Annotated in this window: 90 protein-coding genes and 1 tRNA gene; 57 read left to right on the forward strand and 34 right to left on the reverse strand. The window is 71.1% G+C overall.

The annotated features are described in order from the left end of the window. Positions 1-138 precede the first annotated feature (138 nt). The 5 genes from disA to ABD437_RS40050 all read right to left on the reverse strand — a co-directional run bounded on the left by disA (position 139) and on the right by ABD437_RS40050 (position 5338). Positions 139-1236 carry a DNA integrity scanning diadenylate cyclase DisA gene (gene disA / locus ABD437_RS40030; protein WP_344654214.1) on the reverse strand — a complete coding sequence of 366 codons (1098 nt, stop codon included), beginning with the start codon at positions 1234-1236 and terminating at the stop codon, positions 139-141. Positions 1237-1346: 110 nt separating this feature from the next. After that, a complete protein-coding gene (gene radA / locus ABD437_RS40035; RefSeq protein WP_344654215.1) occupies positions 1347-2759 on the reverse strand; it encodes a DNA repair protein RadA in 1413 nt (470 codons plus the stop codon). Between the two features lie 75 nt (positions 2760-2834). Next, positions 2835-3641: a copper chaperone PCu(A)C domain-containing protein gene (locus tag ABD437_RS40040; RefSeq protein WP_344654216.1), complete on the reverse strand. Its 807-nt coding sequence runs from the start codon at positions 3639-3641 to the stop codon at positions 2835-2837. A gap of 126 nt (positions 3642-3767) precedes the next feature. After that, the gene (locus ABD437_RS40045; protein WP_344654217.1) at positions 3768-4535 is read right to left on the reverse strand and encodes a UbiA family prenyltransferase; all 768 of its coding nucleotides are present in this window, start codon (positions 4533-4535) and stop codon (positions 3768-3770) included. A 65-nt stretch (positions 4536-4600) separates the two neighbouring features. Further along, the gene (locus ABD437_RS40050; protein WP_344654218.1) at positions 4601-5338 is read right to left on the reverse strand and encodes a hypothetical protein; all 738 of its coding nucleotides are present in this window, start codon (positions 5336-5338) and stop codon (positions 4601-4603) included. Between the two features lie 441 nt (positions 5339-5779). Here ABD437_RS40050 and ABD437_RS40055 point away from each other — a divergent pair, with 441 nt between their 5' ends. From ABD437_RS40055 to ABD437_RS40070, 4 genes are all read left to right on the forward strand, one after another. Further along, positions 5780-6262, forward strand: coding sequence for a CarD family transcriptional regulator (locus ABD437_RS40055; protein ID WP_073254331.1), 483 nt, complete (start codon positions 5780-5782; stop codon positions 6260-6262). Continuing rightward, a complete protein-coding gene (gene ispD, locus ABD437_RS40060) occupies positions 6252-6971 on the forward strand; it encodes a 2-C-methyl-D-erythritol 4-phosphate cytidylyltransferase (RefSeq protein WP_344654219.1) in 720 nt (239 codons plus the stop codon). The genes ABD437_RS40055 and ispD overlap by 11 nt, the downstream gene beginning before the upstream one ends. A gap of 95 nt (positions 6972-7066) precedes the next feature. Then, on the forward strand, positions 7067-7558 hold the full coding sequence (ispF, locus tag ABD437_RS40065) for a 2-C-methyl-D-erythritol 2,4-cyclodiphosphate synthase (protein WP_344654299.1): 492 nt from the start codon (positions 7067-7069) through the stop codon (positions 7556-7558). Positions 7559-7639: 81 nt separating this feature from the next. Then, on the forward strand, positions 7640-8920 hold the full coding sequence (locus ABD437_RS40070; protein WP_344654220.1) for an ATP-binding protein: 1281 nt from the start codon (positions 7640-7642) through the stop codon (positions 8918-8920). 148 nt (positions 8921-9068) lie between these two features. Here ABD437_RS40070 and ABD437_RS40075 read toward each other — a convergent pair whose 3' ends face one another. Beyond that, complete coding sequence (locus ABD437_RS40075) at positions 9069-10427, reverse strand: GH1 family beta-glucosidase (protein ID WP_344654221.1); 1359 nt, start codon at positions 10425-10427, stop codon at positions 9069-9071. Positions 10428-10544: 117 nt separating this feature from the next. Here ABD437_RS40075 and ABD437_RS40080 point away from each other — a divergent pair, with 117 nt between their 5' ends. Beyond that, on the forward strand, positions 10545-10760 hold the full coding sequence (locus tag ABD437_RS40080; protein ID WP_035860144.1) for a hypothetical protein: 216 nt from the start codon (positions 10545-10547) through the stop codon (positions 10758-10760). 61 nt (positions 10761-10821) lie between these two features. On the opposite strand, the gene ABD437_RS40085 is transcribed toward ABD437_RS40080, so the two are convergent. From ABD437_RS40085 to ABD437_RS40100, 4 genes are read right to left on the reverse strand one after another with little or no spacing between them, the layout of a single operon-like run. Next, positions 10822-12099 carry an ABC transporter substrate-binding protein gene (locus ABD437_RS40085; protein WP_344654222.1) on the reverse strand — a complete coding sequence of 426 codons (1278 nt, stop codon included), beginning with the start codon at positions 12097-12099 and terminating at the stop codon, positions 10822-10824. A 29-nt stretch (positions 12100-12128) separates the two neighbouring features. Then, complete coding sequence (locus ABD437_RS40090) at positions 12129-14753, reverse strand: alpha-L-rhamnosidase (protein ID WP_344654223.1); 2625 nt, start codon at positions 14751-14753, stop codon at positions 12129-12131. Between the two features lie 2 nt (positions 14754-14755). Next, the gene (locus ABD437_RS40095) at positions 14756-15577 is read right to left on the reverse strand and encodes a carbohydrate ABC transporter permease (protein WP_344654224.1); all 822 of its coding nucleotides are present in this window, start codon (positions 15575-15577) and stop codon (positions 14756-14758) included. Continuing rightward, positions 15574-16518, reverse strand: a complete 945-nt coding sequence (locus ABD437_RS40100; RefSeq protein WP_344654225.1) for a carbohydrate ABC transporter permease — start codon at positions 16516-16518, stop codon at positions 15574-15576. Before ABD437_RS40100 ends, ABD437_RS40095 begins: the two co-directional genes overlap by 4 nt. Positions 16519-16682: 164 nt before the next feature. Here ABD437_RS40100 and ABD437_RS40105 point away from each other — a divergent pair, with 164 nt between their 5' ends. Genes ABD437_RS40105 through ABD437_RS40115 form a run of 3 tightly spaced genes read left to right on the forward strand, consistent with a single transcriptional unit; the run spans position 16683 to position 22553 of the window. Next, positions 16683-17615, forward strand: a complete 933-nt coding sequence (locus ABD437_RS40105; RefSeq protein WP_344654226.1) for a helix-turn-helix domain-containing protein — start codon at positions 16683-16685, stop codon at positions 17613-17615. A gap of 51 nt (positions 17616-17666) precedes the next feature. After that, entirely contained in the window at positions 17667-21410 is a 3744-nt protein-coding gene (locus tag ABD437_RS40110) for an ABC transporter ATP-binding protein (protein WP_344654227.1), read from the forward strand. A 57-nt stretch (positions 21411-21467) separates the two neighbouring features. Beyond that, positions 21468-22553 carry a M20 family metallopeptidase gene (locus ABD437_RS40115; protein WP_344654228.1) on the forward strand — a complete coding sequence of 362 codons (1086 nt, stop codon included), beginning with the start codon at positions 21468-21470 and terminating at the stop codon, positions 22551-22553. On the opposite strand, the gene hisC is transcribed toward ABD437_RS40115, so the two are convergent. The 6 genes from hisC to ABD437_RS40145 form a co-directional block, all read right to left on the reverse strand. After that, entirely contained in the window at positions 22525-23673 is a 1149-nt protein-coding gene (gene hisC, locus ABD437_RS40120) for a histidinol-phosphate transaminase (RefSeq protein WP_344654229.1), read from the reverse strand. The genes ABD437_RS40115 and hisC overlap by 29 nt on opposite strands. Before the next feature lie 10 nt (positions 23674-23683). Then, the gene (locus ABD437_RS40125; protein WP_344654230.1) at positions 23684-24688 is read right to left on the reverse strand and encodes an RDD family protein; all 1005 of its coding nucleotides are present in this window, start codon (positions 24686-24688) and stop codon (positions 23684-23686) included. A 9-nt stretch (positions 24689-24697) separates the two neighbouring features. Next, positions 24698-25270 carry an RDD family protein gene (locus tag ABD437_RS40130; RefSeq protein WP_344654231.1) on the reverse strand — a complete coding sequence of 191 codons (573 nt, stop codon included), beginning with the start codon at positions 25268-25270 and terminating at the stop codon, positions 24698-24700. Between the two features lie 348 nt (positions 25271-25618). After that, on the reverse strand, positions 25619-27013 hold the full coding sequence (locus tag ABD437_RS40135; protein ID WP_344654232.1) for a YlbE family protein: 1395 nt from the start codon (positions 27011-27013) through the stop codon (positions 25619-25621). Then, on the reverse strand, positions 27010-28515 hold the full coding sequence (locus tag ABD437_RS40140; RefSeq protein WP_344654233.1) for an AllF/FdrA family protein: 1506 nt from the start codon (positions 28513-28515) through the stop codon (positions 27010-27012). The genes ABD437_RS40135 and ABD437_RS40140 overlap by 4 nt, the downstream gene beginning before the upstream one ends. Next, on the reverse strand, positions 28512-29288 hold the full coding sequence (locus tag ABD437_RS40145; protein WP_344654234.1) for an oxamate carbamoyltransferase subunit AllH family protein: 777 nt from the start codon (positions 29286-29288) through the stop codon (positions 28512-28514). The genes ABD437_RS40140 and ABD437_RS40145 overlap by 4 nt, the downstream gene beginning before the upstream one ends. 51 nt (positions 29289-29339) lie before the next feature. Between ABD437_RS40145 and ABD437_RS40150 the strand changes: the two genes are divergently transcribed. Further along, entirely contained in the window at positions 29340-31013 is a 1674-nt protein-coding gene (locus tag ABD437_RS40150) for a PucR family transcriptional regulator (RefSeq protein ID WP_344654235.1), read from the forward strand. Between the two features lie 248 nt (positions 31014-31261). After that, on the forward strand, positions 31262-32368 hold the full coding sequence (locus tag ABD437_RS40155) for a helix-turn-helix domain-containing protein (protein WP_344654236.1): 1107 nt from the start codon (positions 31262-31264) through the stop codon (positions 32366-32368). Here ABD437_RS40155 and ABD437_RS40160 read toward each other — a convergent pair. Both ABD437_RS40160 and ABD437_RS40165 read right to left on the reverse strand, forming a co-directional pair. Then, the gene (locus ABD437_RS40160) at positions 32322-32801 is read right to left on the reverse strand and encodes an OsmC family protein (protein WP_344654237.1); all 480 of its coding nucleotides are present in this window, start codon (positions 32799-32801) and stop codon (positions 32322-32324) included. The genes ABD437_RS40155 and ABD437_RS40160 overlap by 47 nt on opposite strands. Beyond that, positions 32755-33708, reverse strand: coding sequence for a DMT family transporter (locus tag ABD437_RS40165; RefSeq protein WP_344654238.1), 954 nt, complete (start codon positions 33706-33708; stop codon positions 32755-32757). Before ABD437_RS40165 ends, ABD437_RS40160 begins: the two co-directional genes overlap by 47 nt. Positions 33709-33970: 262 nt before the next feature. On the opposite strand from ABD437_RS40165, the gene ABD437_RS40170 reads away from it, so the two are divergent. The 9 genes from ABD437_RS40170 (at position 33971) to ABD437_RS40210 (ending at position 44489) form a co-directional block, all read left to right on the forward strand. Further along, a complete protein-coding gene (locus ABD437_RS40170) occupies positions 33971-35431 on the forward strand; it encodes a uracil-xanthine permease family protein (RefSeq protein ID WP_344654239.1) in 1461 nt (486 codons plus the stop codon). A gap of 63 nt (positions 35432-35494) precedes the next feature. Beyond that, entirely contained in the window at positions 35495-36379 is an 885-nt protein-coding gene (locus tag ABD437_RS40175; RefSeq protein ID WP_344654240.1) for an FAD binding domain-containing protein, read from the forward strand. Beyond that, complete coding sequence (locus ABD437_RS40180) at positions 36376-36855, forward strand: (2Fe-2S)-binding protein (RefSeq protein ID WP_344654241.1); 480 nt, start codon at positions 36376-36378, stop codon at positions 36853-36855. Before ABD437_RS40175 ends, ABD437_RS40180 begins: the two co-directional genes overlap by 4 nt. After that, entirely contained in the window at positions 36855-39260 is a 2406-nt protein-coding gene (gene cutA / locus ABD437_RS40185; RefSeq protein WP_344654242.1) for an aerobic carbon-monoxide dehydrogenase large subunit, read from the forward strand. The genes ABD437_RS40180 and cutA overlap by 1 nt, the downstream gene beginning before the upstream one ends. Beyond that, positions 39261-39965 carry an SRPBCC family protein gene (locus tag ABD437_RS40190; protein ID WP_344654243.1) on the forward strand — a complete coding sequence of 235 codons (705 nt, stop codon included), beginning with the start codon at positions 39261-39263 and terminating at the stop codon, positions 39963-39965. Between the two features lie 43 nt (positions 39966-40008). Further along, on the forward strand, positions 40009-41244 hold the full coding sequence (locus ABD437_RS40195) for an amidohydrolase family protein (RefSeq protein ID WP_344654244.1): 1236 nt from the start codon (positions 40009-40011) through the stop codon (positions 41242-41244). Between the two features lie 32 nt (positions 41245-41276). Next, positions 41277-42140: an NAD(P)H-binding protein gene (locus ABD437_RS40200; RefSeq protein WP_344654300.1), complete on the forward strand. Its 864-nt coding sequence runs from the start codon at positions 41277-41279 to the stop codon at positions 42138-42140. Between the two features lie 109 nt (positions 42141-42249). After that, complete coding sequence (locus tag ABD437_RS40205) at positions 42250-43863, forward strand: GGDEF domain-containing protein (RefSeq protein WP_344654245.1); 1614 nt, start codon at positions 42250-42252, stop codon at positions 43861-43863. A gap of 20 nt (positions 43864-43883) precedes the next feature. Further along, positions 43884-44489 (forward strand): TetR family transcriptional regulator, encoded by a 606-nt coding sequence (locus ABD437_RS40210; RefSeq protein ID WP_344654246.1) that lies wholly within the window; start codon positions 43884-43886, stop codon positions 44487-44489. A 22-nt stretch (positions 44490-44511) separates the two neighbouring features. On the opposite strand, the gene ABD437_RS40215 is transcribed toward ABD437_RS40210, so the two are convergent. Continuing rightward, a complete protein-coding gene (locus ABD437_RS40215; protein ID WP_344654247.1) occupies positions 44512-44952 on the reverse strand; it encodes a nitroreductase family deazaflavin-dependent oxidoreductase in 441 nt (146 codons plus the stop codon). Positions 44953-45026: 74 nt separating this feature from the next. Here ABD437_RS40215 and ABD437_RS40220 point away from each other — a divergent pair, with 74 nt between their 5' ends. The 6 genes from ABD437_RS40220 (at position 45027) to ABD437_RS40245 (ending at position 51626) form a co-directional block, all read left to right on the forward strand. After that, positions 45027-45527 carry an RNA polymerase sigma factor gene (locus tag ABD437_RS40220; RefSeq protein WP_344654248.1) on the forward strand — a complete coding sequence of 167 codons (501 nt, stop codon included), beginning with the start codon at positions 45027-45029 and terminating at the stop codon, positions 45525-45527. Next, positions 45524-46069, forward strand: coding sequence for a VOC family protein (locus tag ABD437_RS40225; RefSeq protein WP_344654249.1), 546 nt, complete (start codon positions 45524-45526; stop codon positions 46067-46069). Before ABD437_RS40220 ends, ABD437_RS40225 begins: the two co-directional genes overlap by 4 nt. A gap of 15 nt (positions 46070-46084) precedes the next feature. After that, on the forward strand, positions 46085-46921 hold the full coding sequence (locus tag ABD437_RS40230) for an NAD-dependent protein deacetylase (RefSeq protein ID WP_344654250.1): 837 nt from the start codon (positions 46085-46087) through the stop codon (positions 46919-46921). Positions 46922-47011: 90 nt separating this feature from the next. Then, a complete protein-coding gene (locus ABD437_RS40235) occupies positions 47012-49042 on the forward strand; it encodes a hydantoinase/oxoprolinase family protein (protein WP_344654251.1) in 2031 nt (676 codons plus the stop codon). Further along, on the forward strand, positions 49039-50880 hold the full coding sequence (locus ABD437_RS40240) for a hydantoinase B/oxoprolinase family protein (protein WP_344654252.1): 1842 nt from the start codon (positions 49039-49041) through the stop codon (positions 50878-50880). The genes ABD437_RS40235 and ABD437_RS40240 overlap by 4 nt, the downstream gene beginning before the upstream one ends. Further along, positions 50877-51626, forward strand: coding sequence for an NAD(P)H-binding protein (locus ABD437_RS40245; protein WP_344654253.1), 750 nt, complete (start codon positions 50877-50879; stop codon positions 51624-51626). The genes ABD437_RS40240 and ABD437_RS40245 overlap by 4 nt, the downstream gene beginning before the upstream one ends. On the opposite strand, the gene ABD437_RS40250 is transcribed toward ABD437_RS40245, so the two are convergent. Then, positions 51623-52057, reverse strand: coding sequence for a hypothetical protein (locus tag ABD437_RS40250; RefSeq protein ID WP_344654254.1), 435 nt, complete (start codon positions 52055-52057; stop codon positions 51623-51625). The genes ABD437_RS40245 and ABD437_RS40250 overlap by 4 nt on opposite strands. Positions 52058-52783: 726 nt before the next feature. Here ABD437_RS40250 and ABD437_RS40255 point away from each other — a divergent pair. The 14 genes from ABD437_RS40255 to ABD437_RS40320 all read left to right on the forward strand — a co-directional run bounded on the left by ABD437_RS40255 (position 52784) and on the right by ABD437_RS40320 (position 70419). After that, the gene (locus ABD437_RS40255) at positions 52784-54100 is read left to right on the forward strand and encodes a type III PLP-dependent enzyme domain-containing protein (RefSeq protein ID WP_344654255.1); all 1317 of its coding nucleotides are present in this window, start codon (positions 52784-52786) and stop codon (positions 54098-54100) included. A gap of 55 nt (positions 54101-54155) precedes the next feature. After that, positions 54156-55484, forward strand: coding sequence for a diaminobutyrate--2-oxoglutarate transaminase family protein (locus ABD437_RS40260; protein ID WP_344654256.1), 1329 nt, complete (start codon positions 54156-54158; stop codon positions 55482-55484). 123 nt (positions 55485-55607) lie between these two features. Beyond that, complete coding sequence (locus tag ABD437_RS40265; protein ID WP_344654257.1) at positions 55608-57281, forward strand: IucA/IucC family protein; 1674 nt, start codon at positions 55608-55610, stop codon at positions 57279-57281. Continuing rightward, positions 57278-58525 carry a glutamine synthetase family protein gene (locus ABD437_RS40270; protein ID WP_344654258.1) on the forward strand — a complete coding sequence of 416 codons (1248 nt, stop codon included), beginning with the start codon at positions 57278-57280 and terminating at the stop codon, positions 58523-58525. The genes ABD437_RS40265 and ABD437_RS40270 overlap by 4 nt, the downstream gene beginning before the upstream one ends. Then, positions 58506-59981, forward strand: coding sequence for a pyridoxal phosphate-dependent decarboxylase family protein (locus ABD437_RS40275; protein WP_344654259.1), 1476 nt, complete (start codon positions 58506-58508; stop codon positions 59979-59981). The genes ABD437_RS40270 and ABD437_RS40275 overlap by 20 nt, the downstream gene beginning before the upstream one ends. Then, the gene (locus ABD437_RS40280) at positions 59978-61735 is read left to right on the forward strand and encodes an IucA/IucC family protein (protein WP_344654260.1); all 1758 of its coding nucleotides are present in this window, start codon (positions 59978-59980) and stop codon (positions 61733-61735) included. Before ABD437_RS40275 ends, ABD437_RS40280 begins: the two co-directional genes overlap by 4 nt. Beyond that, positions 61732-63024, forward strand: a complete 1293-nt coding sequence (locus tag ABD437_RS40285; protein WP_344654261.1) for a lysine N(6)-hydroxylase/L-ornithine N(5)-oxygenase family protein — start codon at positions 61732-61734, stop codon at positions 63022-63024. Before ABD437_RS40280 ends, ABD437_RS40285 begins: the two co-directional genes overlap by 4 nt. Before the next feature lie 40 nt (positions 63025-63064). Continuing rightward, complete coding sequence (locus ABD437_RS40290) at positions 63065-64234, forward strand: CaiB/BaiF CoA transferase family protein (RefSeq protein ID WP_344654262.1); 1170 nt, start codon at positions 63065-63067, stop codon at positions 64232-64234. A gap of 79 nt (positions 64235-64313) precedes the next feature. Next, positions 64314-65006 (forward strand): hypothetical protein, encoded by a 693-nt coding sequence (locus tag ABD437_RS40295; protein ID WP_344654263.1) that lies wholly within the window; start codon positions 64314-64316, stop codon positions 65004-65006. 27 nt (positions 65007-65033) lie between these two features. Further along, a complete protein-coding gene (locus ABD437_RS40300) occupies positions 65034-66530 on the forward strand; it encodes a carboxyl transferase domain-containing protein (protein WP_344654264.1) in 1497 nt (498 codons plus the stop codon). 241 nt (positions 66531-66771) lie between these two features. Continuing rightward, positions 66772-67692, forward strand: a complete 921-nt coding sequence (locus tag ABD437_RS40305; RefSeq protein ID WP_344654265.1) for a carbamate kinase — start codon at positions 66772-66774, stop codon at positions 67690-67692. Next, entirely contained in the window at positions 67692-68798 is a 1107-nt protein-coding gene (gene bar, locus ABD437_RS40310; protein ID WP_344654266.1) for a barbiturase, read from the forward strand. Before ABD437_RS40305 ends, bar begins: the two co-directional genes overlap by 1 nt. A gap of 76 nt (positions 68799-68874) precedes the next feature. Further along, positions 68875-69402, forward strand: coding sequence for a nucleotidyltransferase family protein (locus tag ABD437_RS40315; protein ID WP_344654267.1), 528 nt, complete (start codon positions 68875-68877; stop codon positions 69400-69402). A 105-nt stretch (positions 69403-69507) separates the two neighbouring features. After that, positions 69508-70419, forward strand: coding sequence for a TolB family protein (locus ABD437_RS40320; RefSeq protein ID WP_344654268.1), 912 nt, complete (start codon positions 69508-69510; stop codon positions 70417-70419). A 319-nt stretch (positions 70420-70738) separates the two neighbouring features. On the opposite strand, the gene ABD437_RS43215 is transcribed toward ABD437_RS40320, so the two are convergent. The 4 genes from ABD437_RS43215 to ABD437_RS40335 form a co-directional block, all read right to left on the reverse strand. Continuing rightward, the gene (locus tag ABD437_RS43215) at positions 70739-71125 is read right to left on the reverse strand and encodes a DUF4265 domain-containing protein (RefSeq protein WP_425558362.1); all 387 of its coding nucleotides are present in this window, start codon (positions 71123-71125) and stop codon (positions 70739-70741) included. 341 nt (positions 71126-71466) lie between these two features. After that, positions 71467-71784 carry a hypothetical protein gene (locus tag ABD437_RS40325; RefSeq protein WP_344654269.1) on the reverse strand — a complete coding sequence of 106 codons (318 nt, stop codon included), beginning with the start codon at positions 71782-71784 and terminating at the stop codon, positions 71467-71469. Positions 71785-72405: 621 nt separating this feature from the next. Beyond that, entirely contained in the window at positions 72406-72612 is a 207-nt protein-coding gene (locus ABD437_RS40330; protein WP_344654270.1) for a DUF5615 family PIN-like protein, read from the reverse strand. Next, positions 72609-72839: a DUF433 domain-containing protein gene (locus ABD437_RS40335; protein WP_344654271.1), complete on the reverse strand. Its 231-nt coding sequence runs from the start codon at positions 72837-72839 to the stop codon at positions 72609-72611. The genes ABD437_RS40330 and ABD437_RS40335 overlap by 4 nt, the downstream gene beginning before the upstream one ends. 109 nt (positions 72840-72948) lie before the next feature. Between ABD437_RS40335 and ABD437_RS40340 the strand changes: the two genes are divergently transcribed. Continuing rightward, positions 72949-73077: a hypothetical protein gene (locus ABD437_RS40340; protein WP_344654272.1), complete on the forward strand. Its 129-nt coding sequence runs from the start codon at positions 72949-72951 to the stop codon at positions 73075-73077. Positions 73078-73107: 30 nt separating this feature from the next. Here ABD437_RS40340 and ABD437_RS40345 read toward each other — a convergent pair whose 3' ends face one another. Together ABD437_RS40345 and ABD437_RS40350 are read right to left on the reverse strand one after the other, a co-directional pair. Beyond that, positions 73108-74157 (reverse strand): hypothetical protein, encoded by a 1050-nt coding sequence (locus ABD437_RS40345; RefSeq protein ID WP_344654273.1) that lies wholly within the window; start codon positions 74155-74157, stop codon positions 73108-73110. After that, positions 74154-74663: a SigE family RNA polymerase sigma factor gene (locus tag ABD437_RS40350; protein ID WP_344654274.1), complete on the reverse strand. Its 510-nt coding sequence runs from the start codon at positions 74661-74663 to the stop codon at positions 74154-74156. Before ABD437_RS40350 ends, ABD437_RS40345 begins: the two co-directional genes overlap by 4 nt. 93 nt (positions 74664-74756) lie before the next feature. Here ABD437_RS40350 and cysS point away from each other — a divergent pair, with 93 nt between their 5' ends. Together cysS and rlmB are read left to right on the forward strand one after the other, a co-directional pair. Next, a complete protein-coding gene (cysS, locus tag ABD437_RS40355) occupies positions 74757-76142 on the forward strand; it encodes a cysteine--tRNA ligase (RefSeq protein WP_344654275.1) in 1386 nt (461 codons plus the stop codon). A 15-nt stretch (positions 76143-76157) separates the two neighbouring features. Further along, positions 76158-77126, forward strand: coding sequence for a 23S rRNA (guanosine(2251)-2'-O)-methyltransferase RlmB (rlmB, locus tag ABD437_RS40360; protein ID WP_344654276.1), 969 nt, complete (start codon positions 76158-76160; stop codon positions 77124-77126). Here rlmB and ABD437_RS40365 read toward each other — a convergent pair. Together ABD437_RS40365 and ABD437_RS40370 are read right to left on the reverse strand one after the other, a co-directional pair. Continuing rightward, complete coding sequence (locus ABD437_RS40365) at positions 77058-77561, reverse strand: VanZ family protein (protein ID WP_344654277.1); 504 nt, start codon at positions 77559-77561, stop codon at positions 77058-77060. The genes rlmB and ABD437_RS40365 overlap by 69 nt on opposite strands. Positions 77562-77593: 32 nt before the next feature. Beyond that, on the reverse strand, positions 77594-78682 hold the full coding sequence (locus ABD437_RS40370) for an ABC transporter ATP-binding protein (RefSeq protein ID WP_344654278.1): 1089 nt from the start codon (positions 78680-78682) through the stop codon (positions 77594-77596). A gap of 340 nt (positions 78683-79022) precedes the next feature. On the opposite strand from ABD437_RS40370, the gene ABD437_RS40375 reads away from it, so the two are divergent. From ABD437_RS40375 to ABD437_RS40385, 3 genes are all read left to right on the forward strand, one after another. After that, a complete protein-coding gene (locus ABD437_RS40375; RefSeq protein ID WP_344654279.1) occupies positions 79023-80099 on the forward strand; it encodes a LacI family DNA-binding transcriptional regulator in 1077 nt (358 codons plus the stop codon). Positions 80100-80138: 39 nt separating this feature from the next. After that, on the forward strand, positions 80139-80708 hold the full coding sequence (locus ABD437_RS40380; protein ID WP_344654280.1) for a hypothetical protein: 570 nt from the start codon (positions 80139-80141) through the stop codon (positions 80706-80708). Between the two features lie 29 nt (positions 80709-80737). Next, positions 80738-80810 (forward strand) — tRNA-Thr (locus ABD437_RS40385). 232 nt (positions 80811-81042) lie between these two features. Here ABD437_RS40385 and ABD437_RS40390 read toward each other — a convergent pair. Continuing rightward, a complete protein-coding gene (locus tag ABD437_RS40390) occupies positions 81043-81225 on the reverse strand; it encodes a hypothetical protein (RefSeq protein ID WP_344654281.1) in 183 nt (60 codons plus the stop codon). Between the two features lie 601 nt (positions 81226-81826). Further along, complete coding sequence (locus tag ABD437_RS40395; protein ID WP_344654282.1) at positions 81827-82675, reverse strand: hypothetical protein; 849 nt, start codon at positions 82673-82675, stop codon at positions 81827-81829. A gap of 396 nt (positions 82676-83071) precedes the next feature. Between ABD437_RS40395 and ABD437_RS40400 the strand changes: the two genes are divergently transcribed. Continuing rightward, on the forward strand, positions 83072-83617 hold the full coding sequence (locus ABD437_RS40400) for a GNAT family N-acetyltransferase (protein ID WP_344654283.1): 546 nt from the start codon (positions 83072-83074) through the stop codon (positions 83615-83617). A 183-nt stretch (positions 83618-83800) separates the two neighbouring features. Here the strand turns inward: ABD437_RS40400 and ABD437_RS40405 are convergent, their stop codons facing one another. Beyond that, positions 83801-84010, reverse strand: coding sequence for a hypothetical protein (locus ABD437_RS40405; RefSeq protein WP_344654284.1), 210 nt, complete (start codon positions 84008-84010; stop codon positions 83801-83803). Between the two features lie 35 nt (positions 84011-84045). Next, positions 84046-84840 (reverse strand): MerR family transcriptional regulator, encoded by a 795-nt coding sequence (locus ABD437_RS40410; RefSeq protein WP_344654285.1) that lies wholly within the window; start codon positions 84838-84840, stop codon positions 84046-84048. Between the two features lie 78 nt (positions 84841-84918). Between ABD437_RS40410 and ABD437_RS40415 the strand changes: the two genes are divergently transcribed. The 6 genes from ABD437_RS40415 to ABD437_RS40440 all read left to right on the forward strand — a co-directional run bounded on the left by ABD437_RS40415 (position 84919) and on the right by ABD437_RS40440 (position 89301). Beyond that, entirely contained in the window at positions 84919-85269 is a 351-nt protein-coding gene (locus ABD437_RS40415) for a nuclear transport factor 2 family protein (RefSeq protein WP_344654286.1), read from the forward strand. Positions 85270-85280: 11 nt separating this feature from the next. Continuing rightward, positions 85281-86066 (forward strand): SDR family oxidoreductase, encoded by a 786-nt coding sequence (locus ABD437_RS40420; RefSeq protein WP_344654287.1) that lies wholly within the window; start codon positions 85281-85283, stop codon positions 86064-86066. 12 nt (positions 86067-86078) lie between these two features. Continuing rightward, positions 86079-87077 (forward strand): alpha/beta hydrolase, encoded by a 999-nt coding sequence (locus ABD437_RS40425; RefSeq protein ID WP_344654288.1) that lies wholly within the window; start codon positions 86079-86081, stop codon positions 87075-87077. A 53-nt stretch (positions 87078-87130) separates the two neighbouring features. Beyond that, positions 87131-87517 (forward strand): nuclear transport factor 2 family protein, encoded by a 387-nt coding sequence (locus ABD437_RS40430; RefSeq protein ID WP_344654289.1) that lies wholly within the window; start codon positions 87131-87133, stop codon positions 87515-87517. Between the two features lie 57 nt (positions 87518-87574). Beyond that, the gene (locus tag ABD437_RS40435) at positions 87575-88399 is read left to right on the forward strand and encodes a helix-turn-helix domain-containing protein (RefSeq protein WP_344654290.1); all 825 of its coding nucleotides are present in this window, start codon (positions 87575-87577) and stop codon (positions 88397-88399) included. A gap of 77 nt (positions 88400-88476) precedes the next feature. Beyond that, the gene (locus tag ABD437_RS40440) at positions 88477-89301 is read left to right on the forward strand and encodes a CPBP family glutamic-type intramembrane protease (protein WP_344654291.1); all 825 of its coding nucleotides are present in this window, start codon (positions 88477-88479) and stop codon (positions 89299-89301) included. Here the strand turns inward: ABD437_RS40440 and ABD437_RS40445 are convergent. Then, complete coding sequence (locus ABD437_RS40445; RefSeq protein ID WP_344654292.1) at positions 89278-89664, reverse strand: MarR family winged helix-turn-helix transcriptional regulator; 387 nt, start codon at positions 89662-89664, stop codon at positions 89278-89280. The genes ABD437_RS40440 and ABD437_RS40445 overlap by 24 nt on opposite strands. A gap of 78 nt (positions 89665-89742) precedes the next feature. Here ABD437_RS40445 and ABD437_RS40450 point away from each other — a divergent pair, with 78 nt between their 5' ends. The 4 genes from ABD437_RS40450 (at position 89743) to ABD437_RS40465 (ending at position 93312) form a co-directional block, all read left to right on the forward strand. Further along, positions 89743-90669, forward strand: a complete 927-nt coding sequence (locus ABD437_RS40450) for a quinone oxidoreductase family protein (RefSeq protein WP_344654293.1) — start codon at positions 89743-89745, stop codon at positions 90667-90669. 362 nt (positions 90670-91031) lie between these two features. Beyond that, entirely contained in the window at positions 91032-91262 is a 231-nt protein-coding gene (locus ABD437_RS40455) for a hypothetical protein (protein WP_344654294.1), read from the forward strand. A 29-nt stretch (positions 91263-91291) separates the two neighbouring features. Next, positions 91292-92266: a methyltransferase gene (locus tag ABD437_RS40460; RefSeq protein ID WP_344654295.1), complete on the forward strand. Its 975-nt coding sequence runs from the start codon at positions 91292-91294 to the stop codon at positions 92264-92266. Beyond that, positions 92263-93312 carry a carboxylate-amine ligase gene (locus tag ABD437_RS40465; protein ID WP_344654296.1) on the forward strand — a complete coding sequence of 350 codons (1050 nt, stop codon included), beginning with the start codon at positions 92263-92265 and terminating at the stop codon, positions 93310-93312. The genes ABD437_RS40460 and ABD437_RS40465 overlap by 4 nt, the downstream gene beginning before the upstream one ends. A gap of 78 nt (positions 93313-93390) precedes the next feature. On the opposite strand, the gene ABD437_RS40470 is transcribed toward ABD437_RS40465, so the two are convergent. Then, positions 93391-94230 (reverse strand): TetR/AcrR family transcriptional regulator, encoded by an 840-nt coding sequence (locus ABD437_RS40470; protein ID WP_344654297.1) that lies wholly within the window; start codon positions 94228-94230, stop codon positions 93391-93393. Positions 94231-94283: 53 nt separating this feature from the next. On the opposite strand from ABD437_RS40470, the gene ABD437_RS40475 reads away from it, so the two are divergent. Continuing rightward, positions 94284-94625 (forward strand): hypothetical protein, encoded by a 342-nt coding sequence (locus ABD437_RS40475; RefSeq protein WP_344654298.1) that lies wholly within the window; start codon positions 94284-94286, stop codon positions 94623-94625. The last annotated feature ends 47 nt before the right edge of the window (positions 94626-94672 follow it).

The raw sequence follows: 94672 nt of genomic DNA on the forward strand, positions 1-94672 counted from the left end.
AGGCCGACCGCCCATCACCAGGTTGACCAACCTCCCTGGACAGCACACCTAGGGCCTGTTTCGAAGGCCAGCAGCCCTCCGCCTTGCCGCTCGCCGCCTGGACCACGCCCACGGCGGCCTGAACCTTTGAAACAGGCCCTAGACGTAGCGCTCCAGGATCGAGGATTCGGCGAGGCGGGAGAGGCCCTCCCGCACCGAGCGGGCCCTGGCGTCGCCGACGCCCTCCACCGCGCGCAGGTCGTCGACGGTGGCGCCGAGCAGCTTCTGCAGGCCGCCGAAGTGCTCGACGAGCCGGTCGATGACCGCGCCGGGCAACCGGGGCACCTTGGCCAGCAGCCGGTAACCACGAGGGCTGACCGCGCCTTCGAGCGCGTCAGCCGTGGCCGGGTACCCGACACCCCGGGCGACGAGCGTGAGGTCGAGCAGCTCGGTGGCCGAGAGCCGGTCGAGGTCGTCGAGGACCTCCTCGACGGACCGGTTGCGCCGGCCGGAGGGCAGGTAGTCGCGGATGACCAGCTCGCGGTCGGCGTCGACGCCGGCCATGAGCTCGTCGAGCTGGAGCTTGAGCAGGCGCCCGTCGGTGCCGAGCTCGATGACGTAGCCCGCGATCTCGTCGGAGATGCGCCGGACCATCTCCAGCCGCTGGGTGACCGACATCGCGTCGCGCACCGTCACCAGGTCTTCGATCTCCAGCGCCGAGAGCGTGCCGGCGACCTCGTCCAGGCGCAGCTTGTAGCGCTCCAGCGTGGCCAGCGCCTGGTTGGCCTTGGAGAGGATCGAGGACGTCTCGTCGAGGACGTAACGCAGGCCGCCGACGTAGAGCCCGATGATGCGCATCGACTGGCTGACCGAGATGACCGGGAACCCGGTCTGCCGGGACACCCGCTCGGCGGTGCGGTGCCGGGTGCCGGACTCGATCGCCGGAATCGACGCGTCGGGCATCAGGTGCACGGCGGCACGGACGATGCGTGAGCCGTCGTTGGACAGCACCAGCGCACCGTCCATTTTCGCCAGCTCGCGCAGCCCGGTGGGCGTGAACTCCACGTCGAGCGGAAAACCGCCGGTGGAGATCGAGTCGACGGTCTTGTCGTGTCCGAAGACGATCAGCGCGCCGGTGTTGCCGCGCAGGATGCGGTCGAGCCCGTCCCGCAGGGAGGTACCCGGTGCGATCCGGGCGAGCGTCTGTCGGAGCTGCTCCTCGCGCTCCGTCCCCACCACGGCTGTACCTCCAGGCATTTTGGTTCTCCGGCAGTCTACGGCGACCACGCCCCTGAGCGCGGTGTGGGCTCGTGGGGGCCGCCATGTCGGGTATCCGACTCTCCAGGGTGCCTCCACGAGACAAGGCGTCACTCCGACGCCGCTGACCCCGCTGCGGACAGGCTACGCACCTTGTCCGCGAACGCATGCCCCAACGCGGCCCGCAGATCGTCGACCTCGGTGACCGCGATGCCTTTCGGCTTCTTCTCGAGCGAGCCGGTGGGCACCAGCGCGCGCCGGAACCCCAGCCGCGCCGCCTCGGCCAGCCGACGCTCCACCGCCCCGACCCGCCGCACGTCGCCGGAGAGGCCGAGCTCGCCGATCGCGACCAGGTCGGGTGGGAGCGCGTAGTCGCGGGCCGCGGACGCCACCGCCAGCGCGACCGCGAGGTCACCGGCCGGTTCGGTGACCCGCGCCCCGCCGACGGTGGCGGTGTAGACGTCGCGCTCGGACAACCGCACCCGCCCCCGCCGCTCGGTGACCGCCAGGACCATCGCGACCCGGGCCGAATCGAGGCCGCTGACCGCCCGGCGCGGGTTGTTCAGGTTGCTCGGCGCGACCAGCGCCTGCACCTCCGCGAGCAGCGGCCGGACGCCCTCGAGCAGCACCGCGACGCACGTGCCGGGGACGGCCTCGGTGTGCCGGGTGAGGAACAGGCCGGACGGGTCGGCCAGCCCTCGGATGCCGCCGTCGAACATCTCAAAGCAGCCGACCTCGTCGGACGGGCCGTAGCGGTTCTTGACCGCGCGCACCAGCCGCAGCGTGGAGTGCCGTTCGCCTTCGAAGTGCAGCACCACGTCGACCAGGTGCTCGAGGACGCGCGGCCCGGCGACGTTGCCGTCCTTGGTGACGTGCCCGACCAGGATCGTGGCCATGTTGCGTGCCTTGGCCGACGCGATCAGCGCCGCGGTGACGGCGCGGACCTGGGTGACGCTGCCCGGCGCGCTGTCGAGCGCCGGCGAGGAAATCGTCTGCACCGAATCGACGACCAACAAGCCGGGGGAGACCGTTTCGACGTGGCTCAGGAGCGCGGAGAGGTCGGTTTCGGCGGCCAGGTAGAGCTCGGGGTGCACCCGGTCGGTGCGATCGGCACGCAGCCGCACCTGGGCCGCGGACTCCTCGCCGGTGACGACGAGCGCGGGGGCGGAACCGCCGGCGGCGTAGCGGTGGGCGACCTCCAGCAGCAACGTGGACTTGCCGACGCCGGGCTCGCCGGCCAGCAGCAGCACGGCGCCGGGCACCAGGCCACCGCCGAGCACCCGGTCGAGCTCGTCGACGCCGGTGGGGCGGGCCTTGGCCGCGCGGACGTCGATCTCGCCGATCGGGCGCGCGGGAGTCGTGACCGGGCCCGGGCCGACCTGCTGCAGCGCGACCGGGCCGGCGCCGACCTCGTCGATCGTTCCCCAGGCCTGGCACTCGGGGCAGCGGCCGACCCACTTGGGGACGGTGAGGCCGCACTCGGTGCACCGGTAGGCGGGCCGATCACGGTTGCGGGGTGGCATGGGCGCAACCCTACGAGGGGCCTCCGACAAAAACGGCGGGTGCCGGAGGCACCCGCCGTTTCCGATCCGGTTCGACTACTCGTGGCCGCCTTCGGCGTCCTCACCGGCGTGGCTGACCGACTCACGGGGCAGCGGCGTGCCCGGGGGAGCGAACGGCACCTGCAGCGTGACGTCGCCGGCGCGCTCGAACGTCAGCGTCACGGCCACCACGGTCGCCGGGTCGATCTTGTCGGTGATCGCGGTGAGCACCAGCTGCGGGCCACCGGCCTCGAGGCCGACGAGCTTGCGGGCGGGCAGGTCGAGCGGGAGCGCGGCGCCGGGCGACGCGGTGGGGATCGGCGAATCCACGACCGGGGACGGCGTACCGCGCGACGGCGCCGGGCTGGGCTGCCCGTTGCTCAGCGTCGGCGTCGGTGTGCCGGTGACGACCGCGCCGGACGGCGTCGCCTCGCCGCCGGTGGTGGCGCCGGCCGAGGGGGACACGCTCTCGGAGACCGCCGCGCTGGGCGACTCGGACGGTGCGGCGGTGGCCTGGCCGCCCTCGGGGACGACCTGGAGCACGACCGAGCTCGACAGGTCGCTGGAGGCGGAGATGAGCCGGTCGGCGCTGTTGCCGTTGTTGATCAGGCTCAGCGACAGCGGCACGCTGCTGCCGGAGGCCCAGTTGTACCCCTCGGACGGGAACGCGATGAGCGCGTTGCGGATCGCGATGTCACCGACGTGTGCGTCGACGCCAGGGATGGCCGGGACCTTCATCGCCGTCTCGGCGACCTGCCCGGCGCTGCAACCGGTCAGCGCGAACGCCCCGACGAGACCTAGCGTGATCAGGGTGCCGGCGCGACGGCCGGTGCCCCCGGCTGACCGAGTGGTCCAGCGGCTCACGGCTGCGTCCTTCCTCAGGTGAGACCTAGGTATCTACGTTGCGTAGACCGGTATAGCGTAGTGTCTGGCCGGTTCAGCCCCGCGCATCGGGTCGGCGTGCCACGCCGACAACCCCGGATCAGCAGCTCAGAGCGTCGAGCCGCTCAGCAGGAGCAGCACCACGTCGCCGAGCGCGGTGACCAGCACCGCGCGGAACAGCGTGCGTGAGCCGCGCTGCCGCCCCAGCACCGCGCCCCCTCCGAGCACCACGGCGGTCGTGCCCAGGATGCCCCAGGCGAGCGGCGTCGGCGGGCCCGGGGGCCCGAACGTGAGCAGTACCGCCACCAGCCCCATCAGCCCGGCCGCGATGGCTTCGGCGGCGGTGCGGCCCAGCCGGTGCGGCAACCCGCGGATCCCGGTCGCCGCGTCATCGTCGAGGTCGCTCAGGACGTTCGCGAAGTGGGCGCCGGCGCCCAGCGCCGCCCCGGCCACCAGCAGCCAGGCCGGCGGCCACGGATGGCCGGGCCGGGCCAGCGTCACGAAGGCCGGTGCCGCCGCGAACGCGACCGCGTACGGCAGCGCGGAGAACGGCGTCGCCTTCAACCGCGCGTTGTAGGCCAGCGCGCACCCCACCGCGACCAGGTGCACCAGGCCCGCGCGCCAGCCGGAGAGCAGCGAGAGCGGGACGCAGGCCAGGCCGGCGACGACGGCCGCCGTGCCCACCAGCGAGCGGGACACCTCGCCGGTGGCCAGTGGCTTGTCGGTGCGGCCGACCGCGGTGTCGCGCTCGGCGTCGAGCCAGTCGTTGCTCCACCCGGTGGCCAGTTGGCCGGAGAGCACGGCGAGCGCCACCGCCACCAGCCCGGCGGCCGGTCGGCCGGCGGCCGCGGCGAGCGCGGTCACGCCGACCGTCACGGCCGCGGCCGGTTCCGGATGGCAGGCTCGGAGCAGAGCCCAGGCGCGGCGAAGGTTCAGCGGAGTCAGCGGATCGTCAGGGCGGCGAGCTCGGGCCGGAGCTGGAACGGGTCGCCGAGGTTTGCCGCGATGCGTCTGATGCGCCCGTCGGTGCGGATGAGTACGGCGGTGGGCCCGGTGGCCGAGACGCCGGCGATCGATGCTCTGGCGGCGCCGGCCGGGTCGGCCAGCGAGATCAGACGGCCGGCGGCCAGACCGGGAATGAGTGTGATCGCTTGCTTACTCTCCGTCACCCACACCACGGTGAGCTGGGTTTCGTCGGTCGCGGTCACCAGCTGATTCCGCACCGCCGCGCAGGTGGTGCACCCCGCGGGCGAGATCAGGAGCACCGCCGGGCGGAACTCGCGCAGCGAGGCGTTTCGTCCGCCGTCACCGCTCAGCGACAGCGCGGGCACCAACCCGCCGGCCACCCCCACGGCGACGCTCGGGCTCGCGAGCGGTTCCCGCCGCGGTGGGCGGCTGGGCTTCGGCAGCACGATGACCATCAGGCTGCCGATGGCGGCGACCAGGAACAGGATCAGCGCGCAGAGGGGCACGGAGAGCCCGGGACGCCGTGACCAGCGACTACGTCGTCTGCGCGGGGGGTAGGTGGAGAGTTCGGCCTGAATGGTGGCGACCTCGTCGGCCAGGTCGCGCAAGTCGTCGGGAACAACGATGGTGCCCCACTCGGGAGGCAGGCCGCGGATCTCCCCGTCGGCCGGATCGTCACTGCCAGGTCGGCGGCTCATCGGCGCCTCCACCACGCTCGGCCTCTACTGTGACCGACCGGTCGACAGTGCGCCACCTCACTCCCAAAACGCGGTGGAAAAGTTGCGTCGCGCCCCCACCTCGGCCGTTCGCGTCGGTGCTCGTCGGCCGTTCGGCCGGACCTGTGAACCGGCACCTACGGATTCCGTAGTCAGGGGTGAACGGTGCTGCCGGTCAGGGTCTTCAACCAGGGGTTTCGTGGCTGGTCTCAGGGTTGCGGCCCATCTCACACCGCCCGCTCGCCGGAACCCGGTTCCGTCCTTTGTGCGGGGCCCGGCAACCGACGATGACCAGCGCGTGAATCAGGGACGGGCCGTGCGTGTCAAGCTTCCAAGAGTTTTGTCACGTCCCCTGACCTGCGGTTTCAGTGGGCTAGACCATGCCCGATCGCGGTGACGCCGTGTTATCCTTGACACAGCGAAAGGGGTTTCCGACTCATGACTTTCACCGTCGGCGAGACCGTTGTGTACCCCCACCACGGGGCCGCTCTCATCGAGGCCATCGAAACCCGAACGATCAAGGGTGTCGAAAAGCAGTATCTCGTCCTGAAGGTCGCGCAGGGCGACCTCACTGTTCGCGTCCCTGCTGAGAACGCTGAAATCGTCGGCGTCCGTGAGGTGGTGGGCGAGGAGGGTCTGGACCGGGTCTTCCAGGTTCTCCGCGCTCCCCACACCGAGGAGCCGACCAACTGGTCGCGTCGCTACAAGGCGAACCTCGAGAAGCTCGCCTCCGGCGACGTGAACAAGGTCGCCGAGGTTGTCCGCGACCTGTGGCGTCGTGACAAGGAGCGTGGCCTCTCCGCTGGAGAGAAGCGCATGCTCGCCAAGGCCCGTGACATCCTCGTCGGCGAACTCGCCCTCGCCGAGGGAACCGGCAAGGACGACGCCGAGCAGCTGCTCGACAAGGTCCTTGCGTCCTAGTTCCACACAGGACACCGTTGCGCTCGTCCCGGCCGCAGGCCGGGGCGAGCGTCTTGGTCCTGGGGCCCCTAAATCACTTCGGCACCTCGGTGGGGAACCGCTGGTGGTGCACGCCGTGCGGCGGCTGGCCGCGGCGAACAGCGTGGCGGCCGTGGTCGTCGCCGCTCCGCCCGGCGCCGCGGAAACCGTACGCGAACTGCTCGCCCCGGTAGTGCTCACCGCCGAGCTGGTGGTGGTCGAAGGCGGCGGCACCCGGCAGGCGTCGGTGGCCGCCGCGCTGGCCGCCGCGCCGGCACACTGCGACGTCGTGCTGGTCCACGACGCGGCCCGGGCACTGGCACCCCCGGAGCTGGCCGACGCCGTGGCCGCGGCGGTGCGTGCCGGGCATCCCGCCGTCGTCCCGGTGCTCCCGGTCGTCGACACCGTCCGCCAGCTCGGCGAGGACGGCGACGCCTCGTCCACTATCGACCGTGAACGGCTCCGCCTGGTGCAGACGCCGCAGGGATTCGCGCGCGCGGTGCTCGCCGAGGCCCACGCCGCCTGCGAGGACTCGCTGACCGACGACGCCGGGCTGGTCGAGCGGCTCGGTCTGCCGGTGCACACGGTGCCGGGGCACGCGTCGGCGTTGAAAGTGACGCGTCCGTTCGACCTCGTCGTCGCAAGTGCCGTGCTCGCGGCCGAGAAAGACATGGCAGGCTCGCAGGCGTGACGATCACACCTGAGCCGCTGCCCGCCGTCCCCGACACAGTTCAGCTGGGGTCCGAGCTGCCGGCGCCGATCAGCCCCGCTCCGGTCGGGGCTCCGGTGCTCGTCGACGAGCCCACGCCGCGCCTGCCCCGCGTCGGGATCGGCAACGACGTGCACGCCTACGACGAGAGCCGGGACTGCTGGGTGGCGGGCGTGCAGTGGCCCGACCAGCCCGGCCTGGCCGGTCACTCGGACGGGGACGTCGCCGCGCACGCCGCCTGCGACGCGCTGCTCTCCGCGGCCGGGCTCGGTGACCTCGGCAGCAACTTCGGCACGGACCGGCCGGAGTGGGCCGGCGCGTCCGGGGTCGCGCTGCTCACCGAGACGGCGCATCGGGTGAAAGCCGCCGGTTTCCTGATCGGGAACGTCGCCATCCAGCTGATCGGGGTGGCGCCGCGGATCGGTGCGCGCCGCGCCGAGGCCGAGCAGGCGCTCGCGATGGCGATCGGCGCTCCGGTGTCGATCTCCGCGACCACCACCGACGGACTGGGTTTCACCGGCCGCGGTGAGGGCCTGGCCGCAACGGCGGTCGCGCTCGTTCTCATGTGAGCATCAACTGTTCGGGTGGAACTGATGTGAGCTATGCGTCGTCACGGGGCGGCGCTCAGGTCGGGCCGATACTCTTCGCGCATGCGACCGGCAGAGGAGGATCCGCTCCTGGCCAGCCTGCTGGCTGCGGTCGCCGCAGCCGCGGGCGACATCCCGTTACGCCTGCACGTGGCCGGTCTCCTGCTCGATCGTGGCCGCGCCGCGGAAGCCCTCGAGCACTGTTCGACCGTGCTGCGGTCCGACCCGGCCAACGAGGAAGCGATAGCGCTGCTGCGCCGGGCGTCGGCCGAGCTCGGAGCCACCCGTCCGGGTAGCCGGGTGGCCGCTGACCGCCCGAGCGCCGACCCGGCGATGGTGGGTCGCTCCGGGTTCGACTGGGACGCGGCCGAGGCGCAGGTGCAGGACCTGCCCGAGGTGGGCCGGGTGGACGACGGGCTGCCCGACCCGGTCGGCGAAGGTGACGTCGACGGCGTCGTTTTCACCGATCTGTCGCTCGCCGACGTGGCCGGAACCGCCGACGCGAAGGAGCGGATCGAGCGGGCGATCGCCCCGATCCGCAACCCCGCGCTCGCCCGCGCGTTCGGGAAGCGCACCACCGGTGGTCTGCTGCTCTACGGCCCGCCCGGGTGCGGCAAGGCGTTCGTCGCGCGCGCCATCGCCGGTGAGCTCCGGGCCAACTTCTACCGGGTGGGTCGCCCCGACCTGCTCGACCGTCCGGCGCCGACCGCCGAGCTGCTGGCGTCGAACCCGGCCGCCGAGCGCCGGATGCACGCGGTGTTCGCCACCGCCCGCCGCAGCGCGCCCTGCGTGTTGTTTCTCGACGACGTCGACGGCATCGGTCCGAAACGCTCGCGGCTGCAGAACCCGAGCACGCTGCGCGCGGTCGTCAACCAGCTGCTGTTCGAGCTCGACTCGCTCAACCGCGCCGACTCCGGTGTGTTCGTGCTGGCGTCAACCACCCGGCCGTGGGACCTCGACCCGGCGCTGCGCCGGGCCGGACGGCTCGACCGGATGGTGCTGATCGCGCCGCCCGACGCCGCGGCGCGCAGCGCGATCCTGCGGTTCCAGCTGCGCGACCGGATGGTCGCCGACTTCGACCTCACCGAGGTGGCCGAGGCGGCCTCGGGCTACTCCGCGGCCGATCTGCGCCGGGTCGTGGAGAGCGCCGCGGATTCCGCACTGTCCGACTCGCTGCGCCGCGGGCAGGCCCGCCCGATCGAGGCCGCCGACCTGCTCGCGGCGATCAAACGGGTGCGGCCGAGCGTCGGTACCTGGCTCGACCTGGCCCGAGCGGCCGCCGGCCCGTCCGACGGCAGCTACGAGGACCTGCACCTCTATCTACGGACCCACCGCCGCCGCTAGGCCGTGCCCTGCGAATCCATGCTCGGCTGCGGCTCCGCTCAGCCGCCGCCAGGCCGCGTTGGAGGCCTTCCCCGATACAACAGCGGTATCGGAAAAGGCCTCCGCCTTGCCTGACGACGCCTGAGCGGTGCCTCGCTGCGAGCGAGATTCACAGGACACGGCCTAGGGCGATCACCGACCGGTACCAGTCGTAGGACGCCTTGGGTGTCCGCTCCAGCGTCTCGTAGTCGACCCGGACGAGCCCGAACCGCTTCTGGTACCCCTCGGCCCATTCGAAATTGTCGAGGAACGACCAGCAGAAGTAGCCGCGGACGTCGGCTCCGGCCGCCATCGCCGCGTGAACCGCGCGCAGGTGGCGGTCGAGATACGCGATCCGGTCGTCGTCCTGCACCCGGCCGTCGGGCCCGGGCACGTCGTCGTAGGCGGCGCCGTTCTCGGTGACGTAGATCGGCGGCAGTTTCTCCCCGTAGCGCTCCTGCAGACCGGTGAGCAGCTCGGTGAATGCCTCCGGGACGACCGGCCAGCCCATTGCGGTGGTCGGTACGCCGGGGTATTCCACGATTTCGTGGCCGAACTGCTCCGGCGCGGCGGCACGCACCCGGTGCGGGTTGTAGAAATTGACGCCGAAGAAGTCGATCGGGGCCGAGATCGTCGAAAGGTCGCCGTCCTTCACCACCGAAAGATCCGCGCCCGCATAGACGGCAGCCGTCTCGTCCGGATAGCGGCCCAGCAGCAGCGGATCGGTATAGGTGCGGTTCATCAACGTGTCGAGGATGCCGGCGGCGACGTGATCGGCCGGATCGTCGGAGTCGGGATGCACCGGCGCCAATGCGTTGACCACGCCGATCTTGCCGGTGACGTTCGCGGCTCGCAGTGCCTCCACCGCTAGGCCGTGCCCGAGCAGCTGGTGGTGGGCGACCGCGAACGCGTCGGTGAACAGCTGCCGGCCGGGCGCGTGCACCCCGAGCGCGTACCCGAACGCGGTCACGATGAACGGCTCGTTGAGCGTGCACCAGAAGCCGACCCGGTCACCGAGTTTGTCGGCGAGCACGGCAGCGTACTCGGCGAAGAAGTGCGCGATGTCGCGCTGCGTCCAGCCGCCCTTGTCTTCGAGCGCCTGCGGAAGATCCCAGTGGTAGAGCGTGGCGGCCGGCGTGATGCCTTTGGCGAGCATCGTGTCGACCAGCCGGTCGTAGAACGCCAACCCGGCGGGGTTCACCGGGCCCTCGCCGGTGGGCTGGATACGCGGCCAGGCGATCGAGAACCGGTAGGCGTTCACACCGAGCCCGGCCATCAGGTCCAGATCTTCCGGATAGCGGTGGTAATGGTCGTCCGCGACGTCACCGGTGTCGCCGTCGTGCGTTTTACCCGGTGTATGGCTGAACGTGTCCCACACCGACGGGCCGCGGCCGTCTTCGGTGACCGCTCCCTCGATCTGGTAGGAGGCGGTCGCCACCCCCCAGACGAAGCCGGGCGGGAATTGCGGGAACTGATCGGGACCGGTCACGCGCCACCTCCGGTCGAGCAGCTTAAAGGAATGCGAGTCTCACGCGAGTTAGAGGCGTTGTTTGGGTAGTAATGAGGTAGGAATGGATGTTCGAGTCGAGAGAAAGGAGTGATCTTCATGTCGCTTGCAGTGGCGGCTGAGGCGTTGTTCGTCAGTCCGCTGCAACCCTCCGAGCGTCCGACGCCCGCCGAGGTGGAAGCAGCGATCGACGACAGTCTGCGGAGCTTCGGCGGCCCGACCGGTTGCGCCTGCTGGCTCGCGGCCGAATACGGCGAGCACCCCGAGGTGGCGGCCGAGCGAATGCGCTGGGCACTGGAGCTCACCACCCACTGACCACGGCAAAGTATTAAAACGGCGGGACGACCCATCCGGGCCGCCCCGCCTTGTTGTTGGGTCAGTTGGACTTGTAGGCCTCGTCCATCCGGGTCAGGACCTGGTCCGGCGTCGCTTTGCCGGAGAACATGTCCTGGATCGCCGCGAAGTGCACGTTCTGCACCTTCGGGTTCGGCCAGAGCTGGTCCATGAACGGAACCGTCTTACCGGCCTTCTGCGCGTCGACCAGCGGCTGGAGCGCCGGGTCGGCCTGGAACTGGTCGTTCGGAATGCCCGGCAGGTTGCCGGTCTCCTTCGCGTAGATGTTGATCGCCGCGGGCGTGCCCAGGAAGTCGATGAACTCGAGCGCGAGGTCCTTGTTCTTCGCCTTCGCGTTCACCGAGTACGAACCGCCGGCCGCGCCGGGCATCTGCGTGTCGGCGGCGTTGTCGGTCGCCGGCACCGCGAACATGCCGAACTCGGTGCCGCTCGGAGCCTCGGACTGCAGCTGGTTGAGGCCCGAGGTCACGTGGATCAGGCCGACCGACTTGCCCGACGCGACCTGCGAGATCGCGTTCTCGATCGACGTGCCGAGCGGGTTGGCCGAGAAGCAGCCCTTCTCGTTCATCTCCAGGTACTGGTCGAGCGCCGTCTTCCAGGCCGAGCCCGCGAACGTGGCCTTGCCGTCGGTCATCTGCTGCGCGAAGTCCGGCGTCTTGCCGTAGACCAGGGTCGCGGCGAGCGCGTAGTCGGCCAGCTGGGTGACCCAGTTGGTCTGGTTGCCCAGCGCGAACAGCGCCTTGCCCTTGGACTTGGCGGTGGCGCAGAGCGTCAGCATCTCCGTCCAGGTCTTCGGTTCGGTGCCGCCGACGTCGGCCAGCGCCTTCTTGTTGTAGAGGGCGCCGATGCCGGCGAACGTCAGCGGGACGACGTAGGTCTTGTCCTTGACGACGGTGACCGGCTTGATGCCGTCCGGGATGTCCTTGACCCACGGGCGGTCGGACAGGTCCTCGATGTAGCCGGTCGGGGCCAGCACCTCGATCGAGCCCGGGTTGCCGTTGCCCGGCCAGGCGAAGAACACGTCCGGGGCGGTTCCACTGGCCAGCTGGGTGCGCAGGGTGCCCTGGTACTGGTCGGTGTCGGCGAACGACGTGGTGATCTCGACGTCGGGGTTGCTCTTCTTGAACTCGGCGATCAGGGCTTCCACGCCGACGCGGTCGGTCGCGACCGACGCGATCCGGAGCGCGTTGCCCCCGCCGCCGCCTTCGTTGGCGGCGTTCGTGCCGCCGGAGCAGGCGGTGGCGAGCACGGACAGCGCGAGACCGACCGCTGCGGTGGCGAGGATCCGACTTCTGGACATCGATGTCCTCCCGTATGGGGGTTTGGGGGTTATCGGGTGGCGGTGAATCGATGGGTGCCGGAGCCCAGCCGGAGCTCGGCGTCCACGGGCGAACCGGACTCGTCCCGGACGGAGGCGTGGTCTGAGGTGGGGACGTGCAGCACGGCGGTGGCGCCGGGCGGGATCTCCACGTCGACGACGACCCGGTCGCCGTCGAGTCGCCAGCCGGACGCCACCCGGCCGCGGACCGTCTCCTGGCTGGCCTCGGCCCTGGTCAGCCGTCCGCCGACGGTCGGGCGCAGCTCGAGCTCCCGGTAGCCGACCGAGCCCGGGGCCTGCCCGATCCCGGCGACGCCGCCGTAGAGCCACTCGCCGATCGAGCCCAGGCTGTAGTGGTTGAACGAGTTCATCTCGGGCGCCTGGAAACCGCGGTCGGCGGTCCAGCCGTCCCAGCGCTCCCAGATCGTGGTGGCGCCGTGCGCGATCGAGTACCCCCAGGACGGGTAGGTGTCCTGGTGCAGCAGCGCGTAGGCCAGGTCGGGCCGCCCGTGCCTGGTCAGCACCGGGCAGAGCAGCGCGACCCCCACGAACCCGGTGGTCAGGTGGTTGTCGCGCTTCTCGACGTCGGCGGCGAGCCGGCGGAACGCCTTGTCGACGAGCGCCGGTGGCAGTAGGTCGAACGCGAGCGCGAGCAGGTAGCCGGTCTGGGTGTCGCCCTCGACCCGGCCGTCGTCGTCGACGAACGCCTCTTGGAACGCGGCGCGGATGCGGCCGTGCAGGTCCTCGTAGGGTTGCGCGTCCTTCCCGAGGGCGCGGGCCGCGGCACCGACCAGCGCGACGCTGTTCGCGAAGTACGCGGTGGCCAGCAGATCGCGCGGGGTCTCCGCGTCGATCTGGAGCCAGTCGCCGTAGTTGTTGCCCGTGCGGTGACGCCAGATCAGGTCCGGGTTGTGCCGGTGGACGTGCTCGATCCAGGCCACCATCGAGGCGTACGAGCGCTCGAGCGTCCGCACGTCGCCGTAGGTGCGGTAGAGCAGCCAGGGAATGATGACGCCGCCGTCGCCCCAGGCCGGCGCACCCTCGGTGGGCATCGCGACCTTCGGCGCGATGTCGGGGAACGCGCCCTCCGGCGTGGCGGCGGCGCGCACGTCGGCCAGCCAGCGGGCGAAGAACGCCTGCACGTCGGCGTTGCGGGTCGCGGTCGGCGCGAAGATCTGCGCGTCGGCGAGCCAGCCCAGCCGTTCGTCGCGCTGCGGGCAGTCGGTCGGCACCGACACCCAGTTGCCGCGCTGACCCCAGCGGATGTTGCGGTAGAGCTGGTTGACCGTCTCGTCGTCGCACTCGAAGTGCCCGGTGAACGGGGTGTCGCTGTGCAGCACCCGGCCGACGACGTCCTTGCCGGCCAGCACGCCGGGGTACCCGGTGATCTCGACGTAGCGGAAGCCGTGGAACGTGAACCGGGGCTCGAAGACCTCGACCGCACCGCCGGCGGCCAGGTAGATGTCGGTCGCCTCGGCCGTGCGCAGGTTCTCCAGGTAGAGCTCGCCGTCGGCGAGCACCTCGGCGTGGCGCAGCACGATCCGCTGGCCCGGTTTGGCGCCCCGGATCGTCAGCCGCACCCGGCCGACCATGTTCTGGCCGAAGTCCACTAGGTGGCGGTCGGCGCCGATCGCGGTCACCGAGACGGCGGTGAGCTCCTCGGTGATCCGCACCGGCTCGTCCGGCTCGGCCACCAGGGTGCCCGCGGCGGCGTCGGTGATCACCACCGGCGTCCAGTCGCCCGCGTCGTACCCGGGGGCGTCCCAGCCGGTCAGCTCGCGGGACGCGTCCTCGTACTGGCCCATCAGCTGGTCGGCGTAGCGGATCCCGCCCGGCCGCTCGACCCAGTCGCCGTCGGTGGCGATCGTGCGCGTGGAGCCGTCGGCGAACTCCACGTGCAGCTGCGCGAGGAACTGCGGAGCGTCGCCGTAGTGCTGGGCCTGGTGCCTGCTGTCGAAACCGATGAAGCCGGCGAACCACCCGTCGACGAGTACCGCGCCCAGCACGTTCTCGCCCGCGACGAGCGCCTCGGTGACGTCGTAGGTCTGGTACAGCACGCGGGTGCGGTACTCGGTCCAGCCGGGGGCCAGCTCGCGGTCGCCGATCTTGGCGCCGTTCAGGCGGGGCTCGTAGACGCCTCGCGCGGTGGCGTGGAGCCGGGCCCGCACCGGCTTCTCCGGGAGCGTGAACGACCGGCGCAGGTGCGGCGGTGCCGGCAGGTGCCGGACCCGGTCGGTCAGGTCGTCGACGACCGGCGGGTCGAACGGTGGGTGGACGTTCGGGTCGCGGGCGATCCAGGCGCCGACCCACTCGTCGGGGTGCAGGATCGCGGTCTCGAACCACGACTCGGCCGCGCCGGCCTCCTCGCCGGAGGCGTCCCAGACCGTGACGCTCCAGTCGTAGCGGGTGCGTGAGCGCAGCGTCGGGCCGTCGTAGCGGATGTTGGTGTTCTCGGCCGATTCGACCCGGCCGGTGTCCCAGCGCCGGACGCCGCCCTCGGTGACGACGAGGCGGTAGGCGGTCTGCCGGTCACCGGTGCGCTCGGACCGCAGGCGCCAGGACAGTAACGGGGCTCGTTCGTCCACGCCCAGCGGCGCGGTGCGGCCGTCAGTACTCAGTGCGTACGGGGTCAGCATGATCAACCCTTCAGCCCTCCGGCGAAGCCCTTGATGATGTGGCGTTGCATGGCGAAATAGACGAAGAGGATCGGCAGCGAGCCGATCACCAGGCCGGCGAAGACCAGCTCCCACTGCGAGACGTACTGGCCCAGGAAGCCGAAGATCGCGACCGGGATCGTCTGCTGGGTGCTGCCGCTCAGGTAGAGCAGCGGGGTGAGGAAGTCGTTCCAGACCAGCACCGCGTTGAGGATCACGACGGTGCCGGTGATCGGCCGCAGCAGCGGGAACACGATGCTGCGGAACGCCTGGAACTGGGTGGCGCCGTCGATCAGCGCGGCTTCCTCGTACTCCCGTGGCAGGGCCCGCAGGAAACCGACGTACAGGAACGTCGCGAACGGCACCTGCAGGCCGCTGTAGAACAGCACCAGCGCCCAGGGCGTCCCGAGCAGGTGCAGGTCGCGGATCGTCTGGTACAGCGGCAGCAGCGCGAGCTGGAACGGCAGCAGCAGACCGAGCATGACCAGCAGGAACACCGCACGCGACCAGGCCGAGGTGACCCGGGCCAGCGGGTAGGCCGCCAGCGAGGACACCAGCACGATGACGACCACGCTGGCGATCGTCACCAGCGCGCTGTTCGCGATCGCTCCGCCCAGACCGGCCTGCTGCCAGGCGTCGGCGTAGTTCCGGCCGGTCGGCGACGTGGTGAGGCTGGCCGCGGACGCGGTGTCGCGTGGGTCGCGCAGCGACAGGTTGACCAGCACGTAGAGCGGGAACGCGAACGCGACCGTGACGGCCAGCATCACGAACTCGAGCGCGAACGTCCGCCAGCTGTAGGACCTCATCGGGACGACTCCTCCTGGCGGCGGAGCAGCCAGTACTGGCCGCTGGAGATGATCGCGACGAAGATCGTGAGGATCACCGCGAGCGCGATGCTGTAGGCGAACTCGCCGAACTGGAACGCGTCCTTGTAGATCAGCGTCGAGAGCGTCTCGCTGGAGTGGCCGGGACCGCCGCCGGTCATCACCCAGACCTGGTCGAACAGCTTGAGGCCGCCGATGATCGACAGCATCAGGTTGATCGTCGTGGCCGGTGCGAGCAGCGGGAAGATCACGTGGCGGAAGCGGCGGACCGGGCCGGCGCCGTCCACCTCGGCGGCCTCGTAGACGTCCTGCGGGATGCCCTGCAGGCCGGCCAGGAAGATCACCATCGAGTAGCCGGCGAACTGCCAGACGACCACCCCGACGACCGACCAGATCGCGACGTCCGGGTCGCCGAGCCAGTCCTGCTTCAGGCTGCTCAGCCCGATCCCGTCCAGGGCCCAGTTCACCGCGCCGTCCGGGGCCAGCAGGTTCTTCCAGAGCGCACCGACCACGACCGGCGTCATGACGGCCGGCGCGAACAGGAAGACCCGCAGGACGTTGCGGCTCTTGATCCGCGCGTTGACGCCGAGCGCCAGCAGCAGCCCGACCGCGTTCTGGACGATCGTGATCGCGACGGCGACCAGCAGCGTCTGGCCGACGGCGGCGCGGGCGTCGGCGTCGTCGAGGATCGCGGTGAAGTTGTCGAAGCCGATCCAGGCGCGGTCCGGGCTCAGCCCGTCCCAGTCGGTGAACGCGAGCAGCGCACCGCGCCCGCTCGGGACCAGGACGACGAACGTGTAGAGCGCGACCGCCGGGACCAGGAAGAACCAGAGCTGGTTGCGGCGCGGCCTCCTCGGGGCCGGGGACGGCGGATCGGCGGCGGAGGCCTGCACCGGGGGCCGGGTGCTGGTGTGCGCCGACATGGATTCACCTCCGGAACGACGTTGGCGGGGTGATGAATTGAAACGGTTCATCGACCGGTCTTGGCCAGGAAGCATGCGCTACGTCACAGGGCCGTCGATAGCCTTCGATGCGCCCGCGGTAGCACGAAATTAACTTTTGCGTCGCCTCGCGGTAGCGTTCCGACATGCGCGTCGACCCGGTGGGCGAGGGCAAAGGTGGGCTCCTCTACCTACGCGAGGGCGCACAGGCACGAGCGCTGCGATACCTCCACACGACGGTGCAGAAGACACACACGCACAGCTTCTTCGAGCTGGCGTTCGTCCTGAACGGCGAGGGTGTGCACGTGACGCCGGCCGGGCGGGACCCGCTGCGCCGCGGCGACGTCGTGGTGTTACGCCCGGGCGTGTGGCACAGCTACGAGGAGTGTCGCGACTTACGCCTCTACAACCTCTGCTTCGGCCCGGAGATCCTCAACCGCGAACTCGCCTGGTGCCGGGAGGACCCCGGCCTGGGTTACCTGCTCTGGACCGGGCCGATGGCGATGCAGCGCCGCGGTGTGCTCAACGCGGTGCTGGCCGACTCCCGGCTGGCCGAGTGCGTCGACCACCTGGACGCGCTGGCCGAGCTGGGATCCGAGTCGTCGCTGACCCACCGCGGCGACATGCTCGCGCGGCTGACGCTGTCGCTGAGCGTCGTCGCCCGCGCGGCTCGCGAGGGTGATCCGCCCGGCCCGACGCACGCGGCGGTGCTCAACGCGATGCGTCTGCTCGAGGAGCGTCCGGCGCACCCGTGGACGCTGGCCGAGCTGGCCGACGAGCTGCACCTGACCTCCGGCTACCTGGTGCGGCTGTTCAAGTCGGCGACCGGCCTGCCGCCGATGGCGTACCTGGCCCGCCAGCGGGTGGAGAAGGCCGCCGAGTTGCTGCTCGACACCGACGAGCCGGTGACCCAGATCGGCCGGTCGGTGGGGTGGCCCGACCAGAACTACTTCGCGCGACGCTTCAAGGCGCACTTCGGCGTGACCGCGACCGACTACCGGGGCCAGTTCGCCACCAACCGCGCCCAGCTGCGGAACAAGTCGGCGCACGACTTCCCCGGCCCCAGCCTCACCGGGTAGCCGCGACGTTCGGCCCGACAGAATGTCGGAGGCGCGAAGTAATCTCCGAATGTGTCGACCGCTCCCTCTCCCGGCTGGATCCGCCGTCTCTTCACCCTCTCCTGGAGCCGCCACCCGGTTCTCGTCGTCGCGGTCATCGCCGCGTCGCTGGGCGCCACCCTGGTGGAGGGTGTCGTACCGCTCCTGACCAGGGAAGCCATCGACGATGCGGTCGCCGGGCGGGTCGACAGGGTCACGCTGATCACGGCCGTGCTGGCCGGGCTGGGGCTGGTGCGGTTCGCCGCGATCTTCCTGCGCCGCTACACCGCGGGAAAGCTGTCGCTCGACGTCCAGCACGATCTGCGAAACGCGGTGTTCACGACGCTGCAACGGTTCGACGGGCCCCGGCAGGACGCCTTGCGCACCGGTCAGGTGGTCTCGCGGGCGATCTCCGACCTCCAGCTGGTGCAGGGCATCCTGGCGTTCGTCCCGTTCTCGCTCGGCATGGTGCTGCTGTTCGTCATCGCGGTCGTCGCGATGTTCTCGCTCTCGGTGCCGCTGACGCTGGTCTCGCTGGCCGTGACGCCCGCGGTCGCCTGGGCCGCCGGCCGCAGCCGGAAGACGCTGTTCCCCGCCACCTGGTCGGCGCAGCAGCGTGCCGGGGAGGTCGCCGAGCGGGTCGAGGAGGCGGTCACCGGCGTCCGGGTCGTGAAGGGCTTCGCGCAGGAGGCCCGCGAGATCGCCGAGCTGGAGACGTCGGCCCGCCGGCTGTTCGCCGACCGGATGCGCGCCGCGCGCATCAACGCGGTGCTCACGCCGACGCTGGCCGCGCTACCGCAGCTCGGGCAGGTCGCGGTGCTCGCGCTCGGTGGCTGGCTCGCGCTCACCGACCGCATCACGATCGGCACGTTCGTGGCGTTCGCGGCCTACCTGGCCACGCTGGCCGGCGCCACCCGGGTGCTCTCCGGCCTGCTCACCCAGGGGCAGCTGGCCCGCGCGGGCGTCGAGCGGGTCTACGACGTCATCGAGAGCGAGCCGGGCGTCGTCGACCCGGAGGATCCCGAGTCGCTGCCCGAGGGCCCGCTGTCCGTCGGGCTCGACCGGGTGGTCTTCGGCTACTCGGCCGACGACACCGCGATCGACGACCTCACCATCGACGTGCGGCCGGGCGAGACGCTCGCGCTCGTCGGCCCGCCCGGCTCCGGCAAGAGCACGGTCGCCCAGCTGATCGGGCGCTACTACGACACCCGCTCCGGTGCGGTGACGCTCGGCGGCGTCGACGTCCGGCGGCTGCGGCTGTCCGAGCTGCGCGGTGCGCTCGGCGTCGTCTTCGAGGAAGCGTTCCTCTTCTCCGACACGGTCCGGGCCAACATCGCCTACGGCCGGCCCGACGCCACCGACGCCGAGGTGGAGGCGGTCGCCGCCGCGGTCGAGGCGCACGGGTTCATCAGCGCGCTGCCCGACGGGTACGGCACGCTCGTCGGTGAGCGCGGCCTGACGCTCTCCGGTGGCCAGCGCCAACGCATCGCGCTCGCCCGTGCCCTGCTCACCGACCCGCGGGTACTGCTGCTCGACGACGCGACGTCCGCGGTCGACAACGTCACCGAGGCCGCGATCCACGCGACGCTGCGCGAGGTCACCGCCGACCGCACGACGATCCTGATCGCCCACCGCCGGTCCACGCTCGCGCTGGCCGACCGGGTCGCGGTGCTCGACGGTGGCCGGCTCGTGGACATCGGCACCCAGGCCGAGCTCACCGAGCGCAGCCCGCTGTTCCGGGCCCTGCTGGCCGGCCCGGAGGACGGCGTGGCCGCCGATCCGGTCGGCGAGCAGGGCGCCGCGCCCGATCCGGGTGCCGAGGGCGTCACCCCCGAGCTCTGGCCCGCGGTGGAGGAAGCCGGCGACCCGCTCGTCGCCGCCCGCACCGGCGGGCGTCCCGCGATCGGGCTCCACGGCGAGCAGGGCGGTATGCCCGCCACCCCCGAGCTGCTCGAACAGGTGCGGGCACTGCCCCCGGCCGACGAGGTGCCGGAGCTGCCCGGCGTCGATCCGCGCGCACCCGACCCGCAGTTCCGGCTCGCCCGGCTGCTGCGTCCGGTGCGCCTGCTGCTCTGGGCCACGGTCGGCCTGATCGCGGTGGACGCGCTGGCCACGGTCGCGTTCCCGCTGCTGGCCCAGCACGCGATCGACGCGGGTGTGGTCGGGAACTCCCGGGTCCAGCTGGCGGTCGCCGGTGCGCTCGGCGTCGTCGTGGTCCTGGTCGACTGGCTGGCGGTGCGCACCCAGACCGTCACCGCGTCGAAGGCCGGCGAGCAGGTGCTCTACCTGCTGCGTATCCGCAGCTTCTCGCACCTGCAGCGGCTTGGGCTCGACTACTACGAGCGCGAGCTGGCCGGTCGCATCATGACCCGGATGACCACCGACGTCGACGCGCTCTCGACGTTCCTGCAGACCGGCCTGGCCACCGCCGTGGTCAGCGTGCTCACGATCCTCGGCGTCACCGCGGCGCTGCTGATCACCGACGCCGGGCTCGCGCTGGTCGCGCTCGCGGTGCTGCCGATCGTGGTGGTCACGACGCTGATCTTCCGGCGGCTCTCGGCCGCGGCCTACGAGCAGGCGCGGGAACGCGTCAGCATCGTGAACGCCGACTTCCAGGAGAACGTCGCCGGGCTGCGTGTCTCGCAGGCCTACGTGCGCGAGACGCGGTCGGCGGCCGACTTCGCCCGCCGCAGCGACGACTACCGGCGGTCCCGGATGCGGGCCCAGACGCTCATCGCGACGTTCTTCCCGTTCATCGGCCTGCTCTCCGACCTGGCCCAGGCCGCCGTGCTCGCGGTCGGCGCGCACCGCATCGCCGACGGCGCGGTCACCCCGGGCATCCTCACCGCGTTCCTGCTCTACCTCGGGTTGTTCTTCCAGCCGATCCAGCAGCTCTCCCAGGTCTTCGACGGTTACCAGCAGGCTCGCATCGGCCTGGGGCGCATCGGCGACCTGCTGCGCACCCCCACGTCGGTGAGCGACACCGACACCCCGGCTCCGGTGCCGTCGCACCTGACCGGGCGCATCGAGCTGCGCGACGCCCGGTTCCGGTACGCCGGGGCCGACGGCGAGGCGCTGCGAGGCGTTTCGATGACGATCGAGCCGGGGGAGACCGTCGCCTTGGTCGGGGAGACCGGCGCCGGCAAATCGACGGTGTTGAAACTGCTCGCGCGCTTTTACGACGTCACCGATGGGGCAGTCCTGGTGGACGACGTCGACGTGCGCCGGTTCCGGTTGGCCGACTACCGCGGCCGGCTGGGCGTCGTACCGCAGGAAGCCCACCTGTTCACCGGCGACGTGGCGTCGAACATCAGTTACGGGCGCCCCGGCAGCCCGCCGGCGTCGGTCGAGCAGGCCGCGCGTGCGGTCGGGGCGATCGGGATGGTCGGTGCGATCCGCGGCGGGTTCCGGCACTCGGTCTCGGAGCGCGGCGGCGGACTCTCCGCCGGGCAGCGTCAGCTGGTCTCACTGGCTCGCGCGGAGCTGGTCGACCCCGACATCCTGCTGCTCGACGAAGCCACGGCCGCGCTCGACCCGGCGAGCGAGGCGGTGGTGCTGGCCGCGGGCGACGCACTGTCGCGTCGCCGAACGACGGTCGTGATCGCCCACCGGCTGGCGACCGCCGCACGGGCCGACCGTATCGTCGTGCTCGTCGACGGCCAGATCGCCGAGCAGGGCACGCACGCTGAGCTGATCGCCGTCGACGGGGTGTACGCGCGGCTCTGGGCCCGGGACGGCGCCGCGGCCACCGCCGAGGAGCTCGATGCGGTGAGCTAGCTAGGGGAGGATTGAGGTTTGTTGGAGCGGGACGAGCTCGTGGCCGATCCAGGTGCGGTGAAGCCTCTGCTGGCGATCCTGGAACGCTTGGTGGAGCTGCCCACCGTGTCCGGGAACCTTGCCGCGTGCGAGGAGGGCCTCGACTTCATCGGTGGGTTCCTCGCCGAGCGTGGCCTGGTGGTCCGCCGGTTCGACCAGGACGGTTTCGGGGCGCTGGTGGCCACCGTGCGCCCGACGCTGTCACCCGCGGTCATGCTCACCGCCCACCTGGACGTCGTCCCGGGGCCGGAGCATTTGTTCACGCTGAAGCGCGACGGCGGCCGGGCCATCGGCCGCGGTGTGTTCGACATGAAGGGCGCGATCGCGGCCTACCTGGCGTTGATCGACGAACTCGGGCCCGAGCTGGGGCAGTACGACCTCGGCGTGATGATCACGACCGACGAGGAGACCCGCGACCTCGGCGTGAAGCTGCTGCTCCAGGAGGAGGGCTACCGGCCGCGGGTGGCGGTGCTGCCGGACGGCGGCGACAACTGGCAGCTGGAGGAAGTGGCCAAGGGCGCCTGGCGGGTGCGCGTGAGCACGTACGGCGTTCCCGTGCACGGATCCCGGCCGTGGACCGGGGAGAGCGCGTCGTTCAAGCTCCTCGACCTGCTCGGTGACATCCGCCGCCGCTTCCCGGTCGAGGATCCCCACGTCGACACGCTGAACATCAGCTTCCTGCGGGCCGGCACCGCCCCGAACCAGTTGCCCGACCAGGCCGAAGCCGTGCTCGACATCCGGGTGATGGGGCCGGCGGAACTCGCCGAGGTGGAGCGTGACGTCGCCGAGATCTGTCGGCGGCACGGCGCGGACCTCGAGCTGCTCGTGCTCTTTCCCCCGGTCAAGCACGACCTCACCGACCCGCTGCTCGCGGAGTTCGCGCGCAGCGTCGAGCGGGTGACCGGGGTGTCCTGCGGGAGCTGCCTGTCGTTCGGCTCGAGCGACGCGGCCCAGTACGCCGCGATCGGCGTACCGTGCGCGGTCACCCGCCCGATCGGCGGCGGCCACCACGGGGACGAGGAATGGGTCGACGTGGCGTCGCTGGCCCAGCTCGTCCCCGTGCTCCGGGACTACCTCAGGCGAGTAGCTCACTCGCCGCGCTGAGGAACATGTCGTTCTCGGCCGGGGTACCGATCGTCACGCGGACCCCGTCGCCGGCGAACGGCCGCACGATGACGCCACGCTTCTCGCAGCCCGCGGCGAAGTCGAGCGCGTCGTCGCCGAGCGGCAGCCAGACGAAGTTGGCCTGGGTGTCCGGGACGTCGCTCCGGAGCGCCCGGACGGCCGCGTGCACCCGGGAGCGCTCGGCCACCACGATGTCGACCCGCCGCTTCATCTCGTCCTCGGCGTCCAACGCGGCCAGTGCCGCCGCCTGGGCGACGTGGTTCACCGAGAACGGCGTGACGACCTTGCGCACGGCCTCGGCCACCTGCGGGTCGGCGGCCATCCAGCCGACCCGGATGCCGGCCAGGCCCCAGGCCTTCGACATCGTCCGCAGCACGACGACGTTCGGGCGGTTGCGGGCCACGTCGAGCCCGTCGGGAACCGCGGGGTCACGGACGAACTCCCGGTACGCCTCGTCGATGACGACCAGCACGTCCGGCCCGACCCGGTCCAGGAACCGCTCCAGGTCCTCCCGGGGCACGGCCGGACCGGTGGGGTTGTTCGGCGTGCACACGATCGCGACCCGGGTGCGGTCGGTGACCGCCGCGGCCATCGCGTCCAGGTCGTGGGCGTGGTCGTCGGTGTTCGCCACCCGGACGCTGGTGCCGCCGCACGACGTCGTGATGATCGGGTAGGCCTCGAACGAGCGCCACGAGTAGAGCACCTCGTCGCCGGGCAGCACCGCGGCACGCACGATGTGCTCGGCCAGCGCCACCGAGCCGCAGCCGGACACCAGGCGGTCGGGGGCGACGCCGTAGCGCTCCCCGAGCCGGCCGCGCAGCGCGACCACACCGGGGTCGGGGTAGCGGTGGGTCTGCGCCACCGCCTCCGCGACCGCCTCGACGACGCCGGGCAGCGGACCGAACGGCACCTCGTTGCTGGCCAGCTTCACCGCTTGCGGGACGCCCGACTCCCGGGCCACGTCGCTCGGGTTCTTGCCGGCGACGTAACGGGGAATCGTGTCCAGGTCGGCGCGGGTCAGTGAATTCTTTTCGACCGACCGCTGCGGGCGGAACTCAGCCTGAGAGGAGCCATGAGGTTGAAAAGAGTTCATTGGCATCGGGGGCTCCTCATTTCTCGACCTTGACCTTCTCGGGCGCCGGCACCGCGGCCGACCGGACCACGATCGAGGTCACGGCCTTGTCGTGGAGGCACTGGCGGGCCGGGCGGTCCCAGAGACACCACAGCAGGTCGGCGATCTGCAGCGGCAGACCGCACAGGAAGCTCACCGCGGGGCTCGGCAGCATCAGGATCAGCCAGCGGCGGATCGACTGGCCGAACGTCAGCGACTTGTCGTCGACGACCCGGATGACCCGGATGCCGACGATGCGCTTGCCGAGCGTCTGGCCGCTGTTCGCGGTGGCCGGCACCTCGTAGGCGAACCAGAGGCCGATCGTCAGCACGAAGATGATCCAGTTGAGGCGGCTCGCCTCGTCCGAGAGCGTCTCCTGCCCGACCAGGATGTCGTTGATGTTGGGCCCGACCTGCTCGGCGAACTGCAGGTAGAAGTAGCCGTTGACGACCAGGCAGAGCAGGAACACCGCGGTGATGTCGATGAGGCGGGCGACCACGCGCAGGCCGAGCGGCGCCAGCTTGGTGGTGTCGATCGGCATCGTCGTGGTGGTGCCGGGCAGGCGGATGTGGCCCGGGGGCACCGGTGGGAGCTGCACCGGCGGCTGGCCCCAGCGTGGTTTGCCCGGTGCGTTGACGCCCCCGAACGAGCCGGGGTTCTGCGGGGCTCCCGCGCCCTTTTCGCTGCCGGGCGGAGCCCAGCTCGGGGCACTGGGCGGGCTCGGGGCGCCGGGCGGAGTGGAACCGCCTGCGCCGGAGGCGCCGGACGGGGCACCGCCTGCGCCGGACGCGGGTGGCGTCCATCCGGGGGTCCAACCGGCCTGCGAGGCCGGTGGCGTCGGCGCGGACGGGGCCGCGGCCGGAGCGGGCGGCTCGACGGGTGGAGGGCCGGGCGGCGGGGTGGCACCCACGGGCAACGGGGCGCCGAGCCACTGCTCGCCGTCCCAGTACCGCTGCGTGTCCGGATCCGCCGGGTCGGGATACCAACCGGGGATCGGGGTCACCGAATCACCTCACCCATCTGCTGCTTTCACCACGATCGTCTTCGCGTACTTGTCGTGCACACACTGCCGGTGGGGCTTGTCCCAGAGCAGCCACAGGTTGTCCAAGAGTACGTAGACGCCGAGCAGCGCTCCCACGAAGGGGATGCCGCCGAGCACCGACACCCCGTCCGAGGCCAGCCAGCGCTTGCGGGCCTGGGAGGGCGTCACCGCGGACCCGTCGACACCCACCACCCGGATCCGCCGCCAGCGCTTGCCGAGCGTCTGCCCGCCGTTCCTGAACTGGTAGTTCACCGCGTACCAGTAGGTCAGGAGCCCGGTCGCCGCCGTCGCCAGCGCGTACCCGAGGAACGCCAGGAGCATCCAGAGCAGGACGCCCTCCTCGGAGGCCCCGTTGCCCTCGCTGCTGGCCAGCGACAGGAACAGCGGAACACCGAACAGCACGACGAATAACAGGACGATCGGGCTGAACAGGATTGTTCCGTCGAGGATCCGGGCCAGCAGGCGATCGACGGGTCTGGACGGGGCCGGCGGGGCGGCCGGCCCGGACGGCGCGTGGCTCGGGTAGCCGACCTGCGGGTTCATGCCCGCCATCCTGCCGTACCCCGGTCGGGCCTGATCAACCTGCACGAACGGTTCAACGCAGAGCCGCCGCTCCGCGTGCCGGGGGCGGTGGCACTCGGAGCGGCGGCGTGCACGGTTCGTGGGGCGGCGGGGGGTTGCCGTGGCGAACCGGGCCGGTCGGACCGCGGGGGGTGGCCCGGACCGGCGTTCTAGTTGCGAGGGCCGCCGTGGGGTCCGAACTCCGGCAGCTGCGGGGGGTGCCGCAGGAGGGGCAGCGACCCTCGCACCCGACTCATCGACGCCGGACCCGGGCACCGCAGTGGAAACCGCCCCGCGCAACCCACCCGCACCGGGACCACAACGAAGTGGTCACCCCACCGGCGGGGCCGCCTCGCCCAGCGCGTCCAGCGCCGCGGTGAAGCACTCCATCGGGGGCGTCACCAGACCCGCCCCGACCTGCCCCACGCCCGCGACGCGGCCCGCCATGCCGGTGTTGATCTGTGGCAGCACGCCCGAACGGACCACCTTCGTCACGTCGATGCCGGTCGCCGCGCCGCGGAAGTCGAGGATCGGCAGCGCGTAGGCGGGGTTCTCCCCGGTCGTGATCCCGTACATCTCCCGGCTGGTCCGCAGCGCGTCCGGCACCGTGCCGCCGACGAAGCGCACGATCGCCGGTGCGCTGGCCATCGCGAACCCGCCGATGCCCGCGGTCTCGGTGATCGCCGAGTCGCCGATGTCGGGGTTCGCGTCGTCCGGTCCGTACGAACCCAGGAACAGGCCCTGCGGGGTGTTCGCCGGGCCGGTGAACCACTGGTCACCGGTGCCCGACACCTGGATCCCGAAGTCGGTGCCGTTGCGCGCCATCGTCGTGACGACCGTCGACCCGGGGATGTCGGACGCCGCCGCGGTCTGCAGCTTGCACGCCGGCATCACCAGGTTGAGGAAGAAGTGGTCGTTGCCGCCCACGAACCGGGCGACGTCCGCCACGTCCGACGATGCCACCCCGGCGTCGATCATCGCGGGCATCAGGTCTCGGAGCAGCATGAGCGTGCCCGCGCGGTTGCGGTTGTGGCCCTCGTCGCCCATCTGGACCATCTGCGCGATGATGCCCTTGACGTCGACCGGTCCGTGTTCACGCACCGCGGCCTGCAGCGCGGGCCCGAGTACGGACGACATCCAACGCAGCCGGTCGATCACCTCCGGGCCGTAGGCGCCGTACCGCAGCACCTTGCCCAACCCCTCGTTCAGCGAGCACCACGACGTCCGGTCGTGCGCCTCGTCACGCAGCACGAACACCCACATCGACGGGGACACGACGCCGGCCATCGGGCCCACTCCGCCGTCGGAGTGGCAGGGTGCCCACTCCACCGCGCCACCCGACAGGAGATCGGTGGCGTCCTCGGTGGTGGCGGCCAGCCCTTCGAACAACGTGGCGCCGATCAGCGCACCGCGCAGCGGCCCGGACGCGCGTTCCCAGGTGATCGGCGGCCCGGCGTGCCGGAACTGCCCGGCCGAGAGCCCCACGACCTCCGAGGCCGGCCGGACGTCGACGAGCGTCGCGCCCGCCGCGAGCATGCGCTCCAGCGCGGTCTCGTTCGCCGCCAACCGCCGACGGTCGGCCATCACCCGCGCCAACGCGTCCTCGGAGCCGACCGGCGGCTGCCACGCCACCGGGGTCACGGCGGCGGCCTGGGCGGTCAGGGCCTCGCTGAACAGGTCGACACCTGCCGTGACAATCGTCGGTTCGCCTGACAAAAGCGTCATTCGGTCACCTCGGAGGGCTTCAGGATCGCGACGGCTTCGCGAGCGGCTTCGGCGTTGGACAGGAAGACCCAGGCTCCGACGCCGCTCAGCTCGGCGGCCTGGCGGGCCAGCCCCTGGGGGTCATCCGACGTGCCGATCAGCGCGACGACGACGTCGAACGGCCGGTCGGCGGAGGTCAGCGCGGCCGCGATCGCGGGCGCCAACTCCGACGCCGGGTCGGGATGGGCGCCGTGCCCGAGTACGACGTCGAGCAGCACGACCCGGCACGACGGATCCGCCGCCTCGACGGCCAGCCGAGCCAGCCGCAGCGTGCCGTCGATCATCGGGTGCGGACGTCCGGCGGTCAGCGCGTCGTCGCCGAAGTCGATCATCGCGTGGCCGTCGGTCGTCAGGTCGCTGCCCAGCGCCCAGGCGGGGTCGAGCGGGATGTTCGACGCGATCGGGCCGAGCGTCGCGGACGCGATCACCATCGCCTCGTCGGCGAGCGTCCCGCCGCTGAACAGGCCGCGGAGCGAACCGGTGCCGATGCTGAACGGGGCGACCAGGTCACGCGGCTCGTCCGTGGGCAGCCACTTCGGCCACGAGGCCGGCGCGTCGGCCCCGAGCACCTCGGTGACGACCGCGGTCAGGTCGGGGCGACCGCTGCCCAGCAGGCCGAACACGACGGGCTTGGAGAGCTTCGCCGCGTGCGCGCGCACGGCGTCGGCGACTTCGGGAGCGGGCGGCTTGGAGATCACCAGGATGGTCTCGGTCGCCGGGTCGGCGTCCAGCGCGTCGAGCGCGGCCAGCGTCGAACGCCCGGCCACGGCGGCGGACAGGTCGCGCCCACCGACCCCCAGGCAGTGCGAAACGCCCACCCCGGCCGCGTCCAGCAGCGCCAGCACCTGCTGCGCTCCGGTCCCGGACGCCGCGACCAGCCCGATCGGACCGGGCCGCACTACGTTCGCGAAGCCCAGCCCGACGCCACCGACCACCGCGGTGCCGCAGTCCGGCCCCATCACCAGCAGCCCACGCTCGGCGGCCAGGTCCTTGAGCGCGATCTCCTGCTCGACCGGCACGTTGTCGCTGAACACGAGCACCGAGGCGCCGGCGTCCAGCGCGTCGACCGCGTCGGCGAACGCGTAGCGGCCCGGGGTGGAGATCAGCACCAGGTCGGCCTCGGCGGCGGTCACCGCTGCCCCGACGGTGCGCAGCTCCGGCTGGGTGGCGTCCGTGCTCGCCGACGGGGTTTTTGCGGTCAGCGCCGACTCGAGTGCGGCGAGCGCCGAGTCGCGCGTCGTCTCGTCGGCGGCGGCGATGGCCACGATCATGTCGCCGGGGGTGGCGTCGTCGGGCAGCGTGAAGCCCATCCCGGCGATCAGCTCGCGGTTGAGGTCGGTGCCCATCGCCACCATCGCGTCGGTCACCCCGTCGAGGCCGGCGACGGCCTGACTCACCTGGAGCAGCTGGACCGAGTCGCGGTACGTGCCACGCCGCAGCTCAATATGGTGCAAAGCGGTCACTTCACCAATCCCTTCGGTCCGGTTAGAACGTCCAACCCCTTGCGGACGCCGTACAGCAGCCCGCTGCCGGAGGAGTGACCCACGCCGAGCAGGGCCTCGACGGCGGAATCGAGCGACTCGAGCGGGTCGGTGAGCACGGCGGCGAGCTCCGGGATGCACTCGCCCCGGGCGGCGTGGGTGAGTAACGCGGCCGAGACCGCCGTGGTGGCGCCCGGCCGGGCGGCCAGCTGGGCCGAGACCGTCGAGGCGATGAGCTGTCCGGTCGGATGTCCCCCGGCTAGCAGTGTGACGAGGGTCCCCGACAGGATGTCGTCGCCCAGCGGGGTCAGGCCCTCGCCCCGGCCCAACAGCTCCGTCACCGCCCGATCGGCGTCTCCGTCGGCCAGCACCCGGTCGGCCAGCGTGTAGACGGCGTCGGCGCCGGTGTGCGCGCTCAGGGCTCGCTGCCGGGCGTCGACAGCGGAGAGCCGCACCCGTGGGCGGGGCGGACGCCACCAGCGGGTGACCGTCACGGCGTGGTCGCCGAACTCGACGCGGCCGTCGCCGATCCGGGCGGGTGAACCGACCGGCCGGGCCGGAACCGGGACGCCGGGGCCGAGCAGCACCGCGCACGGAACACGCACCGCGTCGGCGGCGACGCACAGCGCGGGCACCCGCGGATCGCCGGTGGCCAGATACAGCGCGCGCGACAGTGAGGCGGTGACCGTGACGCTCCGGGTCGGTCCGCTCAGAACGGGCGCCAAAGCCACGGATGCGGCCCCGGGAAGAGTCATGTCACCCCCTCTCACCTGGCTGACGGTAAGACCGCGTCTACGGTGGTCGGCATGGGAAGAATTGCCAAGGATGGCCGGGGTCCTTCGGCCAATTTGACGGCATCTCCGGTCGGATTGCCACTACGTGACGTACTCGATGCGAGCACGTTGACGGGCGCCCGCGTGCTGGCCGGCGAGGGTGGGCTGGACCGCGTCGTCCAGCGGCTCAACGTGATGGAAGTACCCGACATCCTTCCCTGGGTGAAGCCGCACGAGCTGCTGCTCACCACCGGCTACCCGCTGCAGCACAGCAAGATCGAGCTGATCGACCTGGTCCGCGAGCTCGACGAGCGCGGGCTGGCGGCGCTCGCGGTCAAGCTGCACCGCTACCTGGACGAGCTACCGGCCGACGTGCTGGCCGAGGCCGACCGGCGGAACTTCCCGATCATCGAGGTCGCCGAGTCGGTGGGCTTCGACGACATCCTCAACGAGGTGCTCAGCGCGCTGCTGCACCGGCAGGCCTCGGTGCTGGCCCGGTCGGACGAGGTGCACCGGGCGCTGGTGAGCGTCGTGCTCGAAGGTGGTGGCCTCGACGACCTCGCGGCCGAGCTGACCCGCATCCTCGGTGGTCCGGTGATCGTCACGACCCCTGACGGGCGGGTGAACGCCCGCGCCGGCGACGCCGAGGACCTGCAGCGGACCGGCTGTTTCGACCCGACCGGCCGCTTCCGCGTCGACGACGAGCCGACCGGCGTCCGCCCGCACGAGGGCGGCTTCCACACCACGGTGCCGATAGTGGCCGGCCGCATCGACCACGGCCGCATCGTCGCGTTCTCCGACACCCCGCTCGACGCCGCCGACGTCTATTCGTTGGAGCGGGCCGCCACCGTGGCCGCGCTCGCGGTGACCAAACAGCTGGCCATCGACGCGGTCGAGGGCAAATACCGGGCGGACTTCCTGCGTGACCTGCTCACCGGGCGGGTGGAGGACGTGCCCGCCGCGGTCGCGCACGCACGCACGCTGGGCTGGGACGTCGAGCGGCCGCTGGTCGCGGTGGTCGCCGAGCTGGACCCGGTGACGACGCCGGTCGGCGCCGCTCCGGAGCTCCGGCCGGTGCAGGAGCGCTTCGCCACCGCCTGGCAGTCGGTCGTGCGCTGGCGCGACCCCCGGGCGCCGGTGGTGAACTTCAACCAGGAAGTGGTCGTGCTGCTCGGCCTGCCCTCCGGCGGCGGAGGTGCGGACGCGGTCGAGCGTGCCGTCGGTGAGCTCGTCCGCCAGGTCGTCGGCGACGGCGGCGGTGGGCGCCGCTCGTTCTCGCTGGGCATCTCCCGGCCGGCGTCCGCGCCGCACGAGTTGCCCCGCGCGTACGAGCAGGCCCGCAAAGCCGTGCGGATCGGACGCCGGCTGCACGGTGACGGCGCGCGGGCCAGCTTCGACCGGCTGGGCGTGCACCGGCTGCTGTCGCTGATCCCGGACACGTCGGAGCTGCGCGGGTTCGTGGAGGAGGTGCTGGGGGAGCTGGCCGCGGACACCCCCGAGAACGCGGACCTGCGTCGGACGCTCGCGGTGCTGCTGGAGACCAACTGCACGGTGGCCGAGGCCGCGCGGCGGCTGCACTTCCACTACAACACGTTGCGCTACCGGATCACGAAGCTGGAGAAGCTGGTCGGCCCGTTCACCGACGACGCCGCCTTGCGGCTGGACCTGGCGCTGGCCCTGCGGGTGCTGGAGATCCGCGGGCTGTGATCCACCTCGTCCCATCCCACGCACGTCCCACCTGGTCAGCACGGTGCCATCCCGGGACGCGTCCCGTCCCGAGGTGAACGCCTTGCGGTCCACCACGCGACCGGTGAGTCTGATCCCGGCTCGCCGCCGCGCAGGGCGGGCAGCTCCAGTGAGAGGAATGGGATGGCCTTGATCGGCTGATCCGACTGTGCCGGGGGTCGGCGTGCCCACATGAGAAACAATCTCCTTGCCCGAGGCAGGGAGTGCGTATGGGATCAGTCGCCGAGGCCGCCGACGTCGCGGTGTATCTCCGCGGATTGAAGGCACGGTCGAACCAGAGTTACAAGGCGCTCGCACGCCGAGTAGGGGTCGGTAGCTCGACGCTGCACCGGTACTGCAGCGGGGAACAGTTTCCCGCTGACTTCCGCGTAGTCCGATCGTTCGCCGCAGCATGCGGTGCGACCGCAAACGAGCTCCAGCTGCTCGAGCGGCTGTGGGCGACCGATCCACGAAACCCGGCGATCGCGGCCGGACTTCCCCCCGCTCCGGCCGCGACCGCCGTCTCCGACACCGGCCGGCGAACCGAGCCGGCCGAGGCGGAGGAGACGACCGAAGCGGTGGCATCGACGGTCACGGGGGCCGCCGATGCCACCGCCCCGGTTCCTCGATCCCGCCGCGCCTGGTGGCTCGCGGCGGGTGTCGCCGTGGTGGTCGCCGTCGTCGTCGCCGCCACGATCTTCACCACGAGCTCCGGCGGGGGCTCCGAGCCGCGCGCTTCCGAGCTGCTGTTCTCACCCGCGTGCGAGGGCCCGGTGAGCATGGGTCAGCACGACACCTGCGTGGAGGAGCTCCAGCGCCTCCTGGCGGCGACCGGCGTGAAGATCGGGATCGACGGGGACTTCGGCCCGGAGACGCTGCGCCGGGTCACCGCCTTCCAGGTGCTGGCCGGGTTACCGGTGCGCGGCGTCGTCGACGACGCCACCAAACGGGCGCTCTACGCCGGTGACGTGTCGATGCGCAGCTGGACTCCGGCACAGGTGGAGCAACGGATCCGGCGCGTGTTCCCGGAGGAACCGGACCGTGCCGTCGCGATCGCGAAGTGCCAGTCGCTGCTCGACCCGTTCTGGGTGCTGCCGAACGTCGACACGAGCCGGAACTGGGGTGTCTTCCAGATCTCCGACCGGCGCCTGCGTGAACTCGACGGCACACCCCGGCGGGCGTTCGACCCGGAATGGAACATCTGGGCTGCGCGGGAGCTCTGGCGGACCCGCGGTGGGTTCGCCGAGAACTGGCCGTACTGCGACGAGGCCTTCCCGCGCAGCCGGGCGCCTAGCTCTCCACCACGACCGTCGGCTGGTGGTGGACCGGGAAATTGACCGAGCTGGCGATGAAACAGCGAGCGTTGGCGTCGCGGTGCAGGCGGGTGGCCAGCTCGACCTTGCCCGCGCTGGCCCGCGCCAGCGTCACCTGGGGGTTGAGCGTCACCTGGGTGAAGCGCCCACCACCGCCGGGTGTCTGCGTCATCGAACCGGTCGGTGCGTCGGTGTAATCGACGACGACCACGCCGGCCTCCACGCACACGTGCAGGTACGACATGAGGTGGCACGCGGAGAGCGTCGCCACGAGCAGTAGTTCGGGGTTCCAGCGGTCGGTTTCACCGCGGAAGGCCGGGTCGGACGACCCGTAGAGCGGCGGACGTCCGTCCGCGACGATCTCGTGCGATCGGCTGTACGCCCGGTAGGCGCTGGTGCCGGTGCCCTGGTTACCCGTCCAGGTCAGTGCCAGCTCGTAGTCGTGAACCGCTACCACCTGCTGCTCTCTCCTCTGTGTCGGACTGCGGAGTCCTGGTGAGTGCCACTCCGGCCAACACGATCGCAGTTCCGACGATCGTCAGCGGAGTGATTTTTTCGCCGAGCACCAGCCAACCGAGCACCGCGGCGACGACCGGCAGCAGGTAGAGCACCACCGACGCGGCCGGACCGACGTCCGCGACCTGGCGGATGTTCAGCACGGTCGCGAAGCCGGTGCAGAACGCGCCGAGCGCGATCGTCGCGACGACGACCTCCGGCCCGAGGTGGACGGCGTCGAGCGAGTGGGGGCCGGTCACCGGCAGGGCGATCAGCGCGAGGCCGGTGCCGGCGACGAGCTGGCCGGCGGCGAGCGCGATCGGCGGCCGGTCGAGGCGCGACATGTAGCGGTCGATGTACACGTAACTGGCGCCGTAGCTGGCCGCGGCGGTCAGGCCGAGCATCGTCGGCACCGCGGGCAGGCCCTCGCCCGGCGGCCAGGTGCCGATCACCATCAGCGTCCCGACCAGCCCGGCGACCAGGCCACCGAGGTAGCGACCGCGGACGGGGCCGACCCCACCGAGGCAGACGCCGATCGCGAGCGTCCAGAGCGGCGTCGTCGCGTTCAGCATCCCGCCGACGTGGGAGTCGATGGAGCGGACCGCGTACGCGAAGAGCAGGAGCGGCACGACGTTGCCGATCGCCGCGACCACGGCCAGGTGCAGCCAGACCCGCGGCTCGGTGGGGAGGCGTACGCCACGCAGCCGGCAGACGGCCAGCAGCAGTGCCGAGCCGAGAGCGAGCCGGACCACCGTCAGTACGCCCGGCGGGAGGCCGCGCAACGCGATGGCGGCCCAGAGAAAGCTCGAACCCCACAGCACTGCCAGCACTGCCAGCCGGACGAGCGCAGCGCGTCCGGTAATCCCCATAGTGGTGATGACGCTAGGTGTCGCCAGAAGTTCAGTTGATACGGCTGTGACTAGGCACGAACCGCCCGGGCGTCGCTCGGACCCGTGTCGTTCACGTTGCCGTCACATCACGTGGGCGACATTTACTGACGAATCGAACTACCCCTCGGCAGGTTCCGCCAACGGCGGCGTGCTTAGTCAGTGGTGTCTTGACCATGAGACCCAGGTCACCCGACCCGGATATTCGTCGCTATTACCGGGGCGGTTGAAAAGGGGTTCGGACATGGCATTCAGGTGGAGTGTCGTTCACGGAGGCAAAGCACCGCCGCCGGGCGGGGTGGTCCGGCCGGAGGAACGTCTGTCCTGGCCGCGGACGATCGGCCTGGGAGCGCAGCACGTCGTCGCGATGTTCGGGGCGACGTTCGTCTTCCCGTTGATCATGGGGCTGAACGCGCAGCTCGCGATCATGCTCAGCGGTGTCGCGACGATCATCTTCCTGCTGATCGTCAGCGGGAAGGTACCGAGCTACCTCGGCACCTCCGCGGCGTTCGTCGGTGGTGTCGCGGCGATCCGCGCCCAGGGCGGTGACTCGGCCGAGGTGACCGGCGCGATCCTCGTCGCCGGCGTGGTGCTCGCGCTGGTCGGTGTCCTGATCCACTTCGTCGGTTCCCGTGCGATCTACTCCGTGCTGCCGCCGGTCGTCACCGGCGCGGTCGTCATGCTGATCGGCTTCAACCTGGCGCCGGTCGTGGCCGGCACGTACTGGCCCCAGGACCAGTGGATCGCGCTGATCACGATGCTGTTCGTGATCGTCGTCGCGGTCGGCGTACGTGGCTTCCTCGGCCGGATCGCGATCTTCCTCGCGCTGGTCTTCGGGTACGTGCTCTCGTGGGTCTTCGACAAGATCTTCGGCCAGATCACCTCGTACGACGCCGGCGCCGGCAAGGAGACGACGCACTGGCGCGTGAACTGGGACGGCGTGACGTCGGCGGACTGGCTCGGGTTCCCGTCGCAGACCACTGTCGCCGCGGACGGCAAAGAGGTCGTCGGCTGGCACTTCCCCTCGTTCACCGTGACGGCGATCCTGCTGGTGCTCCCGGCCGTGATCGCGCTGATCGCGGAGAACGCCGGCCACGTGAAGGCCGTCGCGGAGATGACCGGTGACGACCTCGACCCGATGATGGGCCGCGCGATCGCCGCCGACGGTGTCGGCACGGTCGTCGCGTCGACGTTCGGTGGTTCGCCCACCACCACCTACGCGGAGAACATCGGCGTCATGGCCGCCACCCGCGTCTACTCGACCGCCGCGTACTACGTGGCCGCGATCGTCGCGATCCTGTTCGGGTTCTCGCCCAAGTTCGGCGCGGTCGTCTCGGCCACCCCCGGCGGTGTGCTCGGCGGCATCACGGTCGTGCTCTACGGCATGATCGGCCTGCTCGGCGCCAAGATCTGGCGGGAGAACCGGGTCGACTTCGCGAACCCGATCAACCTGGTCCCGGCCGCCGCGGGCATCATCATCGGTGTCGGAAACGTCAGCCTGGTGTTCACCGACGACTTCTCGCTCTCCGGCATCGCGCTGGGCACGATCGTGGCCGTGGTCGGATTCCACATCGCGAAGGCCATCGCGCCGCCGCACCTGAAAGAGCTGTGGCTCGCCGAGCGATCGGGCGAGGCTCCGAAGAACGACGACGCCGATGGTGCGGTGCTCGTCGTCAACGAGCCCGGCGCCTACAAGGAGCCGTAGAACATCGATCTCCCGGCGGCCGCGCACCGGCCGCCGGGAGACTGAGCGAGGGACTATCGCGGTATGAAACCATCGGCGTTCGAGTACCACCGTCCCGAGACGCTGGACGAAGCCCTCGGTGTCCTGGCCGAGCTGGGGGCGGACGGGAAGGTGCTGGCCGGCGGCCAGAGTCTGGTTCCGATGCTCAACATGCGGCTGGCGGCGCCGCACCACCTGGTGGACATCAACCGCCTCACCGACCTGGCCCGCATCGACGTCACGACCGACGCGGTCACGGTCGGAGCGATCGCCAGGCACGCCGACGTCGAGCACTCGGCGCACGCCGAACGCGTCCTCCCGCTGCTCCGTCAGGCCCTGACCCACGTCGCCCACCCGACGATCCGCAACCGGGGCACCACGGTCGGCAGCATCGTCCACGCCGACCCGGCCGGCGAGATGCCGTCGGTGCTCGCGCTGCTCGGCGGTTCGGTGCAGCTCGCCTCGGCGTCCGGGAACCGCGTGGTTCCGGTCGACGACTTCTTCCTCGCGCCGCTCGAGTCGGCCACCCGGCCCGGTGAGCTCGCGACCAGCGTGACGTTCCCGATCCCGGCCCGCCACACCGGCAGCGCCTGGCTGGAGGTCTCCCGCCGCCACGGCGACTACGCGATGTGCGGCCTGGGCGCACTGGTGACGCTGGACGAGGACCTGCGGATCGCGTCGGCTCGCGGCACCTACGTGTCGATGGGGCCGACGCCGGTCACGGTGGACTTCACCGAACTTGTCGGAGGGCGCTCCTACGATGCCGCTGACTGGTCGGCCGCCGGGAAGTACGCGAGCTCGGTCGTCGATCCCGAGGAAGACATCCACGCCACGGCCGAGTACCGGCGCCACCTCGCCGGCGTGCTCACCGGCCGGGCGTTGAAAGCCGCCGCCGCCCACGCGGTGGCCAGAACGGAGGTCGCGGCATGACCCAGCACGACGTGACGTTCACGGTGAACGGCGTGCCCCGCACCGCCTCCGTGCCCTCCCGGCGCCTGCTCGCGGACGCGCTCCGGCACGACCTGGGCCTCACCGGCACCCACCTCGGGTGCGAACACGGCGTCTGCGGCTCCTGCACGGTGCTCGTCGACGGTCGTCCGATGCGCTCCTGTCTGCTGTTCGCGGTGAGCGTCGACGGGGCCGAGATCACCACGGTCGAGGGCTGCCGCGCCCCGGACGGCGGTCTGGGCCCGGTGCAGCAGGCATTCGTGGACTGCCACGGCCTGCAGTGCGGGTTCTGCACCCCGGGCTTCGTCACGACGATCACGGCCTACCTCCGCGAGAACCCGGAACCGACGGAGGAGGAGGCGCGCGAGGCGATTGGCGGCAACCTCTGCCGCTGCACCGGCTACCAGAACATCGTCAAGTCGGTGCTCCGCGCGGCCGAGCTCCAGAAGGAGTCCTGATGGTCACCCGCGCGTTCGGGGTCCCGATGACCCGCCGGGAAGACCCCCGGCTGGTGTCCGGCAACGGCCGCTACCTCGACGACCTGGGCGAGGGCGCCCTCGCGGTGGCGTTCGTCCGGTCACCGCACGCCCACGCCCGCATCCTCGACGTCGACGTCACCGAGGCGCTCGAGGTCGAGGGTCTGGTCGCGATCTACACCTACGAGGACCTCGCCGACGACCCGAATCCGCGGGTGTCGGAGCCGCTGCCGCTGCTGATCCCGCACCCCGCGCTGCACGCGCCGCGGGTGAACACCCCGCTGGCCGACGGCATCGCCAGGCACGTCGGCGAGGCCGTCGTCATGGTCGTGGCCACCGACCGGTACGTCGCCGAGGACGCGTGCGAGCGCATCGTCGTCGAGTACGAGGTGCTGCCGGCCGTGGTCGGCATCCCGGCGGCCGTCGAGGCGTCCCACCGGGTGCACGCGGACGTCGACGACAACGTGTCCGCGCACCTCGTGCAGGAGGTCGGGGACGCGCCGGCGGCGATCGCGGCGGCACCCCACACGTTGAGCCTCGACCTGGACATCGAACGCTCGGCGTCGATGCCGATGGAGGGCAAGGGCGTCTACGCGCGCTGGGACGCCGCCGACCGGTCGCTGACCGTCTACACGTCCACGCAGGCGTCGACGTCGGTGCGGTTCGCGCTGGCCGCGAAGCTCGACCTGCCGGTCGACCGCGTCGAGGTGATCGCGCCCGACGTCGGTGGCGGCTTCGGCGTGAAGATCGTGCACCCGTGGCCGGAAGAGGTCCTGATCCCCTGGGCGGCGATCAAGCTCGGCCGCGAGGTGAAGTGGGTCGAGGACCGGCGCGAACACTTCATCAGCTCCACGCACGAGCGGGGCCAACTGCAGAAAGTCACCGTCGGTTTCGACGACGAGGGCCACGTCCTCGGCCTGGACGTCGAGTTCTGGCACGACAACGGCGCCTACACGCCGTACGGCATCATCGTCCCGATCGTCACGTCCACCCAGCTGCTCGGCCCGTACAAGCCCGGTGCGTACCGGGTCGAGTTCCGGTCGATGTACACCAACACGGTCACCGTGACGCCGTACCGCGGCGCCGGGCGTCCGCAGGGTGTGTTCGCGATGGAACGCACGATGGACGCGATCGCCGACACGCTCGGCCTCGATCGGGCGCTCGTCCGGGAGCGCAACTTCATCCAGCCCGAGGACATGCCCTACGACCACCACCTGACGTTCCAGGACGGCCGGCCGCTCATCTACGACTCGGGCGACTACCCGACGTCGCTGGAGAAGATCAAAGCGCTGGTCGGCTGGGACGAGTTCGAGGCGATCCGGGAGGCGGCCCGCGCCGAGGGGCGCCGGGTCGGCATCGGGCTCGCGTGTTACGTGGAAGGCACCGGGCCCGGCCCGTACGAGGGCGCGTTCGTCCGGGTGGAGACCACCGGCAAGGTCGTCGTCGCCACCGGCCTCACCACCCAGGGCCAGGGCCACGAGACCGTGTTCGCGCAGATCGCCGCCGAGGAGCTGGGCGTGCCGGTCGACGACGTGTCGGTCACCACCGGTGACACCCGGCGCTTCAAGTACGCGGTCGGCACGTTCGCGTCCAGGGCCGCGGTGATGAGCGGCAACGCGGTGGCGCTGACGGCCCGGAAAGTACGGGCCAAGGCGCTGCGCATCGCCGGGGAGGCGCTCGAGGCCGACCCGAAGGACCTGGAGATCGTCGACGGCGTCGTCCGGGTGAAGGGCGTTCCGGGTGACGGCATCCCGCTGCGCACGGTCGCGGTGCTGTCGAACCCGCTGCGCTACGCGTTCGACGAGGAAGCCAAGCGGGCCACCCAGTTCGCCGGCACGTCCGACATGAGCAAACCGCCGATCGACGAGGACGACGAGCCGGGGCTGGAGGCCACCGACTACTACTCGCCGATCCGGTCGACGTTCGCCAGCGGCATGCACGCGGCGGTCGTCGAGACCGACCCGGAGACCGCGGAGATCAAGATCCTGCGGTACTGCGTCGTGCACGACTGCGGCACGCTGATCAACCCGCGCATCGTCGAGGGCCAGATCCACGGCGGTGTCGCGCAGGGCGTCGGCGGCGCCCTGTACGAGCGGATCGTCTACGACGAGAACGGCCAGCCGCTCAACGCGTCGTACATGGATTTCCTCATCCCGTACGCGTCCGAGGTGCCGACGGTCGAGACCGACCACCTCGAGACGCCCTCACCGCTCAACCCGCTCGGGGTGAAGGGCGCCGGCGAGGCCGGTGTCATCCCCTCCGCGGCGCTGTTCGCATCGGCGATCTCCGACGCGGAGGGCTTCTTCGTGAACCGGATGCCGATCTCGCCCTCGGAACTCTGGGCGCTCCGTGAACAGCACGCCGTGGCATCGGAAGGAAGCAAATAGATGAAGGTCAACGGCAAGGCCACGCTGAACGCGCCCGTGGAGCGGGTGTACGCGGCGCTGAACGACCCGTCGGTGCTGGTGCGGACGATCCCGGGCTGCCAGCAGCTCGAGCAGGTCGGCGACGACGCGTACCGGATGACCGTGACCGCGGGGGTGGCGTCGATCAAGGGGTCGTACGTCGGGGACGTGCGGCTCACCGACCAGCAGGAGCCGACGTCGTTCGTGCTGCGTGCGAAGGGTGCCGGGGCGCCGGGCACGGTCTCGGCGGACGTGCTGGTGACGTTGGAGCACGGCGCCGAGGGCACCACGCTGTTGTCGTACGCGGCGGACGCGGTGGTCGGCGGGGCCGTCGGGGGAGTGGGGCAGCGGGTGCTGTCCGGGGTCGCGAAGAAGACCGCGGGTGAGTTCTTCGCCGCGGTCGATTCGTTGCTGAACGCTCCGGCCGAGGTTCTCGCGCCCGATCCGGCCGGCTCGGTCGAGGTGGCCGGGGTGCCGCTCAACGGCTCGGTGGCCGCGGTACCGCCGGGTGGTGCGGCGGTGGCCTCGGCCGACGGGGCGCGGGTGTTCACCGCGCCGGCCAAGGCGGCCGGTGGAGGCGGCGCCGAGCTGCTCTCGGGTGGGTTCCTGCCGGGCGCGCTCTTCGGTGCGGGCATCGCGCTGCTCGGCGTGGTCGTCGGCGGGTTGATCGGTCGCCGCCGCTCCTGACCCGGTCGGCTCGGGTCGGGTTCTCGGCGGAGGGGGAGGCGGCGTGGACCTGCTCGTCACCGACGCGCGGCTGCGTGACGGCCGGGTCGTCGACCTGGCGGTCACCGATGCCCGCCTGCGCGTCCTCCCCCGTGGGAGCGCCGGAGCGGCTCCGAACGCCCCGGCTGCGCGGGTGATCGCGGCGGGCGGGCGGCTGGTCACCGAGTCGGCCGTGGACAACCACCTGCACCTGGACAAGGTGCACACGCTCGACCGGGTCGGCGACGCCGCGCTCTCGGCCTACACCGACGACGGCATGGCCGGTGCGATGACGTCGATCGAGCTGGCCAGCGCGGTGAAGACCGGCTACCGGAGCACCGATGCCCTCCCGCCGGTGCGGCGCGCGCTCACCGAGGCCGTCCGGCACGGCACCCTGCACGTCCAGGCGTTCGTGGACGTCGACACCGCGGCCGGCCTCGAGGGGTTCCGCGCGGTCGCCGAGGCCCGCCGCGAGTTCGCCGCGCTGCTCGACGTCAGAATCGTGGCTTTTCCGCAGGACGGGGTCGTGCGTGACCCGGGCGCGGCGCAGCTGTGCGAGGAGGCGCTCCGCCTGGGCGCCGACGTCGTGGGCGGCATCCCCTGGATCGAGCACACCGACGCCGACGCCCGCGAGCACGTCGAGTGGGCGTGCGCGCTCGCCGCCCGCGAAGGCAAACGTGTCGCGATGCTCACCGACGACGCCGGCGACCCGACCCTGCGCACCACCGAGATGCTCGCGGCCGCGATGCTCGAGCACGGGCTGGTCGGCCGGGGGGTGGCCTGCCACGCGCGTGCGCTCGCGCTCTACCCGCAGCCGTCCCTGCTCCGGCTGGCCGGCCTGGCGAAGCGAGCCGGGCTCGGGTTCGTCAGCGATCCGCAGACCGGCCCGCTGCACCTGCCGGTGGCGCTCTTCCGTGACCTGGGGATCCCGGTGGCGCTCGGGCAGGACGACATCGAGGACGCCTACTACCCGTTCGGCCGGGCCAACCTCTGGGAGGTCGCGTTCCTGGCCGCGCACCTGCTCGAGTTCCGCACCGCGGCCGCCCAGCAGGCCCTGCTCGACCTGGTCACCACCGACGCGGCCCGGGTGTTCGGGGTCGAGCACCACCGCCTCGCCGACGGCGCCCCGGCCAACTTCGTCGTGCACGACGCCGAGCGGGTGGTCGACGTGCTGCGTCACCACGCGGCACCGCGCTGGGTGGTGTTCCGCGGCCGAGTGGTCGCCGAGACGACGACCCGCACTGATATCGTTACTCGGTAACATATTTAACCGAGGAACGGATTCCTATGTCAGTGCTGGTCACCGGCGCCACTGGTCGCGTCGGGAGCCTCGTCGTCGAGAACCTGACCCGGGCCGGGGTGCCGGTTCGCGCCCTGACCCGTCGCGCCGAGGCGGTGGCGACGTTCCCGCCGGACGTCGAGGTCGTCACCGGCGACCTCACCGTGCCCGACTCGCTCGAGACCGCGCTGCGTGACGTCAGCACCGTCTTTCTGGTCTGGACCGCGCCACCGGACACCGTTCCGGCGGTGGTCGAGCGCCTCGCCGCGCAGGCGGGACGCATCGTGTTCCTCTCCTCCCCGCACCGGACGCCGCACCCGTTCTTCCAGCAGGCCAACCCGATGGCGGAGCTCCACGACCGGATCGAACGGCTGATCGCGGCGTCCGGAGCGGAGTCGACGATCATCCGGCCGGGAATGTTCGCGTCGAACGCGTTCGCCTGGTGGGCGCCGGCGATCCGGGCCGGTCAGCCGGTCCGGTGGCCCTACGGTGGCGCCGAGACGGCACCGGTCGACGATCGTGACGTGGCCGCCGTCGCGGCGCGGACGCTGCACGGGGACGGGCACGCCGGCGGCGACCACGTGGTGACCGGCCCGGAGTCGCTCGGCCAGGCGGAGCAGGTGGCGATCATCGGCGAGGTCCTGGGTCGGCCGATCGAATTCCAGGAACTCTCGCCCGACGAGTTCCGCCGGGAGACGGCGGCGACCTGGCCGGGCCCGGTCGTGGACATGCTGCTCGCCGCCTGGGGCGCGACCATGGGTCGGCCCGCGTTCGTCACCTCGACCGTGCTCGACGTCCTGGGGTCCGCGCCGCGGACGTTCCGGCAGTCCGTGGCCGACCACGTGGCCGAGTTCGTGAGTTCCCCGGCAAACCGCTAGCGGCTCGCCCGTGAGAGTTAGAGTGCTGAAAGTGAGCACTGGTTGCTCCTGGTTACCGCTGCCCGCTCCGGCGGCACGGTGATATCGGGTCGCGGCGTGGGTGGTTCGAGTGAAACGGATCGTGGAGGCGTCGGCGACGCTCCCGGCTGACCGTTTCGCGGCGCGCATCGTGGCCCACGCACTCATCGAGCAGATCCAGTCCGCTCCCCGCCCCGACCTGGTGGACCGGTTCGCCGACCAGGCCGTCGCCGCGGGCTGGAGCGAGGTCGAGGTTCTCCTCCGGCACAGCCAGGTGCTCCACTCCAGCCTGCAGGGCCGCCCGGCCGACGAGGTACGGGCGAACTGCGACGCGATGCGGCAGGCCGCCGAGGCGTTCGGCGACGAGATCCTGATCGCGCTGGCCCTGGCGTCACGCGCGCTGTTCCTCGACGACGGTGACGCCGCCACCGGCGAGGATCTCGGTGGTGGCCTCGCGCGGGCCGTCGCGATCCTGGAGCAGATCGCGGACAGCGAACCGGACGAGCTCGGGCTGCGTGCGCTGGAGCTGCCGAACGCGTTCGTCGAGTGCGGGAACGTGTACCACCAGCAGGGGCTCTGGGAGCTCGAGGACGAGATGTACCAGCGTGCGTGCGACGCGCTCACCCGGCCGCTGCCGGAGTCGGCGCGACACGTCGGTGACCACACCAGGCGGGTGCTCGTCGTCAACCGCTTGGAGGGCGTCACCACGCTGGTCAGCGCGCTGATCGAGGTGGGGCAGCGGGACCGGGCGCGGGCGGTGGCCCGGGACGCGACGCGCCCCAGCCCGGCCGAACGCGCCGAGCTGCCACCGGCCTGGGCGATCGAGATGCGCGCGCTGGAGTACTTCCTCGACGCGGTCGTCGACTCGACCGCCGGCGGGGACGAGGGCGGAGAACTGTGGGACGCGCTCGCCGAGAGCACCTGGCACGGGTACCGCGCCTGCATCCTGCTCGCCGACGCGGTGCGTGCCGCCGACGCCGGCGACGTGGCCCGCTCGGTCGAGGTGGCGACGCGCGCCGCCGGCCTGCTCGGTGACCACCGGTCGAGCATCACGACGCTGGCCTGGTACCTCGCCGCGCAGTCCGCGTCCGAGGAGAGCGCCGCGGCCGGGTACGCCCGCCGGCTGGCCGGTCTGCGCTGGCAGGACCGGCTCGGGATGCTGGCCGCGGCCAGGGCCCGGTTGACGGCCGAGCGCGTGTTGCGCGAGAGCGAGCAGCTGAGCAGGCAGGCCCTGGCCGACGGGCTGACCGGGCTCGCGAACCGGCACGCCGAGACGCGGTTCGTCGCGCGTCTGCGTGGGCGGGGTGAGCAGAACCGGCTCGCGGTCGTGCTCCTCGACGTCGACCACTTCAAGTCGGTGAACGACACGTTCGGCCACGCGGTCGGGGACAAGGTCCTCCAGGTGATCGGCGCGGTGCTGCAGGCGGCGGTACGCACGTCGACCGACCTGGCCGTCCGGCGCGGCGGCGACGAGTTCATGCTGCTCGTCGACCTGTCCGGCCGCCCGGAGGTCAGCTTCCGGGTGGACGACGTCGTGCGTGCCGTCGCGGACCACGATTGGAACGCCGTCGCGCCGGGGCTGCGGGTGAGCGTCAGCGCCGGGCACGCGTCCGGTGCGGCCAACCGGGTCGACGAGCTGACCGAGGCCGCCGACGAGCAGCTCTACCGGGCCAAGGCCGCCGGGCGCGGTCGCGCACTGGGCTGACGCCCGGGTACGTTCCGGACGTGGCCGGGCTTCGGGAGCGCAAGCGTCAGCGCACGCACGACACGATCTCCGCGACCGCGATCGGCCTGTTCCTGGAGCGTGGTTTCGACGCGGTGTCGGTGGCCGACGTCGCGGAGGCGGCCGACGTGTCGAAGCCGACGTTGTTCCGCTACTTCCCGACGAAGGAAGACCTGGTGCTGCACCGGATCGGTGACCACCTGGGGGAGGCCGCGCGGGTGGTCCGGGGCCACGCCGACCCGATCGACGCGCTGCACCGGCACTTCGTCGACGGGCTGACCCGGCGCGACCCGGTGACCGGGCTCAACGACGTGCCGGAGGTCCTGGCCTACCACCGCCTGGTGTTCGAGACACCGGCGCTGGCCGCGCGGAGGGCCGCTTTCGCCGACGAGGACGAGCGCGCGCTGGCCGAGGCGCTGGTCGCGGCGCCGGACGGTACCGGCGCGCTGGCCGCGGAGCTCCGGGCCGCCCAGGTGCTCGCGGTGCAGCGGGTGCTCGCGCGGGACAACTGGCGGCACCTCGTCGAGGGCCGCTCGGCCGACTCCCACTACCCCGACGCGGTCGCCGCGGCCGACTACGCGTTCGGCACCCTGCGGCCCGGTACGTGACGCACCGGGCCGCAGGAGAGAATCAGGCCTCGATCGGCGTCAGCACGAACAGCGGGATCTTCCGGTCGGTCTTCTTCTGGTACTCCGCGTAGTCGGGCCACACCGCGACCGAACGCTTCCACCAGGTCTCGTACTCGTCGCCGTGGACCTCACGCGCCTCGTAGTCCTTGACCACGGCGCCGTCACGCAGCTCGACGTGCGGGTTCTTGACCACGTTGTAGTACCAGACGGGGTTCTTCGGTGCCCCGCCGAGCGACGCCACGACGGCGTACTCGCCCTCGTGCTCCACCCGCATCAGCGGCGCCTTGCGCAGCTTGCCGCTCTTCGCGCCGACCGACGTCAGCAGAATGATCGGAACGCCGCGCATCGTGTTCGCCTCGGCGCCGTTGCTCGCTTCGAACTTCTCGGCCTGCTCACGCGACCATTCGGACGGGCTCGGCTCGTATTCACCGGTAAGTGGCATGCTTCTCCCAACTCGTCGCCGGACGACAGCTATTCCGACCGTCGGAGTTCCCACCTCCCGAACGATGAACACGTGTGAGCAGCGAACCGGAGTACGCCGACCGCAGCGCCGCGCTGCTGGCGCTGTACGACCACGCGCTCCCCGACGTCTACGGGTACCTGCGGGCGCGGTGCGGTAGTACCGCGCTGGCCGAGGACCTGACCGGCGAGACGTTCCTCGCGGCGGTCACCGCGGTGCGCCGGGGCGCCAGCCCCACCGTGGCCTGGCTGATCACCGTCGCGCGGAACAAGCTCGTCGACCACTGGCGGAAGGAAGCGCGGGAGCAGCGCACGCTGTACGTGGTCGAACGGCCCGACGATCCCTGGGACGCGCGGCTCGACGTGCTGCGAGCCCGCGAGGTCCTGCAGCGACTCGGGCCGGCCAACCGGGCCGCGCTCACCCTGCGCTACGTCGACGACCTGCCGGTGCCCGAGGTCGCGCGCCTGCTGGGGCGCACCAGGCACGCCACCGAGGCGTTGATCGTCCGCGCGAGAGCCGCGTTCCGCGTCGCCTACGAGGAGGGGGAGCAGCCATGACCGATCCGCTGGACGCCCTTCGCGACCCGGGCACGCCGCAGCGCCCCGACCCGGAGTTCGCCGCCGCGCTGCGGCGCCGGCTGGGCGAGGCCCTGGCCGGCCCGATTCCCCGCCGATCCGAGGAGGACCTGATGACCCTGCCGATCACGATCAAGCAGTTCAGCCCGTACCTGGCGGTGGTCGACGCCCGGCGCGCGATCGACTTCTACGTCGCGGCGTTCGGCGCCGAGGTGGTCGACCAGCCGACGATCATGCCCGACGGGAAGATCGGCCACGTCACGCTGCAGATCGGCCCGCTGCGCCTGTTCTTCGCCGAGGAGTTCCCCGAGATGGGTCTGCAGGCGCCGCCGAGCCTGGGTGGCGTCAGCGTGACGCTGCACCTCTCGCTCGCGTCCGCCGACGAGGTCGACGCGGTCGCCCAGCGCGCCGTGGCCGCGGGTGCCACGCTGGAGCGCCCGGTCACCGACGGCCCGTACGGGCGCGCCGGCGTGATCGTCGACCCGTCCGGGCACCGCTGGTTCCTGCTGTTCGAACCACACTGAGGCACCATTGGTGCCGTGACGCTCACGGTCCCCGACACCGACCTCATCACGCTCGTCCGTGATGGCGACGTCGTCGTTCTCAGCGGCGCCGGTCTCTCCACCGAGTCCGGCATCCCCGACTACCGAGGCCCGTCCGGCGCCTTCAAGCGCAACCACACCCCGATGACCTACCAGGCGTTCACCCGCGACGTCGTCGCCCGGCGCCGCTACTGGGCGCGCAGCTTCCTCGGCTGGCGGATGATCTCCCGCGCCGAGCCCAACGACGGGCACCGCGCGGTCGCGGCCCTGCAGCGCAACGGCCTGGTCGGTCCGATCATCACCCAGAACGTCGACGGGCTGCACCAGGCCGGCGGCGCGGACGACGTCATCGAGCTGCATGGCTCACTGGACCACGTGGTCTGCCTCGACTGCGGCGAACACAGCCCCCGGCTCGAGCTCGACGACCGTCTCCGCGCCGCGAACGACGGGTTCGGACACGACTTCGACCCCGACACCGTCAACCCCGACGGTGACGTCGACCTGCCCGAGGAGCACCTCGACCGGTTCACCGTCGTCGACTGCACCGGCTGCGGCGGCGTCCTCAAGCCCGACGTGGTGTTCTTCGGCGAGAGCGTCCCCAAGGAGCGGGTCGCGCGGTGCCAGCAGGCGGTCGCCGAGGCGGGCCTGCTGCTCGTGCTCGGCTCCTCGTTGACCGTGTACTCCGGGCGCCGGTTCGTCGTCCAGGCGAAACAAGCCGGTATCCCGGTGGCGATCATCAACTCCGGCCCCACCCGCGGCGACGAGCACGCGCTGGTCCGCATCGACGCCCCGCTCGGTTCGACGCTCACCGCGCTGGCAGCCGCCACCACGTAACGCGCCGCCGCCTTAGCAGAACTTGACGACGAACCTGGCGGATCTTGCCCGTTGAATTCGGGTGAAGAGCTCCAGTCAGGGAGGCAGCGCATGGCGCGACGGCTGCGCATCGGCATCGACACCGGCGGCACGTTCACCGACGTGGTCGCGATCGACGAGGAGAGCGGTCGTCTCGTCACGACGAAGACGCCCTCCACGCCGAGCGACCCCGCCGAAGGGTTCCTGGACGGCGTCCGGAAAGTGCTCTCCCTCCTCGAGGGCGAGAACGAGGTCACCGCGTTCGTGCACGGCACCACCGTCGCCACGAACCAGTTGCTCGAGGGCAAGGTCGGTCGCCTCGGGTTCATCACCACCGAGGGTTTCGGGTTCCTGCTCGAGATCGCCCGGCAGAGCGTCCCGGACGGCTACGGCAACTCGTACTTCTGGGTGAAGCCGCCGCGCATCGTCCCCGCTGACCTGGTCAAGACGGTCGGCGGCCGGCTCGACCACACCGGCGCGGAGATCCGCCCGTTCGACGAGGCCCAGGCGCGCGAGGTCGCGCGGTGGTTCCGCGAGCAGGGCGTCGACACGCTCGGCGTGTGTTTCCTCCACGCCTACGCCGACGCTTCCCACGAGCTGAAAATGCGCGACGTGCTGGCCGAAGAGCACCCGGACGCGGTGGTCTCGCTCTCCAGCGACGTGCTCCGCGAGTACCGGGAGTACGAGCGCGCGATGACCACGCTCGTCGACGCCGCGGTGAAGCCCCGGGTCGGTGCGTACGTGCGCGGGATCTCGTCGCGGCTGCCGGAGGGCGTGCCGTTCTACGTCATGAAGTCCAACGGTGGCGTGCTCTCGGCCGAGGAGGTCGTGCACCAGCCGATCACCACCGTGCTGTCCGGTCCGGCGGCCGGTGCGCTGGGGGCCGCGCTGGTGGCCGGTGCGGCCGGGTTCGAGCGCGTGCTCACGTGTGACGGCGGTGGCACGTCGACCGACGTCAGCGTGGTCCTCAACGGTGAGCCGACGCTGACCACCGAGGGCACCGTCGGCGCGTACCCGTCGAAGATCCCGATGATCGACGTGGTGACCGTCGGCGCCGGTGGTGGCTCGGTCGCGTGGCTGTCCCGCGAGGGCACGCTGAAGGTCGGCCCGCGGTCGGCCGGCGCGGACCCCGGCCCGCTCTGCTACGGGCGCGGCGGCACCGAACCGACGGTCACCGACGCGCACGTCGTCCTCGGCCGGATCCCCCCGCACCTGCTCGGCGGCGAGGTGCCGCTGGACGTCTCCGCCGCGGTCTCCGGGCTGGAGAAGCTCGGCGACTCGCTCGGGCTCGACCTGCCGTCGGTGGCCGCCGGTGTGCTCGAGATCTCGGCCTGGAACCAGGCCAACGCGCTGCGCCAGGTGACGGTGAAGCGTGGCCTGGACGTCCGTGACTTCACGCTGGTGACGTTCGGCGGGTCCGGGTCGCTGCTGCTGTGCCGGCTGGTCGACATCCTCGGGTGCGCGTCGGTGCTGGTCCCGCGTGACCCCGGCAACCTTTCGGCGTTCGGCCTGCTCACCGTCGACGTGAAGAACGACTACGTGCAGACGCTGGTCTCCCGTCACTCGGCGCTGGACCCCTCCCGGGTCGCGTCGGCATTCGAAGCGCTGGAGGCGCAGGCCGCTCTGGCGCTCGACGGCGAAGGGTTCCCGCGGGCCGAGCAGCAGTACGTGCGCACCGCTGACCTGCGGTACTACGGGCAGGCGTTCGAGGTGCGGGTGCCAGTCTCCGGGCTGGACCTGGACGCCGCCCGGGAAGCGTTCCACGACGTGCACGAGCAGACCTACGGCTACAGCTTCCGGGACAAGCCGGAACAGCAGGTCGAATGGGTGAACCTGCGGGTCACCGGCGTGGGGCCGATCCGTCGGCCGGAACTGGTCGCGCTGGCCCCCGGAGAGCTTCCCGCTCCGACCGGCACGCGCCCGGTTTGCTTCGACGCCGCCCAGGGCTACCAGGACACCCCGATCTACTGGCGCCCCGATCTCAGCCCCGGCAACACGATCGCCGGCCCGGCGATCATCGAGGAGTACGGCTCGACCGTGCCGCTGCACCCGGGCTTCACCGTTGTCGTCGACTCCTACGGGAACCTGGTGATCAGCAAATGAGCGTCGATCCGATCGTCCTGGAAATCGTCGAGGGCACGCTCGCGGCCATCGAACTGGAAGTCGAGACCGCGATCGGACGCACCGCCCGCTCGCCGATGATCCGGGACGCGCACGACTTCCGCGCCGGCATCCACGACCGCAAGCTGCGCAAACTCACCGGCCGCTCGTACTCGGCGCTGGTGCAGCCGGTGGCCCGCGACTACCCGCTGGACTCGATGCGGCCCGGCGACGTCTTCTTCCACAACGACGTCTACCTGTCCGAGGGAGGTATCGGGCACCTGCCGGACCTCTGCGTCACCGTGCCGGTGTTCCACGAGGGCTCCGTCGTCGCGTTCGTGCAGGCTTTCGGCCACCACGACGACATCGGCGGTGCGGTGCCGGGCTCGATGCCGTCCGCGGCGACCAGCGTGTTCGAAGAGGGCCTGATGGTGCCTCCGATCCGTCTCTGGGACGCCGGTGTGCCGAACGAGGCCGCGCTCAAGATCATGACCCGCAACTCGCGGATGCCCGACTCGCTCGCCGCCGACCTCGACGCCGAGTGCTCGGCCTGCCTGATGGGCGCGCGGCGGCTCGGTGAGCTGTTCGCGCGGTACGGCCGGGAGACCGTCGAAGCCTGTTTCGACGCGATCCTGGCCAACACGACCCGGGTGTTCCAGCAGGAGCTCCTCTCGAAGATTCCCGACGGTTCGTACGTCTGGGAGGACTACGCCGAGCACGACGGCGTCGACGAGCCCAAGCTGCACGCCCAGCGGATCACGCTGACCAAGGTCTCGGCCGGCGACGGGGTGACCGACGGCAAGCTGATCCTCGACTTCACCGGGACGTCACCGCAGGCCAAGGGCCCGATCAACCACTGCGCGAACTACTCCGACGGCAACTTCCTGGCCAAGTGGCTGGCGCCGATCCTGCGTAACCTCGCCGATTCGCCGGAACGGATGGCCGAGCTCGACGTCAACGAGGGTGTCATCCCGCTGATCGAGATGAAGTTCCCGCCGCCGGGGACGCTCCTGACGCCGGTTTTCCCCGCCCCGACCAACGCTCGGACGTTCGTCATTCTCCGCCTCCTCGGTGTGCTGGCGGGTGTCGTGGCGAAGGCTGTGGACGGCCGCATGCCCGCCGACCAGGAGACCATCCGCTACACCGGGGTGTACGGGACCGATGCTCTCGGGGATCCATACCTGATGCGTGAAGTGCTCGGCGGTGGCTCCGGCGGCCGGTACTACGCCGACGGCGAGGACACGATCCACGTCGTCCCGGACTCGCGGAACATCCCGGTGGAGTTCGCCGAGGCGCGGTGGCCGTTCGTGGTCGAGTCGCTCGGCCTCGCCGTCGACTCCGGCGGCGCCGGGCGGTACCGCGGCGGGCTCGGGTACGAGAAGCACGTCCGGATGCTGCGTAACGCGTCGTTCATGTCGATCGCGGACCGGTCGCTGCTGGCGTGCTGGGGTGTGAATGGTGGGCGCGCCGGCCGGCCGTTCGAGGTCGTCATCGATCCGGGCGGTGAGAACGAGCGGGTCGTGGACGCGCTGGCCGACTCCGAGCCGGTGCGTGCCGGTGAGGTGATCCGCATCCGGACCACCGGCGGCGGCGGGTGGGGCGACCCGTTCGAGCGGCCGTACGAGGAGGTCGCGCGGGACCTGGAGTGGGGCAAGGTGTCGGTCGCCGGCGCGCGTAACGACTACGGGGTCGTCCTGGGCCCCGACGGTTCGATCGACGTCGACGCGTCCGACGCGCTCCGGGCCTCGCGCACGTCGACGTCCGAAGCGTTCTTCGACCGGGGTCCCGGCTTCCCGGCCCTGGCCGGCGGCCGCACCCACGCGGACGTGGACGTGCTGTGATCGCGGTGACCGGCGCCGCCGGCAAGACCGGGCGGGCGGTGCTGGCCGCGCTCGCCGCGCGGGGTGTTCCGACCCGGGCGCTGGTGCGCCCGGGTCGGGTGGTCGAGGCCACCGAGACGGTGCCCGTCGATCTGTTCGACGCCGAGCAGGTCGCGTCCGCGCTCGCCGGTACGTCGGCGGTGTACGTGATCGCGCCGAACGTCCATCCGGCCGAGCCGGAACTGGTGGCCAACGTGCTCGCGGCCGGGGTGGAACGGGTCGTGTACCACTCGGTGCTGCACCCGGCGGTGGAGGCGATGCCGCACCACTGGGCCAAGATGCGGAGCGAGGAGCTGCTGTACGCGTCCGGCCGGGACTGGACCGTGCTCCAGCCCTGCGCCTACACCCAGAACCTCCGGTCCTTCCAGGTGCCTTACTCGATCGACGCGCGGTTCGCGTTCGTCGACCTGCTCGACGTGGCGTTCGTGGCGGCCCGGGTGCTGGTCGAGGAAGGGCACTCGTACGCGACCTATCAGCTCGCCGGCCCCGAGCTGTTGTCGGTGGCCTCGGTGGCTTCGTTGATGGAGGCGCGGGCCGAGCGCCAGGACCGGACTGGTTCGCCGGGATATGCGGGTGCCGCGTTGGGGGCGATGTTCGCGTATTACGACGCCCACGGCCTGGTGGGTAACTCGCGTGTGCTCTCGATGCTGTTGGGGCGCGAGCCGACCCGGGTAGCCGAAGTCCTGGCCCGCGGTTCGGACGGTTAGCGCAGGCGGGACAGGCCGGACCAGCCTTTCGGGGCGGCTTCCAGCAGTTGTTTGGGGCGACGTTCGCCTTCGTGCTCGACCAGATCGACGAAGCACGGGCAGCGCGTGAGGTCACTGTCGTGGGCGTGGCAGAGCCGCATCCCGGCGAGCTGGACGGCACGCGCCACCGGGCGCACCTGGGCCTCCCCGAGAATCGGCAGCCGCTTCACGACCTCACGCACCATCATCTGCTCCACCCAGGGCCGCCCGAGCCACGTCCAGACCTGAGCCGCGAGCTTGCCCGCGGCGTCGTGCAGGCGGGCCGGGGACTGCAGGGCCTGGCGGGCGACCTTCGCCACGAGCACACAGTTCTCCGTGCGCCAGGCGTCGCGCAGCTGGTTCCAGCCGGCTTCGCCGAGGTAAGGCACCGCGAGCGCGTCGACGGCGTCCAAGGCCCCGTTGTTGATCGCCGAGGCGCACCGCGCGGCGGCCCGATCGAGCCGCGGATCCCGAGGCTGCTCGTCCTTCTCGGCGCCCCCCGGGGCGGTGGCATCGGTTGCGCTGGTGGCCTCCGCTGATGTTGAGACGCCGGTGGTCGGCGGGGTGTCGACGGGAGGCGGTGAGCCTGTGTCAGCGGGAGGTGCTGGGTCGGAGGCTGGCGGTTCCTCGGTGACCCGCGGGCGAGTGGTTTTGCGAGGCCGGGGCGGCGGCATGAACTCCTGCGGCGGCGCGTCAACCGGCGGTGACACCCGCCGAGGACGAGTGTTCTTCCGCGGCGTAGTAGCAGGCCGCCGAGGCGCCGAGCTCCCCGCCCGCCGCACCCCACGCACCGGCCCCCGCCGCCCCCGAACCTCCCCGCCCGCACCTTCACCATCGGTGCTCTCACCGCGAGGAGCTCCATCGGCCCCAGCGTCACCGGCAGCCTGTTCGCCGGGCTCCCTCGGCGCGCCGGAGGCCTGGTGGAGGCGGCAGCGTTCGCCTGGGCTGGCGACGGTGTTCCGGCACGGCTGGCCCGAACGAGTAACGGCACCGCAGCGTGGCTTTGCGTCCTTGTCCCGGCTCACGTCACCATCCTGACTCACCGATGCTCGCCCTCCACACCAACTCGGACGCGGGGCGTCCGAACTGTCGTCATTCGCGTAGCCTGCCGTCGGACCCAGTGGAACGAAAGGACAACGGTGGAACTGCCCCGTTCGTTCGAGGGCACGGACGCTCTGCCGGTCGACGCGGTACCCGCTGCGGTGCGGGCGGCGGCGCTCGCCTCGCGTAACTCCGGTGAGCCGGTCGGCGGGTACCTCTACGACCTCGCCGCCGCGACGGAGCGGGCCGAGGGCCTGGTCCGGGCGCTTCCGTCGCGGGCGAAAGTTTTCTACGCGGTCAAGGCGAACTCGTTCCCCCCGCTGCTCACCACGCTCGCGGAGACCGTGCACGGGTTCGAGGTCGCCTCGGTCTCGGAGGCCCGCCTCGCGATCGCCGCCGCCGGGAAGGCCGGCAAGATCCCGCGGCTCGTCGTGAGCGGACCGGCGAAGAACCCGACGTTGCTCGCCGGTCTCCTGGCCCTGGACAGCCCGGCCGGCCACGAGCTCACGATCAACGTCGAAAGCATTCTTGAACTGCACCGGCTCTCCCGCGCGGTCAGCGGGCACGCACCGGGGCGCGAGGTGCCGGTCGCGCTCCGCGTCAACCCCGAACGGTCGCCGGTCACGATCGACCACTCCCACGGCCTCACGATGGGTGGTCTCCCCAGCCCGTTCGGCATCCCGGAACCGCAGATACCGGCGGCGGTCCGCGCGCTCGGCTCGCTCCCCGGCGTCCGCTTCGTCGGGTTCCACCTGCACGCGGTGAGCGGCAACATGGACGCCGACCTGCACGCGCAGTACGTCCGGGGTGCGATCGACTGGGCCGTGCGCACGGCGGACGCGCACGGTCTCGAACTCCGGACGATCGACGTGGGCGGCGGCCTCGGCATCCCGTTCGAGCCCGGCCCCGAGTTCGACGTCGCGGCCTTCGGTGCGTCGATCGACGTCCCGGACGGCGTCGAGCTCGTCCTCGAACCCGGCCGCTGGATGGCCGGCCCGGTCGGCTGGTACGCCACCGAGGTCGTCGACGTGAAGCACGCCTACGGGGAGGTCTTCGTCGTCGTCCGCGGCGGGATCAACCACTTCCAACTGCCGACGTCCTGGGAGATCCGCCACAACTTCGCGGTCGTTCCGATCGACGACTGGCCGATCGGCCTTCCTCGCCCGACGGCCGAACGGGCCCGGGTGACGGTGTCCGGCGAGCTCTGCACTCCGGAGGACGTGCTCGCGCGGGACGTCACCGTGGACCGGGTGCGAGCCGGTGACCTGCTGATCTTCCCCAACGCCGGTGCGTACGGTTTCGAGTTCGCGATGCCGGCGTTCCTGGGTCAGCCGCCGGCGTGGCGTACCGCGCTGACGAGGCCCGCGATCCCGCGCCCGGCGAGTCGAGTTGACGATCTCTCGAACTTTCGATGAGGTAAGCCTCACCTAAGTCCAACGTGGTCACTCAACTCAGGGAAGTCCCCTCACCATGACCGTGCTCAGCAGGGTCGACGACACCGGCATCCGCAACCGCCAGACCGCTCGGGAATCCTCCGCCCGCACGTACGCCAGACACTTCCCGATCGTTCCGGTGCGGGCCGAGGGCATGACGGTCCACGGTGCCGACGGGCGGAGCTATCTGGACTGCCTGTCCGGCGCGGGCACGCTGGCGCTGGGGCACAACCACCCGGTCGTCGTCGACGCGCTGCGCCGCACGATCGACGCCGGCCGCCCGCTGCACACGCTGGACCTGGCGACGCCCGAGAAGGACGCGTTCACCACCGAGCTGTTCGCCACGCTGCCCGCGGGCTTCGCCCGGAACGCGAAGGTCCAGTTCTGCGGCCCGGCCGGTACCGACGCGGTCGAGGCCGCGCTGAAGCTCACCCAGATCGCCACCGACCGCGGGGGCGTCGCCGCGTTCACCGGCGCGTACCACGGGATGACGCTGGCCGCGCTCACCGCGTCGGGCGGCACGACCGGGAAACGCGCCCCGGCGCTCGACGTCACCCGGCTGCCCTACCCGTACGCGTACCGCTGTCCGCTCGGGCTCGGCGGTGACCTGGGGGCGCACGCGTCGGCCTCCTACGTGGAGCGTCTGCTCGACGACCCGAACAGCGGTGTGCCGATACCGGCGGCGATGCTGCTGGAGGTCGTGCAGGGCGAGGGCGGCGTCATCCCCGCGCCGGACGACTGGCTCCGGCGCATGCGTGCGGTGACCCAGTCTCATCGCGTCCCGCTGATCGTGGACGAGGTGCAGACCGGCGTGGGTCGCACCGGCACGATGTGGGCGCACGAGCGGTCCGGGATCGTTCCGGACGTGCTCGTCGCCTCCAAGGCGATCGGCGGCGGGCAGCCGCTCGCGGTCGTCGTCTTCCGCGGTGATCTCGACGTGTGGGCGCCGGGCGCGCACGCCGGCACGTTCCGCGGCAACACGCTGGCGATGGCGGCCGGCGCGGCGACGCTCCGGTTCGTCCGGGAGAACGACCTGCCGCGCCACGCCGAGCGGATCGGCGCCCGGCTGCGCGAGGGCCTCGAGTCGCTCGACCACCCGGCGATCGGCGACGTCCGCGGCCAGGGGTTGATGCTCGGCGTCGAGCTGGTGGAAGCCGACGCGGAGCCCGACCACCTCGGGGCCCGGCCGGCGGCGTCCGCGCTGGCCGGACGGGTACGGACGGAGTGTCTGCGGCGCGGTCTGCTCGTTGAACTCGGTGGCCGGCACGACGCGGTGCTGCGGCTCCTGCCGCCGCTCGTCATCACCGAGGAGCAGGCCGACTCCGTACTCGAACGGCTTGCCGAAGCCTTGAGCGCCGGCGCATGACCGTTTTCGCCCCTTGCCAGATCCCGGTGCGTGCGAGGGAGTGTATGAAGTGGTGCCGCGCCGCTCGCAACATGCGTTGACCTGCGACGCGGCCGATCCAACCAGCACAGGAGTTCCCCGCCGATGAATCCGTCCGCCTGGCACGAGGCCGGGCTCGTCCTGCTCACCCGCGCGCTCGCCGAGCTGTCCTACGAGGACATGCTCCGGCCCGAGCCGCTCGGCGACCGCCGTTACCGGGTCGACTGCGGCGACGTGGAGTACACGTTCACCGCCGACCGCGCCGCGTTCGACTCCTGGCGCATCGACGCCGGCTCGATCCGTCGCAACGGTGAGCCGGCCGCCGACCCGATGGAGTTCATCGTCGACGCCCGTGGCGTGCTGGGGCTGGACGGCCCGACCACGGCCGAGGCGCTGCGTGAGCTGGTCGCGACCTGGTCGGCCGACGCGCTCCTCCGGCGCAACCTGCCGACCGCGCGCGAGCTCGCCGACGCGTCCTACGTGGACCTGGAATCGGCCCAGGCCGGGCACCCGGCGATGGTGCTCAACAAGGGGCGGCTCGGGTTCACGGCGTCGGACGCCGAGGCGTACGCACCGGAGGCCGGGCAGACGTTCCGGCTCACCTGGATCGCCGTGCACCCGTCGCTGGCGAGCGCACACGGCGTACCGATCGACGACGAACTCGACCCGACGACGAGGGAGTCGTTCGACGCCCCGGACGGCTACGTCTGGCTGCCGGTGCACCCGTTCCATCTCGACGCCTGCGTCCGCACGTTGTTCGCGCCGTACCTGGCCGACGGGCGGATCGTGATTCTGGGCGAGGCCCCCGACCGGTACCGGGCCCTCGCGTCGGTGCGCACGCTCGTCAACGTCGACCATCCGGAGAAGCGCAACGTCAAGGTGCCGCTGTTGATCCGGAACACGCTGGTGTGGCGAGGGCTACCGGCCGGGCCGACCGCCGGAGCGCCGGCGGTGTCGGCGTGGCTGCACGCCCGACGGGCCTCGGACCCGTACCTGGACGAGCACGTGGACCTGCTGGGGGAGGTCGCGTCGGTGGCGGTGCGTCACCCGCTCTTCGACCGCGTCCCGGACGCGCCCTACCGCTACCACGAGCTGCTCGCGGCGGTGTGGCGCGAGCCGGTGCAGACGTACCTGAAGCCCGGCGAACGCGCCCGCTCGTTGGCGTCGCTGCTGGTGACGGGGTCGGACGGGGTCACGCTCGCGGCCGAGCTGATCTCCCGGTCCGGTCTGGAGGCGAGGACCTGGCTGCGCGCACTCGTCGACGCCGTGCTCGCCGCTCCGCTGCACGCTCTGCACGCGCATGACCTGGCGTTCTGCCCGCACGGCGAGAACACGGTGGTGGTCTTCGGCCCGGACGAGGTGCCGCTGCGGACGATGCTCAAGGACTTCGCCGAGGACGTGAACCTGCTGCCGGGGCGCTCGTACGAAGGCCTACCGGACGAGGCCGATCGGCTGCTGCCGCGCTGGCCCGAGAAAGAGCTGGCGCACTCGATCGTCACCGCCGTGTTCGCCGGCGTGTTCCGGCCGCTCGCGGCCCTCGTCGACGTTCCGGATTTTTGGGTCGTGGTGCGCGATTCGGTGGACGCGTACTTCGCCGACCGCCCCGAGCTCGCCGAGCGACGCGAGGCGTACGGCCTGACCGCGGCCGAGGTCGAGCGGATCTGCCTCAACCGCGAGCAGCTCACCGGCGGCGGGTTCCACGACCGGGCCGAGAAGGAGGAGTTCGAGATCGTGCACGGCACGGTGCCGAACCCGCTGGTGCGCGAGGCGGGCCGGTGACGGTGCTCGTGGACGCGGCGGAGGTGGTGCTCGCGCTGCCCGATCTGTACGGGCGGCTGCTGGGCACCCGGCTGGCCGGCGACTTCTTCCGCGAACAGGTCGCGGAAGCCGGCTACGGCGCCTGCGACTACCTGCTCTCGACCGACGTGGAGATGCGGACCGCCGCGTACCGGGGCGACTACGGCGACTTCGTGCTGCGCCCCGATCTGTCCACGGCCCGGCCGCTGCCGTGGCGCGAGGGCACCGCGCTGGTGCTCGCGGACGCGGTCGACCGTTCCGGGGCGCCGGTGCCGGTGGCGCCCCGGCAGATCCTCCGTACGCAGCTCGAGCGGCTCGCGGAGCGCGGCCTCACCGCGATGGTGGGCACGGAGCTGGAGTTCCTGGTGTTCTCCGAGTCCTACCGTGACGCTTTCACCCGCGGCTACCGGGAGCTGTCCACGGCCTCGCGGTTCAACTCCGACTACGCGCTCACCGGGCTCGGCGAGCTCGACGACCTGGTCGGCGCGCTGCTGCGGGGCATGGCCGGTGCGGGGCTGCGGATCGAGTCGGCCCGCGGTGAGGTGCACCCCGGGCAGTACGAGATCGTGTTCCGCTACGGCGAGGCGATGGCGGCGTGCGACGGGCACGTGTTCTACAAGTCGGGCGCGAAGCAGATCGCGGAGCGGGCCGGGCGGTCGATCACGTTCATGCCGAAGTTCGACTCCGGTGAGGGCAACTCGTGCCACGTCCACTTCTCGCTGTGGTCGGGTGACCAGCCGGTCTTCGACGAGCACTTCCTGGCCGGGGTGCTGGCGTGCGCACCCGCGTTCACGCTGCTCGGCGCGCCCACGATCAACGCGTTCAAACGGCTCTCCCCGGACGCGTTCGCGCCGACCGCGGCGGCGTGGGGTGCCGACGACCGCACGCGGGCGGTGCGGGTCATCGGGGCCGGGCCGTCGCGGCGGTTCGAGCACCGGATCGCCGGGGGTGACGCCAACCCCTACCTCGTGGTGGCCGGGATCGTCGCGGCCGGGCTGTACGGGCTCGAACGGGAGCTGCCGTTGCCGCCGGCCGGGGGTGACGGGGTGCCGCTGCCCCGCACGCTGGAGGCCGCGGCCGCGGCGTGGCGGGGGAGTGCGGTCGCCCGCGAGGCGTTCGGCGACGAGGTCGTCGAGCATCTCGCGTCGGCGGCCGACGCCGAACTGACGGCGTTCGCCGCCGTCACCACCGACTGGGAGCGTCAGCGTGGCTTCGAACGCCTCTGACCACGACACCGCCGACGCGCGGAACACCGCGCTCGCCGGGGACGTCGACGCGCTGGCGGCGCTGCTGACGCCGGTGCTCGAAGCGCTCGCGGCCGGCGCCCGCGCCCGGGGAGGCCCCGCCCCGACCGGACGCCCGACCGAGCTCGACGCCTCCTGGCGGGCCGCGTTCACAGGGCCCGACGACCGGAGCCGGAGCGCGCCCGGGGCGGGGATCGGCGCGGCCGCGGCGCTGAGCGAGCTCGTGCGGACGTTCGCGGCCGGCTCGGTCGACCCGGCCGATCCGCGTTGTGCCGCGCACCTGCACTGCCCGCCGCTCGCGGTCGCGGTGGCCGCCGACGCCGCCGCCTCCGCGCTCAACCCCTCGCTGGATTCCTGGGACCAGGCCCCGATCGGCACCTCGCTCGAACCCGCCGTCGTCGCCGAGCTGGCCGACCTCGTCGGTTACCCGTCCACCGCCGGCGGCGTCGTCACGACCGGTGGCTCCGAGTCGAACCTCCTCGGGCTCCTCCTCGCCCGCGAACACGCGCGTCCCGGCGCGGTACGCCACGGCCTCCCCGCGGGTCGCTACCGCGTCTTCGGGTCGGAGGTCACGCACTTCTCGGTGCACCGCGCGGCCGGCCTGCTCGGGTTCGGTGAGGACGCCGTCACCCCGGTCCGGACCGGCCGTGACCACCGGATGGACCCCGACGCGCTGGACGACGCGCTGAGCCGGACCGAGCACACCCCGATCGCCGTCGTCGCCACCGCCGGAACCACCGACCTCGGCGCGATCGACCCGCTCCCGGAGATCGCCGAGGTCGCGCGGAAACACCAGGTCTGGCTCCACGTGGACGCGGCCTACGGGGGCGGCGCGCTCTTCTCCGAGAACCTCGCGCCCAAGCTCGCCGGCCTCCGCGCCGCCGACTCGGTCGGTCTGGACCTGCACAAGCTCGGCTGGCAACCGGTAGCGGCCGGCGTGTTCCTCACGAGAAGCGCCACCGACCTGGCGGCTCTCGCGCGACGAGCCGAGTACCTCAACCCCGCCGACGATGAAGACGCCGGCTACACCAGCCTGCTCGGCCGCTCGCTGCGGACGACGCGCCGCCCCGACGCGCTCAAGATCGCGGTGACGCTGCGCGCGCTCGGCCGGGCCGGGCTGGGGGAGCTGGTCGATCGGTGCGCGGCGCTGGCCGAGCACGCCGCGACGTCGATAGGGCGACAACCGGCGCTGGAGCTGTACCAGCCGCCGAACCTCACCACTGTCGTGTTCCGCTTCGACGGGTCGGACGAGGTCAACGCCCGGCTCCGCCGCGCGCTGCTCGCCGCCGGAGCCGCCGTCGTCGGTCGCACCGAGATCGACGGCCGGGTGTGGCTCAAGCTCACGCTCCTGAATCCGCACGCCACGAATGCCGACGTCGACGCTCTGCTCGCCGCGGTGGTGAGCGCGGGTACCGAAGAGCTGGAGGCTGCCCGATGACCGAACCCGACATCCTCAACCGGTTGCTCGGTGCGGCGTCCGACCGGAGCCGCACCACCGGCCGCCCGCGCACCGGCGCGTCCACCGTGGACGGCGTCGCGAACGCGCTGGCCGTGCAGGCGCTGCTGCGCTGCTGGATCCGTGAGTCGCAGGTCCCGGTGCCGCCCACCGGCGACCGCCTGGAGATCCCGCTCGCGGTGAGCGGCGTCCGTCTCGTCACCGACGTGCAGTACCGCTCGGCGACGGGCTGGCACCGCTTCGGGCGGGTCCGCTTCGCCACCGGCAGCCCGGTGGACGCGACGCTGCTGGCCGCGCTGCTGGCCACCGAGGCGAGAGGCTCGTCGGCCGACCTCGTGGAGCAGGTCATCGACTCGACGCGCCGCCTCGACCGGTACCTGCGTGCCCGAGCGGCCACGCCCGACGGGGACCCGATCGCGCCGTTCCTCGTCGCCGAGCAGGCCCTGGTCGCCGGCCACCCGCTGCACCCGACGCCGAAGAGCAGACCCGGCCTCTCCGACGTCGACGAGCTCGGCACGGCGCCCGAACTGCGTGGAGAGGCGCCGCTGCACTGGTTCGCCGTCGACCGCGAGCTGGTCCGGCACGGTTCGGCCACCCCGGTGTCCGCGCTCGACCAGCTGGCCGCGCTGGCCCCGCGCGGTATGCACGCGCCGCCGGGAACCGCGCTGGTCCCCGTCCATTTCCGCCAGGCCGCGGCCCTGCTGGGGCGGGCCGACGTCCAGGACCTGATCACCGACGGCCGGCTGCACGACGTGGGCGCGGCCGGGCCGAGCTGGGCGGCCACGTCCTCGGTCCGGACGCTCTACCGGGCGGACGCCGAGCGGATGCTCAAGTTCTCGCTCGGCGTCCGCATCACGAATTCACGGCGGGAGCACCTGGTACCCGAACTGATCCGCGGAGCGGAGATGTACCGCCTGGTCGACGCCGGGCTCGGCGCGCTGATCGCGGCGGCGTACCCGCGGTTCCGCATCCTCGGTGACCCGGCCTGGGCCGCCGTCCCGCTGCCCACCGAGGACCCGAACGGACAGGTCGCGCTCGCGGTGAGCCTGCGCGACAACCCGTTCGGCCCGGACGCCCGGGTGGCGTGCGTCGCCGGGCTGGTCGCCGAACGGCCCGACCTCGCGGACTCCCGCTCCGGGCTGGCCGTGCTGATCGAGGACCTCGCGATCTCGACCGGGCGGCCGGTCGCCGCGGTGGCCGTGGAGTGGCTGCGCCGCTTCGTCGACGAGGTGGTCGCGCCGGTGGCGTGGCTGCACGGCGTCCACGGCCTCGGCCTGGAGGCGCACCAGCAGAACACGCTCGTCACCCTCGACCCGGCCGGCTGGCCGGTCGGCGGCTGGTACCGCGACAACCAGGGCTACTACCTGTCGCCGAGCCGGGCCGGGACGCTGCACACGATGCTGCCCGGCCTGGGCCGGCGCAGCGAGGCCACCAATCCCGACGACGTCATCGACGAACGCGTCACCTACTACGTCGGCGTCAACAACCTGCTGGGGCTGGTCGGCGCGATCGGGTCGTCCGGTCTCGCCGACGAGACCGCGGTGCTGCGTGCGGCGGCCGCCGCGCTCGGGCCGCACCGCTTCGGCTTCGTGAACACGCTGCTGGACGAACCGGAGCTGCCGTGCAAAGCCAACCTGCTCACTCGCGTCGCCGGCCTGGACGAACTCGTCGGACCGGTGGAGACCCAGTCGGTTTACGTCCGGATTCCCAATCCGCTTCGGGAGGTGCCCGCGTGAGCGAGCCGTACGACGTCCTCGGTATCGGGATCGGGCCGTTCAACCTGTCGCTGGCCGCGCTCGCCGAGCCGCTCCCCGACGTGTCCGCGGTGTTCTTCGACGGCCGCCCCGGGTTCTCCTGGCATCCCGGCATGCTGATCGAGGGCGCCACCCTGCAGGTTCCGTTCCTGGCCGACCTGGTGACCCTCGTCGACCCGCGGAGCCGCTGGTCGTTCCTGTCCTACCTGCAGCAGCACGACCGGCTGTTCCCGTTCTACTTCGCCGAGCGGTTCCACGTGCCCCGGGTGGAGTACGACGACTACCTGCGCTGGGTCGCCGAGTCGCTGCCGTCCTGCCGGTTCGGTCGGCAGGTCGAGTCGATCTCCTGGGACGCGGCCGAGCAGCTCTTCGTCGCCGAGGTCCACGACGTGCTCACCGCACGCACCACGCTCGTGCGCGCCCGCAACGCGGTGGTCGGCGTCGGCACCGAGCCGGTCGTGCCGTCGCCGCTGCGTCCGCTGCTCGGCAAAGAGGTGTTCCACTCGGCGGAGTTCCTCGACCGGCAGGAATCGCTCCGCGGGGCGCAGGACGTCACGGTGCTGGGATCCGGTCAGTCCGGCGCGGAGGTGTTCCTGGACCTGCTGCGTCACCAGCGCGACGGCGGTTACCGGCTGCGTTGGTTGACCAAGGCCCCGGCGTTCGCGCCGATGGAGTACTCGAAGCTCGGGCTGGAGCACTTCACCCCGGAGTACACCCGCTACTTCCGCTCGTTGCCCGAGCCGGTCCGGGACGCGCTCGTGCCCGCGCAGTGGCAGCTCTACAAGGCCATCGACGCCGAGACGATCGACGCGATCCACTCCGAGCTCTACGAGCGCACGGTCGCCGGCGGCTCGGTGCCGGTGACGATGTCACCGAACGTCGAGGTCGTGGGGGCGTCCCGTGGCTCGGAGGGCATCACGCTGGCGTGCCGTGAGCTCCTGCAGGACCGGGAGATCTCGGTGCTCACCGACCGGGTGGTCGCGGCCACCGGGTACGCGGCCCGGCCGCCCGAGTTCCTCGCGCCGCTCGAGTCGGTGATCCACCGGGACGCCGCCGGACGGTTCCGGATCGACGCCGACTACCGCGTGGAGCTCGACGACGGGGTCACCGGTGGGATCTACGTCCAGAACGCGGAACTGCACACGCACGGCGTCGGCACGCCGGATCTGGGTCTGGGAGCGCACCGGGCCGCCACGATCCTGAACGCCCTGACCGGAGCCGAGCCCTACCGGCTGCCTTCACAAACGGCGTTCACGACGTTCGGCGTGTAGTGCCGTCGAGCGCTGTCGTCCGCGCGCATAGCCTGACCCGATGGGAACGAACGGACCGCTGGACGGTGTGCTGGTAGTCGACCTGTCCCGAGCCCTGGCCGGGCCGCACGCAGCGATGATGCTGGGTGACCTGGGAGCGCGGGTGATCAAGATCGAGAACCCGTCCGGCGGTGACGACACCCGGTCGTGGGGGCCGCCGTTCGTCGGGCCCGACGATTCGATCTCGACGTACTTCCTGTCCTGCAACCGGAACAAAGAGTCGGTGACGCTGGACCTGAAGTCCTCCTTCGGGTCGGAGACGCTCCGCCGGTTGGTCGAGCGGGCCGACGTGCTGGTCGAGAACTTCCGGCCGGGCGTGCTCGACCGTCTCGGGTTCAGCATGGAGCGGTTGCACGAGTTGAACCCCCGCCTGGTGATCCTGAGCATCACCGGGTTCGGTCACGACGGGCCCGAGGGCGGCCGCGCCGGGTACGACCAGATCGCCCAGGGTGAGGCCGGGCTGATGTCGCTCACCGGGCCGTCCGCGGACGAACCGACGCGTGTCGGCGTGCCGATCGGTGACCTGCTGGCCGGCATGTACGGCGCGTACGGCGTCGTCGCGGCGCTGCACGAGCGCAACGAGACCGGCCGGGGCCGGGTCGTGCGCACGAGCCTGCTGGCCGCGATCGTCGGTGTGCACGCGTTCCAGGGCACGCGGCACACGGTGGCCGGCGAGGTGCCGACCGCGTCCGGCAACCACCACCCGTCGATCGCGCCGTACGGCCTGTTCCACTGCGCGGACGGCACGCTGCAGATCTCGGTGGGGAGCGAGGCGCTCTGGCGGCGCTTCGTCACGGCGTTCCCGTCGCTGGACCGGCCGTCGTTCGCCACCAACCCGCAGCGGGTGCGGGCGCGCGACGAGGTGATCGAGGCCGTCGACGCGGTCTTCTCCGAGTTCCCCCTGGCCGAGCTGCTGCCGAAGCTCGCCGAGATCGGCGTTCCGGCCGGCGAGGTGCGGACGCTCGACCGGGTCTACGACTGGGAGCAGACCCGCTCCCAGGGCCTGCTCGTCGACGTCGACCACTCGGTGCTCGGGTCGATCACGCTGCCCGGCCCGCCGCTGCGCTTCGACTCGAACCAGTTCGCCGGCGGCCGCGCGGTGAACACCGCGCCGCCCACCCTCGGAGAGCACACCGACGCGGTTCTCGCGTGGCTGGACGGGAAGGACTGAGACCGTGCGACGCGCCGCACCGACCGTGGCGCGGGCGCGCCGTTAGTAGCTGGGCGCGCGTCCCCGTAGATTCTCCCGCATGTCGAACGCCTTCTCGAACGAGGATGTCGCCGCGGCGGCCGAGGTGCTGGCCGAGTCCATCCGGCGACACGCCGCAGTCATGGTCGACGCCGATGCGCCGGTCCGGGACGCTCTGGCGGCGATCGAGGGCCTGCGCACCTCGGCCCGCCGGTACGAAGAGGTCATCTTCGGGACGTCCGGCTGGGGCCCGGTCTTCGCCGACCTCGACGAAGACGACTTCGACGAGGACGACGACGAGGACGACGACGCGCCCGAGCAGCTCGTCACCAGCGGCGCGCCGCCGATGACCGTGACCGTGCGGGCCCGCTACGACTACCAGATCGCCGACCCCGACGCCCTGATCCAAGCCGGACAGTTGGCGCGGATCCGGTCGTGGGACGGCGACCCGCACGGCGCGGAACCGGTCGCCGGCGTCGGCGAAGCGATCTACGAGCTCTTCCACCTGGCCGGTTCGACGTTCCCGGCGCTCGAGGTGCCGGAGCTCGAGCCGGGCAGCGGGTTCATGACCGTGCACCACACCGCCGCGCCGCTCCAGCCCGACGACGTCGTGGGTGCGGGCGTCGACCTGGAAGAGCTGTTGATCAGCGAGGAAGAGGACGAACTTCTCTACGATCTCGCCGAGCCCCGCTACGCGACCCGGGAAGAGGCGGAGGAGGCCAGCCGGCGTCTGGAGCAGGACGACGACCGGTGAGCCTCGTCTTCTAGTAAAGATGGATCCATGACGCCACGCCGCCTCTCCGCCCGTGAACTCATTGCGAGTGCGCTCGACGAGGACAGCTGGGAGTCGTGGGACGAGCCGGTCACCGATCCGGCCGGCGCCGACGAGAGCTACCGCGCGGCGCTGGCCGCGGCGCGCGAGAAGACCGGTGTGGACGAGGCGGTGCTCACCGGCGCGGGCCGCATGCGCGGACGCCGGGTCGCGGTCGTCGTCGGCGAGTTCCGGTTCCTGGCCGGGTCGATCGGCGTCGCCACCGCCCGGCGGGTGGTCGCCGCCGTCGAACGGGCGACGAGCGAAGGGCTGCCGCTGATCGCGGCTCCGACGTCCGGCGGCACCCGGATGCAGGAGGGCACTGTCGCGTTCCTGCAGATGGCGAACATGACCAGGGCCGTGACCGCGCACAAGGCCGCCGGCCTGCCCTACCTCGTCTATCTGCGGCACCCCACCACCGGTGGCGTCTTCGCGTCCTGGGGTTCGCTCGGGCACGTGACCGTGGCCGAACCGGACGCGCTGGTGGGCTTCCTCGGGCCGCGGGTCTACGAGCTGCTCAACGGACGCGAGTTCCCGGCCGGCGTGCAGACCGGCGAGAACCTGTTCGCCCACGGCCTGGTCGACGCCGTGCTGCCACCGGAGCAGGTCACCGACCTGGCCGTGCGGACGCTGGACATCCTCTGCTCGCCCCGCAGCGGGTTGCCGCGGGTGGCCGACGTACCGCGCGAGGAGCTCGCGGACGTCCCAGCCTGGGAATCGGTGACCCGCTCGCGTCGCGCCGACCGGCCCGGGGTCCGGCGGTTGCTCAAGTACGCCGCGCAGCCGGTGATCCCGCTCAACGGCACCCAGCAGGGCGAGACCGGCGCCGGTATGCGCCTGGCGCTGGCCCGGTTCGGCGCCGCGCCCGCCGTCGTGCTGGGCCAGGACCGCCGCGGTCAGACCGCGGAGAGCCCACTCGACCCGGCCGCGCTGCGTACCGCCCGCCGGGGCATGCGCCTCGCGCAGGAGCTGCGGTTGCCGCTCGTCACGATCATCGACACCCCCGGGGCCGCGCTGTCGCGCGAAGCCGAGGAGGGCGGCCTGGCCGGTGAGATCGCCCGCTGCCTCGCGGACCTGATCGACCTGCCCACCCCGACGCTCGGCGTGCTGCTGGGCGAAGGCACCGGCGGCGGCGCGCTGGCGCTGCTGCCCGCCGACCGGGTGATCGCGGCCGAGCACGCCTGGCTCTCGCCGCTGCCACCGGAGGGAGCCTCGGCGATCGTGCACCGCACGACCGACCTGGCCCCGGAGATGGCCGCGGCCCAGGGCGTGCGCTCCCGCGATCTGCTGCGCCACGGGATCGTCGACCGGATCGTGGCCGAACGCCCGGACGCGGCCGACGAGCCGGAAGCGTTCCTCGCCCGCCTGGGGCGGGTGATCGAGCACGAGCTCGTCGGGTTGCTCGACCAGGAGCCGGCGTCCCGGGTGTCCGCCCGAACCGACCGTTACCGGCGCATCGGCAGCTAGGGCCTGTTTCAAAGGCCAGCAGCCCGCCGTGGCCGCGGCCCAGACGACGACCGGCCGCGTTGGAGGGTCTTCCGGATACAACAGCGGTATCCGGAAGACCCTCCGCCTTGCCGCTCGCCGCCTGGACCACGCCCACGGCGGCCTGAACCTTTGAAACAGACCCTAGCCTGCACGAAAACTGGCGCTGCTTTGGGCGAGTGTTGACCATGTTCGGCGGCGGAATCGTTCCTACGCTCGCCTGATGCGAGTCGTGATCGCTCTCGGCGGGAACGCGATGACCTCGGCGGACGGCAGGGCCCGCCCCGAGGACCAGATCGCGGCGATCCAACGTGCGGCCGGGCCGATCGCGGACGTCGTCGCGAGTGGGGTCGAAGTCGTGCTCACCCACGGCAACGGGCCGCAGGTGGGCAACCTGCTGGTGAAGAACGAGATGGCCGCCCACGTGGTGCCACCGGTGCCGCTCGACTGGTGCGGCGCCCAGACCCAGGGCACTGTCGGTTTCGTCCTGCTCAACGCGTTGGAGGCCCGGGGCTCGCGCGTCGCGGCCCTGGTCACCCGCGCGCTCGTCGACATCCACGACCCCGGCTTCATGAACCCGTCGAAGCCGATCGGGCGCTACCTGCCGTCGGCCGAAGCCGCGTTGATGATCCAGCACGGCCAGCGCTGGGAGGACCGCGGCGAGCGTGGCTGGCGTCGAATCGTGGCCTCGCCGGAACCGCGGGCGATCCTCGACGCCCCCGCCGTCTCGGCCCTGCTCGAGGCGGGCTACGTCGTCGTCTGCAACGGCGGCGGCGGCATTCCGGTCGTCCGCGAGCCCGACGGCACGCTGCGTGGCGTCGAGGCCGTCATCGACAAGGACCTCGGTGCGGCCCTGCTCGCCCACACGCTCGACGCCGACACGCTCGTCATCGCCACCGACGTCGCCGCGGCGGTGGTCGGTTGGGGCACCCCGTCCGCTCGCCCGCTCGGCGAGATCGACGTCGCCGCGCTCCGCCGGCTGGCCGCCGAGGGCCACTTCGCCTCCGGGTCGATGGGCCCGAAGGTGGAGGCCGCCTGCCGTTTCGCCGAGAATGGTGGACGTTCGGTGATCACCTCTCTCGACCACATCGCGGACGCCGTCCACGGCGCCGCGGGGACCGTCATCACTTCGAAGGAGAGCTAGTGCCCGACGCGATTGAAGTACGCAAGGTCCCGATCCTCAACGTCAGCGACGCGTCGGGCCTCGCGCAGCTCATTGACGACAAGATCCTGGACGCCGACCGCGTCATCGCCGTGATCGGCAAGACCGAAGGCAACGGCGGCGTCAACGACTACACTCGCATCATCGCCGACCGGGCGTTCCGCGAGGTGCTGGTCGAGAAGGGCACGCGCAGCGCCGACGAGGTCAAGCAGATCCCGATCGTCTGGTCGGGCGGCACCGACGGTGTGCTCTCCCCGCATGCGACGATCTTCGCGACGATCCCGCCGGACCAGGTCACGCCGACCGACGAACCTCGCCTCACGGTGGGCTTCGCGATGAGCGAGGTGCTGCTCCCCGAGGACATCGGCCGCGTCGCGATGGTGTCGAAGGTCGCCGACGCGGTGAAGGTCGCGATGGAGCGCGCCGGCATCACCGACCCGGCCGACGTGCACTACGTCCAGACCAAGACCCCGCTGCTGACGATCCACACGATCCGGGACGCCAAGAGCCGCGGCAAGACCGTGTGGACCGAGCACACCCACGAGTCGATGGACCTCTCCAACGGCACCACCGCGCTGGGGATCGCGGTCGCGCTGGGCGAGATCTCCATGCCGACGGACGCGGACGTCATGCACGACCGCTCGCTGTACAGCTCGGTGGCTTCCTGCTCGTCCGGCGTCGAGCTCGATCAGGCCCAGGTGGTCGTGGTCGGCAACGCGCGCGGCGTCGGCGGCCGGTACCGGATCGGGCACGGCGTCATGAACGACGCGCTGGACGCGGACGGGATCTGGGACGCGATCCGGTCGGCGGGTCTCGACCTCCCGGAGCGGCCGCACCCCTCGGACCTCGACGGTCGCCTCGTCAACGTGTTCCTCAAGTGCGAGGTCTCGCAGGACGGTGTCGTCCGCGGCCGCCGCAACGCGATGCTCGACGACTCCGACGTGCACTGGCACCGTCAGATCAAGGCCACGGTCGGCGGGGTCACCGCGGCCGTGACCGGCGACCCGGCGGTGTTCGTCTCCGTCTCCGCGGCGCACCAGGGCCCCGACGGCGGCGGTCCGGTGGCCGCGATCGTCGACCTCGGCTGAGTTCGGCTTTTCCGGAGCCCGGGCCGCGTGCGGCCCGGGGCTCCGTTACGTTCGGGCCGTGGACGTTGTCGGGATCGTGCTGGCCGCCGGCGCCGGTCGCCGCTTCGGACGGCCCAAGGCGCTGGTGGAGTACCAGGGCACCCGCCTGGTCGACCGGGCCGTGAGCCTGCTCGCCTCCGGCGGCTGCTCGCCCGTTCTGGTCGTGGCCGGTGCGGCGCCGTTGACCGTTTCTGGCGCGACCGTGGTCGACAACCCCGCGTGGGAATCCGGGATGGGCTCCTCTGTGCGGGCCGCGCTGTCCGTGGCTGATGCCGCTGCGGCCGTGCTCGTCCCCGTCGACACACCATTTCTCGGTCCCGAGGCCGTGCGCAGGCTGATCGCGGCGTACCGTTCCGGCGCCTCGGTGGCCGCCGCGACCTACGCGGGCAAGCGCGGTCACCCCGTGCTGATCGCGGCTGAACATTGGCCGGCGGTGATCGCCTCGGCTCGCGGCGACGTCGGCGCCCGCGCGTTCCTGCGCGCGAAACCGTCGCTCGTCACGCCGGTGCCCTGCGACGGCACCGGCCGCCCCGATGATGTCGACACGCCCGAAGCTCTGGTGTGACCTAGACCGCTATACCACAATATAACCGGACGAAAACCTTCACAGGTGCGTGTTCGGAGCCGAAAGGTAGCGCGAAGGGTGCGGGCACAACGGGGGAGCTAGACCATGCGGCGGACGATCATCACAGGCGTTCTGGGTGCGGCGCTGGCGTTGACGGTGACCAGCCCGGCGCTGGCTGCCGCGCAGCCCACGACCGGTTCCACGTGGACCGCGAAGACCGACTGGAGCCTGCTCGTCGACAACGGCCGGGACATGGACCGGGTCGTCGACGGCACGACCAAGACGTTGCTCGCCGGTGAGGCCTTCCAGCGCAAGTACGGCTCCTACTCGGCCGACGGCCGGCGGATCGTCTACTCCGACCAGGGCAAGACCGGCTTCGGCGCCCAGATCTGGACGATGAACGCCGACGGCTCGCACCGCCGCCAGCTGACGTCGCTCGACTCCGAGGCGTTCGGCCCGGAGCTGTCGCCGAACGGTGCCTCGATCGCCTTCCAGACCCAGGGCGCGATCTGGGTGATGAAGGCCGACGGCACCGGTGCCCGGAAGGTCAGCCGCGACGGGTACTACTACGGCACCGGCATCAGCTGGGCGCCCGACAGCACGCGGTTCGCCGTCACCCGCGGTCTGGTCGACGAGCGCAGCGGCGAGCCGTACGACATCGAGGTGGTCACCGTGCGTGCCGACGGCTCCCGGGAGACGGCCCTGACCCGCACCGGCGGTGACAAGAACAGCCCCGCCTGGAGCCCCGACGGCACCACGATCGTCTTCAGTCAGTCCCTCGCCGGCGAGAACTACGACCTGTGGTCGATGAAGGCCGACGGAACCCGGCTTCGGCAGTTGACCCGCACCGCCGACATCGCCGAACAGGACACGGTGTGGGCGCCGGCCGGCACCGCGATCGCCTACGCCGCCTGGGCCCAGCAGACCGAAACCACCCCGCGCGTGATGAAGGCCAAGGCCGACGGCACCGCCGCGAAGTCCCTCGGCGTCGTCGGCTACCCGACCAGCTGGAGATGACATGCGGATCCGCCGCCGACCGCTGCCGCGCCGCCCCGCTTCGCGCCGCCAGGCGTCGACCCGGCCATCCGTACGTCGCCATCTCCCACCGCCCACCCGTCCGCTGACCTGAGGAGGTGATCGTTCGAAAATCACATATAACGCCACAGAGTCACTGCGTCATAGAGGTCGGGCCGGTCCGCGAAGGACCGGCCCGACTGCGTGGCGGTTCGGCCGTCAGGACTCGATCGGAAGCGCACGCGTGCGCCTGGTGGCAGCCCTCGGTGGAGGCCGCATGGACGTCCGTAGGGTGTTCGGCGAGCGCGGGTACTCAGGCGCGTTAGCCGTTACCTGATACCTGGAACGGGATCCTGTCGCCCCAGTCCCAGCGCAGTTGTTGTGCCTGAGCGCCAGCCATCAACGCCTGCTCCAGCGGCGCAGAGTGGGTTCCGGGACCAACGTCGAAGACTATGAAGCGATCACCATGGTGCTCGTGCGCAGCACCGATGCGACGTCCGGTTGCAGTGAGGCCATCACGGACAGCGGTGAGCCCCGGCTCAGGGGCCGGGTACAGAAGAGCCCGAAGCACCCGGTGGCCTGACTGCGCGCAGAGGGTAGTCACGCGACTGCCTCCGGGGTCAAGCGCGACCGTGTCATTGACAGCCAGGCCGAGCGCGCAGAACGGAATACAGGAGACGCCGAACAGCCCGTCTCCAAGCTCCTTCAACCAGAGCTGCTCTAGCTGACCGGCCAGTCCGGCATAGGCGAGGTCGACATGCGCGATCTAGTTCGGCGGGTTCCGCCCGACCGGGCTGTTGTGCGCCACATAGATCGGCTCGGTCATTCCGACCCCCCCTTGTCTCCGAATCCGTCTGCCGTCCGAGGCAGCGGCCATCGAAGCATCCTCTCGGAACGCACCGTCCGCCCGGGTCGTTGGCAGCCCGGGCTGAGCATGAAACCGCAGCCACGCCCTGGGCCCAGTCACGGTATTGGGGCGAGGATCCTGGCGACCGAGATACTCATGGATTGGGACCGTAGAGCCCGCTCGACAGAAACCGGTGACTCGCCTCAGACCCATCGACCGAGCGGCTCCTCCAACTGCGGGTCCCACCCGTGGAGGCCATGCTTCACGATGAGCTCTTGGATGTCCTCGACGACTTCCTCGGGAGTCGAGAAGGGCAGTGTGAAGGACACGTAGCGCTTACGGTCTCCGACCGAGAACAGCTCGTCCAGGTCGGGGTGGCGCTGGAGGACTTCAGCGGCGAAGGCCGCGATAGCCGGGCTGTCGGTGACGACGTCCTCGTTGTCATCGCAGAGCGCCTCGTAAGCCTCGGCGTCGCTGACATCGGGATGGTGAGAGGCCCAAACCATCAGGTCAAGACTCATGTTCGGCATCCTGACATGACGGACCGGCTGATGAAATTAACAGCGGTTTCGCGGCATGACTGCGCCACGTCCTCGTCCCGTCTGCCGTCGACCCCGCGCGCGGGCCTTCCCAGCGCTCCTGACGAAGGCCAAGGTCCGCTAGACCCGCCTCCACGACCTCCGACACACCGCGGCGACGCTCGGCGAAGCCGCCACCTCGATGGAGAGGGCGCTGTGGGGAACACCGCGCCGTCAGTGATTGGCTACTCGATTGGCTACTCTGCCAACCGACCTAGCCGCCCGAAGCCACCAACCACCTAGTCACAGAAGAGCTGGTGAGGGGACTTGAACCCCTAACCGCCCGATTACAAGCTTCGCTCGTAGCGTCCACCGACGTCCGCTCCGGTGTGTCGTCGCGATTCAGCTGGGACACTGTCCAGCTTCCGTCCGCCGACGTTCTGCGTCGTCCGGCGCGTTAGCTACGCGCCGCCTACCGAAGGGGGAGCCGCCGTACGCGGATCTCGGTCTTGTTGAAAGCCACCACCGCACCGGAATCGAAACCCGGCGCGACGTCCTCCAGGTTTGCGATCAAAGTCGCGGCTAGTTCTGGTGGGCGTCGGTCGATAAGCAGATCACCGACGGCTAAGTGGCGCGGCTGTATGCCAGCAAAGCACCAAAATCGGTGTCTGCGGAGATAATTACGCGCCCGCCTTCGGCGGCAAGGGCCATCACTTCGGAATCGGGGGCTCCCGCCGCATCCAGGTCACGGATGTGGACGGCATCATGGCCCGACTTCACGAGAACCTCGGCGACGTGCGGCGAGAGATTTTCGTCGACGAGAAACTTCACGCCGGCTCTCGAAGAGCCAGCACGTGCACATCGGTCGCAGCTGCCGCATACTCAAGCGCTTGCCTGATGTCCTCGTGCTCGAGGTCCGGGTAGTTCTCGAGGATCTCGTCGAACGCCCATCCGGCGGCAACGAGCCGGACAACCGACTCGACCGAGATCCGGAGACCACGGATGGCGGGCCTGCCCTCAAGCTTGCCCGGCTCCGCGGTGATCCTGTCGAAGGCCATGGATCGATCGTAGGTCACCCGGAGCCGTGATGGCCTGCTGCGCACAGGGGCAGAACCAAGCGACAACGACTCGGCCAGCTCGTCGGCTGGGGGTTCCGAGTACGACGTCGTGACGAGGCCCGACGGCATCGAGGCGTACCGCCTGCGTTACACCGGCCGGGCCGGCGACCTGCACGCCATCGACCCCCTAGGGCCTTGGTACCGCACCAGCATCGACGCCATCGGCGCTCCGGGCTGACCGACGCCCACCCGACGAAACGACGTCGTACTACGTCCAGCTCGACGGGTCCCGAATGTCACCAGTCATCACGAAGGCCGCGATCGCCTGCTCGGCGAACTCCACGCCCTCCTGGTCGTGCCCCGGTTCCGGCCGGCTCACGACCATGACCTTCGTGTCGGCGTCCGCGGCGAAGTAGTAGTGGTACTCGCCGCCCGAGATACCCGTCTTCGCGACCGAGTACGGCCCGATCTGCATCGTCGGTTCCGGTGAGCCGCTCATGTTCACCTGGAACTCGACGCCCGGGCCTACGCCGGTTTTGGCCAGGTACATCGCCCGGATCGACGAGATGCCTCCGCCGGTGTCGATTTCCAGCCTCGTGAGCGGCACCTTCGGCTTGATCGTGGAGAACGGGAGCGGCGTGGGCCGGTCGACGGTCACCCGCAACGACTCGGCGATCCGCACGGCCAGTTGTTTCGCGTCCGGCAGGTCGCGGACGTCGACCGACGCCTGGGCGTCCGACGCCCACCGGAACCGCAGTTCGCCGGCCGAGGTGCGGACGCCGGGACTGGTTTCCCGCGAGACCCACGTCGACTCCGAGCCGTTGATCTCCGGCCCGGGCCCGCTGGTGCGCCGCATCGCTTTGCTCCCCGGATCGAGGTCGGGCACGCCGACGCCGCGCGGGGCCACGTAGACGACGACGCGCTGGGGGTTGTCCTCGCGCCCGTCGCTCGTCGCCGTGTAACGCGCGCCTCCGGGCTCCTGTTCCAGGTCCCAGTGCTCCAGCCCGGCCGGCAGCCAACCCGGTGTGACCTGCAACTGCGCCGGGTCGAACGCGCTCGGCGCGACCACGGCCGGCGTCGGTGAGGGAGGCACCGACGTGGCCGGGGGCACGCGGCTGCCGTCGGTCACCACGGCCAGCGCGACGCTTCCGAGCGTCACGAGGGCGACCAGCGCGGCCGCGCCGGCCAGGATCAACCGGTGGCGCAGCAGGCGCTGTCGCTGCGCGGCCGCCGCCGCCGCGTACGAATCCACGGCGGTGTGCGTCGGCATCTCCGTTGCCACGTCGTGCAGCAATTCCCGGAGCGTCGGCTCGTTCATCGTCCGCTCCATTCCTGGGTGGTAGCGACCTCTTCGGGCAGCACGCGACGTAACGCCGCGAGGCCCCGTGCGGTGTGGCTCTTTACCGTGTTCGCCGGGCACCCGAGTGCCTCAGCGGTCTCGTCCACCGAAAGATCGGCGTAGTAACGGAGCACCAGCGCGGCACGTTGTTTCGGTGGCAGGCTCGCCAGCGCGGCCCGTAGGGCCAGCGTGGCGGCCGGGTCGGGGCCGGGCACGGAGGCCTGCTCGGGTAACCGGTCGACCAACACCACCCGGCGGGCCCAGTTCGCCCGGCGCTCGCTCAGGAAGACCCGGACGAGCACTGTTCGGGCGTAGGCCAAACGGTTGTCCGCCCGGCGGGCCTTGTCCCACGCGAGGTACAGCTTGACCAACGCGTTCTGCACGAGGTCGTCCGCGCGGTGCCCGTCCTGACAGAGGACGTACGCCAGCCGGCGCAGCACCGGCAGCGCCGATCGGACGTATTCGTGGTACTCCTCGTCCTCCATAACCCCTATGAGGCCCCCCAACGGTGCTCGCGTTGCGGCAATGCGTGGATAACTTGTCGGGTACCTGGTCCCGGCCGCGTAGAATCGCGCGGCGTGACTCTCCGTCTCCATGACACCGCCAGCCGGTCGATCCGCGAGTTCGTTCCGATCACTCCGGGGCGTTGCGGGATCTACCTGTGCGGGCCGACGGTGCAGTCCGCGCCCCACATCGGGCACCTGCGCTCGGCCGTCAACTACGACGTGCTGCGGCGCTGGCTCACCCGGTCGGGCTACGAGGTGACGTTCGTGCAGAACGTCACCGACATCGACGACAAGATCCTGGCCAAAGCCGAGGACGTCGAGTGGTGGGCCCTGGCGTACGAGAACGAACGGGCGTTCGCCGACGCGTACGCCGCGCTGGGCTGCCTCCCGCCGACGATCGCCCCCCGGGCCACCGGGCACGTGCCCGAGATGGTCGAGCTGATGAAGCGCCTGATCGAGCGCGGTCACGCCTACGACGCCGAGGGCGACGTCTACTTCGACGTGCAGTCGTACGCGGAGTACGGCGCGCTCTCCGGGCAGCGGCTGGACCACATGCAGGGCGACGGCGCCGACGACCACTGCAAGCGCGATCCCCGCGACTTCGCGCTGTGGAAGGGGCGGAAGCCCGACGAGCCCGCAACCGCGTCCTGGCCGACGCCCTGGGGCCCCGGTCGCCCCGGCTGGCACCTGGAGTGCTCAGCGATGGCCGGCCGGTATCTCGGCCGGGCGTTCGACATCCACGGCGGTGGCCTCGACCTGGTGTTCCCGCACCACGAGAACGAGATCGCGCAGTCGAAGGCGGCCGGGTTCGGGTTCGCGAACTACTGGGTGCACCACGCCCTGCTCAACCTCGGCCCCGAGAAGATGAGCAAGTCGCTCGGCAACGTCATCGACCTGCCGAAGGTGCTGGGCCTGGTCCGCGCGATCGAGTTCCGCTACTACATCGCGACACCGCACTACCGTTCGACGATCGACTACAGCGAAGAAGCGCTGCTCGAGGCGGCCGTCGGGTTCCGGCGGATCGAGAACTTCGTGCAGCGGGCGGTCGAGCGGGTCGGCCCGGTCGACGGCCTCCCCAGCGCCGCTTTCACGGCCGCGCTGGACGACGACCTCGGCACGCCGGCGGGCATCGCGTCGGTGCACGAGGCGGTTCGGGTGGGGAACGCGGCGTTGACCGCGGGCGACGACGAGGGCATCCGCGCGGCGCTCGCGGAGGTGCGCGGAGGCCTGGAGGTGTTCGGGCTCGACCCGCTGTCGGTCGAGTGGGCCGCGTCCGAGGTGGGCTCGGCCGACGATCTGCGCAGCACCCTGGATTCGCTGGTCAAGGTCGCGCTGGAGCAGCGGCAGGCGGCTCGGGCCCGGAAGGACTACGGGGCCTCCGACAGCATCCGGGATCAGCTCAAAGAGGCCGGTATCGTGGTCGAAGACACTCCAGCGGGTCCACGCTGGACCCTCTGATCGAAAGAGTCACCCATGCCCGGCAACAGCCAGCGCCCGAACCGTCGCAAGACGGGCACCAAGAAAGGCGCGGTCGTCGGCTCGGGTGGCCAGCGGCGCAAGGCGCTGGAAGGTAAGGGTCCGACGCCGAAGGCCGCCGACCGCTACAAGCACAAGGCGAACCGGCAGGCCTCGGCGGCGGCCCGGCGCACCTCCGGTCCCGACAAGCCCCGTGCCACCCCCGGGCGGCGCGGCCAGGGCACGCGTGAGGGCGCCGAGCTGCTGGTCGGGCGCAACCCGGTGGTCGAGGCGCTGCGTGCCGAGATCCCGGCGAGCGCGCTGTTCCTGGCGCTCGGCGTCGACATCGACGAGCGCATCAACGAGGCGGTGCAGACCGCCGGTGACCGCGGGTTGTCGATCCTCGAGGTCAGCCGGGCCGAGCTCGACCGGATGACCGGTGGGGTGCTGCACCAGGGCATCGGGCTGAAGGTGCCGCCGTACGCGTACGCGGACCTGCCCGAGGTGCTCGCCGCCGTCGACGGGCCGCCCCTGGTGATCGCTCTGGACGGGGTCACCGACCCGCGCAACCTGGGTGCGGTGGTGCGTTCGGCGGCGGCGTTCGGCGCTTCCGCCGTCGTTCTGCCGGAGCGGCGCGCGGCCGGGATGACCGCCACGGCGTGGCGCACGTCCGCCGGTGCGGCGGCCCGGCTGCCGGTCGCCCGGGTCACCAACCTCACCCGGACGCTGCGGTCGCTGCAGGATCAGGGCTTCACCGTGCTCGGTCTCGACGCCGACGGCGACGTCTCCACGGACTCGCTCGAGGTGGGCACCGACCCGGTCGTGATCGTGGTCGGCTCGGAGGGGCGCGGTCTGTCGCGGCTCGTCGGTGAGTCCTGTGACCAGCTGGTCTCGATCCCGATGACCAACGACACCGAGTCACTGAATGCGTCGGTGGCGGCGGCGGTGCTGCTCGCCGAGGTAGCGCGCCAGCGTCGCCAGAGCTAGGCCGAGCACGAACCCGTAGACGTTGTCCGCGACGTCACGGGTGTCGCAGAAGCGGCTCAGCGGGAGTAATCGCTGAGCCGCTTCGATCGCGACCGGGAGTAGGATCAGCCATCTCTGCTTCGTGGGCGCGGCGAAAGCGCCGAGCGGCACGAACATCCAGACGTTGAGACTGCGGCCGTTGATCGGCCACGGGATCCAGGTGGGCTGCCAGCCGCCGTTGATGCAATGGTCGGTGTCGTTCGCGAAGACCGCCGGGGCCGGGGCGAGCGTGATGACCAGGATCGTGGCCAGCGTGACGAGCAGGCCCAGCTCGCGGAGCCCGAGTTTCTTCACGACGCCGAAGGCCACCACCACCAGCGCGACCACCACGAGCGGCGCGATTCGTGCGGCGTCCGCGCTCGTGACGTCGAAATTGAAAAAGCCTGCACCGACCACGTCGGTGCAGGCTTTCTCAGTCTTTATCGACGTCAGTCGATGCGGGCGCCGGTCTCGGCGTGGAAGACGTGCACGTCGTCCTTGTTGATCTGCAGGTGCACGGTGTCGGCCAGGGCCGGAACCTTGCGACCGTCGGTACGCGTGACGATCCGGGTGTCGTCGCCACCGATCTCGGAGTGGCCGTAGACGTAGGCGTCGGAGCCGAGCTCCTCGACCAGGTCGACGACCAGCGGGAGGCCGGTGCCGTCGGAGACGACCTCGATGGCCTCGGGGCGGAAGCCGATCGTGACGTTCTTGCTGCCACCCTCGCTGGCCGCCGCGACCTGCTCACGGGTGAGCGGAACGACGATGCCGCCCAGCTGGGCACCACCCTCGGTCAGCGGGACCGTCTTGAGGTTCATGGCCGGCGAGCCGATGAAGCCCGCGACGAACGCGTTGCCCGGGCGGTCGTAGAGCGCGCGGGGGGTGTCGCACTGCTGGAGCAGGCCGTCCTTGAGCACCGCGACGCGGTGGCCCATCGTCATGGCCTCGACCTGGTCGTGGGTGACGTAGACCGTGGTGATCTCGAGACGCTTCTGCAGCGCGGCGATCTGCGAACGGGTCTGGACGCGGAGCTTGGCGTCGAGGTTCGACAGCGGCTCGTCCATGAGGAAGACCTGGGGCTGGCGGACGATCGCCCGGCCCATCGCGACACGCTGGCGCTGACCACCGGAGAGGGCCTTCGGCTTGCGGTCGAGGTAGTCCTCGAGGTCGAGCAGCTTCGCGGCCTCGCGCACCTTCTCGGCGATCTCGGCCTTCGGCGTCTTCTTGAGCTTCAGCGCGAAGCCCATGTTCTCCGCGACGGTCATGTGCGGGTAGAGCGCGTAGTTCTGGAAGACCATCGCGATGTCGCGGGCCTTCGGCGGGAGGTGCGAGACGTCCTTGTCGTTGATGAGGATCGCGCCCTCGTTGACGTCTTCGAGGCCGGCGAGCATCCGGAGGGAAGTCGACTTCCCACAACCGGAGGGGCCGACCAGGACCAGGAACTCGCCGTCCTGGATCTCGAGGTTCAGCTTGTCGACGGCGGGCTTGGTGGAGCCGGGGTAAATGCGGCTCGCAGCCTGGTACGTGACAGTTGCCATGGTGATGCAGTCCTTTCCACCGGCAGGAACGTGCCGGACGATCCGAGTGGTGAGGGCTGCGCCTGTTTAGGGCGTTGCCTCCCGCGATCGAGGCTCTCCGCCGCGACCGTGGAGCAAAGATAACCCCAACATGTCGCTGACGTTGCTGTTCGGGGAAATGACGTCCTCTAAGTCGGTTTCGTCAATAGTGACGATTGGTATCGAGGCGATTTCTTTGGGTAATTAACATCCGCATGAATCGATTCAAATGCCTACGAGAGGTGCGTCGATGATGTACATCACAAAGGGCCTTGGTTACCGGCGGGTATACGCCGAGCGCTTGATCGGTTAGGGTCCGCCCATGATGGCCCAGCGCCAGCCCCGTCGTACCGCCACCCTCGCGTCGTTGGCGGCGGAACTCGGTGTGTCCCGCACGACCGTTTCCAACGCCTACAACCGCCCCGACCAGCTCTCACCGCAGTTGCGTCAGCGTGTGCTCGAAGCAGCCAAGCGCCTGGGCTACCCCGGGCCCGACCCGCTCGCGCGGTCGCTGCGCACCCGCCGTGCCGGCGCGATCGGCCTGCTGCTCACCGAGGCGCTGTCGTACGCGTTCCGCGACCCCGCCGCGGTCGAGTTCCTCGAGGGCCTCGCGCGCGAGTGCGAAGACGCGAAGACCGGGCTGCTCCTCGTACCGGCGGTACCCGGCGCCGGCACCGATCCCGCGTTGGCCGCCGCGGCCGCGGTCGACGGGTTCATCGTCTACTCGTTGCCGAACGACGACCCGCATCTGGACGCCGCGCTCGCGCGCCCGGTGCCGACCGTCATCGTCGACGAACCGTTGAACGCCACCGGAGCCGACTACGTCGGTATCGACGACCGGGCCGCCGCCGCGAAAGCCGGCGCCCACCTCGCCGAGCTCGGGCACCGCAACATCGGCATCATCTGCAGCCGCATCAGCTCGCAGCGCGGCCCGGGTGGCCAGGCCACCCCGGAGCGGCAGCGTTCGTCCCCGTACGACGTCGTCCGGCTGCGTCTCGACGGCCTCTTCGACGGGATGCAGCTCGACCGCGAGGACGTCCCGGTCTGGGAGTGCTGGGAGAACACGATCGACTCGGCGGCCGCCGCGGCCAAGGAGATGCTCGACGCGTACCCCGGCCTGACCGCGGTCGCCTGCACCACCGACATCCTGGCGCTCGGCACGATGCAGGCGGTGCGCGAATCCGGGCGCTCGGTGCCGTCGGACGTGTCGGTGACCGGCTTCGACGACATCCCGGAAGCCGGCGCGAGCGGGTTGACGACCGTCCACCAGTCGCACGCCGAGAAGGGCCGGGCCGCCTGGCGCCTGCTCAGCCGCGACGACCGCGACGAAACGCCGACCATGCGGGCCACGATCCCCACCGAGTTGCGTGTTCGTCAGACGACGAGTCGTTTGAGCTGAGGCCTGTTGGGGCGCGCTCGGTTCTAGTTGGATGGTCAGGTGTCTTCGGTTCGGACCAACAGTGACCTGTACCTCGCGATGTCCCGACTCGGCTCGTCCACCCGCAGACCGTTGGAGGAGTTCCTCCGGGCCTGGTGGTCAACGGGCTACGACCTGAGCGACGCGAAGACGCTGGAGCCGTCGACGCTGCTCTCCTGGATTTCCGACGCCTTGACCGCGCCGGCTCCGCCGTTCGAGAAGTACTGGGCCCGCGAGGACCTCGACCTGTCCGAGCTCGACGGCTTCTCGGGCTGGTCCCGGGTGATCAGGGCCCAGGTGTGCGACCTGACCGAGATGGCCTCGCTGGGCGTCCTCCGGTCGCAGGCCAGCTATCTGGGGCTGAGCGCACCCCGCCCACCCGGCAGCGGACGCCGCCCCACACCCCCCGTGTGGTTCAACCTCGACGTGGCCAGCTACCTGGAATCCGGCGTGATCGCCACGGTAGGCGGCTGGCGCCCCGAGTTCGAAGACGCCTTGGTCGACGAGGCCCCTCCGGAGCCCTTGGCGATCGACGCGTTCGACTGGGAGGACCTGACGAAGTTCGCGCTGGGTGCACAGACGCACCAGTGAGCACGGAGCGGCTACCATCTGAGCTACCTGCTGGTGTGGCGCAATTGGCAGCGCACCCGACTTGTAATCGGGCGGTTAGGGGTTCAAGTCCCCTCACCAGCTCTTCTGAGACCAGGTGGTTGGTGGCTTCGGGCGGCTAGGTCGGTTGGCAGAGTAGCCAATCGAGTAGCCAATCACGTACGGCGCGGTGTTCCCCACAGCGCCTTCTCCATCGAGGTGGCCGAGCATCGTCGGGGGGTCTAGCGGACCTTGGCCTTCGTCAGGAGCGCCTGCGACGCGCGGGTGCCGGCCACCGTCGGCGAGCTGGCCGCCGAAGCGGCGCGCTATCGCGAGTTCAGTCCGGCAGCTCGTAGCGCGCTATCCGCTGCTGGCCCCAAGCGAACCGGGTCTCGCACACCCAGTCCTCCAGCCGTAGAGCGAGTTCGCGCGCAACATCGCTGACGCTCGAAAAGACATCGCTGTAGTGGGTGCTCCAGAAATTCGACGAGAAGGTCTCACCGCGCGCCGTGACGCGCATCCACTGCTCGTGTACCGGTACGGAGATCCAATCCCACGGGGCCGCAGGTTCAGGCCAGGGCCACCCAGCGGGCTCCGGTCGCCACCACAGCGACACCTCGTCCAGCTCGTCGGGCCGGATGAGACTTGCGACCACGGGCATGATCACTCGACGCCGGGCCTCGTCCAACGTCAGGCGGTGGAATCAGTCCGAATCGTCCGCCTTTGCCTCTTCGTCCACCTCGTGAGCGTGCCATGCCTCCGGCGGGAGCGCTCTGGCTCCGGGGATGAGGCATCCCGCCTACCGTCGCCCCAGGACGAGCCGAGCAGACCGGCGCCGGGGTCGCCAGCCTCCAGACGTCAACGATCCGATGTCGAAGCGTGTGGCGTGCACGTCATCGAGCTCCAAGACTCCGTCCCGAAGCTCGTCTACCAGACATCGAGGGCAAGGATCAGCCGTACGCTCCCCGATCTTGCTCGACACGCGCCCCCCTTGAAGGCTCCACCGGTCGTGTCATCGGTATGCCGGCTGTCTACCGACAGTTGACTCCGGACGGACGGCGCCTTCTGTCCGGTCGGCGAGTGGGTGACCTCGTCCATGCGCGACGCCATCATGGGTGCTTCTACGGGCGGCCGGCTAGTGCGTCGCGTGCCGGAGCGAGCAGGCTAGCGAGTTCCTCGGCTGTGCCGATCGCGCTGCGGCGGGGAACGTCGTCGCGGTACGTGCGCAGGGCATCAGCCAGGAACACCGGGTCGACCAGAGTCGCGCCCAGCTTCAGGCGGAACCAGTAGAAACCAGGTAGCGGAAGCCGTCCATGCAGGTCGCGGACGTGCGGGCCGCCGAGTCCCAGGGTGCCGCCCCGAGCCTGGAGCCATAGCGCCCCGCGCCGTACCTCGTTCCCGGTCGGCCCGCCGTACGCCAGTGCGTCCCATGGGATCACCCGGGAACCGAGCGTCGAGACGACCAACCCGTTCGCCGTGATCCGCAGGTGCGGCGGGCGGAACAGCATCGCGATACTGAGGACGAGGAGCAGGCCCGCCATGACGGCGACCAGAACGATCATCACCCGCAGGGAGGGATCCGACCAGTCGTTCGATCCTGGCCGGGGGATCGGAGCGTATAGCCCCACCACGCAGAGCTGCGTGACGCACGTACCTCCCACGTACAGCGGTGACATCGGAGCGGCGAAGGCCGGTTGCCCGCCATACCGGCCGAGTGCGAAGCCGCGCTTCGGCGGCCGGCACGAACGCCACAGCACCGCGACATAGACCAGCGTCGTCAGGACCAGAACCAGGCCCGGCGTTCCGACGGCCAGCGTGAGTTGGAGAGCGAAGGAGTCGGTCGGCGGCCAGTCGTACGGCAAGGAACGTAGCCCGGCGTTCACGCCCGAACCGAGCACTCCGAGCACCAATGCGAGTGCTCGACTTCGCCGGGTGAGTCGGGTGACCTCATTCGGCGTAAGGTCGGTCACCGGGTGAGAATAGCTGGATTAGTGGCCGCTGACCTGCGGTTTCAGTCGTACGCCAGCAGTGAGGCCAGGCTGGTCCTGCGGCCCCGCGAGGCGCGGTGTGGATGGGATCGGAAGTCTCGCTCCTCGTCAAGGAAGGGCTCACGAAGTACGGCACCACGGACATCACCGGCTATCGCCGAGTAGCCAACCGAGTAGCCAACGCAACGGACGTCGGCGGACGAACGCGGCCGGTCATGGAGCAGGGCTATGGGCTCACCAGCGGGGTGCAGCCCACGCAGACTTGGCGCAGTACCTTCGACGTGCTTTGTGGGGTCGCCAGTGGTGCTGGTCGATCAGCTTGGCGTTGGCCTCTCTGGCCCGGTGCTACCGCGTGCGATGCTGGCATACTTTCCGCCCGTGAGCGAGTACATGGTCCGCCCCATTCGGGGCCACGAGTGGCGCGAGATTCGGGCGCTGCGTCTGAAAGCGTTAAAGGACGAGGCTGCCCCGATGGCCTTCGCTGAGTCCTACGAGGAAGGTGCCGCCCAGCCCGAAGAGTTTTGGCAAGGACGCGCACAGGGTTCCTCCAGCGACGCTGGACCCGAGGCGGGGGCGTGTCAATTTGTCGCGATCGCCGATGGCGGCACCTGGGTGGGAACGTCGGTCGCGCTGATCGAAAAGGCCGGCGCGCAGGACTTCGAGGGCGAGACGATCGAGCAGTCCGGTGGGCATGTGGTGGGCGTCTTCTTGCATCCGGAGCACCGCGGCAAGGGTGTGATCGGGCGCTTGTTCGACGCAACACTGGATTGGATGCGTCAGCGGGGCCTTACGAGGGCGCGTCTCTATGTGCATGCAGACAACGTTCGCGCGCAACGCGCTTACGAGAAGGCCGGGTTCGCGGCCACCGGGAAGAGTGTCTACGGATCCCTCGGTCCCGAGATCGAAATGGCACGAGCCCTCTGATCCCAGAACTGGCCGGGCCGCGCCTCGAGCAGGCGCAAAGGCTGAGCTCACAGCCGGCGGAGTAGCCAGAGCCGCCCGAGGTCGAGGTCGATCGTGAGAGGTGCGGCCGCCTTGACGACCCCGGTGTGGATGTCGCTCTCTCGGTACCGGTTGCTGGCAGGGTCGAGTACGCGAGGCGGCGGGTCAGAACTCCAGGCCGCGGCGCTCCAGTTCGGCCTCGACGGCTTGGCGTCGTTTTCGCCAGTCGCGCCGGGCTTTCGGGTTGCGTCCCGTGCCTGGTGCGTCCGCCTCGTTCTCGCGGTTCTGGGCCAGCGTCCACCGCTCCTGGAGCGCCTCGGCGTCGAGGTGGGGCAGATCCTCGTCCCAGTGTGCGATCAGATGCTTCAACGACATGTCGCCAGCGTGCCATCAGCGGCGGAAACCAAGGGTCAAGTGACTCGGAAGACCGGCCAGCCGATTTCGGTACGCCACGCCGCGGGGTCGTTCGTGTCGCGGGGGCCGACGAGGTAGACCTCGCGTACCGGGCCGGCGACCGACATGGCGTTCTGCACCACCCAGGTGCCGAGTTGGCCGTAGGTGACCCCGGCCCCGTCGTGCTCGCCGACGTGGGTCGTGACGGCCAGTTCGGCCGCCGGCAGGGTCACGGGGTGCACGCGTCCGGTGCGAGGGGGCGCGGCCGTCGGCAGGTACAGCAGCGCGCGTCCGCGTTCCTGTTCGAACAGGGCGTTGTCATAGTTCCCGCCCGGCGGGCCGGTCACCGCGTCGCCGACGGCCTCCTGCAGCTCGGCCATCGCGCCGGCGAACCAGGCCCCGACGTCACCACTACTGACCACGGCCTCGACGGCCGCGACCGTGCGAGCGGGCTCGGCACGCAGCTCGACGTCGATCGGTGCGGGCGCCGGCTCGAGCAGACGACGCAGCGATACGACCGCGGCCCGGGTGCGGTCGAGTTCGTCCTCGAGGCGTTGCAGGTGCTCGGCGACCAGGGTCCCGCGAACAGCGGGATCGGGGGTCTGCAGGATGCGCCGCACGTCGCTCAGGGGGACGTTGAGTTCACGCAGCCGGTGGATCACCTGCGCGGCCGGGATCTGATCGACGCTGTAGTAGCGGTACCCGGTGGTCTGGTCGACCACGGCCGGCTCCAGCAACGAGGCCTCGTGATAGCGACGCAGGGTCCGCACGCTCAGGTGGGTCAGCCGCGATAGCTCGCCGATCGTCAACACCCCCGCAGTCTGAACCCTCCCCCCGGGAGAGAGTCCAGCGCTTGACTCTCCCGTGTCGTCAGGCCGCACGGTGCTCTCATGACACACAACAGCGAGCAGCTCCCCACCGTCGTGCGTGACTTCTTCGCCGCGCACATCGTCCGTGACGCCGACACCGCCTCGAAGTTCCTGACCGAGGACGTGGTGGCCGTCGACCAGGGCGAGACCTTCCGTGGCCGCGAGCAGGTCCACGCGTTCCTGCGCGACGCCGGCTCCGAGTTCGAGTACACGACCGAGGAGATCGGCGCGCACCGCGTCGACGAGACGCACTGCGTGGTGACGGTGCGGCTCGAGGGCACGTTCCCCGGCGGCGTCGCCGAGCTCGACTACCGGTTCACGCTGCGCGGCGACCTCATCGCCGAGATCGTCATCGGCAACCACGAAGCGTGAGGACAGAGCACATGTCGCATTCGCAGCGAGACCGTCTCGACGGTCGGCGGGCGCTGGTCACGGGCGGATCGAAAGGCTCGGGCAGGGCCGTCGTCGACCGACTGCGCCAGATGGGGGCCGACGTGTACGTGACGGCACGCACGATGCCCGACGGGTACGACCGGCCCGACCGGTTCATCGAAGCGGACACGTCGACGGCCGAGGGCGCCGAGCTCGTGGCCGCGCGCATCGCCGAGGCCGGCGTCCTCGACATCCTGGTGCACGTCGTGGGAGGTACGTCGGCGCCGGCCGGTGGATTCGTCGCCCTCACCGACGACCAGTGGCTCGCCGACCTCAACCTCAACCTCCTGGGGGCAGTGCGGCTCGACCGCGCGCTGCTGCCGGCGATGGTCGAGTCCGGGTCGGGCGTGGTGCTGCACTTCACCTCGATCCAGCGTGAGCTGCCGCAGCACGACGCGTCCCTCGCGTACGCGGCGGCGAAAGCGGCGCTGCGGACGTACAACAAGGGCTTGGCCAACGAGCTCGCGCCGCGCGGTGTGCGGGTCAACGCGATCAGCCCCGGCGGGATCGAGACCGAGGCGTACGAACGGTTCGTGGACCGGATCGCCGAGGGCAACGGCATCACCCGCGACCAGGCCAAGCAGACCATCTTCGACTCCCTCGGCGGAGTGCCGCTCGGTCGCTTCGCCAACCCCGAGGAGATCGCCGACCTGGTCGGGTTCCTGGTGTCCGATCGCGCCTCGGCGATCGTCGGCGCCGAGTACGTCATCGACGGCGGGACGGTCCCGACCGTCTGAGAGGGGGTATTCATGTCCGCACACATCGTGGACCCGGTCGGACCGCCGCCGCCGTTCGACCCGGAGCTGGCGCCAGTGGTGGAGATGCTCGGTGCCGTGCGCGCGCCCGACGCGTACCGCGCCGACAACATCGCCGAGATGCGTGCCCCCGTCCCCGGCGTGCGAGCTCCGACCGACGAGGACCTCGCCCGCGGGGGCGCGTACGGCGTGCAGCAGCGCATGGTGCCGGGGCCGGACGGGGAGCCGGACATATCGCTTCTGATGTGTCTGCCGAAGCACGCGGCGACCCCGACCGCGGCGATCTATTACATCCACGGCGGCGGCATGATCGTCGGGGACAACCGCTTCGGGCTGGTCGAGATGATCGACCTCGCCGAACCGCTCGGCCTGGCCGTGATCTCGGTCGAGTACCGGCTCGCCCCCGAGACGCCCCATCCGGGGCCGGTCGCCGATTGTTACGCCGGGCTGCGATGGACGTCGGCTCACGCCGCCGAACTCAACATCGACGCCCAGCGCATCGTCATCGCCGGGGCCAGCGCCGGCGCCGGCCTCGCCGCAGGTGTCACCCTGATGGCGCGCGACCACGACGGCCCGGCCATCTTCGCCCAGCTGCTTCAGTCCCCGATGCTCGACGACCGCAACGACTCGCCGTCGGCCCACCAGATGCAAGGCCTCGGCATCTGGGACCGCTCCTCCAACCGGACCGGGTGGAACGCGCTTCTCGGCGACGGCGTACCCGGAGGAGCGGACGTGCCGGCCTACGCCGCGCCCGCCCGCGCCGTCGACCTGTCCGGTCTACCGCCCACCTTCATCGACGTCGGCACGGCCGAAACTTTCCGGGACGAGGACGTCGCCTACGCCAGCCGCATCTGGCAGGCCGGCGGCCGCGCGGAACTGCACGTCTGGCCCGGCGGCTTCCACGGCTACGACGTCGTGGCCCCGCACGCCGCCATCTCCCGAGACACCATCGCCACCCGCGCCGCCTGGCTACGCCGACAGCTGAGCATTTAGGTGGTACATCTTGGCCCCGGCCGGGTGGGTGTCGGGCGCCTAGCGTCGCTCTCATGAGTACTGCATTGGTGGAGCGCCTGATCGGTGCTTTGAACGGCAAGGATCTCGACGCGATCGAGGCCTGTTTCGGGGCGGATTTTGTGGGGGAGTGGCCGGCGCATCCGGCTCGGGACGTGCACGGGCCGGAGCAGGTGCGCCGGAACTGGGAGATGATCTTCAAGACGTCGCCGGACATCACGATCGCGATGACGAACTCGGTCGAGGTCGGCGACGAGGTGTGGGGCGAGTGGCACTACACCCGGGCGGCCGGGCAGGACCTGCGTGGCGTCATCATCATCACGGAGAGTAATGGTCTGATTCGGCGGTCGCGGTTCTACATGGAGCCGGTCGACGCCGCGGACTCCGCGGTGCCGGGCGGCCCGCGCCTCGCCCGCGACTGAGGACCGCGCTTGCTCGCAGCAGGCGAACAGCTGAAAAACAGCTGACAGAATGGAACCGTGCGGCGGGACGACGATTTCGGGACCGCGCTGCGGACCCTGCGGCAGCGGCTCACACCAGCTGATGTGGGGGTGCCGGCGTCGTTACCCGCCGTGCGGCGCGTGCCGGGGCTGCGCCGGGACGAACTCGCGGGCATCGTGGGCGTCTCCGAGGAACACGTGAAGCGCCTCGAGCAGGGGCGGCGCAAGCCGTCGCCGGGTGTGGTCGACTCGCTCGCACGGGCGTTGCGGCTGAACTCGGGTGAGCACGCCCGGCTGCGTGCGCTGGCCGGGTTCGCGGCGTCGCCCGAGCCGGACGGGCTGGTTCCCCGTGAGGTGACCGGGACGGCCCGGCGGATGCTGGAGCGGTTGACCGACGTCGCGGTCTGCGTGTGCGACGCGACGTGGACGGTGCTGGCCGCGAACGACCTCTGGCATTCGGACGTGTGCACGATCCCGGAGACACCCGGGCGCGGTCGCAACGTGGTGTGGCGCGCGTTCACCGAGGTCGGGCCGTCGGTGTTCCAGGTGCCCGAACGGCTGGACGGGTTCCGTGCCACGGTCGTGGCCGAGCTGCGCGAGACGGCCCGTCGTTACCCGGCCGACGTCGAGCTGGCGTCGATGGTCGCCGATCTGCACGCGCGCAGCCCGGAGTTCGTCCAGCTCTGGAATGCCCCGCCCCGGCCGGGCGGCCACGCGGACCGCCTACGCGTGCCGAGCCCGGTACACGGCCACCTCGACCTGGACCTCGACGTCCTGACCCTGGACCCGGGCGACCTCCGCGTCGTGGTCTACACCCTCGCTGTCCCCCGGGAGAGCTACGACGAGGTGTCCACTCCGTGGTGACGTGCTGAAACGCGGGAATCCATAGCGTTTTCCTCGAGCCGCGGCGGCCGAGTCGCGGACCCCTTCGAGGAGTGGTCATGCGATTCATCCTGCAGTTCGTGGTCGTCGTCGCGGTGTCGGCGGTCGGTGGGCAAGTGGCCGTCGGGGTGCAGGATCAGCCCTGGGTCAGCCTCGTCGTGGGGCTGGTCGCCGCGGCGGCGGCCGCGTTCGTTTACGGCTGGATCGTGCGTCGTACCGAGAAGCGTGACGTCACCGAACTGGACCGGAGCAAAGCCACCGGTGGCCTGGCGCTGGGCACCACGATCGGGCTCGCGATGTGCGCGGCCGTCATCGTCAACATCTGGTTCCTCGGGTCCTTCCACGTCGACGGGATCGGGTCGGTCAGCGGCGCGCTCGGTCTGCTCGGGTTCATGGCGGCCGCGGCGACCACCGAGGAACTGCTCTACCGCGGGCTGCTGTTCCGCTGGGTGGAGAAGGTGACCGGCACCTGGCTCGCGTTGCTGCTGAGCGGTGTGGTGTTCGGCGCGTCGCACCTGTTCAACGAGGACGCCACGATCTGGGGCGCGATCGCGATCGCGATCGAGGCCGGCTTCATGCTCGGCGCGTGCTACGCGGCCACCCGCAGCCTGTGGGTGACGATCGGTCTGCACTTCGGCTGGAACTTCGGGCTCGGTGGCATCGCCAGCGCCACGGTCTCCGGCAACGGCGACTCGAAGGGTCTGCTCGACACCAGCCTCACCGGCTCGGACCTGGTCACCGGCGGCGCGTTCGGCCCCGAGGGCAGCCTGTACACGATCACCGCGGGTGTGGTGCTCACGGTCATCTTCCTGTGGCTCGCCGCCCGCCGCGGCAACATCGTCCCGATGCGTCGGAAGAACTCACCGCGGGTCGCGGTCCAGTAGTCGGATCACCTCGAACTGGTCGATCAGCGGAGCGAGCTCCCGGCGGACCTCGACGTAGACCCGGTCGGCCAGTTCCGAGCCGGCCGGGGTCATGAACACGTCGACCACCCGCCGGTCGTCGGGGTTCTTCTCCCGGGCCAGCAGCCCCCGCTTCTCGGCCCGGTCCACCAGCCCGGACAGCGTCGACTTGTCGAGCCCCAGGTACGCGGCCAGCTCGGTCATGCGAGCGCGACGGTCACGCAGGATGCCGAGCACCCGCAGCTGAGTGAGCGACAGGTCGTGCTCGGCGCCGATGCGGGTGAGCGTCCCCATCACCTCGAACGAAGTCCGCACCAGGGCGTCCACCACAGCGTCTGTGCTCATGCCCCGAGACTACTTGACATGGTTCGTAATACAAACCATCCTGAAGATGGTTGGTAATACGAACAAAGGAGCCCAGCCATGCGTGCCGCCGTTCTCACCGCCCCCGACGCCCTGCCGGTCTACGGCGAACACCCCGAGCCGGCCCCGGCCGGCGGCGACGAGCTCGTCGTCGAGGTGCTCGCCGCCGGGCTGCACCACCTCACCCGGTCGCGCGCCACCGGAGCGCACTACAGCAGCAGCGGCGCGTTCCCGCTGGTGCCCGGCGTCGACGGCGTGGTCATGGACCACGACCACAAGCTCCGCTACGCGGTTCTGGACGACACCAAGCTCGGCATGTTCGCCGACCGCACCGTGATCGACGCCCGCCGCAGCGTGGTGCTGCCGGACGGGGTGGACCCGGCCCGGATCGCGGCGGCGATGAACCCGGCGATGTCGTCGTGGGTCGCGCTGCGTCGCCGGATCGAGTTCGAGAAAGGTCAGCGCGTCCTGGTGCTGGGAGCCACCGGCAACGCCGGGCGGATGGCCGTGCAGATCGCGAAGCTGTTCGGCGCCGCGCAGGTGATCGCGGCCGGGCGGGACACCACGCGCCTGGCGGAGTTACCCGCGCTCGGCGCCGACGAGACGATCACGTTCGACCAGGTCGAGCGGGCCGCCGACGTCGACGTGGTCATCGACTACGTGTGGGGCGAGCCGTCGGCCCGTGCGATGGTGCCGATGCTCACCGCGCGAGCCGATCGGAGCGCGCCGCTGACCTGGGTCCAGATCGGATCGGTGGCCGGGGCGTCCGCTCCGATCCCGTCCGCGGCGTTGCGAGCGGCCCGGCTGCAGATCGTCGGCAGCGGCATCGGGTCGGTGTCCGCCCGCGAGATCCTCGCCGAGCTGCCGGAACTCGCCGCCGCGGTGGCCGACGGCACGATCGACGTCCGGTACCGCGCGGTGCCACTCGAGCGGATCGCGCACTTCTGGAACGCACCCGCGGACGACCGCGTCGTCTTTACGCCCTGATGAGTCCGTCATGAGAGGGGTAAGTGGGAATTGCTCAAAGTCGTCGTCCCACTTTGCGTGTGGCGGCGACCGCGTGGGGTAGGGGAAGCGGAACAGCTCTGTCCGGGCGGAGCCTGATCCCAGGGAGGGGAATCCATGGGCTTGGTGTGGCACAGACCGTTGACGCCCGAAGACGTCGCCACCGCTTACCGGCTGCTCGATCAGCACGAGCCGCTCGAGCGTTACGGCGACACCCCGATGTGCGGGAACGCCGGTCACTGGGGGGCGGCGCCCCACTGGCCCTGTAGTCGCGTCCGGTGGGCGGCCGAGGTGATCGCCTCGTCGGAGCGCGGAGAGATACCCGACGAACTCCGGGCCCCGGCATGACCACGCCTCCGGACGCCGGCGACGACGCACCCGACCTCGCGCTGACCGCGGCCGACGTGGTGGCGCTCGTCGCACAGCAGATCGAGGTCAGCGGGGCGCGTCCGGTGCTCACCGACGCCTCCCGACCGGTCGCCGAACGTGCGGCGGAGGAGTTGCTCGACTCGCTCAACGGGGACCCGGCCACGCCGCCGGAGCGAGCCAACGGCGCGGAACACGATTCGGATTAAACGAATCGGTTCCGGGCAGCCCCCGCCGCATGACGACGACACACAGCGCGGTGGTCGAGGCGTCCGGCGCCGCCGCCCGCGACGAAGCGTTGCAGCAACTGGGCCACGCGCTCCGGGCCGCCGGATACTCGTTCACCACGGTCACGCCGATCACCCACGAGCGGGTCAACCGTCGTCCCGGCAATGCCTGGGCGCACGACCTGCGTGGCGCGTTCGGGTGGAGTAGGCCGTTCCGGCCCGACACGCTGCCGTCGTCGATCGTCGCGCTGATGGACGCCGCCGGCGTGCTCGAACGCGACGGCGACGCCTGGCGTAGCACGGTGCGGTTCTCCAGCTACGACGGCGAACTGTTCGTGCACTCGGCGTTCCCCACCACGGCGGCAGACTCGGTGTTCTTCGGCCCGGACACCTACCGGATGGCCGACGCCGCGGCCGCGCACGTCTCGGCCCGGACGGCACCGGTGCGCCGCGCCGTCGACATCGGCTGCGGCACCGGAGCGGGCGCGATCACGGTCGCCAAGCGCGCGTCCGGAGCGGAGGTGTACGCGGTCGACATCAACGACACCGCCCTCCGGTACGCCCGGGTCAACGCCGCGCTCGCCGGCGCGAACGGGGTGCGCCCCGTCCGTAGCGATCTGTTGTCCGGCGTGGACGGCGAGTTCGACCTGATCGTCAGCAACCCGCCGTTCATGGTCGACCCGGCCGGGCGGGCGTACCGCGACGGGGGCGGGCCCGGCGGCCACGGGCTCTCGCTCGCGATTCTCGACGCGGCCGCCACCCGGCTCGCGCCCGGCGGGTCGCTGGTGCTGTTCAGCGGCGTCGGCATCGTCGACGGCCACGACTCGCTCCGCGCCGCCGCGGCCGAACGGTTGGAGTCGACCGAGCTGGTCTGGACGTACCGGGAGGTGGATCCGGACGTCTACGACGAAGAGCTCGACGGCGACGCCTACTCCGACGCCGAGCGCATCGCGGTCGTGCTGCTCACCGCGGTGCGACCGGGGTGAGCGCGGCGCTCACCGTCGGCGTCGAGGAGGAGTATCTTCTCGTCGACCCGGTCACCGGCGAGAACACGTCGGTGGTCGATCAGGTGACGGCCAAGCTGCCGGAGCACCTCGCGTCGCGCAGCCGGATGGAGTTCCGGCCGTGCATGGCCGAGATGGTCACCGAGCCCCGCGTCGAGCTGAGCGACGTACGTGACCAGCTGCGTGAGAACCGGTCGGCGGTAGCGGCCGCCGCGGCCACGGCCGGGGTGCTCGCGCTGCCGGTGGGGGCGACGCCGATCGCGGAGGCCGACCGGCGCCCGACCGACGACCCGCGCTTCACCGCCATCGCCGGGCACTACGGCGCGGTCGCGCACGACCCGGCGGTGTGCGGAACCCACGTGCACGTGGGGGTGCCGTCACGGGCGGCCGCGATCGACGTCTGCCGACGGATCCGGGCGTGGCTGCCGGTGCTCCAGGCGCTGACGGTGAACTCGCCGGTGCACGCGGGCGCCGACACCGGTTACGCCAGCTGGCGTGCGGTGCAGCTCGACCGGTGGCCGAGCCTCGGCCCGATCCCGCACTTCGGGTCGGCCGACGAGTACGACAGTGCGGTGGATTCGCTCGTCGCGTCCGGGGTGATGCTCGACCGGTCGATGGTGCTGTGGCACGTGCGTCCGTCCGCGAAGTACCCGACCGTCGAGGTGCGGGTGGCGGACACCCAGGTGTCGGTGGAGGACGCCGTGGTGCTGGCCGCGCTGGTCCGTGGACTGGTGGCGACCGCGGTCGACGACGAGCCGGCGGTCGCCGACCACCTGTTGGCCGCCGCGCACTGGAACGCGGCGCGCAGCGGCCTGAACGGCACCCTGCTGGATCCGCGGTCCGGCCGGGCCCGGTCCGCCTGGTCGCTGGTGGACGAACTCGCGGCCCGGTGCGGTGACGTGGACGTCGTCCACAGCGGCCTGGAGCGGCTGCACCGGCAGGGCACCGGAGCGGATCGTCAACGCGAACTGATCACGCGAACGGGGAGTATTCCGGCGATGCTGCGCGAGCTCGCGCTCTCCACGTGACCGATCTCGCAGCCGACGACCCGCTTCAAACGCGCACGCTTGAAGGCGGAGGTAATCAGCGTGTTTCACAGCAACGGCTCATTCGACGAGATCGTGTCCCGACTCGAGTCCGACGACCCGCGGTTCACGACCAGAGTGGACCGGATCGTCGCCCGCGGCCCGTTCGCCGCCACCCGACTCGGTGTCCTCGGGGTCGCCTGGGCGCTCGGGACGCTGATGTTCATCGCGTTGTCGGGGTGGATCGGGCTGTTCGCCGGCGCGTTCCTGGGCGGGTTCCTGTACTGGCTGAGCCGCGCCTAGCTGCACCCAGCCGGCCTCGGCGCGGATCCCGGCCAGGATCAGGTGCAGGCCGTACTCGAACTGGTCGTCGGAGCCGACGGCCGGTAGTTCCCGCGACCGCTCGCCGCCGGGCAGGGCGCCGATCGTGTCGGCGGCCTGCTCCCACCGCGCGTCGCGCCGCCCGGCCCGTACGGCCATCGCCAGCGCGGCGGCTCCGTACGCGATCAACGCCTGGAACGCCCGGACGACGTCGCCCGGCGGCAGCCCGGAGTCGGTGAGCGCGCTCAGCATCGCGGCGCCGAGGCGCTGTCCGTTCTCCCCGAGAGGCGGACGGGCGGCGACGTGCTCCGCGATACCGGGGTGCCGTAGCGCGGCCGCACGGACGCCACCGAGCACCGCACGGAGGCGGGTGTCCCACGGATCGTCCGGTGCCGGTGCGGGCACGTCGACGAGCGCCCGGTCGGCCACCGCGTCGAGCAGTGCCTCGCGGTCGCCGAAGTGGCGGTAGAGCGCCATCGGGTCGCAGCCGAGCTCGGCCGCGATGCGCCGCATCGACATCGCCTTCGGCCCTTCCCGGTCGCCGACCTCCAGCGCGGCGGCGGTGATGCTCTCGGGGCTCAACGTTCGCGGTCGCGGCATGACGTGAATCTACGGCGTAGACATTGATCGGCGCGTTTGTCTACGCTGTAGACATGACGCTTCTTCGCTTCGCACGGGTCACGGCGTTCGGGTTGAGCGCCTCCACCTTCGTGTTCCTGTTCCTCCACGACAGCTGGCGAACGAACAACCTGTTCCTGGTGCCCGACCTGTTGCTCTGCGTCGGGCTCGCGCTCGCCGCCGCGATGCCGGGCGACCGGGCGGCGCCGTACCTGATCACCGCGTTCGCCTACGCGGCCGGCGTGCTCGCGACGTCGGTGAGTTCGTACGCGGTCGACGGCCGCCTCGGGTTGCCGAGCCTGGTAGGCGCGCTCGGCTCACTCGCGCTCGCGGGTGCGCTCCTCGTCGCACGCCGCCCGGCCGGGCAACCGGCCTAGCGAGTGTCCTGTAAGTGGTTGAGCTGCGACTTCTGGTAATCGTGTGG

It is taken from the genome of Cryptosporangium japonicum (assembly GCF_039524755.1).
GTDB lineage: Bacteria > Actinomycetota > Actinomycetes > Mycobacteriales > Cryptosporangiaceae > Cryptosporangium > Cryptosporangium japonicum.

Bases quoted from the DNA above. Each gene is read 5' to 3' on its own strand.
- ABD437_RS40375 (WP_344654279.1), top strand. From the start codon at position 79,023: ATGATGGCCCAGCGCCAGCCCCGTCGTACCGCCACCCTCGCGTCGTTG.
- ABD437_RS40370 (WP_344654278.1), bottom strand. From the start codon at position 78,682: ATGGCAACTGTCACGTACCAGGCTGCGAGCCGCATTTACCCCGGCTCC.
- cutA (WP_344654242.1), top strand. From the start codon at position 36,855: ATGGTCACCCGCGCGTTCGGGGTCCCGATGACCCGCCGGGAAGACCCC.
- ABD437_RS40390 (WP_344654281.1), bottom strand. From the start codon at position 81,225: ATGCGCGTCACGGCGCGCGGTGAGACCTTCTCGTCGAATTTCTGGAGC.
- radA (WP_344654215.1), bottom strand. From the start codon at position 2,759: ATGCCACCCCGCAACCGTGATCGGCCCGCCTACCGGTGCACCGAGTGC.
- ABD437_RS40300 (WP_344654264.1), top strand. From the start codon at position 65,034: ATGACGCCACGCCGCCTCTCCGCCCGTGAACTCATTGCGAGTGCGCTC.
- ABD437_RS40470 (WP_344654297.1), bottom strand. From the start codon at position 94,230: ATGCCGCGACCGCGAACGTTGAGCCCCGAGAGCATCACCGCCGCCGCG.
- ABD437_RS40085 (WP_344654222.1), bottom strand. From the start codon at position 12,099: ATGTCCAGAAGTCGGATCCTCGCCACCGCAGCGGTCGGTCTCGCGCTG.
- ABD437_RS40450 (WP_344654293.1), top strand. From the start codon at position 89,743: ATGCGTGCCGCCGTTCTCACCGCCCCCGACGCCCTGCCGGTCTACGGC.
- ABD437_RS40445 (WP_344654292.1), bottom strand. From the start codon at position 89,664: ATGAGCACAGACGCTGTGGTGGACGCCCTGGTGCGGACTTCGTTCGAG.
- ABD437_RS40235 (WP_344654251.1), top strand. From the start codon at position 47,012: ATGGCGCGACGGCTGCGCATCGGCATCGACACCGGCGGCACGTTCACC.
- ABD437_RS40475 (WP_344654298.1), top strand. From the start codon at position 94,284: ATGACGCTTCTTCGCTTCGCACGGGTCACGGCGTTCGGGTTGAGCGCC.
- ABD437_RS40440 (WP_344654291.1), top strand. From the start codon at position 88,477: ATGCGATTCATCCTGCAGTTCGTGGTCGTCGTCGCGGTGTCGGCGGTC.
- ABD437_RS40095 (WP_344654224.1), bottom strand. From the start codon at position 15,577: ATGAGGTCCTACAGCTGGCGGACGTTCGCGCTCGAGTTCGTGATGCTG.
- ABD437_RS40180 (WP_344654241.1), top strand. From the start codon at position 36,376: ATGACCCAGCACGACGTGACGTTCACGGTGAACGGCGTGCCCCGCACC.
- ABD437_RS40460 (WP_344654295.1), top strand. From the start codon at position 91,292: ATGACGACGACACACAGCGCGGTGGTCGAGGCGTCCGGCGCCGCCGCC.
- ABD437_RS40130 (WP_344654231.1), bottom strand. From the start codon at position 25,270: ATGAACCCGCAGGTCGGCTACCCGAGCCACGCGCCGTCCGGGCCGGCC.
- ABD437_RS40100 (WP_344654225.1), bottom strand. From the start codon at position 16,518: ATGTCGGCGCACACCAGCACCCGGCCCCCGGTGCAGGCCTCCGCCGCC.
- rlmB (WP_344654276.1), top strand. From the start codon at position 76,158: ATGCCCGGCAACAGCCAGCGCCCGAACCGTCGCAAGACGGGCACCAAG.
- ABD437_RS40170 (WP_344654239.1), top strand. From the start codon at position 33,971: ATGGCATTCAGGTGGAGTGTCGTTCACGGAGGCAAAGCACCGCCGCCG.
- ABD437_RS40425 (WP_344654288.1), top strand. From the start codon at position 86,079: ATGTCCGCACACATCGTGGACCCGGTCGGACCGCCGCCGCCGTTCGAC.
- ABD437_RS40305 (WP_344654265.1), top strand. From the start codon at position 66,772: ATGCGAGTCGTGATCGCTCTCGGCGGGAACGCGATGACCTCGGCGGAC.
- ABD437_RS40260 (WP_344654256.1), top strand. From the start codon at position 54,156: ATGACCGTGCTCAGCAGGGTCGACGACACCGGCATCCGCAACCGCCAG.
- ABD437_RS40215 (WP_344654247.1), bottom strand. From the start codon at position 44,952: ATGCCACTTACCGGTGAATACGAGCCGAGCCCGTCCGAATGGTCGCGT.
- ABD437_RS40155 (WP_344654236.1), top strand. From the start codon at position 31,262: ATGGGATCAGTCGCCGAGGCCGCCGACGTCGCGGTGTATCTCCGCGGA.
- ABD437_RS40090 (WP_344654223.1), bottom strand. From the start codon at position 14,753: ATGCTGACCCCGTACGCACTGAGTACTGACGGCCGCACCGCGCCGCTG.
- ABD437_RS40150 (WP_344654235.1), top strand. From the start codon at position 29,340: ATGGGAAGAATTGCCAAGGATGGCCGGGGTCCTTCGGCCAATTTGACG.
- disA (WP_344654214.1), bottom strand. From the start codon at position 1,236: ATGCCTGGAGGTACAGCCGTGGTGGGGACGGAGCGCGAGGAGCAGCTC.
- ABD437_RS40345 (WP_344654273.1), bottom strand. From the start codon at position 74,157: ATGAACGAGCCGACGCTCCGGGAATTGCTGCACGACGTGGCAACGGAG.
- ABD437_RS40265 (WP_344654257.1), top strand. From the start codon at position 55,608: ATGAATCCGTCCGCCTGGCACGAGGCCGGGCTCGTCCTGCTCACCCGC.
- ABD437_RS40350 (WP_344654274.1), bottom strand. From the start codon at position 74,663: ATGGAGGACGAGGAGTACCACGAATACGTCCGATCGGCGCTGCCGGTG.
- ABD437_RS40145 (WP_344654234.1), bottom strand. From the start codon at position 29,288: ATGACTCTTCCCGGGGCCGCATCCGTGGCTTTGGCGCCCGTTCTGAGC.
- ABD437_RS40455 (WP_344654294.1), top strand. From the start codon at position 91,032: ATGACCACGCCTCCGGACGCCGGCGACGACGCACCCGACCTCGCGCTG.
- ABD437_RS40055 (WP_073254331.1), top strand. From the start codon at position 5,780: ATGACTTTCACCGTCGGCGAGACCGTTGTGTACCCCCACCACGGGGCC.
- ABD437_RS40325 (WP_344654269.1), bottom strand. From the start codon at position 71,784: ATGAGTCTTGACCTGATGGTTTGGGCCTCTCACCATCCCGATGTCAGC.
- ABD437_RS40190 (WP_344654243.1), top strand. From the start codon at position 39,261: ATGAAGGTCAACGGCAAGGCCACGCTGAACGCGCCCGTGGAGCGGGTG.
- ABD437_RS40320 (WP_344654268.1), top strand. From the start codon at position 69,508: ATGCGGCGGACGATCATCACAGGCGTTCTGGGTGCGGCGCTGGCGTTG.
- ABD437_RS40405 (WP_344654284.1), bottom strand. From the start codon at position 84,010: ATGTCGTTGAAGCATCTGATCGCACACTGGGACGAGGATCTGCCCCAC.
- ABD437_RS40240 (WP_344654252.1), top strand. From the start codon at position 49,039: ATGAGCGTCGATCCGATCGTCCTGGAAATCGTCGAGGGCACGCTCGCG.
- ABD437_RS40415 (WP_344654286.1), top strand. From the start codon at position 84,919: ATGACACACAACAGCGAGCAGCTCCCCACCGTCGTGCGTGACTTCTTC.
- ABD437_RS40290 (WP_344654262.1), top strand. From the start codon at position 63,065: ATGGGAACGAACGGACCGCTGGACGGTGTGCTGGTAGTCGACCTGTCC.
- ABD437_RS40135 (WP_344654232.1), bottom strand. From the start codon at position 27,013: ATGACGCTTTTGTCAGGCGAACCGACGATTGTCACGGCAGGTGTCGAC.
- ABD437_RS40430 (WP_344654289.1), top strand. From the start codon at position 87,131: ATGAGTACTGCATTGGTGGAGCGCCTGATCGGTGCTTTGAACGGCAAG.
- ABD437_RS40105 (WP_344654226.1), top strand. From the start codon at position 16,683: ATGCGCGTCGACCCGGTGGGCGAGGGCAAAGGTGGGCTCCTCTACCTA.
- ABD437_RS40070 (WP_344654220.1), top strand. From the start codon at position 7,640: ATGCGACCGGCAGAGGAGGATCCGCTCCTGGCCAGCCTGCTGGCTGCG.
- ABD437_RS40295 (WP_344654263.1), top strand. From the start codon at position 64,314: ATGTCGAACGCCTTCTCGAACGAGGATGTCGCCGCGGCGGCCGAGGTG.
- ABD437_RS40335 (WP_344654271.1), bottom strand. From the start codon at position 72,839: ATGGCCTTCGACAGGATCACCGCGGAGCCGGGCAAGCTTGAGGGCAGG.
- ABD437_RS40280 (WP_344654260.1), top strand. From the start codon at position 59,978: ATGACCGAACCCGACATCCTCAACCGGTTGCTCGGTGCGGCGTCCGAC.
- ABD437_RS40225 (WP_344654249.1), top strand. From the start codon at position 45,524: ATGACCGATCCGCTGGACGCCCTTCGCGACCCGGGCACGCCGCAGCGC.
- ABD437_RS40420 (WP_344654287.1), top strand. From the start codon at position 85,281: ATGTCGCATTCGCAGCGAGACCGTCTCGACGGTCGGCGGGCGCTGGTC.
- ABD437_RS40165 (WP_344654238.1), bottom strand. From the start codon at position 33,708: ATGGGGATTACCGGACGCGCTGCGCTCGTCCGGCTGGCAGTGCTGGCA.
- ABD437_RS40175 (WP_344654240.1), top strand. From the start codon at position 35,495: ATGAAACCATCGGCGTTCGAGTACCACCGTCCCGAGACGCTGGACGAA.
- hisC (WP_344654229.1), bottom strand. From the start codon at position 23,673: ATGCCAATGAACTCTTTTCAACCTCATGGCTCCTCTCAGGCTGAGTTC.
- ABD437_RS40080 (WP_035860144.1), top strand. From the start codon at position 10,545: ATGTCGCTTGCAGTGGCGGCTGAGGCGTTGTTCGTCAGTCCGCTGCAA.